Consider the following 101,469-nt stretch of genomic DNA (forward strand, 5'->3'; position numbering starts at 1 on the left):
GGACCCGGCCTATCGCGCCTATCTGATGGATGGCGTGCGCCCGGCGCGCTGGTATGCCGAGCGCCCAGGCCATTGGATCACCGAGGATGACGGCGCTACGTCCCACCTGCCGACCGTCACCCTGCCCCTTTCCGATTCAGGGCTGGGTGTGGACGGACCGCTGAATGCCCGCGTCCGCTCGCCCCATCACTGCGGGATGGATGGCGGCGAGTATTGCGCCATCTGGCTGGGTCCCGACATGCCCGGTGACCAGCGGGCAGATGACGCGCTGTCCGCCTGTTTCGACACCGCGCCACTGGCCGAAGACATGAATCTGGTCGGCGCGCCGCGCATCCGGTTGACACTTGCCGCCGACCGGCCCCAGGCACAGATCGCCGTGCGCCTGAACCATGTGCACCCGGATGGCGCCTCGAGCCGGATCACCTATGGCGTGCTGAACCTGGCCCACCGGGACAGCCATGCCGACCCGCGCCCGCTGAAACCCGGAGAGCCTTGCGACATCGCGCTGGATCTCGACCACATCGCCTATCGTGTGCCCAAGGGGCACCGCTTGCGCATCGCGATCTCGAGTGCGTACTGGCCGTTGATCTGGCCCACGCCCGAAACCGCCGAACTGCACCTGAGCGGCGGTAACCTGACCTTGCCCCTTCGCCCCCGGGCCAATGGCGATGAATGCGTCTTTCCGCCGCCCGACGCTGAGACCGCATGGCAGGTCCGCCACCTGCGTCCTTCCAACCACGCCCGCCGCGTCGAAACGGACATGACCACCGGCCTGATCCACCTGGTCATCGAGGACGATTTCGGACTGGTCCAGGATGCCGACCACGGTCTGATCAGCGGCGGCACCGCGCACGAGAAATGGACCATCCACCCCGACGATCCCCTCTCCGCGCGCGGCGATTGCGCCTGGGTGCAGGAGCTGGAACGCGACGCGCTGCGCCTACGCACCGAGGCGCGCTGCGAGATGTGGGCGGACCTGACCCATTTTCACCTGCGGGCGACGCTCGACGCGTTCGAGAATGATACGCCCATCTTTTCAAAATCACTGGAGGACAGCATCCCGCGCTATCAGATGTGATGGACCGGCCCCCGCGGCACCCGAGATTTGACCTTGCCCGGTGGCGTGAAATGCGCGAACGTTGACTCATGCGTCAATAAAAAGCCCCCAACGGGCGAAAAACTCAAGCAACTGGGAGAAACTTGAATGAACGAACAACTCACTCACATGGCCAGCCAGGTGACCGCCGGGAAACTGACCCGCCGCGAATTCATGGGCAAGGCAGCCGCACTGGGCGTGTCGGCGGCCATGGCCAGCACCATCTTTGCGGATGCCGCCCGCGCCGCCGGCCCCAAGAAGGGCGGCGACCTCAAGCTGGGCCTGCAGGGCGGTGAATCCACAAACTCACTGGATCCGGCCACCTATGCCAGTTCGGTTCCGTTCCAGAACGGCAAGCAGTTCGGTGACCAACTGGTCGAAGTCGCCCCTGACGGCACGATCGAGCCGCGCCTTGCCGAAAGCGTTGAAGGCAGCGCCGATGCAAAGGTTTGGACGTTCAAACTGCGTCAGGGGGTCGAGTTCCACAACGGCAAGACCATGACCAGCGAAGACGTGCTGAAAACGATGCAGCGCCACTCGAACGAAGATTCGAAGTCGGGCGCATTGGGCATCATGAAGGGCATCGAGTCGATGAAGGCCGATGGCGAGTATTTTCAGGTCACCCTGAACGAGCCGAACGCCGATCTTCCTTACTTGATGGCCGACTACCACCTGATCATCCAGCCGGACGGCGGAATGGACAACCCGGGCGCAGGTATCGGCACCGGTCCGTACAAGCTGGAAGCGGACGAACCCGGTGTGCGCCACCTGTTCACCAAATTCGAGAACCACTGGAACCCGGATTTCGGCAACTTTGATAGCGTCGAAGTGGTGGTCATCAACGATGCCACGGCCCGGACGGCTGCGCTGCAGTCAGGTCAGGTCCACGCGATCAACCGGGTTGAGCCCAAGGTTGCCGACCTCTTGGGTCGTGCGCCCAATCTGACCGTACATTCCACGGCAGGTCGCGGCCACTACGTGTTTATCATGCATTGTGACACGGCGCCGTTCGACAGCAACGAACTGCGGACTGCTCTGAAATACGCGATCAACCGCGAAGAGCTGGTCGAGAAGGTACTGCGCGGCTATGGCTCGGTCGGGAACGACATGCCGATCAACGCAGCATACCCACTGTTCGATGAGACGATCCCGCAGCGTGAGTTCAGCGTCGAAAAAGCAGCCGAACACTACAAGAAGTCCGGCCATGACGGGTCGCCCATCATTTTGCGTGTGGCCGACGGAGCCTTCCCTGGCGCCGTGGATGCCGCAGCCCTGTTCCAGCAGACCGCCCAGCAGGCCGGGATCCCGCTTGAGATCAAGCGCGAGCCGAATGATGGCTACTGGTCCGAAGTTTGGAACGTTCAGCCTTTCTGCGCGTCCTACTGGGGCGGCCGTCCAGTGCAGGACCAGATGTACGCAACTGCCTATCTGTCCACCGCCGACTGGAACGACACCCGGTTCAAGGTCAAAGAGTTCGACGACCTGCTGTTTGCCGCGCGTGCCGAGCTGGACCCGGCAAAGCGCAAGGCAATCTACAGCCAGATGGGTATGATGGTCCGTGACCAGGGCGGCCTGATCTGCCCGATGTTCAACGACTTTGTCGAAGGCATCAGCAACCAGCTGGATGGCTGGGAAACTGATCCGACCCAAGAGATGATGAACGGCAACATGTCCCGCAAGATGTGGTTCGTCTAACTCGGATCGACAGGTATGCATCCTATCATCAAACTTGTTTCCCAGCGCCTGGCGCTGGGATTCCTCTTGCTGTTTGGCGCTTCGGCCCTGATTTTCGGGTTGACCGAGGCCCTACCCGGAGACGCCGCGCAAGCCGTCCTGGGGCAGTCCGCGACCCCTGAATCCCTTGCCAACCTGCGTGAGGAGATGGGGCTGAACCGTCCCGCCTTGACCCGGTATTTCGAATGGCTTGGCGGAATTGTCCAAGGTGACATGGGCACGTCCCTGACCAACAAGCTGGACATCGCCGAGTCGGTCAGCAACCGATTGGGCAATACGTTGTTTCTTGCCTTCTGGGCGGCCATCGTCTCGGTGCCCCTTGCAATTTTCCTTGGCCTCGTCGCGGTCCGCTATCGCAACCGCTGGCCCGACAAGCTGATCTCGGCCGTCACCCTGACGACGATCTCGATCCCCGAGTTCCTGATCGGCTATGTCTTGGTTTATTTCGTGGCAGTCAAACTGGGCATGTTCTCGCCGCTGGCGATGATCAATGACAGCATGTCCTTTTGGCAGAAACTGAACTCGATCGCGCTGCCCGTCATCGTGCTGACCATGGTGGTTCTGGCACACATGATGCGCATGACCCGCGCCGCGATCCTGAACGTGATGCAGTCGGCCTATGTCGAAACGGCCGAACTGAAGGGCCTGAGCAACTTCAAGGTCATCTGGCGCCATGCCTTCCCGAACGCCATCGCCCCCATCGTGAACGTGGTGATGCTGAACCTGGCCTATCTGGTCGTGGGTGTGGTCGTCGTCGAGGTGGTGTTCGTCTATCCCGGCATGGGGCAGTACCTTGTTGACCATGTGACCAAGCGCGACGTGCCGGTGGTTCTGGCCTGCGGGGTCATCTTTGCCGCAATCTATATCGGGCTAAACATGGTTGCCGACATCGTCGCGATCCTGGCCAACCCAAGGCTGAGGCACCCGAAATGAAGAACATCCCAATCTCTGCAATGATCGGGCTGGCCTTCACCGCCCTGTATTTCATTATCGCCGTCTTTGCACCCTTCCTGGCGCCCTACGGCATGGCCGAGGTTGTGGGCGACGTATGGGAACCCTCGAGTTCGGAATTCTGGCTGGGCACCGACAATATCGGCCGCGACCTTCTCAGCCGCATGATCTATGGCGGGCGCACCACGATCTTCATCGCTACCGCCGCCACCATCCTCAGCTTCGTCACCGGTTCGATCCTGGGATTTCTGGCCGCCGTACTGGGGGGCTGGGCTGATCAGGTGATGTCGCGGACCGTGGACCTGATCATGTCGATCCCGTCGCTAATCACCGCGCTGGTGGTTCTGGCGATGGTGCCGGTCACCATCCCGGTTCTGATCGTGGTCATGGGCCTGTTGGACGCCACCCGCGTCTATCGCCTGGCCCGAGCCGTGGCTGTTGACATCGAGGTCATGGACTATGTCGAGGCCGCAAAGCTGCGCGGCGAAGGCCGCGGCTGGATCATCTTCCGCGAGATCCTGCCCAACGCGTTGTCACCGCTGGTGGCCGAACTAGGCCTGCGCTTCATCTTCATGGTGCTGTTCGTCTCGACCCTGTCGTTCCTGGGCCTGGGCGTTCAGCCCCCGCTGGCCGATTGGGGCGGCATCGTGAAAGAAAACAAGGACGGCATCGTCTATGGCATCGGCGCGGCGCTGTATCCGGCGGTGGCCATCGCCACGCTGGCCATCTCGGTCAATTTGGTGGCTGACTGGATCCTGAACCGCACCACATCGCTGAAAGGAGGCCGGGGATGAGCGATACCCTTCTCAAGGTCCGTGACCTCAAGATCGGCGCGACCGTCTATCCGCCGGGCGAAAAACCCCGCGACATCGAGATCGTGCACGGGGTCAGCTTTGACCTCGAGCGCGGCAAGGTGCTGGGCCTGATCGGGGAGTCCGGTGCCGGGAAGTCGACCATCGGGCTGGCCTCGATGGCCTATGGCCGGGGCGGCGTGAAGATCACCGGCGGCGAGGTCTGGGTGAACGGGCGCGATATTCTCAAGACGTCGCTCTCGGATATCCGCAAACTACGCGGCGGCGAGGTGACCTATGTGTCGCAATCGGCGGCAGCGTCCTTCAACCCGGCCAAGAAGATCATGGATCAGGTGGTCGAAGCTGCGGTCGAGCAGAAGAAGTTCAGCCGCAAAGAGGCCGAAGCCCGCGCGCGTGAGCTGTTCGCCAAGCTGGGCCTTCCCGACCCGGACAATATCGGCAACCGCTATCCGCACCAGGTTTCGGGCGGGCAGCTGCAGCGTTGCATGACGGCGCTGGCGCTGTGTCCTGAGCCAGATCTGGTGGTGTTCGACGAACCCACGACTGCGCTTGACGTGACAACCCAGATCGACGTTCTGATGGCGATCAAAGAGGCCATCCGCGACACCGGCGTGGCCGCGCTGTACATCACCCACGATCTGGCGGTCGTGGCGCAGGTCAGCGATGACATCATGGTGCTGCGCATGGGCGACACGGTCGAATACGGCACCACCGACCAGATCATCAACGACCCGCAGGAGGAATACACCAAGGCGTTGGTCTCGGTCCGTTCGATCGACCACGAGGAAAAGCAACCGACGCCGGAACCGGTGCTGCAGGTGGATGGCATCACCGCCCGCTACAAGGGGCTGAACTTCGACGTGCTGCACAACGTCAATGTCGAGCTTCATCCGGGGCAGACGCTGGCGGTCGTAGGGGAATCGGGGTCGGGAAAATCCACGCTGGCCCGGGTGATCACCGGCCTGCTGCCCCCGCGCGACGGCGAGATCACCTTTGCCGGGCGCAAGCTCAGCCCCGATCTGGCCGGACGCTCGCGCGAGGACCTGCGCGAGTTGCAGATGATTTACCAGATGGCCGATGTTGCGATGAACCCGCGCCAGACGGTGGGTACCATTATCGGCCGGCCGCTCGAGTTCTACTTCAACATGCGCGGCGCCGAGAAGCACAAGCGCATCATCGAACTGTTGGACGAGATCGAACTGGGCGAAGGTTTCATCGATCGCTATCCGGCGGAGCTGTCAGGAGGTCAGAAGCAGCGTGTGTGCATTGCCCGCGCGCTGGCGGCCAAGCCCAAGATGATCATCTGTGACGAGGTCACATCGGCGCTGGATCCACTGGTGGCGGACGGCATCCTCAAGCTGTTGCTGGACCTGCAGAAGATCGAGGACGTGGCCTATCTGTTCATCACACATGACCTGGCGACGGTGCGCGCGATCAGCGACAGCATTGCCGTGATGTATCAGGGGCGCGTGGTCCGCTATGGACCCAAATCGCAGGTGCTGAGCCCGCCGTTCGACGACTACACCGACCTGCTGCTCAGCTCGGTCCCCGAGATGCATCTGGGCTGGCTGGAAGAGGTCGTGGCCCACCGCAAGATGGAGAGCGCCGGCAACTGAGCCGCCCAAAACCGGAAATCCCGGCGTTTTGCCCCAAGACAGACGTCGGGATTTTTGCCATTCCGAGCGCGAATTGACAGGTCGCGCGCGTTTCAGGCGATAGACTCGACCGGAAACAAACCCCGCGAACAAGGAGATCGCGATGGACCGCAAACTGCTGCTGATCATTCTCGACGGGGTTCCCTGGCGCAATTTCCGCCGGCTTTTCGGCAATCTCGAAGGCTGGGTCGACAGCGGCGAGGCGCGGGTTTGGAAACACCGCTCTGTGCTGCCTTCGATCTCGGCCAGCTGCTATGCCTCGATCCACACCGGCGTTTCACCGCAGGAGCATGGCTGCACCGGAAACGGCAACGTGTTCCGGCTGGACCACAAGGACATCTTCAGCCAAGTGCGCGAGGCCGGCGGCGTGACCGGGGCCGTCACCCACAGCTTTTGGTCGGAGTTCTTCAACCGCCACCCTTTCGACTATGTGCGCGACATCGAATATGACGAGCCGGACAGCCCGACCATCAATCACGGCCGGTTCCACTCGATGACGGGCTATGGCAAAGCCAACCAGATGACGCCGTCCGATGTCGACCTGTTTGCGACCCTGACCAACCTGTGCCTGCGGTTCGGGCTGGACTACGGCATTCTCCATACCTGTACGCTCGACAGCATGGGCCACCGGTTCTACCACGATTGTGAAGAGATGGATCACGCCTGCTTCGTCATGGACGAGATGCTGGCCCCCTTCATTCCCCGCTGGCGGCAGTTGGGATACGAGGTGATCGTGACCGCCGATCATGGCCAGGACGAGCGCGGCCACCACGGCGGGCGCAGCCCCCTACAGCAGGAAACGGCGCTGTACTACTTCGGCGATGCCGAAGGCCCCGATGCGGAAACGGTCATTGACCAGTTGCAGTTGGCGCCCACGGTTCTGACCCGCATGGGCGCTCCGGTGGCCGAGACGATGAAGGCCAAGCCATTCCTGCGCTGAGCGCCGTCAGTCGTAGTTCCACAACCCCTGCCCCAACGCCTCGACCGCGATCGAGATCCGTTCGAAGCTGTCGGCGGCGCGGGTCACCGAATGGCGGGCGCGCAGGTAGCCATGCACGAGGCCGGCTTCGTTGATCCAATGCGCCTGCCCACCGGCGGCGGTGATTTTGGCGCAGTACGCGGCACCGTCATCGCGTAGCGGGTCACAGTCGGCGGTTACCACCACCGTCGGCGGCAGCCCGGAAAAGTCGGTATCGTGCAGTGGGGCGAATTTGGGGTCATGTTCCGGGACGGCGCCGCCACACCGGACTTTTTCATAGAACAGAACCTCGTCGCGCGTCAGCATCGGCGCGTGGGCGTGTTCGATATACGATCCCTGGTTCGGGTCGCCACCCAAACCGGGATAGATCAGAACCTGCCCCAGGATGTTCCCAATCCGCCCGCGCGCATGATGGGCGACGGCTGCGGCCAGGTTGCCGCCCGCGCTGTCCCCGGCCAGAACCAGCGGGTCGCCGAATTCGGATTGCACCCAGTTCGCCGCGGTCCAGCAATCCTCGAACTGCGCCGGATGAATATGTTCAGGACACAGCCGGTAGTCGACCGCCACCACCCGATAGCCGGTTTGGGCGCACAGTTCGGCGCAGACGTCATCGTGGCTGTCCAGCCCGCCCACGACGAACCCGCCGCCATGCATGTAGACGACGGTTCGAGTTGGATCGCCGCAGAAATAGACGCGCACCCCGACCCCATCGGCCGAACTGTCCCGCGTTTCGACGCCCGGTGGACGCGGTTGCCGAAACGCGCGGCACATGTCGTCGTAGACGCGGCGCTGGTCCTCGACGGACCGCTCCACCGCGTCTTCGGGATAGCTTTCGGCGGTGCGCCGGATGAACGCCCAAGTCTCCTCGTCGATCAGACGTTCATAGTCCATTGCCCCTCCGGATCAGTCGGCCCACTCCCACGGCCGGGTGAAGTTGCCCAGCACCTGGTTCACATCGTCCTCGGATGCACCGTTCACGTCAAGCTGCGCGACAAGGCCCCGCTTTTTGTCGTCGATGACCGACACGACCCGCGCCGGAACGCCGGCGGTTTCCAACGCCTGATTGTAGACCCGCGTGATCGCCTGTTTGCGCAGTTCAGGCTTGAAGACTTTGCCCACCGCAGTCTTCGGCAGCTCGGGCAGGATGGTCATGTGCTTGGGATGCGCGGCGCGTTCATGCACGTGGATCTTGCAGTATTCCAGCAGTTCTTCCTCGGTCACGCTGGCGCCTTCGACCAGTTCGACAAAGGAACAGGGGACTTCGCCCGCATGAGCGTCGGGCTGGCCGATGGCGCCGGCGAAGGCCACCGCGTCATGGCCCAGCAAGGCCTCTTCAATCTCGGCCGGGTCGATGTTGTGACCGCCGCGAATGATCAGATCCTTGGCGCGGCCGGTGATCCACAGATACCCGTCCGCATCGAACCGACCCAAGTCGCCGGTGCGCAGGTATTTGTCGAAGTAGTACAGATCGACGTTCTTGTCTCCCTCTGTATAGGTGTTCCCGGCATAGACGCCCGGGTTCGACACGCAGATCTCGCCCACTTCGTCCACCGCGCATTCCTTGGGTCCGTCGGGGCCGTCGCGCAGGATCTTGACGTCAGTGTACGGGAACGGAATCCCGATCGAGCCGATCTTCTTCTCGCCATCCACCGGGTTGCAGGACACCAGGCAGGTGGCCTCGGTTAGGCCATAGCCTTCGACGATGGTCACACCGGTCGCTTTCTCGAACCGGCGGAACAGCTCGACCGGCAGCGGGGCCGACCCCGAGAAGGCCGTCTTGACGGTCGAGATGTCTGCATCCACCGGGCGCTGCATCTTGGCCGAGATCGCCGTGGGCACGGTGATGATGAACGAAACCTTCCAGCGCTCGATCAATTTCCAGAAGTTGTCGAACACACCGTCGCCGCGATACCCGGCGGGGGTCGGGAACACCACATGGGCGCCCGACGACACCGCCGCCATCACGATCACATGGCAGGCAAAGACGTGGAACATCGGCAGCGGGCACATGATCACGTCCTCTTCCGAGAACAGCAGCGTGTGGCCCAGCCACCCATTGTAGATCATGCCGGAATATTTGTGCTGCGCGACCTTCGGCATTCCCGTGGTGCCGCCGGTGTGGAAATAGCAGGCGACCCGGTCCTCTTTGCTGTCCTCGAAGGTCAGCGTGGTGGGTTGCTTGGCCAGTTCCTTGTTGAAATCCAGGTAGTCGGCGTGGGCCAGATGCTCTTTGTCCTCCATCTTGGGCCGGACCAACGGCACAATCCACGATTTCGGCGGCGTCAGGTACCGGTTCAGATCGATCTCCAGCACGGTGTTGACACCCGGCGCGTGGCGCACGGCCTCGGCGACCTTCTGCGCCACATCCGTCTTTGGGAAAGGCTTCAGCGTGACCACGACCTTGGCCTTGGTCTCACGCAGGATCGACGCGATCTGCTCGGGTTCGAGCAGCGGGTTGATTGGGTTCACGATCCCGGCCACCGCGCCGCCCATCATAGTGATCAACGTCTCGTTGCAGTTAGGCAGCACATAGGCCACCACGTCGTTTTCCTTGACCCCCAAAGAACGGAACAGATTGGCTGCCTGGTTCGTCTTGGCCAGCAGTTTCGACCATGTCAGGGTTTCGGCCTTGTCCTTGGGGCCGGACAGGATCTGGAAACTGATCGCGTTGCGATCCGGGAACTTAGCGGCCGTCCGCGAGAGCAGCTGATGGAACGAGACGGGTACGTCGCGGGCCTCCCACGGCATTTCCTGCTCGATCCTGATTTTGTCTTCCTTGCCCACAAAGGCCATGTGGTTCCTCCCCATTTCTGCCCTGCGTTTTTCGCAGGCTGTCCATCGCTTTCAAGATGAAAGCAAACAGTGCCCTGCGCAAGCGAGGGCTTACCCTCGGGCAAGGGGAAAATGTAGAATGACGCTACGGCGGTTCGGGAATTGCCCGCGCGTCACTTCACTCGGCGGCCACGCCATCGGTGAACTGGAGGCGCGCCAGACGCGCATAGAGCCCACCTTGTGCCACCAGGTCGTCATGGGTGCCCTGCGCCACGATCCGGCCGTTCTCCATCACCACGATGCGATCGGCCTTTTTCACGGTGGCCAGACGGTGCGCCACGATCAGGGTAGTGCGCCCGGCGCGCATTTGGTCGACGGCGGCCTGAACTGCGCGCTCGCTCTCGGCATCCAGCGCCGATGTCGCCTCGTCCAGCAGCAGAACCGGAGCGTCGCGCAAAATCGCCCGCGCGATGGCGATGCGCTGTTTCTGCCCGCCCGACAGCATCACGCCGCGTTCGCCGACGAAACTGTCATAGCCTTCGGGCAGGGCCGAGATGAAGTCATGCGCAGCGGCGGCACGGGCGGCGGCCTCGACCTCGGCATCCGAGGCGTCCAGACGTCCAAAGCGGATGTTCTCGCGCGCCGAGGCCGCAAAGATCACTGGGTCCTGCGGCACCAAGGCCATGTACTGCCGGAAATCTGCCCGGCGCATGTCGCGCAAGTCGATCCCGTCCAGGCTGACCTGACCGGCCTCGGGGTCATAAAATCGCTGGATCAACTGGATCACGGTCGTCTTGCCCGCGCCCGAGGGGCCGACGAAAGCCACGGTCTCGCCCGGGCTCACCGTCAGCGACAGGTCGTCCAGAGCCAGAACGTCGGGACGGGCCGGATAGCGGAAGTTCACCTTGTCGAAAGAGATCTGCCCCTTGACCGGCTGCGGCAGCGCCTTGGGTTGCGCCGGGTCGTTGACCGTACCCTCGGCGTTCAGCAACTCGACCAGCCGTTCGGTTGCGCCTGCGGCGCGTTGCAGCTCGCTCCAGATTTCGGAAAGGGCAGCCACGGACCCGGCCATGATGATCGAATAGATCACGAACTGAATCAGAACGCCTTCGGTCATCACGCCGTTGCGCACATCGTTCGCGCCCATCCACAACACGCCGACGATCCCAGAGAACACAAGGAAGATCACGATCACCGTAAGAACCGCGCGCGTCTGGATGCGGCGCAGGGACGCCTGATAGGCGGTCTCGGTCAGGTCGGCGAATTGCTTGCGGCTGGCATCCTCGTGGGTAAAGGCCTGCACGGTCTGCACCGCGCCCAGCGCCTCGCCCGCGTTACCGGAACTGGCCGCGATCCAGTCCTGGTTCTCGCGGCTGATGGCCCGCAGGCGCCGACCGAGCACCAGGATCGGCACCACCACCACCGGGATCAGCAACAGCACCAGCCCGGTCAGCTTGGCCGAGGTCAGCAGCATCAGAACCAAACCGCCGAAGAACAGCAGCATGTTGCGCAGCGCGATCGAGACCGACGAGCCCAGAACTGACTGGATCAGCGTCGTGTCGGTGGTGATCCGGCTTAGCACCTCGCCCGTCATGATGCGTTCATAGAAGGCCGGGCTCATCCCGATCACGCGGTCGAACACGGCCTTGCGGATGTCGGCCACGACCCGCTCGCCCAGCCGCGTAACCAGCGCATAGCGGACCCCTGTGCCCACGGCCAGCATCGCGGCAATACCCAGCGCCGCCAGGAAGTACCAATCCAGCAACTCGCCATCTTCGATACGGAAATTGTCGACCACCCGTCGCACCGCCAGCGGCAGCGTCAGCGTCATGCTGGCGGTCAGAACCAGCGCCAGCGTCGCCCCGATCATCAACAGGCGGTAAGGCCGCAAGAACGGCCAGAGCGAGGCCAGAACGCCCAGTTTCCGCGATCCGGGGCGTTCGTCATGCGAACCGTGTGCCTGTTTGGTTGCTTGGTTGGCGGGTTGTGGTCTTGCCATGCCTGGCCCTTGTTTCGCGATCAGCTGTTGATGGGGCTTCTTGGCGGCACAGGCCGGTCGGGTCAAGCTGTCCGTGGCACATCAGCCCTTGGCAAGGGCTATTTGACGCAAGCATCTCCGGGAAGACTGGAGCGGGTAGACGGAATCGAACCGACATAACCTGCTTGGAAGGCAGGGGCTTTACCATTAAGCTATACCCGCTTGGTGCTGGGCTGAGTAGTCCATGCCCGGGCGGTCGTCAAGCACCGAAATCGGTGGTTCGCGTGCTTTTCCGTGCGGTTTTGCCTGTGTTCGTGCCGCAGCCTCGGCCTCAATGTGCCGTCAGATTGCCGTATCGTCCACTCGCCCTGCCCAGCCTTCAAGTGTTTGTCATACTCAGTGCCTAAATCCGTTTCACGAATCCATTCCGACAGCGAGGAACTACCCCATGAAAGACGTTGATCCCACCACCCTGTCCGCCGACGATTGGGACGAGCTGCATTTCCCCCGCCCTGCCGAGAACGATTTTGACCGTGTCGTGGACAGCGCGCTGTCGCGCCGGGGGTTTCTGAGCGGCGTTCTTGCCTTCGGCTCCGGGGCCGCCGCAATGGGCACCGGCCTGCTGGGGTCGACCTCGGCACAGGCCCAGGCCGCGTCACGGTTTGCCTTCACACCAATCCCGGCCCAGACCGACGGGACGGTGCATGTGCCCGAGGGCTACGATTGGAAGGTTCTGATCCGCTGGGGCGATCCGCTGTTCTCGGACGCCGACGGCTATGACGTCACCGATGGCGGCCCGGTCGAAAAATCTGATCGTATTTTCGGCGAGAATACCGACGGGATGGAGGCATTTTCGTATCGTGGCCGCCAACTGATCGCGGTGAACCACGAATACCCCAACCGCAAGGTCAACTTGCCCGCCGCTCAGGACGGCAAACCCGCCAGCGCCGATGACGTGCGCAAGCTGCAGAACATCCAAGGCGTGACCGTGATGGAGATCGCCGAAGGCGCCGATGGCTGGACCGTCGTTAAGGACAGCCCGTTCAACCGCCGCATCCATCACAACACGCCCATGAAGATCGCAGGCCCCGCCGCCGGGCACGACCTGATGAAGACCGAGGCCGACCCGACCGGCACCCAGTCGCTGGGCACCCTGAACAACTGCGGCGCGGGCAAGACGCCTTGGGGCACCTATCTGACCTGCGAGGAAAACTTCAACGGCTATTTCGGCTCGAGCGACGAGACTGCCAGCTACGACCCCAAAGTCGCCGACGGCTACCAACGCTATGGCATCAAGGCCCAGAGCTGGAACGGCTACGAGTTGTTCGATCCGCGCTTTGACACCTCGAAGAACCCCAACGAGCCGCACCGCGCCGGTTGGGTGGTCGAGATCGACCCGACCGACCCCGAAAGCACGCCGGTCAAGCGCACAGGTCTGGGGCGTTTCAAGCACGAAAACGCCGCTGTCGAGTTGGCCCGGGATGGCCGCGTGGTGGTCTATATGGGCGATGACGAACGCGGCGAATACCTGTACCGCTATGTCTCGAACGGCATATACACACCCGGCGGCGAAACCGAAGGGCTGCTGGATGACGGGACGCTCTATGTGGCCAGGTTCAATGACGACATGACCGGGCAATGGGTTCCGCTGACGCTCGAGACCACCGGAATGGAGCAGGCCGAGATCCTGATCTTCAGCCGCATGGCGGCCTCGAAGGCGGGCGGCACCACCATGGATCGGCCCGAATGGGTGGCCACCAGCCCGGTCGCGTCCGAGGCCTATTGCTGCCTGACCAACAACAAGAACCGCGGCGTCAAGCCGAATGCGGGTGGCGACGACACCTCGGTCAACGGTCCCAACCCGCGCGAGGCCAACAATTACGGCCAGATCGTCCGCTGGCGCCCGGCGGATGACGACCACGCCGCCGATGGCTTTGACTGGGATCTGTACGTCATGGCGGGCAACCCGACGGTGCATTCCGATGCCTATGCCGGGTCCGAAAACATCAACGAGGGCAACCTGTTCAACTCGCCCGATGGCATGATGATCGACAGCACCGGGATGGTCTGGATCCAGACCGACGGCAATGACGACAACGAAGGCGACTTTGCCGGGCACGGCAACAACCAGATGCTGGTCGGCGATCCGGTCACCGGCGAGATCGCGCGGTTCATGACCGGCCCGAACGGCTGCGAGGTCACCGGCCTGACCTGGTCGGCGGATCGGCGCACGATGTTTGTGGGCATCCAGCATCCCGGCAAAAACTGGCCCGACGGAGGCACGCCGCGTTCTGCGATCATCGCGATCAAGCGCACTGACAACGAGGTTCTGGGCTGATCCGGCCTTAGGTTCAACGCCACCTCCGGCCTGTGCCGGAGGTGGCCATCATTGGGTTCAAAGATCCTGCCCCAGAGGGGCCAGCGGCCCGCCCTTGGCGGCCAGGTGACGTTCGGGCAACCACGGGTTCAGGGCCAGCGCCCGAGCCAGTTCCTCGCGCGCTTCGTCGATTCGGTGCAGGCCCATCAAGGTCAGCGCGCGCCCGCTGATCGCCGCGATGTGGTTGGGCGACAACGCCAGTGCGCGGTCCAGATCGGTCAGTGCCGCCTCGAAATCCTGACGCAGAAAATTGACGAAGGCGCGCTGGTTGTACCCTTCGGCATAGTTTGGACAATAGGCAATGAGCCGGTCGAAATCCTGCAATGCGCCCAGCAGGTCCCAGGCGCTGCGGAGCGACATGCCGCTGTCCAGAACCGCCTGCGCGGCCTCGTCTGGCGCGTCGGCCCACAACTCCCACATCTGGTTCGAGATCTCGCGGGCGGCCATCTCGGTCTCGGCCTGCCGGATCTGGTCGATCAGTTCGCCCAGCCGGGCGTCGTGGTCGGGCGCGGGAGGACATGTTTCGGCGAGCGCCGGGATCCCGACGCCCGTGCTCAGCACTGCGGAAAGGACAAGGTTTCTCATATACCAATGGTGGCGCACCACCAGATTTCGTCAACCCACACCATCGATGGCATCGGCCAGCCCGGTCTCTTTCACCGCCTCCATCGCCACGAAGGTCGAGGTGCTGGCCACATGCGGCAGCGACGAGATCTTTTCGGCCAGAACCGCGCGATATTCCGTCATAGACCCGGTCCGCACCTTCAGCAGATAGTCGAAATTCGACGCGATCATGTGCGCCTGTTCGATCTCGGGCACTTTGCGCACGGCCGCGTTGAACTCGGCCAGCGCCTTTTCCCGCGTGTCGGTCAGGCGCACCTCGACAAAGGCCACATGGTCCAGGCCCAGGCGGATCGGGTCCAGCATCGCACGGTAGCCGGTGATGATCCCCTCGGACTCGAGTCGTTTCAGCCGCGCCTGTGTCGGCGATTTCGACAGCCCGATCCGACGGGCCAGATCCGCGACCGAGATCCGCCCGTCCTCGGCCACGATGGACAGAATCGCGCGGTCGAACCGGTCCAAACCCGGAAAGTCTTTTCGCATGGCATTTGATCCTAAATTCAGGACATCGGGTGCCCGATATTTCATTTTCGGTCCGTTGTCCCGCAAAATCGCAAGTATACTGCGTGAAAGACCGGAGGACACATGACTCACAGCCTGCGCCACACCATCGATTCCATGACCTACGCGGACCAGACCGCGTTGCTGAAATCCCTGACCGATCAGGCCGCCCTGACCCAAGCGGACCGCACCGCCATCTGCGAGGCGGCTGCGCAACTGGTGCGCGACATCCGCTCCAGCACCGCGCCGGGGCTGATGGAGGTATTCCTCGCCGAATACGGCCTTTCGACCGAAGAAGGCGTGGCGCTGATGTGCCTGGCCGAGGCGCTCTTGCGCGTGCCCGATGCCGACACGATCGACGCGCTGATCGAGGACAAAATCGCACCCTCGGACTGGGGCAAGCATCTCGGTCACTCGTCATCGTCGCTGGTCAACGCCTCGACCTGGGCGCTGATGCTGACGGGCAAGGTGCTGGACGAGGGCAAGGCCTCGCCGGTCAGCGCCCTGCGCGGCGCTATCAAGCGGCTGGGCGAGCCGGTCATCCGCACCGCCGTCGGGCGCGCGATGAAGGAAATGGGCCGGCAGTTCGTTCTGGGCGAAACCATCCAGTCCGCCATGAAACGCGCCGCCGGGATGGAGGCCAAGGGCTACACCTATTCCTACGACATGCTGGGCGAGGCCGCCCGCACCGAGGCGGACGCGGCGCGCTATCACCTTGCCTATTCTCGCGCCATCGCCGCGATTGCCGAGGCCTGCACCCATGACGACATCCGCGCCAACCCCGGCATCTCGGTCAAGCTGTCGGCCCTGCATCCCCGCTACGAAGTAGCCCAGGAAGAGCGCGTGATGCACGAACTGGTGCCGCGCCTGCGGGCCCTTGCCCTTCTGGCCAAGGCCGCCGGCATGGGCCTGAACGTGGACGCCGAAGAGGCCGACCGCCTGTCGCTGTCGTTGCAGGTGATCGAGGCGGTGATGTCCGAACCGGCGCTTGCGGGCTGGGACGGGTTCGGCATCGTGGTGCAGGCCTATGGCCCGCGCGCGGGGCTGGTGCTGGACACGCTCTATGACATGGCCGAGCGCCACGACCGCAAGCTGATGGTGCGCCTCGTCAAGGGCGCCTACTGGGACACCGAGATCAAGCGCGCGCAGGTCGCGGGCGTCGACGGCTTCCCGGTCTTCACCCAGAAGGCGGCGACCGACATCTCCTACATCGCCAATGCCCGCAAGCTGCTGGGCATGACCGACCGGATCTATCCGCAATTCGCGACCCACAATGCCCACACGGTCAGCGCGATCCTGCATATGGCTGAGGACCAGCCCTTCGAGTTCCAGCGCCTGCACGGCATGGGCGAAACCCTGCACCGGCTGGTGATGGAGCGCCAGAACACCCGCTGCCGGATCTACGCGCCGGTCGGGGCGCATCGCGACCTGCTGGCCTATCTGGTGCGGCGCCTGCTGGAAAACGGCGCCAACAGCTCCTTCGTCAACCAGATCGTTGACGAAAACGTCCCGCCCGAAGAGGTCGCCGCCGACCCGTTCGAGGCGGTTCAAGAGCCCGCGAAACACCTGCCCACCGGCCCCGAACTGTTCCTGCCCGAGCGCCCGAACTCGCGCGGTTTTGACCTGACCCACACGCCGACGCTGGATGCGATCGACGCCGCGCGCCACGCCTTCCGCGCCCACCACTGGTATGCCCGCCCGCTGCTGGCCGGCGAGGCATCGCCCGAGGCCGACGAGGTGGTCACCAACCCGGCCCACCCGCAGGACCGGCCCGGCACCGTCGCCCCGGCCAGCGCCTCGGATGTCGAGCTTGCGCTGGCCGCAGCTGCTCCGTGGCAGGCCCCAGCGGCCGAGCGCAGCCGCATCCTCAACGCCGCAGCCGACCTCTACGAGGAGCACTATGGCGAGATCTTCGCCCTGCTGGCGCGCGAGGCCGGCAAATCGCTGCCCGACGCGGTGGCCGAACTGCGCGAGGCGGTGGACTTCCTGCGCTACTACGCCGCCAACATCCCCGAGGGCGAGCCTGCGGGCACCTTCACCTGCATCAGCCCATGGAACTTCCCGCTAGCCATCTTCACCGGCCAGATCGCGGCCGCGCTTGCCACCTGCAACGCCGTGCTGGCCAAGCCCGCGCCGCAGACCCCGCTGATCGCCCACCGGGCCGTGCAGCTGCTGCATCAGGCCGGCGTGCCGCGCGATGCCCTGCAACTCTTGCCGGGCGGGCCGTCGGTGGGCGCCGCGCTGACCTCGGACCCGCGCGTCTCGGGCGTGGCCTTCACCGGCTCGACCGCGACGGCCCTGAAAATCCGCGCGGCCATGGCCCAGAACCTCAAACCCGGCACGCCGCTGATCGCCGAAACCGGCGGGCTGAACGCGATGATCGTGGACAGCACCGCCCTGCCCGAGCAGGCCGTGCAGTCGATCATCGAAAGCGCCTTTCAGTCGGCGGGCCAGCGCTGTTCCGCCCTGCGCTGCCTGTATCTGCAGGAGGACATCGCCGATGACGTGCTGACCATGCTCAAGGGCGCGATGGACGCCCTGTCGGTGGGCGATCCGTGGCTGCTCTCGACCGATTGCGGCCCGGTGATCGACGAGCAGGCCCGTCAGGGCATCGCCGACCACGTCGCCAAGGCCCGCGCCGAGGGTCGTGTGTTGAAAGAACTGGCGCTGCCGCCCGAGGGGATCTTCGTGGCGCCCACGCTGATAGAGGTCCCCGGCATCAATGCGCTGGAACGCGAGATCTTCGGCCCCGTGCTGCATGTCGCCCGCTTCAAGTCGCACGAGATCGACCAGGTGATTGCCGACATCAATGCCACCGGCTACGGCCTGACCTTCGGCCTGCACACCCGCATCGACGACCGCGTGCAGCACGTCACCGAGGCGATCCACGCGGGCAACATCTATGTCAACCGCAACCAGATCGGCGCGATCGTCGGCTCTCAGCCCTTCGGCGGCGAAGGCCTGTCCGGCACCGGCCCCAAGGCGGGTGGCCCGAACTATCTGGCCCGTTTCTGCGCCCCGGACCGACAGGTCGTGGCCGCGGAATGGTCCGCCGCGGCCGACCTGCCCGCACCGATCGGGCAGCCTGCCGCGCCGACGACCCGCTCGATGCCCGGACCGACCGGTGAATCGAACCGGCTGACCGAGTTTCCCCGCGCGCCGTTCTTGTGCCTAGGCCCCGGCCCCGAGGCGGCCAAGGCGCAGGCGGAGGCCATACTCGGGCTGGGCGGCACGGCAATCCGGGCCGAGGGGGCGCTGGCCCTACACCGGCTGGAAGACCTGCAGGGAATTGCAGGCGTTCTGTGGTGGGGCGACGCGGACACCGCGCGCCAGATCGAACTGCATCTGTCGCGCAGAACCGGGCCCATCCTGCCGCTGATCCCCGGCTTGCCCGACCGGTCGCGGGTGATGGCCGAGCGCCATCTCTGCGTCGATACCACGGCCGCCGGAGGAAACGCCGCACTTCTGGGCGGTGCGGCATAAGCTGACTTGACGCTGGGCCAGGAAAAGCCCAGCGTCCCCCCATGTTCCCAATTCGAGACCACAACCCCTCGGGGCGCACGCCCTATGTCGTCTATGCGCTGATCGCGGCGAATGTTTTGATTTTCCTCAGCTATGTCGGAATCATGGACGACGCCCGGCTGATCAATCGGTTCTATTTCGACTATGCGATCATCCCCGCCCGCATCAGCGACGGCGTGGCGCTCGAGACGTTGGTGACGTCGATGTTCCTGCATGGCGGCTGGATGCATCTGATCGGCAACATGCTGTTCCTTTGGATCTTCGGCGACAACCTGGAAGACGAGATGGGCCACCTGCCCTTCCTGCTGTTCTACATGGTCGCCGGTATCGGCGCAGGGCTGATCCACATCATCACGGCACCGGGGTCGCTGGTTCCGACCATAGGCGCCTCGGGCGCCATTGCCGGGGTCATGGGAGGCTACCTTCTGATGTTCCCAAGGGCACGCGTAGATATCCTGCTGATTCTGGTCGTCTATGTGCGGGTCTTCACCATCCCGGCCTTCGTGATGCTGGGCGTCTGGCTGGGAATGCAGTTCCTTGGCAGCGTGTCCAGCAACCCTGACGCCGGCGGTGTAGCCTATTGGGCGCATACGGGCGGCTTCGTGATCGGTTTGATTTTGTGCATCCCGCTGTGGCTGAAACGCGGCGGGCCAGCTTATTGGAGCCGTACCCACGGTCACCCGCCGCATCCCGAACACCGCTACAAGCTCAGCCAGTCCCGTATACCAAGAGTGCCACGCCGATGACCCGGATGACCGCCACCTGCCATTGCGGCACCGTGAAGATTGAGGCCGAGTTCCCCGGCGGCCTGTCCACGGCCGCCCGGTGCGACTGTTCCTTTTGCATCCGCCGTGAGGCCGCCGCCGTGACCGCCATCACCGACAGCCTGCGCATCCTGCAGGGCGCAGACAATCTGAGCCTCTACACATGGGGCACGCACACGGCCAAACACTATTTCTGCAAGACCTGCGGGATATATGTCTATCACCAGAGGCGATCAGACCCCGCGGAATGCGGGGTCAACCTGGGGTGCATCGAAGGTGGCAACCCGCGCACGCATGGCCCGATTCCGTGGAATGACGGGGTCAACCACCCCTCGGACCGAACCGATTGAGCGGAAGGCTCAGCCCCGGATCACCTTGGCGAACTGGTCGAAGATCGGCTCGTTGGCACAGATCACTTCGCCATCCTCCAGAATGCTGCCCTCGGGGTTCAGCGGCTGCACAAGGCCGCCGGCCTCTTTCACGATGATGATGCCCGCGGCCATGTCCCAGGCATTCAGCCGACGTTCCCAGAACCCCTCGTAGCGACCGGCAGCCACATAGGCCATGTCCAGCGCCGCGGCGCCCCAACGGCGCACGCCCGCGCAGACCGGCATCAGCCGGGCCAGATCCTGCAGCGTGGCCGGCAGATCGGACCGCCCGCCAAACGGCAGACCGGTCGAAAAGATCGACTCGATCATGCGATGCCGGCCCGACACGCGGATACGCATGTCGTTCATCCAGGCGCCTTCGCCCTTTTCGGCAAAGAACATCTCGTCCTTGGCGGGGTCATAGATCACGCCGGCGACGATCTTGCCCTTGTGTTCCAGCGCGATCGAAATGGCCCAGTGCGGCAGGCCGTGCAGGAAGTTAGTGGTGCCATCCAGCGGATCGACGATCCAGCGCCGGGTCGGGTCTTCGCCCTCGATCTCGCCGCCCTCTTCGGCCAGCCAGCCATAAGTGGGGCGCGCACCCAGCAGTTCCTCTTTCAGGATCTTCTCGGCGGCAATGTCGGCCTTCGAGACGAAATCGCCCGCGCCCTTCATCGACACCTGCAGGTTCTCGACTTCGCGAAAGTCCTTTACCAGCGATCGGCCCGCCTTGCGTGCGGCCTTGATCATGATGTTGAGATTTGCACTGCCAACCATTGTTCCGAGGCTCCTGTCCGGTCAAACCGCGCGTATACTGGCGCAACGCCCCCTTGCCAAGAGGAATGATGCGCATGGCAGCCCACCGTCTCGCGCGGGGCCACGGCCCTATTGCGCCTGCAACTTGCGCGCCTCCTGGCTGGCCAGCTTGACCAACTCCTGCACAAAAGGCTTTTCCATGTCCTCGGCGCGAACAGCAGCGTAGAGGCGCCGCGTGATGCCATCCTTTGTCAGCGGGCGGGTCACATAGTCCGAGTTGTACTTGACCTCGCGCACGACCCAGTCGGGCAGGACCGAAATCCCTCGGTTCGATGCGACCAACAATAGGATCACTGCCGTCAGCTCGACCTGCCGGATCGCTGCCGGTTCGACCCGCGCGGGGATCAACAGCTGGCTGAACACGTCCAGCCGGGTCCGTTCGACCGGATAGGTGATCAGGGTCTGGCCGCGGAAATCCTCGGCCTCGATATACGGTTTTTCTGCCAGCGGATGGGTCGAGGCCGCAACGAAAACGGGGTTGTAGTCGAACAGCTCGATGAACTCGACGCCCGGCAGGTCTTCGGGGTCCGAGGAGACGACCAGATCGACCTCCTCCTTCTGCAGCGCGGGCAGCGCGTCAAAGGCCAGACCCGGCCGGATATCGACATCGACATCCGGCCACGACTTGCGGAAGGCCTCGAGCACCGGGAACAGCCACTCGAAACAGGCGTGGCATTCGATCGCGATGTGCATCCGCCCCGTACGCCCGTCGCGCAGCGAGGAAAACTCCTCCTGCATGGCCTCGACCTGCGGCAGGATCTGCTCGGCCAGACGCAGCAGGCGCAGCCCCGCCGCCGACAGTTTCATCGGCTTCGACCGGCGCAGGAAAAGCTCGACCCCGGCCTGATCCTCGAGCCCCTTGATCTGATGGCTCAGCGCCGATTGCGTGATGTTCAGCTGATCGGCCGCGCGCGCCAGCCCACCGCAGTCATGGATGGCCTTGATCGTGCGCAGGTGCCGGAACTCGATATGCATTTGCAGTCTAACTCATGTTGTTCTTGAGGAATATGAGTTTGTCTCACAACCCGCATCATGGCACAAGAGCCTGGTCACAAACAGCGAGACACCGATGACCAAGCCCGAGATCTCCTTTGAATTCTTCCCGCCGCAAACGCTCGAAGCGTCGTTTAGGCTGTGGGATACGGTTCAGACCCTGGCACCGCTGGGGCCGCGATTCGTTTCGGTCACCTATGGCGCGGGCGGCACCACGCGCGAGCTGACGCGTGACGCCGTGGCCACGCTGCACAAATCGTCGGGGTTGCCGGTGGCCGCGCATCTAACCTGCGTCGATGCTTCGCGCTCTGAAACCCTGGCCATCGCCCAGGAATTCGCCGCCGCCGGCGTCACCGACATCGTTGCCCTGCGCGGCGACCCGCCCAAGGGGCAGGACCGTTTCACTCCGCATCCCGACGGTTTCGCGACCTCGGTCGAACTGATCGCGGCGCTGGCCGAAACCGGCAAGTTCAAGATCCGGGTCGGCGCCTATCCCGACATCCACCCCGAGGCATCCGATGCACAGGCCGATATCGACTGGCTCAAGGCCAAGCTGGATGCTGGCGCCGATGAGGCGCTGACTCAGTTCTTCTTCGAAGCCGAGACATTCTTCCGCTTTCGCGATGCCTGCGCAAAGGCGGGGATCGACAAGCCGATCGTGCCGGGCATTCTGCCGATCGAGAACTGGACGGGCGCCCGCAAATTCGCGAAACGCTGCGGTGCCCGGGTTCCCGGATGGGTCGAGGATGCCTTTGAGAAGGCCATCCGCGACGACCGGCACGACCTGCTGGCCACCGCGCTGTGCACCGAACTGTGCTCGGACCTGATTGAGGGCGGCGTGGACAAGCTGCATTTCTACACGCTCAACCGCCCCGAGCTGACGCGCGACGTGTGTTTCGCCCTGGGGATAACGCCCAAGGTCGACCTGCAACACGTCGCCTGACCTCTCTTGCCGCAATCCCCTGTGCTGGGGCCGCCCCGGGCGGCCCCCTTTTTTTCGTCCGGCGGCTGCGCAAACCAGCCATGAATACAATCGCCGCGCAAACCTCGAACTGTTGTCCAGAAGCGCCCAATCAGTTGATTTATTTGACACAAACACCGGTTGTCCCGGAAAATAAGGGAACGTGTTTTAAAGAGTGATTTTGGTATGGAGCCAGTCGACAAAATTCAGGCTCGGGTTGATGCATTGCGGGCGCTTGGCCTGGATCAGACCGCGACGGCATCTGACATTCGCAACGCATGGCGCGACATCGCCTTTCGCGCGCATCCCGACCGCACCGGCGGGGATTCCGTGCAGTTTGCCAAGGCCAAATCGGCCTTTGACCTTCTCAGAAGCGAAGGGCTGGCCACTAAGGCCGCCGGCCCGGCACGTCCACGCCGCCCCAAGCTCAGGGCGCGTCTGATCGAATTGGCCGAAGATGCGCTCGAGTCATGTCGGTCTCTTCTTGGGGCCGGCGGCGCCTTGCCGCATGACGATCACCGCGCGCCCTGCCGAAATTCAGAACAGGCCAACGCAGACCACATTCCCTCGGCCGTGGGGTGCCGGGGGCGCGATCTGACGTTCTTCGTGGCCACGCCGGTTTGCGAGGGGAAGAACCGGGTCGCCCTGCCGACCTCGATCCTGACCAGCGGCCGCAAGTTCGAGGCCGAGATCCTGTCTTTTCAGGCCACGTCATCCGGCGCGGGAGAGGTCTTGGTTCCCGACACGATCCGCGAACGCAAGTTCCCCGGGGCGAAAAGCGTGCGGATCCGGTTTGAGGCCGACCCGCACATGAACGAAGCGTTCTGAAAACGCGAAAAGGCCCGGCAAGTCCCGCCGGGCCCGCGATCATCGAAACAAAGGATCAGTTCTGGATCGGTCCGGCCGAGGTGAATTTGGGGATGACGCTGGTCGAGGCGTCCGACGGCTCGATCTCGGGCCAGTTGCCTTCGGCCAGGTTGATGTTGCCCGGCACGTCCTCTTCCCAGAAACCGACCACGACATCGGTGATGTTCAGATACAGCTTGTCATCCACGATGCGCCACAGGTTGGGGTTGCCCGGCACCTTGCCGCCCTTGGACACACCATAGGCGCAGTGCCCGTCATATTGCGGGGCGTAATAGGCGGGATTTTCAAGAAACTTCGCCCGGTTTTCCTCGGATGCGAAAGCCCAGATGGCCCCGTTGTACTCAGCCGTGATGTCGGCGCGGCCACGCACGGCTTCGGGTTGGGATTGCCCGACGGGCACCTGTTCGAGGTCGCGATAGGCGACAACGTCGTAGCCGGATGCGGCATAGCCAGTCCCGTCAACATATTGAGGCCCGGCAAGGGCCGGAACGCCCAGCATCATGGCGGCGGCAAAAGTCAGTGCAAAACGGTTCATGTACGTGATCCTTGTTCTGGAGGCAGTGTCTGCGTGATCGTCAGATGCGAGAGTATTGGAATTCCCCGGATCGCACAGCCCAGCTAACGCTGCTGTGACCGGCCACGAGAAAACGTGAGCGAATTGCGGAGGATTGTTTCACGAAACGCGCAACGTCGGGGGTTGGCCTCGGGGCGTGACGATACTACCTCTGGGACGACCCGGCGCGCCCGGCTTAGGCATGAAAGGCAGAAGATGAGCAACACATCCACCTATACCCCCCCGAAAGTCTGGACCTGGGACAGCGAAAGCGGCGGACGTTTTGCCAGCATCAACCGCCCCATCGCGGGCGCCACCCATGACAAGGATCTGCCCATGGGCAAGCATCCGCTGCAACTGTATTCGCTGGCCACTCCGAACGGGGTCAAGGTCACCGTGATGCTGGAAGAACTGCTGGCCCTGGGCCACGACGGCGCCGAATACGATGCCTGGCTGATCAATATCGGCGAGGGTGACCAGTTCGGCTCGGGCTTTGTCGAGATCAATCCCAACTCGAAAATCCCCGCCCTGCTGGACCGGTCTGGCGACAAACCGGTGCGCGTGTTCGAAAGCGGGTCGATCCTGTTCCACCTGGCCGAGAAATTCGGTGCATTCCTACCAAAATCCGGCCCGGAGCGCACCGAAGTGATGAACTGGCTGTTCTGGCAGATGGGCAGCGCGCCTTATCTGGGCGGCGGGTTCGGCCATTTCTATGCCTACGCGCCCGAGAAATGGGAATATCCGATCAACCGATTTGCCATGGAAACCAAGCGCCAGTTGGACGTTCTGGACCGGGAACTGGCTCACAAACCCTTCATTGCCGGTGATGACTACTCGATCGCCGACATGGCGATCTGGCCGTGGTACGGCCAACTGGTTCTGGGCCGCCTATACGACGCCGCTGAATTCCTGAATGTCGATTCCTACACGAACGTGATGCGGTGGGCAAAAGAGATCGATGCCCGCCCGGCGGTGCAACGCGGCCGGATGGTCAACCGCGCCTTCGGCGAGCCGCACACCCAACTGCGCGAACGCCACGATGCCAGTGATTTCGAGGCGCGCACGCAGGACAAGCTGGAACAAGCCGCCGAATAGTCTGACGTCTTTTTCAGCCGCCTGACCGAAGATGCAGCGCCCCGGCGCTGCATTTTCATTTCAGGATCGGCGGTTTGTCCGGATCACTTCCGGGCGCGGCGCGGACAGGATCCGGGCGGGTCGGTTGCGGGATGTCAAACCGCAGCCCAACCATCGACAACGCCTCGGTCGCGGCATCGTCATCAGCAAAGAACCCAACGTCCAATGCTCCAGCTTCGATCCCGGAAAAGGTCAGCGCCTCGGAGACCGCCTTGGCCAGCGCCGGTTCCGCGCCTTGGACCGCATCGACGAAGGCCAGCAGATGCCCGGCCCCGCCGCCCTGGGCGCGCGTCGCCACCAGATAGGCGGCCGAGGCCAGCCCTACCGCCGTTGCCAGCTTGGTATCCAGCGCCGTCAACAATGCATCGGGCAAGCCGGCAGGCGGCAGGAACTCTTCCAGCCGCGCCTCGACCGCCTGCGGAGCGTGGCTGAGCGTCTCGGCCAGCCAGGTCAGCGCTTCGGCCGGGATCAGCATCGACGAGGGCGCCACCTCGAGGTTCAGGCCCAGCCCGATCCCCTGCCCGCCCAGCATCCCGGCCAGAACCCGGCCCGACAGCGCCGCATAGGGCGCCGGTCTGCCTGCGAACTGCACAAGACGCTCCTCGCGATCGAAGGCCAGCACGAAACGCCCGTCGGCGACTTCGAACAACTCGGGCGAGATATTTTCGCCGCGCGCCTCTTCGGTCAGCATCAGAAACAGCTCGGAATCGGCAAGCCGCTCAAAGAATCGCAGCCGGGCCGCATCGTCCTGCGGACGGGCCTCCATAGCGGCATGGGCTGCATCCAAGGCCGTGGTATCAGTCATTCAGCACCTCTTGCACCCGGGCGCGCAGAACCGGCAGCAACTCGGTCTCGAACCAGGGGTTTTTCTTCAACCATGCCGTATTGCGCCACGACGGATGAGGCAAGACGAAGACCCGCGGCGCATGGTCCCGCCAGGCGCGCACCGTCTCGGTCACCGAGGATCGGGTCCCCAGGTGGAATCGATGGGCATGGCCGCCGACCAGCACGGTCAGGGGCACCGCCCCCAATTCCCGCATGACCTTCGCATGCCAGGTCTTGTGGCAGATGGGCGGCGGCGGCAGATCAGCCTGCCGCGCGTCATAGCCGGGAAAACAGAAGGCCATCGGAACGATCGAGACCCGCGAAAGGTCATAGAACTCGGACGGGCTGAGCCCCAGCCAATCACGCAACCGGTCGCCGGACGGATCGGTAAAGGGCCGGCCGGAGTCGTGGACCCGCGCGCCCGGCGCCTGCCCCGCGACAAGGATCCGGGCGCCGGGCCGGAACCACACCACCGGTCGCGGGCTGTGTCCAGTCGCAGTAGCGGCGAACCGCTCAGCGCACAATCTGCACGACCGGATCCGGTGGGATAGGCTTTCCATAAACTCTGCTCACCTTCTCGTTTTGAGCCGGGCCTTCGCTCGCCAAGTGACATTCTGACCAAGTGCATGTCACATTCGCACGGAACAGTTTTCCGCGCGCATTGAAGATTTGTTTCACAATTCGACATAATGTAGCCAACATGGCCCGATAACAAAGGGGCTTTGGCCGGACCGTCGTGGCCGGGCCGGAACGAAAAAGTTGCACAGGCCGGAAATGCTCGAGTTTGAAAATGTCAGCAAATCCTTCTGGACCGGGACACGCCGCAAGGTGATCCTGGACCGGGCCTCGTTCCGGGTCGAGCTGGGAAAGTCGCTGGGCATCCTTGCCCCGAACGGAACCGGAAAAACGACGCTCATCAACATGATGGCGGGTCTCGAAAAGCCAGACGAAGGCGTGATTCGTCGGGACTGCCGGGTCTCTTTCCCGATGGGGTTTACCGGCGGCGTGTCCAAACGCCTGTCGGCACTGGAGAACGCGCGCTACATCGCCAAAATCTATGGAATGGATCCGGACTATGTCGAAGCCTATTGCAGCTGGCTCTGCGGTCTGGGCGAATATTTCAACCAGCCGCTGGCCACTTATTCCTCGGGGATGCGCGCACGGTTCACCTTCGCATTGATGCTGGCACTGGACTTTGACATGTATCTTATCGACGAAGGCATGCCGGCAACCACAGATGTGGAATTCAACAAGAAAGCGGGTTCGATCCTGCAGGAACGCCTGCGGACGACGACTCTGGTGATCGTATCGCACGACCCGAAGGTTCTTCAGAAATTCGCCAGACAGGCGGCCGTACTACTGGACGGCCGGCTTCACGTTTTTGAGTCTCTGGAAGAAGCGAAACAGGTGTATGACTACCAAACCCAAGGCTAAGAAATACGACCCGAACCGGGCTGCCAAGGGCGAAGGAACGGTCGAAGCCCGGGCCGAAGCCATTTCGCGCATTCGAAAGGCGACGCAGGGCGTGGCCGAAACGCCGGCAGGAACCGAGCTGGATGCGATCAAGCGCGAGGGGCTTACGGGGCGGCAATTGCGCATAGCACGGCGCATGGCGCAGAAACATGGCCTGGCCGCGACGTCGGATTACGACGCCGTGCGGCTGCTGCGCCAAAAGGGGATCGACCCGTTCCCCCGCAAGAACCTGCTGGATATCGTCGGCCAATTGGGCGATGCCCCTGCCCCGGACGGCACCTCCAGAGACCAAGTCAAGATCCACCTGCCGCAGACTATCAAGGAAAAAACCGAAAACCTGCCGGGCCCCGAACTCAGCCCGGCCGAGCGTCGTGCGTTCGAGATTGGCCAGATCCAGAAAGACATCGCCCGGCGGCGGCGGCGCAAGCTGATCGGTCTGTTCGCCCGGCTGGCCGCTTTCGTGCTGCTGCCGACGCTGTTGGTCGGCTATTATTTCTACAAGGTGGCAACGCCGATGTACGCCAGCAATTCGGAATTTCTGATCCTGCAGGCCGATGGCGGGCCCGGCAGCATCGGCGGGTTGCTGGCCGGGACGCAATTTGCGACGACTCAGGATTCGATTTCGGTGCAGTCCTTCCTGGAATCGAAAGAGGCGCTGCTGCTTCTGGACCGTGACGCCGGGTTTTCGAAGGTCTTCCAGCAAGACTGGATCGACCCCATCCAACGCCTTGAACAGGATGCGACCCTGGAAGATGCCTTCAAGCTGTACAAGCGGATGATCACCATTGGCTATGACCCGACCGAAGGCGTGATTCGAATGGAAGTCGCGGCACCGGATCCGGAAACGGCGACCCTGTTCTCGGAGAAACTGATTTCTTATGCCGAGGACCGTGTTAACGCACTGTCTGAAAAGAAACGCGAAGACCAAATGCGCGACGCCGTCGAAAGCTTCGAGGCGGCACAGGCGGCCCGGCGCAAGGCGCAGGAAGACCTGATCGAGTTGCAGCTTGAAGGCGCTGTTCTGGACCCGGAGAACGTGATCGCCAGCCTGCGCGCCCGTAGCAATGAAATCGAGATTCAGCTGCAGGACAAGGAACTGCAACTGGCTGCCCTGCTGGACAACCCGCGGCCGAACCAGGCCAAGGTCGACGGCGTGCGCGCCGATATCGAGCGGTTGCAGGCGGTGCTGGAGGAGTTGAACGCAAAGATGCTGGATGCGTCTGCTGGCGAGAACTCTCTGGCGCGACTGAGCGTGCGCATCCAAATGGCCCAGGCCGACCTGGCGGCCCGGGACATGATGCTGCAGACCGCCATGCAGCAGATGGAGAACACCCGGACCGAGGCCAACCGTCAGGTCCGATACCTGACCGTTTCGGTCAACCCGGTACCCAGCCAAGAGCCCAGCTATCCGCGCAAATTCGAAAATACGATTTTGGCATTCCTGCTGTTTGCTGGTATCTACCTTATGATTTCGCTGACCACGTCAGTCCTCCGTGAACAGGTATCTTCGTAGAGCATATGCAACATGTAAAAATCGCTGACCTGACGGTCGGCAACGATCTTCCGCTGACCGTCATCGCCGGGCCGTGTCAGCTTGAATCCGCCGACCATGCCCAGATGATCGCTGGCCGGATGAAGGAAATCTGCGACAAGGCCGGAGCGCAATACGTCTTCAAGGCCTCGTATGACAAGGCCAACCGCACGTCGCTGTCCGGCAAACGCGGCATGGGGATCGATGCGGGCCTCAAGGTTCTGGACGACATCCGCAAGACGATGGGTGTTCCGATCCTGACCGACGTTCACACCGAAGCACAATGCGCCATCGCGGCCGAAGCGGTGGATATCCTGCAGATCCCCGCGTTCCTGTGCCGTCAGACCGACATGTTGTTGGCTGCGGGTGAAACGGGCAAGGCGGTCAACGTCAAGAAGGGTCAGTTCCTGGCCCCATGGGAGATGCCGAACATCGTCGAAAAGATCGAAAGCACCGGCAATCGGAACATCCTGCTGACCGAGCGCGGAACATCCTTTGGCTACAACACGCTGGTTGCCGACATGCGATCGCTGCCGCAAATGGCCCGGACGGGATATCCGGTCGTGATGGACGCTACGCACTCGGTGCAGCAGCCCGGTGGCCGGGGCGGATCGTCGGGTGGTCAGCGCGAATTCGCGCCGGTCTTGGCCCGCGCCGCGGTGTCGCTGGGCATTGGCGCAGTGTTCATCGAAACTCACCAAGACCCGGACAACGCGCCGTCAGACGGGCCGAACATGATCCCGCTGGATCAGATGGGCGACCTGATCGGGACACTGATGCAGTTCGACGCCCTTGCCAAAGCCAACCCAATTCAGATTTGAAAACCGAGATTTGACATGACCAAACCCTTGTCCGAGGTGACCCCGAACACCTGGAGCTTTCTGCGCGACGCGATGATCAAGCCCACCGGCTTTCGCGAATATGATGCCCGCTGGAAATATCCCGACGAGATCAACCTGCCCGGCATGACCGCGCTGGGCCTCGGCCTGGGGACGCAGATGCACAGGCGCGGGATCAAGCCCGAGATCGCGGTCGGAAACGACTATCGCGACTATTCGCTGGCGATCAAGAACGCACTGATCCTTGGTCTGATGCAGGCGGGCATCCGGGTCAAGGACATCGGCCCGGCGCTGTCGCCCATGGCCTATTTCGCGCAGTTCCACCTGGATGTGCCGGCCGTGGCCATGGTGACCGCCAGCCACAACCCGAACGGCTGGACCGGGGTCAAGATGGGCTTTGACCGCCCGCTGACCCATGGCCCCGATGAAATGTCCGAACTGCGCGATATCGTGCTGAACGGTGAAGGCGTGGCCCGCCCTGGCGGGTCCTATGAATTCGTCGATGGGGTGAAAGAGGCTTATATCGACGATCTGGTCGGCGATTTCAGAATGTCCCGTCCGCTGAAGGTCGTCTGTGCCACGGGCAACGGTACGGCTTCGGCCTTTGCACCGGAAATCTTTGAGCGCATCGGGGTCGAGGTCGTACCCAGCCACAATCGGCTGGATTACACCTTCCCCAACTACAACCCCAACCCCGAAGCAATGGAGATGCTGCACGACATGGCCGCGACCGTCAAAGCAACGGGCGCGGATCTGGCCTTGGGGTTTGACGGCGACGGAGACCGCTGCGGCGTGGTCGATGACGAAGGCGAAGAGATCTTTGCCGACAAGGTCGGTGTGATCATGGCGCGCGATCTGGCCAAGCTGCATCCCGGCGCCACCTTCGTGGCCGACGTGAAATCGACGGGCCTGTTCGCCAGCGATCCCGAACTGCAGGCGCTTGGCGTCAAGGCCGACTATTGGAAAACCGGCCACAGCCACATGAAACGGCGCGTTAAGGAAATCGGCGCGCTGGCCGGGTTCGAGAAGTCCGGCCACTATTTCCTGGCCGAGCCTGTCGGGCGCGGCTATGACTGCGGCATGCGGGTGGCCGTCGAAATCTGCAAGCTGATGGACCGGAACCCGGACAAAAGCATGTCGGACCTGCGCCGCGCGCTGCCCAGGACGTGGTCGACCCCGACCATGTCGCCCTATGCCGCCGATACCGAGAAATACGACATCCTTGCGCGGCTGGTCGACAAGCTGGTTGCCAAGGCCGAGGCGCGGGAAACACTGGCCGGGCGCCCCATCAAAGAGGTGGTCACGGTCAACGGCGCGCGCGTGATCCTGGACAATGGCAGCTGGGGACTGGTGCGGGCTTCGTCGAACACTCCCAATCTGGTCGTCGTATGTGAAAGCAGTGAAAGCGAGGCGGAAATGCGGGCCATTTTCGCCGATCTCGACGCCGTGATCCGCACCGAGCCCGGCGTGGGCGACTACGACCAGACGATCTGACACCGATGGGGGCGCCGCCAGCGCCCCCACAACCATTGATCAGTTGTTTCCCAGCAGTTTCAGCAGGCCTTTCTTGGCCTCTTCTTCAAGCTTTTTCTTGACCGCGTCTTCGATCTGGTCGCTGTCCGTGATGGTCGTGTCAAGCTCTTCTCCGGCCTTCCTGAGAGCCTTCTGCTTGGCGTCCTGTTCCAGCTCTTTCAGCTTTTCGTCGGTGGCCGCCTCGATCACTTTGCTCAGATCCGGTTTGATCGACGGGTTGCTCCACGGGCCCTGGATCCGCACGGGAACCGCCAGCCCCTCGCCTGAATTGGCGCGCAAGGCCACCGGCGTGAAAACATAGTCGATATCCCGCCGACCCAGTCCAATCCGGCCAGACCCGTCCGCGCGGAAATTGTCCAACTGCATCAGCAGATCATTGTTTCTGAGGTTTCCTTTGCGGATCACGAATGAGGCCGTCAGGCTGTTGAACACCGTCGTCCCGCCAACGGCATCGCCACGTCCCATCAGACGGTCAAGATCGATCCCCGCGATGACCCCTTTGCCCACCTTCAGACTGCCCTTGCCACTGAGCGAGCGCATGATCTGATCTTCGCTCTGACCTTCGCCGAGGAATTCCAGATCCAGCCCCCCCTTGCCCGACAACCGTTCAACCCCCGCCAGCGCCGTCAAAGCCTGCTGCAGGTCGATCCCCTGCGCCGATAGCTTGCCGCCGACCGACAATCCGTTGCGGTTGTTGGCGACCACCTGCCCAGTCAGTTGCCCCGCGAACAGCGTGGCCGGGTTCATCTGCATGACCGCGCGCGACCGGTCGAGGCTGAGTGTCAGGTCGCTTGCGCCGAATTCGAGACCGGGAACCGCAATCGACTCGGCCCTCAGGCGGATCTGCCCATTGGCCAGGCCCAGAACCGATGCGTCGATCGGCTGCTTTGACCATCCGTCGTCGCCCCGTGGCGACGATCCGGCTTTCGGGGCGTCGTTTTTTGGTTGCCTCCGGGTCTGCGTACCAGCATCCGCATCGGCGACACGCGACAGATCCAGATGGCCCGCCGTCAGGTTTGCGGTGATATGCGGAGTGGCGGCGACAAGGATGTCTGCATTGCCCGTGATCCGGTTCTGATCAAGCGCGACCTGGATGTCGCGCAGCGCGATGCGTCCGTCGCGGGTATAGGTCATCTGACCGCGCACGTCGGCCGCGCGGCCCAGACCCTGAGGCACGGTCACACCCGCCTGGCCAAAAGCGGCCAGCATCTTGTGTGTATCGGTCGTTGTGATCCGGGTGCGCCCGTCCATTTCCCCTGCCAGATTGACGCGTCCGTCAAAGTTAACCTGGCCCCCGGGCGCGCTCAGGTCCAGCGCCAGCGGCGTCGCCTGACCTGAAGAAAAGGCCGGCAGATCCGATATGCTCAACGCCACCGTAACCGCCCCACCCGGCACGGGCATTTCCGCGTCCATCCGCATCGGGGCGGAAATGTCGGGCCAGCTGGCCGACAGATCCACGTTCGCGAAATCCATGCGAACCGCGCCGTCTTCGACATAGACCAGCCGGGCATTGGTCAGTTCCAGCTTGTCCAGCGTCACGGAACTGGGCTGCGATGCGGGTTTCGGCCCGCCAGACGGCAAGGCGGCCTCGGCTGGCGCGGCCTGTTGGCGGGGTGCCAGTTCCCAGTTTCCGCGTCCGTCGGACAGTTCCAGCCGCACGACCGGGTCGCGCGCCAATACACGACCGATCCGGACCTCGCCGCCCAGAAGGGCCGAGGCATCAACGCCCACCTCCAGGCTGGACGCGCTGAGCATGGGTTCGGGTCCGGCCCAGGGGGCATTCGCAAATTGCACCGGTCCGGTTTCCAGGCCCAGGACGGGCCAGAACGAAAACCGTACGTCGCCCTCAAGCGCAAGGTCGCGCCCGGTCTGGGCCTTGACCTGTTCCGCCAGGATCGCGCCAAGCTTGTCGCCGGGCATCAACAGCAAGGCCCCGATGGTCAATCCGATGGCGGCCATCAGAATGAAAAGAATGCGAAACAGCCACTTCATGATTTCTATGCGCCCCTGTTGTCCTTTGCCTAAATGATGTCTGCCCGACGCGTGGGATTTGCAAGGGGAAGATTTCCCCACTATATGCCGCGCCATGAGCACCAACCCGCCCAACCTCCGCCCCGACCTGGCGCCTGCCGCCCGGATTGACGATGCCCCGCGCCGCGGTCAGCCCACCATCGGCATGGTCTCGCTCGGCTGCCCCAAGGCGCTTGTGGACAGCGAACGCATCCTGACCCGCCTGCGGGCCGAAGGATACGGCATCTCGCCCGACTATGCCGGGGCGGACGCGGTGATCGTGAACACCTGCGGGTTTCTCGACAGCGCCAAGGCCGAAAGCCTTGAGGCGATCGGCGAGGCGCTGGTGGAAAACGGCAAGGTGATCGTGACCGGCTGCCTGGGGGCCGAGCCGGACTACATCCGAGAACACCATCCGCGCATCCTGGCCGTAACGGGCCCGCATCAATACGAACAGGTGCTGGACGCGGTGCACAGAGCCGTGCCGCCCGACCCGAACCCCTTCGTCGATCTGCTGCCGGCCTCGGGGGTAAAGCTGACCCCGCGCCATTTCAGCTATCTCAAGATTTCCGAGGGCTGCAATCACAAGTGCCGATTCTGCATCATCCCCGACATGCGTGGCAAGCTGGCCAGCCGCCCCGCCCATGCGGTGCTGCGCGAGGCCGAAAAGTTGGTGGAAAACGGCGTGCGTGAACTGCTGGTCATCAGCCAGGACACCTCGGCCTATGGGCTGGACCGCAAATATGACGTGAACCCGTGGAAAGATCGCGAGGTGCGCAGCCACATCACCGACCTCGCGCGCGAGCTGGGCCAAATGGATGCTTGGGTTCGGCTGCACTACGTCTATCCCTATCCGCACGTGCGCGAGCTGATCCCGTTGATGGCGGATGCGGGCTGCAACCTGCTGCCCTATCTCGACATTCCCTTCCAGCACGCCCACCCGGACGTTCTGAAACGCATGGCGCGCCCCGCGGCCGCGGCGAAGACACTGGACGAGATCGCCGCCTGGCGCGAGATCTGCCCCGACATCACCCTGCGTTCGACCTTCATCGTGGGCTACCCGGGCGAGACCGAGGCCGAGTTCCAGACCCTGCTCGACTGGATGGACGAGGCGCAGCTGGATCGTGTGGGCTGCTTCAAATATGAAAACGTCGACGGGGCGCGCTCGAACGACCTGCCCGATCATGTCCCCGAAGAGGTCAAACAGGAGCGTTGGGAACGCTTCATGGAAAAGGCGCAGGCGATCTCAGAGGCGAAACTGGCGGCCAAGGTGGGCCAGACCATCGAGGTGATCGTGGATCAGGTGGACGAGGACGCCGCCATCTGTCGCACCAAGGCCGACGCGCCGGAGATCGACGGGAACCTGTTCATCGACGAAGGTTTCGAGGCGCTTCGTCCCGGCGACATCGTCCCGGTTCAAGTGGACGAAGCCGGCGAATACGACCTGTGGGGTAAGTTGCTGCGCTGAGGCACAGCCCACAAAAAAACGGGCGGCCCCAGAGGGACCGCCCGCGAAAGTCAAAATTGGTAAAGCCTTACTGGCTGACCGGGTTGCAGACGGTCTGACCTGCTTCGGTTGTTGCCAGTTCATATCCGGCCGAGCAGCTGGGCGTTCCGTATTTATCATAGTCGGGCTGGATGTAGACCGGAGCGGGTTCTTCCTGCTGACCGCAGGCGGTCAGGATCAAGCCAAATGCGGCTGCGGCAGCGAATTTCAGTTTCATGTCCATCAATCCTTCAATACTTTTCTGATATTGCCCAACTTTTCGGGGCCGCGTCCAGAATACGGCCAATATGGCCGCGTGGCAACATTTTGGATCACACGGTCGTGAACCCGGGCAAAACCATGCCGTGTGCCCCATTTTTAGCCTAAGCAAAGGCAGTCCGTCAGGTTACAATGCAACCCGAACCAATTGATGATTTTTCGCTGAAAGGACAAGCAAAATGGCTGAACCACCGATAATCGCCCGCAAGGCCCCCTATCCAGTCGAGGTGATCGAAGGAAAAACCTATTTCTGGTGCCGGTGCGGGAGATCCAAGCGTCAGCCACTTTGTGACGGTTCACATAAGGGCACCGGAATCGAACCCGTCTCATACAAGGCTGAAGCGACGCGGAAAGTCTTTTTTTGTGGATGCAAGCAAACCCAAAACCCTCCGATTTGCGACGGCACGCATTCCCGACTCTAGCCGCTCAGCGCAATTGCATCAGAGCATCCGCAATCGCGCAACAAGGCGGCTCGGGCGTCATTTCGGCCTGTTGCTCGGCCAGCCACAGGACACAGCCTTTGCTGCAGTCGGCCGCCCTGCATCGGGTAACGATCTCGGCATAAGCCTGGTGGCTCAGACGCCCGTCGGCCATGGCTTCGGTCAGCGAAACCCCCATGCGACGGGCAACCGAGCGGGCAAGCCAGAAGTGTTTTTCGATATCTCCCAGATGTATGTGCCGCATCACAACTCCTGACCCGTCTCTGCACGAATTCGATGAAACAGCCCGAGATTCGGGCATGCGAAAGGTACCCGCGCACCGATCTTCGCGCCTGACAGCCAATCTCGGCACATCTCTGCCCGCCCACAGCCGCGGCAGCGCCGAACTGCTTGTGCCCAGTCCTGCTGCGTCAGACCACCCGAACGGTAGGCAACGAGCAGATCCGTGCGGGTGATGCGCCCCATTTTCAGCACAAGGTGCAGATGGCGTGCGGTGTCGCCCAGCACCTTCATGACTGCCCCCGTGAAATCCGGCTCAAACGGCCAAGCATCTCGCGGTTTCTGCAGAATTCCGGCGGCTTGCCCCCGAATTCCTCGCCGGCCAGCCCCCGCGCACAACAGACCGGGTCCGGACATTCGGAGCACCGCAACACCGCGTCTGACAACTGATCAAGTGAAACTGCGCCTGAAATCGCGGCTTCCTGCAGGTCAACGCCCACCTGATCCGCCATCCGGTCCAACAGATCCGCATGGCGCTTCAGCGTCTCTTTAGGTGTCATGGCCCCGCCTTTCCTTATACCGATGGCTTTGACGATACGGCAAATGCGCCGCGTGGCCCTTGATACAGGTCAAGCAGTCGCCCCAAGACGGTCCAGATAGGCCCGCGTCGCGTCCTGAACCCGTCGGAACCTGTCGCCGCCCAATTTCTTTCCGCCATACCAGCGAGTGACGATAATCACGTGGTCCTGCAGCCCCGCCCGCTGCATCATGCGCAGGATGACCATGGCCGCTCCGGCTTCGCCATCATCGGCCTTGAGGGCACCTGTCGGCAGGACAGCAGCCCAAGTGTTGTGGGTGGCCTTGGCATACAGCTTGTCCGCCTTCAACGCCCGCAACACGGCATCGATGTCGTCACGGCTTCCGACCGGCGCACCCGAAACCGCATATTTCGAGCCTCGGTCGGTCAAAACAACGCCAAGACGGGTCAGTTCCGTCATTCCATCAACCCCAGATCGGCTGCGGTCTCCAGCACGACCTCGACCCGTTTGGCATTGGGCGGGTGCGACGCCAGGAAACGGTCTCCCGGGTCGGGGATGCGGCTGAAATAGGCCATTCCCTTCAGCGGATCGTATCCGGCTGCATTGGTGATGACGGTTCCCAACACGTCCGCTTCCAACTCGAATGTCTTGGCATAGCTCTGCATGCCCACCTCGGCGCCCAGTTGTTGTGCGCGTTCGATCTCGTCCGGCCCCTCGCCCTGGGCCTTGGCCAACTCGCCAAAGACGCGCGCACCCTCCTTTGCGTTTTCGATCTGGCGCGCAATATGGCCCATGATGTGATGCGCGGCCTCGTGGCCCATCACAAAGGCCATTTCGTCGCCGTTGCGGGCCGACCCGATCATGCCCTGGTTGAAGATCACAAGAGGCCGGCCTTGTTCGTCCAGCGTCTGAAAGGCGTTGGGCTGCGAATAAGGGGCAAGATCTACGAGGATCACGAAGTCACAGTTCTGGCCCTTGGTCTGCCGGCGGCATTCCGCGCCCGCCGCCCCGGCAACCGCGCGGCTGACCTGGCGAAAGGTTTCGGCCTTGTCCCGCAAGGCGAGAGAGGTCGGCGCCCAAGCCTCGGCCGGCACCAGAACGTGGCGCTCGACGGCGGCGCCGCACCCGGCCAAGGCCAGCAGCAGCAAGACAAAAACGCGGCGCATCCACGATATCCTTCCCTCAGATCCGGCGTAAAGCCTAGCGCAGCCGAACCCGAGAGACCACAGCGGACGAACCGATCGATGGTTGCATTGGGCCATCAGGCCGGGCACTGTTGGATCATGTTTTCGATTGAACATGAATTCGACTCGACGGTCATCACCCTGGTGGACGAAGGCCCGCCGCCCCTGCAGGAAGACGTGGTCATCAACAGCTTTGCCGAATGCGTCACCATCGAACAGTTCGACCCGCGGACCGACCGCATCCAGAAGATCACGCTCTCGGCCGGGCAGTTGCGCGACCTTGCCGCCGCGCTGGACCTGCCCGAAGGGGTCTATCAGATTCGTGAGACGGACGATCAAGGATCATAGGCAAACAGCTTGTCCCGCGCGGTCTGCCCTTGCACGAGGGTCAGTCGAGAAGGCGCGACACCCATCGCCTTGGCCAAAATTCGGGCCACCGCCTTGTTTGCCCTGCCATCCTCGGCCGGAGCCGTGACCCAGATCTGGACGACCGAACCATCCACCTGCATACGATCCCGCGCGGCCTTGGGTGTCGCGCGCACGGCGATGCGTTGCCCATCCTTGGCCAGATGGCTCAGATCCGGCAGGTGCTTCAGTTTTGGTTCGGCCATACAATTTTTTCCATTTGGTCAATTCAATTGAGCCTGAGTCTTTCGAGATGAGAGTTTGCCCTTGAAATGACGCCTTGTCTGCCCGAAATACCAATGGCCCATGTGAAAAAGGTTAACATATGTCTCTGAAGAACCCGGCCGCGTTGGAATTTCTGCAATCCCGCCGCTCTCGCCCGGCCAAGACGCTGGTTGCGCCCGCGCCGAACCGCGATCAACTGATGCCGCTGCTGACTGCGGCGGCCCGCTGCCCCGATCACGGAAAGTTGGAGCCGTGGCGGTTCATCGTTCTGCAAAAAGGCGCCATGCCCCGTCTGGCCGCGCTGACCGAAGAGCGTGGACAGGCACTGGGCAAAAGCCCCGACGAGATCGCAAAAGCCCGCAGCCAGTTCGACATGGGGCAACTTGCCGTTGCCGTGATCGAGGTTCAGAAACCGTCCGAAAAGATCCCTGCGATCGAGCAGACCTATTCGGCCGGGGCGGCCTGCCTGGGCCTGCTGAACGCGGCGCTGGCCGCGGGTTGGGGCGCAAACTGGCTGTCGGGCTGGCAAACGCATGACCGGGAATTCTGCGAACGCGGTCTCGGCCTGGCGCCGAACGAGCGGGTTGCCGGGCTGATCCACATCGCCACCGAAAGCACCGCTCCGCCCGAACGCCCCCGCCCGGATGTGGACGCGATCACCGAATGGGTGTCCGAGTGATCGTTCTCAACGCCTTTTTCGCCGCCCTCGGCCAGATCGGAGACCCCCGGTTCCGCAAGGTCCTGATGCGCGGCATCGGCCTGACGATCCTGTTGCTGGTCGTTGCTTGCACCGGGGCCATCTGGCTGATCAACTTCGCGTCAGGCTCTGAGATTTCGCTGCCTTTTGTCGGGGCCGTGCCGTGGCTGAACGATGTCCTCAACTACTCCGGCATTGTGCTGGTGCTGATCCTTCCGATCTTTCTCATGATTCCGGTGGCTTCGGCGATCACCTCGATGTTCCTGGACGAGGTCGCCCAGGCCGTCGAGGACAAGCATTATCCGGCCCTTCCGCCCGTCCCCCGCATTCCGGTCGCAGACGCGGTTCTGGATTCGCTGGGGTTCCTGGGCGTTCTGATTGTCGCGAACCTGCTGGCCCTGGTGCTTTATGCCCTGTTCCCGCCGCTCATGCCGTTTATCTTCTGGGGCATGAACGGTTTTCTTCTGGGGCGCGAATACTTCACGCTGGCCGCCATGCGCCGGGTCGGCCGGGACGGGGCGCGCCGGTTGCGCGCGCAGCATGCCTCGACCATCTGGATTGCCGGCACGTTGATGGCCATCCCGCTGACCTTTCCGCTGGTCAACCTCGTGATTCCGATCCTCGGAGCGGCCACCTTCACGCATATCTTCCACGCGCTGAACGGCCGGCCCGAGGTAGCCCGTCAATCATAGACGAAGGATTCACACAGAATCCGGTGCCGGGGTACGCCCAGCGCGGTCAAGTCCTGCTGTACCGCGGTCAGCATTCCGGGCGGGCCGCACAGGACAAACAACCAGCTTCGGCGCGCCTCATCGTCGAACAAACGGCGCAACAGAGACCGGTCGATCACCCCTACCTCACCGGTCCAGTCCTCGGCCGGTTCCGAAACCACGTGAACCAGGCGCAGATGCCCGCCCCGTTCCATCGCGGCAAGTCTGTCGGAATCGACGATCTGTGCCGCCGACCTGTTGCCGTAGACCAGCGTCACCGGGCGCGGATCGCCCTGCGCGCGCAACTCGTCCAGAATGCTCAGCATTGGGGCGATCCCGACACCCCCGGCGATCAGCGCCATGCCCGGTGCGTCCCGCTCGACCGGGGTCAGATGCCCGAACGGACCATCCAAATAGGCCGGCGCACCGATCGGAATCCGCCCCAAGCTGCGGGTGAAGTCGCCCAGTTCCTTGATGACGAACCGTATCTCGGGGCCCTCCGAAGGCGCCGAGGCGATGGAAAACGGGTTGTCGTTCACTGAAAACGGGCCGTGCCCGACCTGCAGCCAAGCAAACTGTCCGGCCTGGAATTTGAGCCCGTCATGGCCGTCCGGCGCCAGCACCAGTTCCCAGGTGCGTTCGGCAACCGGCCCGACACTTGTCACGCGCCATGGTCGGCGCAACCGGGCGAGCGGCGCCAGAAGATAGACCCGCAGCATACACGCACCGGCAACCGCCCCCAATGCCAGCCAGACGCCGGTCAGAACCGGGTCTGCGCTGTAGCGGCCCGCCGCCAGCGCGTGCCAGATGGCAAAACCCGCAATGGTCAGAGCCATCAATCCGTGACCCAACCGCCAGTTCTGGTATTTTCTTCCCAGATCCGACCGCGACAGGGCCAACCCCACCAAGACCGGCAGCAACATCCAGGCGACGGCGCCGGGCAGGATGGTCTCGGGCTCCCAGTTTAGGGTCAATTGGCGCGTGGTGTCCCAAGGATAGGGCGGGTTGCGCGCGCCCTGATACAGAAAGGGATGGATCAGGGCCAACACCAAGGCCACGCGCGCCAGAACCCGATGCCAACGCATCGTCACATCCATGCCGATCCGACGCGAGATCAAACGAAAGCGGCCCGACAACAGGAACTCGACCAGCAGGATGGCCAAAGCGACCAGACCTGCGCCGGTCGCAAGCTCATCCCACAGGGACCGGAGGGGAAGCCCCTGCATCCCCGCCAGGGCCAGCGGCGTCACCAGCAGGACCACATATCCGACGATCAGTACCTGCCTCGGCACGAGCCGATACTCCCCTATGCAAAAGCAAGCGCCCGGCCGGTGTCACTCGACGGGGTCAAGCTGGTTCAGCCAGTCAAAATCCCTGATCGAGATGACACCCGACACGATGATTCCGGCAATGATCGCCCACAAGACGATCGAAATTCCGGTGGTGATCCACAGTTTCTTCTTCAAGTGGTGAACTTCCGGCGCGCCCGCATGGGTGCCCGGCACGATGTCGCCCAGATCTCCCTGCGTCTTGATGCGCACGGGCAATACGACCAACAGGGTCAGAAACCAGATGACGGCGAACAGAACCAGCGCGGCCGTAATGGTCATACAAGAACCTCCTTGCCCAGTTCAGACCTGCTCTAGTTCGACGAGGCAGCCGTTGAAATCCTTTGGGTGCAGGAACAGAACGGGCTTGCCATGCGCGCCGATTTTGGGCTCTCCGTTGCCCAGCACGCGGGCACCGGTCTCCTTCAGGTGATCGCGCGCGGCGATGATGTCCTCGACCTCGTAGCAGACGTGATGGATGCCACCCGAAGGGTTCTTTTCCAGAAACCCTTTGATGGGGCTATCTTCGCCCAGCGGGTACAGCAATTCGATCTTTGTGTTCGGCAATTCGATGAACACGACGGTAACTCCGTGATCGGGTTCGTCCTGCGGGTCGCCGACCTTGGCCCCCAGCGCGTTTCGATACTGCACCGAAGCGGCCTCGAGGTCGGGAACCGCGATTGCGACGTGGTTGAGGCGGCCGATCATGACAAACTCCTTTGTTCGGGTCATCGACGGTTATGGGCGCTGCCCCTGCAAAGGGCAAGTGCGCCAAAACGCGCGTTAACCCTGTGTTATCCAGATCTTCCTAGCGTGAGGCATCTGCTGAAAGGAGTTCTGCCATGGACGATTCGGTGCCCTTCGCCGCATCCACCCCTGCTCCAAGCGCCGCACGGCCGTTGCTTGGGCAGACGATTCTGGTTGTCGAGGACAGCCGATATGCCTGCGACGCCCTGCGATTGATGTGCCTGCACAGCGGCGCCCGTATCCGGCGCGCGGACTGCCTCAGATCCGCCCGGCGGCATCTTCAGATCTACCGCCCAAGCGTGATCATCGTGGACATGGGCCTGCCCGATGGTTCAGGTGCCGATCTGATCGCGGAACTCAACATCGCCAGCCCTCGCATCAGCGCCATTCTTGGCATGTCCGGTGACGACGGCACGCAAGATCTGGCGTTAAGGGCCGGGGCCGATGGCTTCATGACCAAGCCGCTGAAATCGCTGACTCATTTTCAAACAACAATCCTCCAACTGCTGCCGGAGGACCGGCGCCCCGGCAACCTGCATGCAGTCCGCGACGAAGAAATCTCTCCGGATCCGATGGCCTATCAGGACGACATGGCTCACATTGCCGACCTTCTGACTGGGCCCGCCGATGACCGAACGCTGGACTATGCGGCGCAATTTCTGCGCGGCGTTGCGCGCGACGCCGGTGACTCCGTTCTGGCCGAAGCGGCGCAACAGCTGGCCATTTCACGCGTCCGAGGCGCCCCCGTAACGGTCCTGGCCGCCCGTGTCGCCGGTCTGGTGCAAAACCGCCTTGAACGGCGCGAGGCAATCTGAATGATCACTGCGTATTTCATCACCACCGCTTTGCTTTGCGCCTGGTGGTACCGACAGACCCGGCGGCAGGCGCGGTCCATACGGGTCAATCGACTGAATCAGCCCGGATGGCTGGATTAAAACTTGCGGTCTTGGGACCTTCGCCCTGCCGAAAGGGTCCCGGCCGAAACAATCGGCCCAGACCGGCCGCCCACGGCAAAACCTAACGGGCCCGCGGATACGTGCGCATCCGCTGAACCTGGTTTGGCCGCGTGAACAGGGAGGTGCGAGCGGGCCGGATCAATCCTGCGGAATGATGCGCAGGCCCAGTTCCATCAACTGATCCGAGGTCGGGTCCGACGGCGCCTGCATCATCAGATCCTCGGCGCGCTGGTTCATCGGGAACATCATGACCTCGCGGATGTTGGCCTCGTCGGCCAGCAGCATGACGATCCGGTCGATACCGGCGGCACAGCCCCCGTGCGGCGGGGCGCCATAGTGGAACGCGTTGAACAGCGCGCCAAAGCGGCTTTTGACCTCTTCCTCGCCGTAGCCGGCCAGTTCGAAGGCCTTGAGCATGATCTCGGGCTTGTGGTTGCGGATCGCGCCCGAGACCAGCTCATAGCCGTTGCAGGCCAGGTCGTATTGATAGCCCTTGACCTCAAGCGGGTCGCCTTGCAGCGCCTCCATGCCACCTTGCGGCATCGAGAACGGGTTGTGTTCGAAATCAATCTCGCCGGTTTCCTCGTCCTTTTCGTAGATCGGGAAATCCACGATCCAGGCAAAGGCGAAGCGGTCCTTGTCGGTCAGGCCCAGTTCCTCGCCGATGACGTCGCGCGCCTTGCCCGCGACCTTTTCGAAGGTCTTGGGCTTGCCGCCCAGGAAGAAGGCCGCGTCGCCTTTGCCCAGACCCAGTTGCTGACGGATAGCCTCGGTGCGTTCGGGGCCGATATTCTTGGCCAACGGGCCGGCCGCTTCCATTCCGTTCTCGCCCTCGCGCCAGAAGATGTAGCCCATGCCCGGCAGGCCCTCTTTCTGGGCAAAAGCGTTCATCCGGTCGCAGAATTTGCGGCTGCCGCCACCCGGCGCCGGGATCGCGCGGATCTCGGTGCCTTCCTGTTCCAGCAGCTTGGCGAAGATCGCGAAACCGGACCCCCGGAAATGGTCCGACACCACTTGCATCTTGATCGGGTTGCGCAGATCGGGCTTGTCGGTGCCATACCACAGCGCCGCGTCCTTGTAGGAAATCTGCGGCCAGACCTTGTCGACCTTCCGGCCATTGCCGAATTCCTCGAAGATACCCGTAAGCACCGGCTGGATCGTGTCGAACACGTCCTGCTGGGTGACGAAGGACATCTCGAGGTCGAGCTGGTAGAAATCGGTGGGCGAGCGGTCGGCGCGCGGGTCCTCGTCGCGGAAGCAAGGGGCGATCTGGAAATACTTGTCGAAGCCCGACACCATGATCAGCTGCTTGAACTGCTGCGGCGCCTGAGGCAACGCGTAGAACTTGCCCGGATGCAGGCGCGACGGAACCAGGAAGTCGCGCGCGCCCTCGGGGCTGGATGCGGTGATGATCGGAGTCTGGTATTCGCGGAAGCCCTGATCCCACATGCGGCGGCGCATGCTGGCGATCACGTCCGAGCGCAGTGCCATATTGCGCTGCATCGCCTCGCGGCGCAGGTCCAGGTAACGATAGCGCAGGCGCGTTTCCTCGGGGTATTCCTGATCGCCGAACACCATCAGCGGCAGTTCCTCGGCCGCGCCCAGCACTTCCAGTTCGCGGACATAGACCTCGATCTCGCCGGTGGGCAGCTTGGGGTTCACCAACTCGGGGTCGCGCGCCTTGACCGTGCCGTCGATGCGGATGCACCATTCTGAGCGCACTTTCTCCAACGCGCTGAATGCATCACTGTCGCCGTCGCACAGGACCTGGGTCACCCCATAGTGGTCACGCAGGTCAATGAACAGCACGCCGCCGTGATCTCGCACCCGGTGAACCCAGCCCGACAGGCGGACGGTTTCACCGACATTGGCGGCGGTCAGATCGGCGCAGGTGTGGCTGCGATAAGCGTGCATGGATGGTATCCCTTCGGGCGCTGAATTCGTCGCGCCGATACACCGCGATCACGTCGGGAAGTCAAGGGTTGGGGCGCGATGCGGGCCGGAATGCAGACAAATTCGAAAAAATCGCTATCTTTTGGACATGTGAACTTGAATAGTTTTCCCGGCACGCGGGAGCCAGGCCCCTTGAGCAAGGAGGTGTTCGGCCGATGTGGCAAACTGTTTTGGATCGCGTATTGCGGGGTTTCATCACCCGCGGAACTCTGCGGATCACCTATCCTGACGGGACGGCGCGCACCTATGGCGACGCCACGCAGCCCGAGGCGCATGTCACCCTGCATGACCCCGCATTGATGGCGCGCTTGGTGCGCAATCCCGAGATGGCTTTTGGCGAGGGCTACATGGACGGCACCCTTACCGTCGACGAAGGCGGCCTGGAAAGCGCCATGCGGATCGCGATTCGATGCGCGGCCAGCGGGTCATTGCCCCTGCTGCAGCAGATCCAGGACTGGGCCGGGTATCTGCTGCGACCGATCCTGCAGCGCAACTCGGTCCGCTCGGCGCGGCGCAATGTTGCGCATCACTATGACCTGTCCGACGACTTCTACCGGCTGATGCTGGACCCTGACATGCAGTACAGCTGCGCCTATTTCCAGCAGCCCTGGATGACTTTGGAACAGGCACAAGCCGCCAAAAAGGCGCATATCGCGCGCAAGCTGTGCCTTGAACCCGGAATGCGCGTGCTGGACATCGGTTGCGGTTGGGGAGGGCTGGCCCTGACGCTGGCGCGTGACCACGGCGTGCAGGTGACCGGGCTGACCCTTTCGCAAAACCAGCACCACACTGCGACCGCACGAGTACGGCAGGCCGGGCTAGCCGACCGCGTCGACATTCGGCTGATGGACTACCGGCAGATGCAGGATCAGTTCGACCGGATCGTCTCGGTCGGGATGCTGGAGCATGTGGGCGCGCCACAGCTGCGCACCTATTTCGACCAGGTCGCGGCCCTGTTGAAGCCCGACGGCGTGGCGTTGATCCATTCCATCGGCCGCAATGGGCCGCCCACCGGCCAGTCGCCCTGGCTGAACAAATACATCTTCCCGGGCGGCTATGTCCCGTCGCTCGAGGAAATCGTCAAACCCGTGGCACGCACCGGCCTGTGGTTTCTGGATGTCGAAAGCCTGCGGCTGCATTATGCCCTGACTCTGCGCGCCTGGCGCGACCGGTTCGAGAGCAACCTGGATCAGGTACGCGCGATGTATGACGACCGGTTCATCCGCATGTGGCGGTTCTACTTGACCGCCTGCATCCTGGTGTTCGAGGAGCGCGACCAGACCGTTTTCCAACTGCAACTGGGCCATCGCCGTGACGCGGTGCCGTTAACGCGGGACTATCTGTATCAGCCGGGTCAAGAAATGCGCAACGCCGCCGAGTAGAGCCCCTAGAACGGGCGCTGCACGTTTCCGGAATAGAAGAACACGCCCAGCCCGGCGGCAAAGATGATGTTGCCCGCGATCGCGTGCAGCAGCACCGCATAGAAGAACGACCCACGCTTTCGGTAGGCCCAGGAAAACAGCAGCCCGCCCGCGAATGTCATCGCGGCGACGATCCAGCTCCAATACATCAGATGGGCAAAGGCAAACAGCCCGGCGTTCAGCAACGGCAAGGCCGTGCCGTCAGGCAGAATCGCGTGATAGCGGCGATAGAACAGTGTGCGGAACAGCAGCTCTTGCGGAAGCGCCGACAGCAACGGATAGCCCAGCCAGATCACGACCAGAAATTCCGGCCGGTTCAGCAGCAGATAAAAGGCCGCATCGGGGCGCGTGGCCATCACCAAGGCCGCACAGATTGCCGCCATTGCGAAAGAGAACCCGATCACCTCGGCCCAGCGCCAGTTGCGCCAGCCATAGCGCAGCTCGGCCCAGGAAAAGCCCGGAGTGCGGTGCAGCAGGGCGACCCCGCCAGCGGTGAAGAAGAACAGGGCCGGAAACATCCAGTCGGGTGGAAACAGAACCGCGATCAGCAAGGGGACCGCGACATAGAACGCCACGAATTCAGCCTTCAGGCGCAGGTTCGACACCTGCAATCCACGCGCAGAACTGCGGTCGCTCATGGCAATATCACTTGGGCCGGGATCAAACCGCGCAAGGAATTGCCCATCCAGACCCGGTGCGCGGCGGCCAGATCATGCAGGGTCAAGACCGCCTCGACCGCGCGTCCGGTCTCAATCAGTTCCTCGCGCAGGATGCCCGGCAGCAGGCCCGCTGCAACCGGCGGTGTCAGCAGGCATCCGTTTTCCGTTTCGACGAACAGGTTGGTGATGGTGCCCTCGCACAGTTCATCCCGTTCATTCAGGAACAACAGCTCGTCCACGCCGTCGGGCAATTCCGCCCGCGCCTGATCATAGATCGCGCGGCGGGTGGTCTTGTAACGCAGCCAGATGTCCGAGGACATCAGCCGCGGCGTGGCGATGCCCACCGTCCAGCCCGGCGGGTTGTCCGCCAGAGGCCCCGTGGTGACCTCGGGCTTGCCGGTCATGTCCAGAGTCAACCGGCACCGCAGCGGGTCCGCGCCGGCCACGCCGGCCACCACCTCGCCCACACGCCGCACGTCGAACCGAACACCCAGCCAATCCGCCGTGCGCGCCATGCGCCGCAGGTGGCGCTCCAGCCGCACAAAGCCCTGCCCGGGCCGAAACGCAAAGGTTTCGATCAGACGGAAATCAGGCTCAGTTGGTGCGCGAACCGGGCTTTCCATAGCGCTTCCTCGTATTCCGAAGCGGCGGTGCTGTCCCAGACGACGCCTCCGCCGACGTTCAGCGTGGCCCGATTGCCCTCGACCATCAAGGTCCGGATCGCGACGTTGAATTCCGACCGCCCGTCCGGGGCGGCCCAGCCGATGGTGCCGCAATAGATGTCGCGCGGCCAGGGCTCCAGATCCGAAAGAATCTCCATCGCACGGATCTTGGGCGCCCCGGTAATCGAGCCACAGGGAAACAGCGCTGTCAGGATGTCGGACAGCCCGGCCCCCACCTGCAGCCGCGCCTGCACCAGCGACACCATCTGATGCACGGTGGCGTAGGTCTCGACCTTGAACAGCTCGGGCACCTGAACGGTTCCCGGCAGCGCCACGCGGCTGATGTCATTGCGCAGCAGGTCCACGATCATCAGGTTCTCGGCCCGGTTCTTTTCGTCCGAGGACAGGAAATCCCGCCGACGCGCATCCTCGGCCAGATCGGCGCTGCGCGGCTGGGTGCCCTTCATCGGCCGGGTCTCGATCATCCCGTCGGCATCGGTGCGGAAGAACAGCTCGGGCGAGCGGCTGAGCAGATCGGGCAGCCCGTCCTGCCGGACCAGCGCGCCATGGCCGACCGGCTGTCCGGCGGTCAGCGCGGCGTAGAGCGCGGCGCTGTCGCCCTCGGTTTCCAGGTCAATGGGAAATGTCAGGTTGGCCTGATAGATGTCCCCGGCCCCGATCGCATCATGCACGGCGCGGAAGGCTTCGGTATAGCGCGCCTCGCTCCAACGCGGCTGAAACGCAGTCAGCCCGGCTGCACCGGACGGCAGGTCGTGCACGCTCGGGCCATCGAATACCCCAAAGCACAACAGCGGCAATCGACGGTTTCCGGGCAGCCTTGCGGTCAGCTTCGGCTCGAGCGCATAACCCAACTCATAACTGGCATAACCGGCCAGCCAACCGCCCTTCGCGCGCGCGTCATCCAGCGCCGCCAAGGCATGGGGCACCTGCTCCGCCCGGTCGGCGCGGATCACCTGGGTAGGCCGGTCGAAACCTGTGCCCGGACCGGCGGGTCCCTGATCGAAACGAATGCGCAATTGCTTCCTCATCTACCGTTCCGCGGCATATAGAGAATACGGTGCCAAGGGAAAGGGGGGAAAGCGGCAATTTCGATTCCGTTTCCGATCCCCCTTGCACCTTTTGCCCGGGTCCCTATAACGCACGACAATTTGGGCGCTTGGGCGGCGCCCGCGACTCGTGCAAAATCGAAGGGACCAGGCCATGCCGAAGAGAACCGACATCCAGTCGATCATGATCATCGGGGCGGGGCCCATTGTCATCGGGCAAGCTTGCGAGTTCGACTATTCCGGCGCCCAGGCCTGCAAGGCCCTGCGCGAGGAAGGTTATCGGGTCATCCTGGTGAACTCGAACCCCGCCACGATCATGACCGACCCGGAACTGGCCGACGCCACATATATCGAGCCGATCACGCCCGAGGTCGTCGCCAAGATCATCGAAAAAGAACGCCCTGACGCCCTGCTGCCCACGATGGGAGGTCAGACCGGCCTGAACACCTCGCTGGCTCTGGAAGAGATGGGCATTCTGGAAAAATTCGGCGTCGAGATGATCGGGGCCAAGCGCGAGGCCATCGAGATGGCCGAGGACCGCAAGCTGTTCCGCGAGGCGATGGACCGCCTGGGCCTTGAAAACCCCAAGGCGACAATCATCACCGCTCCAAAAAAGGCAGATGGCTCTGCCGATCTGGATGCCGGCGTGCAGATGGCCTTGGACGAGCTGGAAAACATCGGCCTGCCCGCGATCATACGCCCCGCCTTTACACTGGGCGGCACCGGCGGTGGGGTGGCTTACAACCGCGAGGACTACATCCATTATTGCCGCTCGGGCATGGATGCCTCGCCCGTGAACCAGATCCTCGTGGACGAAAGCCTGCTGGGCTGGAAGGAATACGAGATGGAGGTGGTGCGCGACAGCGCCGACAACGCCATCATCGTCTGTTCCATCGAAAACGTCGACCCGATGGGCGTGCATACCGGCGACTCGATCACCGTGGCCCCTGCCCTGACCCTGACCGACAAGGAATACCAGATCATGCGCAACGGCTCGATCGCCGTGCTGCGCGAGATCGGGGTCGAGACCGGCGGCTCGAACGTGCAATGGGCAGTGAACCCTGCCGACGGCCGCATGGTCGTGATCGAGATGAACCCGCGCGTGTCGCGCTCGTCGGCGCTGGCGTCCAAGGCCACCGGCTTCCCGATCGCCAAGATCGCGGCCAAGCTGGCGGTGGGCTACACGCTGGACGAATTGGACAATGACATCACCAAGGTCACCCCTGCCAGCTTTGAGCCGACCATCGACTATGTGGTCACCAAGATCCCGAAATTCGCCTTCGAGAAGTTCCCGGGCGCTGAACCCTACCTGACCACCGCGATGAAATCGGTGGGCGAGGCGATGTCGATTGGGCGCACGATCCACGAATCGATGCAAAAGGCGCTGGCTTCGATGGAATCGGGCTTGACCGGCTTTGACGAGGTCGAAATTCCGGGCCTGAGCATCGGCCCTTGGGGCGCTGTCGAAACCAGCGACGACAAGGCGCATGTTATCAAGGCGATCAGCCAGCAGACGCCGGACCGGCTGCGCACCATCGCGCAGGCGATGCGTCACGGGCTTTCGGATGACGAGATCCAGGCGGTCACCAAGTTCGATCCGTGGTTCCTCGCGCGCATCCGTGAGATCGTCGAGGCCGAACGTGACCTGCGCAAGAACGGCCTGCCGGTCACCGAAGAGGGCCTGCGCGCGGTCAAGATGCTGGGCTTTACCGATGCCCGTCTGGCCAAGCTGACCGGCCGCAACGAGGACAACGTGCGCCGCGCCCGTCACAACCTGGGCGTCAAGGCGGTGTTCAAGCGCATCGACACCTGCGCCGCCGAGTTCGAGGCGCAGACGCCCTACATGTATTCGACCTACGAGGCCCCCACGATGGGCGAGGTCGAATGCGAGGCGCGCCCCAGCGACCGCAAGAAGGTGGTCATCCTCGGCGGCGGCCCGAACCGGATCGGCCAGGGGATCGAGTTCGACTATTGCTGCTGTCACGCCTGTTTCGCACTGACGGATGCCGGGTATGAGACCATCATGGTCAACTGCAACCCCGAGACGGTGTCGACCGACTATGACACGTCGGACCGCCTGTATTTCGAGCCGCTGACCTTTGAACACGTGATGGAGATCCTGCGGATCGAGCAGGAGAACGGCACGCTGCACGGCGTGATCGTGCAGTTCGGCGGCCAGACGCCGCTGAAGCTGGCCAACGCGCTGGAACAGGCCGGCATCCCGATCCTCGGAACCTCGCCGGACGCCATCGACCTGGCCGAAGACCGCGAGCGGTTCCAGGCGTTGGTCAACGAGCTGGGGCTGAAGCAGCCCAAGAACGGCATCGCCTCGACCGACGGGCAGGCGCTGGAAATCGCCGAGGAAATCGGCTTTCCGCTGGTGATCCGCCCGTCCTACGTTCTGGGCGGCCGCGCGATGGAGATCGTGCGCGACATGGATCAGCTGAAGCGCTACATCAACGAGGCCGTTGTCGTCTCGGGCGACAGCCCGGTTCTGCTCGACAGCTACCTGGCCGGGGCGGTCGAGCTGGACGTGGACGCGCTGTGCGACGGCAAGGATGTGCATGTGGCGGGCATCATGCAGCATATCGAAGAGGCCGGCGTGCATTCCGGCGACTCGGCCTGTTCGCTGCCGCCCTATTCGCTGTCGACCGAGGTCATCGACGAGATCAAGGAGCAGACCTACAAGCTGGCCAAGGCGCTGAACGTGGTCGGCCTGATGAACGTGCAGTTCGCGATAAAGGATGGCGAGATCTACCTGATCGAGGTCAACCCGCGCGCCAGCCGCACCGTGCCCTTCGTGGCCAAGGCAACCGACAGCGCAATTGCCTCGATCGCCGCGCGGGTGATGGCGGGCGAGCCGCTGGCGAACTTCCCGCAGCGCCCGCCCTACAAGGAGGGCCAAGACACCGAGATCGCCGACCAGATGACCCTGGCCGACCCGAACATGCCCTGGTTCTCGGTGAAAGAGGCGGTGCTGCCCTTTGCCCGTTTCCCCGGCGTCGATACCATCCTTGGCCCCGAGATGCGCTCGACCGGCGAGGTCATGGGCTGGGACCGCGACTTCCCCCGCGCCTTCCTCAAGGCGCAGCTGGGCGCCGGCATGGTGCTGCCCTCCAAGGGGCGGGCCTTCATCTCGATCAAGGATGCCGACAAGGGCGCGTTGATGCTGGAGGCGGCGAAGGTTCTGGTGGAACAGGGCTTTACGCTGGTCGCAACGCGCGGCACGCAGACTTGGCTGGACAGCCAAGGCGTGCCCTGTGACGTGGTCAACAAAGTCTATGAAGGCCGCCCCGACGTGGTGGACATGCTGAAGGACGGTCAGGTGCAGCTGGTGATGAACACCACCGAGGGCGCGCAGGCCATCGAGGACAGCAAGGCGATCCGCTCGATCGCTTTGTATGACAAGATTCCCTACTATACCACGGCCGCAGCCAGCCACGCCGCTGCGTTGGCCATCAAGGCGCAGGCCGAGGGCGATGTAGAAGTCAGGTCCCTTCAGGGCTGATACGCGCAAAGGGCAAAGGCCAATAGAACCACGCCGAACTGGTGCGCTCCGTGCGGCGGGGCGCCCGTCTCGCACCCGTGTCGCGCAAGTTGAGGCAAGGTGGGATCAGGCCCAGGCCAGGGCAGTGCCGATAATGACAAGGGTGATGCCCAGCCCCTCGCGGTAGGAAAAGGACTCGCCGAATAGAAAGAAAGAGGCGATGGCGATCAGCACAACCTCGGCCCCCAGAATGCCGGTATAGATGATGCCCAGCCGTTCGTCGCGCAGCGCGGCGAGTTCCAGCGTGGCGGCGGCCAGCAAAGTGGCGACGATCAGCAGCCCCAACCCGAGGCCGGGAAGCTTCCACCAGAACTTCATCGAGATCATGGCCACGGAGTAGAGACCCGCCGATCCAAGCGCGATGATGGGGATCATGGACATGGGGCCTCCGCCGCTGGTTTCCGTTGGGTCAACCTTAGCAGGTGCGGGTCAGCGGGGCTGTGAACTGGCTCACATTGCGGGGAGGCCCCTCCCAGACTTGTCGACAGGCGGCTTGATCAGTTCAGGCCGAGCATGTCCTTGGCCTTGGCCAGCGTATCTACCGAGGCCTGATGATCCCCGGCGTCGTGCAGTTTCTGGCCTTCGTCGCGCAGGGCCTCGACCTGCGCGACCTGCTCGTCGCTGAGCTCGGTGCCTGCCGCCAGCGCCGCGTTGATGGCGGCGATGTCGGTGGGGCATTGAGATGCGAAAGCGGGCACGGCGAACAGCCAGAGTGCGGATGCGATCGTCAGATGTTTCATCGGTGTATCCTCCCATGGTGGGGGACGGAGGATATCACGAAACGCTCACCAGCTCAGCGGACCTTGGTCGGGTGAAATCGCCCCCGGCGGCAAGCGCGGGTGCGGCGGTTGGTCAGCAGAGGTGAGGGCAGCGCTGGCCCGAGGGGAGGCGCAAACGCGCCGCCCCATGGGGCGGGTCGGCGCGGCCCGGCGGTGCCGGTGTGGGCTAAACCTCAATCAGATTCGAGGCATTAATCTTGCAATCAATCTTCCAAGATTTGCTCAATAGGAGTGCAAAACACTTGCTGACAGTCCACCGTCAAATGAAATAAAATGCACAGACGTGGTACCTTTCGGACCAATCCAGAACGGTTCGACTGTTTCCGCAAAGAAAACTCCTTGGGCAGAAGCGCCAAGCAAATGGCCTTTCGTTCGAGATACCTTATCCCCCTCGAAATATACTTCGGATCTGAAATTCATTGCCATACGTTGTTCGCCAGAGAAGTATGAAGCAAAGGCAATAAACAGCAAAAAAAACAGCAGCGTGGGCCGGAAAAAATCAACTTCCCGCAACTGCCCTCCCTGGAACAATTTTTTAGGCAGGCCATTCGTTGTAAAAGCAATTGAGATTGCCAAAATGAACCAAACCATTAGGCACATCAGCCAGAAAACTACACCTGACTTAAGATCAAAGTAAAAGAAGGAAAAACAAAGAAAGAATACAAAGATTGATCAGCTCAAAACGCTTCCACCGTCTAGCTGCCAGAATCAAAACAGCGCGAACACGGGAATAGATAGAACCCTCTCCCACTTTACTTCGTTTTTTAGGTGCAAGCCTTGCATAAGCTTTGACCAAATACCTGGCTTGGAGAACGATAAAACGTGTAAACAAAGAGGATACTGCAACTGTCAGCGCAAACTCAGTGGCATGCGGCCAAAAAAAAGAAAAATCAATTAGGGACCTTAAATCTGAAGGCAGCGCTCGTGAGTATCCCCAAAAATTGACTGAAATAATGGCAAAAAATGAAAAGATCACTCCAACTAATGAAAACTTATCAAGAACATCGCCTCGGAAAATCCCGGAGCGCGGAATCATAATTTTGAAAACGGAAGTCGGCCAGCTATGGTTCAATTTCAATCCTCAAATAGCTTCTGCGCATAGCTTCTGCGCCAAGTCACCCATTTCCCAACTCTTGGTGCGGTCAGATAATTTATTCAACAATAAATTGTATTATCCATCGATACAACTTCGACTATTTGGTCACTCAACAAACGGACAGCCTCAGCTGTCCATCTTCAACGCCGAAATAAACGCCTCCTGCGGGATGTCGACCTTCCCGAACTGGCGCATCTTCTTCTTGCCGGCCTTCTGCTTTTCCAGCAGTTTCCGTTTCCGCGTGGCGTCGCCACCATAGCATTTCGCGGTCACGTCCTTGCGCAGGGCGGATAGCGTCTCGCGCGCGATGACCTTGCCGCCGATGGCCGCCTGGATCGGGATCTTGAACATGTGGCGCGGGATCAGCTCTTTCAGCTTTTCGCACATGGCGCGGCCGCGGGTCTCGGCGCGGTCGCGGTGGACCATGACCGACAGCGCGTCCACCGGCTCGTCATTCACCAGGATCGACATCTTGACCAGGTTGTCCTCGCGGTAGCCGGTCATCTGGTAGTCGAAGCTGGCATAGCCCTTGGTCACCGATTTCAGGCGGTCGTAGAAGTCGAAGACGACCTCGTTCAGCGGCAGGTCATAGACGACCATCGCGCGGCTGCCCGCATAGGTCAGGTCCATCTGGATGCCGCGGCGGTCCTGGCAGAGTTTCAGCACGTCGCCGAGGTATTCGTCGGGCACGAGGATGGTGGCCTTGATGCGCGGTTCCTCAAGGTGGTCGACCTTGGACATGTCGGGCATGTCGGCGGGGTTGTGCAGCTCGATCATCTCGCCGTCTTTCATGTAGACGTGATAGATCACCGACGGCGCGGTGGTGATGAGCTCGATATCGTATTCGCGTTCGATGCGGTCGCGGATGACCTCGAGGTGCAGCAGGCCCAGGAAGCCGCAGCGGAAGCCAAAGCCCAGCGCGGCCGAGGTTTCCATCTCGAAAGAGAAGCTGGCGTCGTTGAGGGCCAGTTTCTCGATCGCGTCGCGCAGGTCTTCGAATTCGGCGCTGTCCACTGGGAACAGGCCGCAGAACACCACCGGCTGCGCGGGTTTGAAGCCCGGCAGCGGGGTTTCGGCACCGTTGCGGTCATTGGTGATGGTGTCGCCGACGCGGGTGTCGCGGACCTGCTTGATCGAGGCGGTGAGGAAGCCGATCTCACCCGGGCCCAGCTGGTCGACCATCTGCATCTCGGGGCGGAACACGCCGACGCGGTCGACATGGTGCAGGGTGCCGTTCGACATGAACTTGACCCGCATCCCTTTTTTCAGAACGCCGTCCATGATGCGCACAAGGACGATCACGCCGAGGTAGGAGTCGTACCAGCTGTCGACCAGCATCGCCTTGAGCGGCGCGTCGCGCTCGCCCTTGGGCGCGGGCAGCTTGTGCACGATCGCCTCGAGCGTTTCGTGGATGCCCTGCCCCGTCTTGGCGCTGACCTGAATGGCGTCGGTGGCGTCGATTCCGATCACGTCCTCGATCTGTTCGGCGACGCGGTCGCAGTCGGAGGCCGGCAGGTCGATCTTGTTGAGCACCGGCACGATCTCGTGATCCGCGTCGATGGCCTGATAGACATTGGCCAGCGTCTGCGCCTCGACGCCTTGCGTCGAGTCAACCACCAGCAGCGAGCCTTCGACCGCGCGCATCGAGCGGCTGACTTCGTAGGCGAAGTCCACGTGGCCGGGAGTGTCGATCAGGTTCAGCACGTACTTTTCGCCATTGTCGGCGGTATAGTCGATGCGGACCGTGTTGGCCTTGATGGTGATGCCGCGCTCGCGCTCGATATCCATGCTGTCGAGCAGCTGTTCCTTCATGTCACGATCCTGCACCGTTCCGGTCTCTTGGATGAGCCGGTCGGCAAGGGTGGATTTGCCATGGTCGATATGCGCGACGATGGAGAAATTGCGGATATGAGCGAGGTCTGTCATGAAGGGGGATATGTCCGCAGATTGTCACCTCGTCAAGCAGGGAAGCGCAGGGTAGAAGGGGTCAGGAGCGACTTTGGCAACCGGCGTTTACCCGTTGTTGGGACTGACAGGCGAAGCTGCGGCACCGGGCGAGGCGTGAAGGCAGGACATGGCGGACTATTCGATCTACGTTTTGGGCGAGTCGCAGATGACCATCTCGGGCGGCGAACAGTTGGACGGCGTCACCCAGGGGGACGGCTCGCACCTGGTGGGACAGACGATCACCTTCAACACGGTCAACCCGACCGAAATATTCATCACCGATGCCGGCGCCGACACCGATTTCCGCGACAATGACGGCAACCAGCGGCTGAACGGCGACCAGACCATCGACGGGACCTTGTATTCCAACGGCACGCGGGTCGAGGCGGAATACGGCATCACCCTGACCGACGGGACCAATACCTGGCAGGCGGTCGGGTTCAACGTGAACAACTCATCGCCCAGCTTTGCCACTGTCGAGGGGTTGGCCTTCATCGGCGGGCCCGGAAGTTTTCCGCCCGCGGGCGTCCCGCTGACGGTGATCAGCGCCCAGGAAGGACCCAATTTCGACTCCAGCGCCTATGTCACCCCGATCTGCTATGCGCCCGGCACCCTGATCGAGACCGAGCGCGGCCAGATCGCGGTCGAGAATCTTGCCGTGGGCGACCGGGTTTGGACGCTGGATCACGGGTTTCAGCCGGTGCAGTGGGTCGGTCGGCAGAGCGTGATCGCCGCCGGACGGTTCCGCATGGTGACGATACCAGCGGGAACCTTGGACAATACGGCTCCGCTGTGCGTGTCGCAGCAGCACCGGCTTTTGGTTGCGCATCCGTCGGTTGAGTTGATGTTCGGGATGGATCAGGTTTTCGTGCCGGCCATCAGCCTTGTCGACGCGGGCGCTGCTGCGCTGTCGCCGGCCCTCACGGTGACGTATCACCATTTCATGCTGGACCGACACGCCATCGTACGTGCCAATGGCGCGCTTTCCGAAAGCCTGCTGGTATCGGCGGCGCAGTCGGGCACGCCGGACGCGCTGTTCTTCCCCGACCTCGATGGGGCTGCGCCGATGGCAATTGCCCGGCCCGCTCTCACCCGTCGCGAAGGCGCGACGCTGCTGCACGAGATGATGCGTGTTGATCGGGATCGAGGTTTGATTCATACTGCGCGCAGCTGAGAGAGGCGCAAGACCTCTCCGGGCAGGCAAAGCGAGGCATGAGCATGAAACACTTCCTATTGATTGCTGTTTGCGCATCGACGCTGACGGCAGTGGCGCCGGCCATGACAGAAGCGGCGCAAATCAAACGGGCCTGTCTGGCGTCGGACCGCACCGCCGCGACACGGCAACGGTGCAACTGCATCCAGAGCGTCGCCGACCAGGTGCTGACCCGCAGCGACCAAAAAACCATCGCCAAATGGTTTACCGACCCGAACCAGGCGCAGGCAATCAAAATGTCGAAAAGCGCCCGCGACGATGCTTTGTGGGAACGGTATCAGGCCTTTGGGCAGGTCGCTCAGGCCAGTTGCAGCTAGGAGGGCAACGGGCCAGTGCTTGACCTGACCTGTGCCGAACCGCAGGAATGGCGCAGCGAAAGGTGTGTTGCATGGGAATGAAGGGGCTGACCCTGCGTGGGCTGGAAGTATTTGCGGCCCTTGCGCGGACCGGTTCGGTGGCGCAGGCCGCCGAGATCACGGGGCTCAGCCAGCCGTCGGTCAGCCAGCAGTTGCGCAATCTGGAAAAGGCGTTAGGCACCGATCTGGTCGATCACGGCCGCCGCCCCATGCGCCTGACACCCGCCGGGCGCAGCTTTCTGGCCCGGGCCGAGGCGGTTCTGGCCGAGCTGCAGATGGCCCAAAGCGAGCTTTCGGTCATGGACCTGGGCCATTTGACAACCCTGTCGATTGGGCTGATCGACGATTTCGACAATGACCTGACCCCTCGCCTGGCCACGCTTCTGGCCGAGCGTCTGACCCGGTCGCGGTTCAAGTTGATCACCCTGTCCAGCCTGGATCTGTTCCGCGCGCTCGAAGACCAGAGCCTGCACATGGCCGTATCGGCTCACAGCGGCGAGGTTCTGGAGGACGTGGTCGAATATCCGCTGGTGCAGGACCCGTTCATCCTTGTGGCGCCCAACGGCAGCGCTGTGGACGAGGAAGCCCTGCGATCCCTTCCGTTTTTGCGCTATGCGCGCGAACAGTTGATCAGCCGCCAGATCGAAAGCCATCTGGCCCGCGCGCAGCTTGAGTTCGAGGACCGGTTCGAGATCGGCTCGCACCTGGCGCTAATGGCGATGGTCGCGCGCGGGCTGGGCTGGGCGATCACCACGCCGCTGGGCTACATGCGGGCCGCCCGGTTCCATGACGGGCTCGAGGTGCACCCCGCCCCGTTCGGCGCTGCGTCGCGCAGGATTTCCCTGTTCACCCGGTCCGACTGGTCCGATCAGGTCCCGCGCGACGTGGCCGGCATGACCCGCCACCTGATGCAGAGCCAGATGATCGACCCTTGCCTGACCCGTCTGCCCTGGCTGTCCGGGCAGTTCAGGGTGATCGGCGGTTAGGCGTCCAGATACGCGATCAGCCCGTCGACGGCGGTTTCGATCAGATCCAGCGCGCCGTCGAAGTCGCGCGTATAATACGGATCGGGCACATGATCGGCGCCGGTCTGGGCCGCGAAATCGGTCAGCAGGCGCACCGGGGTTTCATTGCCCGCCGGGCGAAGCGCTTCGATCTTGGCGATGTTGCCGTCATCCATCCCGACGATCAGGTCGAACCGGTCGAAATCGGCGGCAATGAACTGTCGCGCGCGCAGGTCACTCAGGTTCAGCCCACGGGCACGGGCTGCGCGCTGCATTGGGACATAGGGCGGATCGCCCACATGCCAGTCCGAGGTGCCGGCGCTGTCGGCGGCGTGGTGGTGCGCGCGGGCGCGGAAAATGCCCTCGGCGGCGGGCGAGCGGCAGATATTGCCGAGGCAGACAAACAGGATACGCTGTGACATGACTCGGGTGTAGCGCGCGGAGGGCGGATGGGAAAGATCGTGATTTTGACCGGGGCCGGGATTTCGGCCGAAAGCGGGCTGGGCACCTTTCGCGACGAAGGCGGGCTGTGGGCGCAACACCGGATCGAGGACGTGGCCACCCCCGAGGGCTTTGCCCGCGACCCCGCGCTGGTTCACGCCTTCTACAACGCGCGCAGGGTGCAGGCGGCGCAGGCGCAGCCGAACGCGGCCCACCGGGCGCTGGCCCGGCTGCAGCGCGACTGGCCCGGCGAGGTGGTGATGGTGACGCAGAACGTGGATGGCCTGCACGAAGCCGGGGGCGCGACCGGTGTGATCCACATGCACGGCACGTTGGCGGGCGCGCTCTGCGCGGCCTGTGGCCACCGCTGGCCCGCCCCGGCCGAAATGGCTGTGGATGAATCCTGCCCCGCCTGCGCCGGTCTGACCGCGCGGCCCGATATCGTCTGGTTCGGCGAGATGCCGTATTTCATGGATCAGATCTATGGCCACCTGGCGCAGGCCGATATCTTCGCGGCCATCGGCACCTCGGGACAGGTCTACCCGGCCGCGGCCTTCGTGCACGAGGCGATCGCCGCCGGCGCGCGAACGGTCGAGCTGAACCTGGAGCCCTCGGCAGGCGTATCCAGTTTCGACGAGACCCTGTTAGGACCGGCAACGCAGGTGGTGCCGCACTGGGTCGATCTCCTGTTGGCTCAGAGGTGACTTGAGGCCGCCCCGCAGGCTATGCTGAACCAAACCAGACAAGGAGTTTGCAATGACCGAACCGGACAGGCCGCAGGGCGAGGTCCTGGATGACGGCGCGCTGGATGGGCGTGCGGCGCTAGGGGAAACCCTTGCTGACCTGTGGTGGACCTTCCTGTTGCGCGGGTTGCTGGCGGGGGCGGTGGGCATCGCGGCGCTGTTCTGGCCTACCGGCAGCATCGCGCTGCTGCTGCGGCTGGTAGGTGTTCTGCTGATCCTCGATGGCGGGCTGACGCTGCTGGGCTTTGGCCGGCGCGGGTTGATCGGCGGTGCGGGTTTCGGCGCGGTGCTGATCGGGCTGGTCCTGCTGATCTGGCCCGAGGGCACCGCCAGACTGGCGTTCTTCCTGCTGGGGGCCTGGGCGCTGATCATCGGCATCGGGTCGCTGATGTCGCTGGGTCAGATGCACCCGCTGGACCCCGAGCGAGCCACGGTACGCAACTCGGGCCTTGTGGCGCTGGTGATCGGGCTGGTGCTGATCTTCTGGCCCGGCAGCGGGCTGGTGGCGTTGGGCTGGGCCATCGCCTTTTCCGCGCTGGCTTTCGCCGCGGTCATGCTGTTCATGGCGGCCCGGTTCAAGCGCGCGGGCGATCGGGTGACCATCCGCACCGTCAACAGATAGGGCCGACGCAAACAGGCCGGGCATTGCCCGGCCTGACGCATGGATGACGGCCGCAGCGCGGCCAGAAGACAGGCGTGCCGTCAGTTCGAATGCTTCATGTGACCGTCCTGGCGCTCGAGATCGACTGGGATCTCGACCTGCACCTCGCCGGCCTGCTCGAACACCAGCGTGACCGGAATTTTTGCACCCTGCTCGAACGGCTTTTTGATCCCCATGAACATCACGTGGTCGCCGCCACGTTGCAGCATGTGGGCTTCGCCGGCCGGGATGGCAAAGCCTTCCTCGACCTGCATCATCTTGGCGACGCCGTTCTCGTCGATCTTGTGCGTGTGCAGCTCGACCCGCGCGGCGACGTCCGACTGGGCCGAAACCAACCGGTCATCGGTGTCGCCGGTGTTCTTGATCATCATGAATGCCGCACCGGCCTTGGCGTTCATGCCCGAGGATCGGGCATAAGCATCCTCGACCGAGATGATGCTGTCGGCAAAAGCGGCGGTGGACAAGACGGTAGCAGCCAAAGTGGCCAGAAAAGTGGATTGGAAGCGCATTTGGGCCTCTCCTTGAAACGTGTCTGAATGTTTTGGAAACGATCTCAGGCGCGGATCGGAGGCCCCCTGGCCGATTGACCGTGGACCAGCGCGACCACCAAATCAGAGGTTCCGCGCAGCGGGCCGGGCTGGACCCGATCCGGTGCAAGAGGATGCGGTAGCTGGTCGGCAAACACCGCCCCCAGAAGACTGAGAGCATAGTCCGGGCAATAATGCGGCGCCTTGGTCGGCTGGCCGTTTTCGTCCATGTAGACCACGACCGGCCCCGTGCCGGTACACAGCACCATCTGCCCCACGGCCCTGTCCATGCCGCGCGAGGCGGCAACGCTCTGTCCTGTCAGCGCAAGAAGCAGCGACAGGGCAATCGGCAGGATCGTACGCAGGGTCCGGGTCATCTCGCCCGAGGTATAGGCGCGATCGAGGAAATCCGACAAGGGGATTGACCCGCCTGAGACAGTTTGGCGCTGCAAAAAAACGGGGCGGCCAAAAAATGGGCTGCCCCATGTCCAGTTGTCAGGGAGGTCAGAAAAAATCGCGGTCGTCGCGCTGGGTCGTCAGGCCTGTGTGCAGGCGGTTCACCCGCCGTTGCATCCGGGTGCAAATGGATACCGACTCGACCAGAATTGTCGAAAGGACTGAAAGAAATTTGGAGGTTTTCGCAGACATCTCATCGCTCCGCCGCTGCAATACGTACATGCTTAAGAAGATTCTCGCGCATTGTATGTGAACAATTTCACCGTTTGACGCGAAATTGTTTGGCGTCAAGGATGCGCGCTCGCGAAGGCCCAAACCCGTACAAAGATGTCTGCGCAACGAAGAGCCCCCGCGCCAACAGGCACGGGGGCTGAAAACAAGACCTGTGGGGAAATCAGGCCGAGGCTTGTGCCTTGGCGATTTCCTTCTTCACTTTCAGTGCGTTCGGGGACAGATCCTCATCCTTGGCCTTGGCGAGGAAGGCGTCCAGACCACCGCGGTGGTCGACCGAGCGCAGGGCAGCTGCCGAGATGCGCAGCTTGACGCCGCGACCCAGCGTTTCCGACTGCAGGGTCACGTCGTTCAGGTTGGGCAGAAAGCGACGCTTGGTTTTGTTGTTGGCGTGGCTGACATTGTTGCCAGTCATCGGGCCTTTTCCGGTCAGTTCGCAACGGCGCGACATGGTTTCATCCTTTGTTTCTGGTGGGCCGGGCTGCTGCACGCGGCCAAATCACAAGGGGCGCAACCCGAAGTCGCGCCCGAAAACTGGTTGGATGCGTTTAGTGGGAATCGCTTCAAGGGTCAAGACGGGTAGCGCGAAATCTTTGCTCCCCCTCCCGATCATGTCCCCGCACCCCAGTTTTCGGCCAGCAACGGTTTTGCGTTGCGCAGGTGCCGCGCGATTAATCGGGCCTGCTGGCGCCCGCGTGGAATGGTGCGGGCCGGGTTCGACACGTGAACCCCGCCTGCCAATTGCGGAAAGATGGCGAGGATCTCTTCTCGCGCTTTCGCGCCCAGCGACCACAGCGCCTCGGGGCCGGTGAACAGGCTTTCGGTTGGAGCGCCCTCGGCAAACACGATTCGGTGCTGGTCGAACAGCAGGTGGAGATACTCCACCCCCGGAATGGCGTCATCGACGAAGATGCCCGGCAGCGCCGTCAGCCTGATGGCGGGGATCAACACCTGATCCTGCCCGAACATGCGCCGCGCGATGGGGGACTGGACCAGCATCCGGTGCTGCCGAGACACCACCAGATCGCGCGCAGGCAGCCCGGCCCCAAGCGCACCGGCAAGGATCCGCACCGGGGCCAGCTTAGGGTTTGCCCGGATCTCGGTCGCGCTGAACGCGCGACATCCGATCCAGCGGATCGGCTGGTCGCCGCCCGAATCGGTCCGGACCAGCTGCCCAAGGTGCAGGTTCTGGATGGGCACCGGACCATGCGGTGTCAGGATGCGCGCGCCACGGGTGAAGCAGGGGACGCCGGATCCTTTTTCGAACTGCGAATAGGTGATCGTCTGGCCGGATGGCAGGGCGAAGGATCCGCTGGTCAGAGAATAGCTGGTGCCATCGACGACAGTGAACGTGCCAAAGCTGCTGTCGGTGACGACCGTCCCGGCCGGCAAGTTGAGCGTATCGCTACCCGACCCGCCCTGGATGTCGCCGGACACCGAGGTTGCCTGCAGCGTCAACGTGTCATTGCCACCCCCGAGGCGGATGTTGCCGATGGTCGAGCCTTGCACCGTCACGGTGTCGTCGTCGGCACCGGCGGTCAGGCGACCGCCAATGGAGCTGTTGATGATCGTCAGCGTGTCGATCCCGGCATTGCCGCGCACCGAACCGGAAATCGTACTGTTGGAAACGGTCACGACATCATTGCCGCCACGCGCGCGAATGCCGTCGATCGGGCTGCCTTGCGGAGAGCCGTTCAGCGTACCGCTGTCATTGCTGACATCGATATTGTCGTTGCCATTCGTCCCGTTGATATTGGGCATGGTCGGCCCGTCCCGTCGCGTTTGCCCGTCCTGCGTGCAAGATATGGCGCCCTGTCCAATGCAGCCGGCCGGCCTCGGTTTTCGCGTTCAGGCTACATGACAACACGCTGCTGCACAAAGCTTTCGTTGCCGCGCCCACAGGGCGCCTAGATCTGCGCAAGCGCTTGCAACATCCGTTCAGCCGCGGCCGAGGGGCTGAGCCGCCCTGCCCCGACCTCGGCGCCCAGCCGATCCATCTCGGACCGGGCCCGCGGGGTCTCCAGCTTGGCGAGCAGGGCGTGACGCACCTCTTGGTCGAACCAATAGCGGGCCTGTTCGGCGCGGTTGGCATCCCAATGCCCGTTCTGTTTGCGCCAGTCGGCCAGGGCCTGCATCTCGGCCCAGGCCTGGTCCAGGCCGCGCTCCTCGACCGCCGAGACTGTCATCGCCTTGGGAAATCCCTCGGGGTCCTGCGGGCGTTTACGCAGCAGGCGCAGCGCCCCGGCATAATCGGCGCAGGTGCGGGTAGCGGTGGCTTTCAGGTCGCCGTCGGCCTTGTTCACAAGGATCATGTCGGCCATCTCCATGATGCCCCGCTTGACGCCCTGCAATTCGTCCCCGCCGGCCGGGGCCAACAACAGAAGGAACAGGTCAGACATTTCCGACACCACGGTCTCCGACTGGCCCACGCCCACCGTTTCGATCAGCACCACGTCGAACCCGGCCGCCTCGCACAGGGCGATGGCCTCGCGCGTGCGGCGGGCGACGCCGCCCAGATGGCTCTGGCTGGGTGAGGGGCGGATGAAGGCGTTCGGCTCGCGGCTGAGGCGTTCCATCCGGGTCTTGTCGCCTAGGATCGAGCCGCCGGACCGGGCCGAGCTGGGATCGACCGCCAGAACCGCCACCCGCAGTCCCTGCCCGATCAGCATCATGCCGAAACTCTCGATGAAGGTGGATTTGCCTACCCCCGGCGTTCCCGACAGGCCGATGCGCAGCGCCTGCCGCCCGGCGCCCGACAGCGCATTGATCAGCTGCGCCGTCTGGGCGCGGTGATCGGCGCGGGTGCTTTCGACAAGGGTGATCGCGCGGGCCAGCGCCCGGCGGTCGCCTTTGAGGATCCTGTCGGCAAGCTCGGCTGTGGTCATGGGCGGGGTCCTTCGTCGAAATCTGCCCTAGATGACGGGGATGGGCCGAGTTTGTCCAGTACCGCCGCGCGCGGGATTTGACGCAGGCGTTCTGGACCTTGGACGGGGCTTTGGCGATAAGGCGGCATGACCCGTCTACCGATCGACGATGCCCTGCCCGACCTGATCGCCGCGCTGCGCGCGCGCGGCCGCGCAGTGCTGCAGGCTCCGCCCGGGGCCGGCAAGACCACGCGCGTGCCGCTGGCGATGCGCGACGCCGGCCTGTGCGACGGGCGGATCGTGATGCTGGAACCGCGGCGGCTGGCCGCCCGCGCCGCCGCCGAACGCATGGCCGAGACACTGGGCGAACGCGCGGGCCAGACCGTCGGCTATCGCGTGCGGGGCGAGGCGAAAGTGTCGAAAGCCACCCGGATCGAGGTGGTGACCGAAGGCATCCTGACCCGGATGCTGCAATCCGAACCCGACCTGCCCGGTGTGGGTGCGGTGATCTTCGACGAATTCCACGAACGCTCTTTGAACGCCGATCTGGGGCTGGCCCTGTGCCTCGAGGTCGCCGGCGCGCTGCGCGACGACCTGATCCTGCTGGCGATGTCGGCCACTCTGGATGCCGATCCGGTGGCGCGGTTGATGGACGCGCCGCTGGTGACATCCGAAGGGCGCAGTTTTCCGGTTCAGACCCGCTGGCGGGACCGCCCGCTGGGCCCGCAGGCGCGGCGGCTGGACGCGTTGGTCGACCTGGTGGTTCAGGCCGAGCGCGAGACCCGCACCACCGGCGGCGGCATTCTGGTGTTCCTGCCGGGCGAGGGCGAGATCCGCCGGGCCGAGGCCGCGCTGGCCGGCCGGCTGCCCGGCGATTGCGCGATCCGGCCGCTGTTCGGCGCCCTGCCCTTTGCCGCCCAGCGCGCCGCCCTTGCGCCTGCCGAGACCGGGCGCAAGGTGGTGCTTACCACCTCGATCGCCGAGACCTCGCTGACCATTCCGGACATCCGGGTGGTAGTGGACATGGGACAGGCCCGCCGCGCGCGGTTCGATCCGAGCTCGGGCATGTCGCGGCTGGTGACCGAGCGCGTCACACGCGCCGAGGCGACCCAACGCGCGGGCCGCGCGGGCCGCGTGGCCGAAGGGCTGTGCTTTCGCCTGTGGTCCAAGGGTGAGGAAGGCGCCCTGCCCGCCTTTCCACCCGCCGAGATCGAGGCCGCCGACCTGACCGGACTTGCGCTGGAACTGGCCCTGTGGGGGGCCGAGCCGCAGGATCTGGCCTTTCTGACACCACCGCCCGAGGGGGCGCTGGCCGAGGCGCGCGCGCTGCTGCGGATGCTGGGCGCGTTGGACGGCAAGGGCCGTATCACCGAACATGGCCGCGCACTGGCTGGCCTGCCCCTGCATCCGCGGTTGGGACACATGCTGGTAACGGCCGGCGCGCAGGCCGCCCCGCTGGCTGCCCTGATGGCCGAGCGCGACCCGCTGAAGGGCGCTCCAGTGGACCTGTCGCTGCGGCTCGAGGCGCTGCGCGATCCGCGCGCCTACCAGCGCAACCGGGTCTGGCCCGCCAATCCCGGCGTTCTGGACCGGATCCGGTCCGAGGCGAAGCGGCTGCACGGCCAGATCAAGACTGAAGGCGACCCGCTGGGCCCGGCGGCGATGGCCGCGCTGGCCTATCCCGACCGGGTCGGGCAGAGGCGCAAGGGCGACGCGCCGCGCTATGTGCTGTCGGGCGGCAAGGGCGTGGTGATGGACCCCGGCGACCCGATGGCCGCAGCGCCGTACCTTGTGGCGATCGACACTGACGGCAACCCGCGCGAGGCCCGGCTGCGCATGGCCGCGCAGATCACCGAAGCCGAGATCCGCGCGTTGTTCGCCGACCAGATCGAATGGGTCGAGACCTGCGCTTGGTCGAAACGGGACCGCCGGGTGGTGGCCCGGCGGCAGGAACGGTTCGGTGCGCTGGTGCTCGATGACCGCATCTGGAAGGACGTGTCCGACGAGTCCGTGGCCCGCGCGATGCTAGACGGCGTGCGCGATCTGGGCCTGAGGCTGGAGGGCAAGGCTGCGCGACTGGCCGCGCGGGTCGAGCTGGTGCGGGCGGCAGGCGTCGACCTGCCCGATTTCTCGGAAAGCGGGCTGATGGCAACGCTCGAGGACTGGCTGCTGCCGATGCTGACCGGCGTGCGCAGCGCCGAGGATTGGAAACGGTTCGACCTGCTGCCCGCCCTTCAGGCGCGGCTGAGTTGGGACCAGATGCAGGAACTGGACCGCCGCGCGCCCCCGGCCTTTGTCACGCCACTGGGGCGCAAGGTCCCGATCGACTATGGCAAAGCGGTGCCCGAGATCGCGGTCCGCCTGCAGGAGATGTTCGGGGTTACCCAGCACCCGATGGTGGGGGGCGAGCCGCTGAAGGTCACCCTTCTGTCCCCCGCGCAGCGCCCGATCCAGATCACCCGCGACCTGCCGGGGTTCTGGGCCGGGTCCTATGCCGATGTACGCAAGGACATGCGTGCGCAATATCCCAAGCACCCCTGGCCCGAGGACCCGACCCAGGCCGACCCGACCCTGCGGGCCAAACGCAGGGGTGCTTGAATACCATCTGTCAGGTTGATATCTCTCGCCGTCCTGAAGGCAGAACAACAAAAAACGGCAGGCACCCGCAATGACATGGCTGCAAAAATTCTGGGAGGGGGTCCTGAAACCCCTGTTTCAGCGTCCGCGCCTCGTGCAGTTCGCGGCGCTTTGTACCCGTGGCGATGGCCGCGATACGCAGGTGCTGATGGTCACCAGTCGCGACACCGGGCGGTGGATCATCCCCAAGGGCTGGCCGATTGACGGGCTGAACGGGGCCGAGGCCGCAGCGCAGGAGGCCTGGGAAGAGGCCGGCGTGCGCAACGCCGAGGTCGATCCGGAGCCGGTCGGCAGCTATTGCTACGGCAAGGTCCGCAAAAGCGGCGCGATCGATCCGGTTTGCACCACGGTCTATCGGCTGCGGGTCACCGATCTGGCCGATGAATTTCCCGAAATGCACGAACGCACCCGCGAGTGGGTCTCGCCGCAAGAGGCGTCCGAACGCGTCCACGAACCGGAACTGAAAAAGCTGCTGTTGCGGATCTAACCAACGGCAGAGCGCAGCCCGGCACGAATCTGGTCGGGGGTCAGCGGACCCGTATCGCCCTGCGTGATCAGCTCTGCCACCCGGTCGCAGATCGGGGTCGGCGCGCCGGTTTCGCGGCCCAAGCGGATGATCTCGCCCTGCAGGCTGTCGATTTCGGTCGGGCGACCGGCATCCAGATCATAGGCCATCGAGGTGCGCGCGGCGGGGTCGATCGTCAGCATCCGCGCCGCGATGCGTGAAAACAGCGGCGTGGGCAGGCGCAGGATATGCGGCGTCATCGAGGCCGGCAGCGGCGTGGTCGAGGCCACGGGGCGCCCGGAGGCGGCCAGAACCGCCAGCGCCTCGGCCATCTGGTCAGCCATCAAGCGGCGCCAGTCGCGCTTCAACAGCTGCTCGCGCAGGGTCAGACCCGACAGCGCGTTCAGCGCATTGTTGAGGTTGATGACCAGCTTGCCCCATTGCACCGCATCGATCCCGTCGGTTTCGGTGACGGGCAGATCGGGCGTGGACAGGCGGCGGGCCAGCGCGCCGGGACCGGACTCGATCACGATGTCGCCGGATGTCGCGCAATGCCAGGTGGCCGGACCGGCAGGCACCACGTTGAACGGCACCATCCCGGCGCGCACGTCCCGTCCGGGCAGCGCGGTGCGCAGGGTGCGGGCGTTTTCCATCCCGTTCTGCCACGAAATGACCGAGGCCGCGGCCGGGGTGTACGCGGCGATCAGGCCGGCCATTTCGACGGTGGCGCCGGTTTTCACCGCAACCAGAACCAGATCAGCGTCGGACAGACAGGCAGGGTCTTCAGAAAGGGTCAGACGGTCGGCAGGGATCGTTTTGCGCAGGCCCGAATAGTCGGTCGCGGTCAGCCCGTTCTGCCGGATCGAGTCCAGCACCCGCGCCCGGCCCAGCAGCGTGACGCGGTGGCCGGCATCGGCCAACAGCCCCCCGCAATAGCATCCGATGCTGCCCGCGCCCGCGATCACCAGTCTCATGCCGTCCCCTTCCCGTTTGCCGCTAAGGATCGCCGGGATCCCTCGGGCAGGCAAGCCGGGCGGGCGCTGACGTGACGTTCAGCGCGCGCGCCTGGGCTTGGTGCGTTCCAGTTCCGGGGTAATCGGAATGAACTCGTCCTCGTCCCCCGGCGGCAGGTGGAAGGCGCCGTTGGCCCAATCGGCGGATTTCCATTCGCGGATCGCCGTTTCGATCTTGTCCTTCGAGGAAGAAACGAAGTTCCACCAGATATACCGATCCTCATTCATCGTGGCTCCGCCCAGCACCATCAGCCGCGCCCCCGCCGGCCCGGCAGTCACCGACAGGCGGTCACCCGGGCGGAAGACCATCATGCGGCCTTCCTCGAACCGGTCACCCGCGATCTCGACCGAGCCTTGGGTGACGTAGACGCCCCGATCCTCGTGATCGTCGGGCAACGGGAAGGCGGCGCCGGGGTCCAGTTGCACGTCCAGATAGAAGGTTTCCGACAGCATCGTGACCGGGCTGGTTTCCCCATAGGCCGAGCCGAGGATCAGCCGGGCGCTGACACCGGCATCCTGGATATGCGGCAACGCGGCCTGCTTGTGATGTTCGAAATCGGGGGCCATGTCTTCGTGCGCTTCGGGCAGCGCGATCCAGGTCTGGATGCCGAACAGGCTGTGCCGCTTGGCGCGGGTTTCGGCGCTGGTGCGTTCGGAATGGGTGACGCCGCGGCCCGCGACCATCCAGTTGACCTCGCCGGGATAGATCATCTGATGGGTTCCGAGGCTGTCGCGATGTTCAAATTCGCCCTGGTACAGATAAGTAACGGTGCCCAGCCCGATATGCGGATGCGGGCGTACGTCGATGCCGCCATCGGTGATGAACTCGGCCGGTCCCATCTGGTCGAAAAAGATGAAGGGCCCCACCAACTGGCGCTTGACCGAGGGCAGCGCGCGGCGCACTTCGAACCCGCCCAGATCGCGGGCGCGCGGGATGATCAGGGTTTCCAGCGCCGAACCTTCGCTGACGCATTCGGGGCTGTGGGTGGGGTTCCAGCTCATGTCGGCCTCCAATCCAGTGCGGCGGGATGTTCACTCTTGCCAATCTAGCGCAAAATACCGGCGGACAAAGTGCATCCGCGCACAGATAGGCTGCAGCCCGGATCAGCCCTGTGCGCGGGGCCAGAGCTGCGGGAAGAACGGGCCGGCGATCCGGTCGCCCTCGGCATAGCCGGCGGCCTCAAACTGCGCCCGCTCCTCCTTGGCCCAATCGCCGCGATACCGGATCACCCCGTCCGGCCCGGTCATGCGCAGGGTGAAGCGGCGCACGGTTTCCGTGGGCGTGACCGAGGACAGCCCCCCGTGCAGCGTGCGCATGTCGAAATAGATGCAGTCGCCCAGATCCATATCCCATTGCAGCAGGTCATAGGCGCCGGGGTCGGCATTCACGTCCGGTGGCGGGTGATAGGTGCGGCCTGCAACCTGCGTGGGTTCGTAACTGGGGTGCCCGTCGGCAAAGCGTACGCGCATGAACAGCTTGTCCCACAGGTGCGAGCCGCGCACGAAAGCGATCCCGTTGTTCTTGCTGACCGGTTCAAGCGGCAGCCACAGCACGCACATCGAGCCTTCAAAATCGAAATAGGACAGGTCCTGATGGAATGGCGGGCGCGAGGTCGATCCGGCCTCGCGCAGGAACCAGTTGTCCATCACCAGATTGATCGGCGCGGCGCCCAGCAATTCGGAAGCTATCGGCGCGCAGGGCGAGTTGCGGACGAATTCCTCGAACTGGGGGATCTTGCTCCAGGCCCAGTAATCCTCAAGATAGGCAGGCGCGTCCGGGTCCTTGGTGTGGCGGGTGAAGTTCTCGGTCGGGGTCTCCAGATCAGCGTCAATGCCCGCGCGCAGCAACTCAAGCCAGTCTGCGCTGAATTTCTGGCGCAGCACCACCGCACCATCGCGGCGGAAGGCGGCGATTTCATCCTTTGTCAGCAGGTTGGCATCTGTCATCGGCTTCCCCCCTTGGTGGCGCAAAGAAAAGGATCGCACCCGAATGGCGCAGGCGTCAAAGATTATTGCCGCCTTGGTCCATTCCATGCGCTTTCGTCCGCCGGTTGGCCGGTTTTTGCCCGGAACGCTCGGAATGAGCCGCGATCGTGCTATTCTTCCAGCATGGCGGTTGGAACAGCTGCCGGGTCAGCACAGGAGAGGTTTAGATGCCCGGAGATTCACTGAACCGAAGAACCATGTTGGTGGCCGGTACCGCACTGGTCGCCACGGCCGGCAGCGGCCTGATCCTGCCCGCACGGGCCAGTGGGTTAGCGCCGACCCCGTCAATGCGGGGCGGATCGAACAACTATCGCCCGGGCGCGCCGATCGTCGACCGGATCGGCGGCGGCGGCTTCTGGATGACCGGCACAGTACGGCGGGCCGGCGACGGCGCGCCCCTGCCAGGTAAGCGCATCCAGATCTGGGCGCATACCACCGAAGGCCACGAGCGCGATCCTCAGAGCCACGGCGCCACCCTGACCGATGCGAACGGAGAATTCCGGCTGGAGATGCCGCAGATCGTGCCCGCCTTTGGTCAGCCGCACGGACATCTGGCCTATGACAGCGGCGAATTCGAGACCGTGTTCCTGCGCCCGATCATGTCCAGTGCGCGCGACAAGACCCTCGCCGCGCATTTCGTTCTGCAACCGGTCTGAACCAGGTGCCACGCCCGGGCGTCCTCGCGGGTTGGTTGGCGCTGATCGCCGCCGTTGCGGTGCCTGTGGTGGTGGCGGGGTTCAGCCCGTATCTGGCATGGCGCAGCCCGATCTACATCGCAGCAGGCTTTGCCGGGATTATCGGGTTGGGATTGCTTCTGGTACAGCCGCTGCTGGCCGCGCGCGTGTTGCCGGGGCTGACGGCGATGAGCAGCCGAATGGTGCACCGCTGGGTCGGGATCACCCTGATCGCCATGATTGTCCTGCACGTCGGCGGGCTGTGGGTCACCAGCCCCCCGGATGTGGTGGATGCCCTGCTTTTCCGGTCGCCTACCCCTTTCTCGGCCTGGGGCGTGGTGGCCATGTTGGCAGCGTTCGCCGCCGTGGCGCTGGCCGCGCTGCGCAGCCGGCTGGGATGGCGGTTCCGCCTTTGGCGGTTGGCCCATGCCAGTCTTGCGCTGGTGACCATTCTAGGCACCGTCGTACATGCCCTGCTGATCGAGGGCGCAATGGAAACCGTCACCAAGGCCGCATTGTGTGGGCTTGTATTGTTCGCCTGCGTCGGGGCCTTGATCAGATTGCAGGTCTGGGACGTGAAACCGCGAGTTTAGACGGCAGGCGCAGCTCAGGTCGCCAGGCGCTTTGCATAGGTGGCGCGGTTCATCTCTACATCCCGCACCGTGATGCTGCCGACCGCCGGTGCACCGGCGGCCAGAACATCCAGAATGATTGTGTTCAGTTCGGTTCGCGTCGGCTCGTCCCGGCCCTGCATCAGGAATAGAGTGGCATGAATGAACGTCTGCGGCTCGGTCCCGATGTGGGAATACGGGATCGGCATCGCGCGAATTTTGAGCGTTGGTGCGTCAAATTCCTCATGCGTGGCGAGGACCTTATAGAGATCTTCGCATATGGCTTGAAAATCATGCGATTGCTCAAGCCCGGCTGAAAATTCCAGGACGACGTGCGGCATGGGAGCCTCCAGAATTGAAAGAGAACCAGCGGCTCCCATAGAATTTCTAAGGGGCTTCAGACACCCAAACACCAGCGCATCACCGCCTTCTGCGCGTGCAGTCGGTTTTCGGCCTCGTCAAAGATCACCGAGTTCGGCCCGTCCATCACCTCGGAGGTCGCTTCCTCCTCGCGGTGGGCGGGCAGGCAGTGCATGAACAGCGCATCGGGTTTGGCGTGGGACATGAGTTCCGCGTTGACCTGATAGGGCCGCAGCAGGTTGTGGCGGCGCTCCTTGGCCGACTGCGAGTCGTGCATCGAAACCCAGGTGTCGGCCACGACAAGATCGGCGCCTTCGACGGCCTTGTATGGGTCGCGCTCGATCACGATTTTCGAGCCCTTCTGGCGGGCGAAACCCATGAACTCTTCCTCGGGGTCGAACTGGGCCGGGCCGGTAAAGGTCAGGTCAAAACCGAACTGGCCCGCCGCGTGCAGGAACGAGGCACAGACATTGTTGCCGTCACCCGTCCAGACCACCTTTTTCCCGGCGATGGGGCCGCGGTGTTCCTCGTAGGTCAGCACGTCGGCCATGATCTGGCAAGGATGGGTGCGGTCGGTCAGGCCATTGATCACCGGCACGTCCGAGTATTCGGCCATCTCGGTCAGGATGGTTTCGTCGAAGGTGCGGATCATGATCATGTCGACATAGCGCGACAGCACGCGGGCGGTGTCGGCGATGGTCTCGCCATGGCCCAGCTGCATGTCCTTGCCCGACAGCACCATGGTCTGACCGCCCATCTGGCGCACGCCCACATCGAACGAAACGCGGGTCCGGGTCGAGGGTTTTTCGAAGATCAGCGCCACCATGCGGCCGGCCAGCGGCTGTTCGTCGTCGGGCGCGGCCTTGGGACGGCCCAACCGGGCCCGCTTCATCGCGCCGGCCTGATCGATCATCGACCGCAGCGCGGCGGCGTCGGTTTTGTGGATATCAAGGAAATGGTTCATGTCGGTTCGCTTTTTCACTGTCGGTTGCCGGGGGGCGTCGCCCCCGGCGCATTTGGGAATAGGGGGCGTCAGGCCGAGGCGAGTTGGCTTTGAACCTGCCGGGCGGCTTTCTCGAGGCGGATCTGGGCCTGGGCAATGTCATCCTCGGTCAGGGTCAGCGGCGGCAGCAGGCGGATCACGTTGTCGGCCGCGGGCACAGTGATGACTTCGTTGTCATAACCGGCCGTGACCACGTCGGCGTTGGGCGCCTTGCATTTCAAACCCAGCATCAGGCCGGATCCGCGGACCTCTTCGAACACGTCGGGGTGATCGGCGACAAGGCCCTCGAGCTTTTGGCGCAACAGCCCCGCCTTGCGGTTGACGCCGTCCAGGAAGGCCGGTGTCGCCACATGGTCCAGAACCGCGCAGCCCACCGCGCAGCCCAGCGGGTTGCCGCCGTAGGTCGACCCATGGGTGCCCGCGGTCATGCCGCTGGCGGCCGCTTCGGTGGCCAGCACCGCACCCAATGGAAAGCCCCCGCCGATGCCCTTGGCCACCATCATGATGTCGGGCGTAATGCCCGCCCATTCATGGGCAAAGAGTTTCCCGGTGCGGCCGACGCCGCACTGCACCTCGTCAAGGATCAGCAGCAGCCCGTTGTCGTCGCAGATCTGGCGCAGGGCCTTGAGCTCGACATCGGGGACGGGGCGGATACCGCCCTCGCCCTGGATCGGCTCGATCATGATCGCGGCGGTTTTGTCGTTGATCGCGTTGGTCACGCCCTCCAGATCGCCGAAGGCGACATGCACGAACCCGGGCAGCAGCGGGCCGAACCCCTTGGTCATCTTCTCGGACCCGGCCGCGGCGATGCCCGCCGAGGACCGGCCGTGGAAAGACCCCTCGAACGTGATGATCTCGACCTTTTCCGGCTGACACTTGTCGTGGAAATGCTTGCGGGCCATCTTGACCGCCAGTTCGCAGGACTCGGTGCCCGAATTGGTGAAGAACACCGTGTCGGCGAAGGTCAGATCCACCAGCTTGTCGGCCAGCGCCTGCTGTTGCGGAATCTGGTACAGGTTCGACACGTGCCACAGCGCATGCGCCTGCTCGGTCAAGGCATTGACCAGGGCCGGGTGGGCATGGCCCAGCGCGTTCACCGCGATCCCCGCGCCCAGGTCAAGGAAACGTCGGCCGTCCGCCTCGGTCAGCCAAGCGCCTTCGCCCTTAACGAAGGTCAGCGGAGCACGATTGTAGGTCGGCAGAACGGACGGGATCATCGGATCATCCTTTTTGGAAAACTTGAACCCAGTGACTGAAACACTGAGACCGGGTTCGTCAACAGATTTGGTGAGAGATGCGCGGATTTGGGTCGCGCGCGCAGGATCAAACGGGCCGGTTACGCGGTGATGCGTCGGCGTCGGAGCGGCAGGATATGCACGGTTTTGATCATGGGTGCTCGTATAGCGGGACCGTCACGATGTGAAAAGCCGAAATCGCGACGACAGTTGAATTTGTTGGAACCGTGGCTGTTTGGGGCTTGTCATTCGGGCCGCTCTGCCGCACCGCTGGGCCATGTTCACGCCCAAGGCTCACAACCCGGCATTGGCCGCCGGTCTGATCTTTTGCGCCAGCGCCTTCATCGCGGGCACCACGTTGCTGGCCAAGGCGCTGGGCACCGATGCGCTGGGCCCGCCGCTGCATCCGCTGCAGATCAGCCACGGGCGGTTCCTGTTCGCTTTCGTCGCGATCGCGGCCACCGTCGCGGTGCTGCGCCCCCGGCTGCGGCGACCGCATTGGGGGCTGCATCTGGGTCGCACCAGTTTCGGCTGGGCGGGGATTTCGCTGATGTTCGCCTCGGTCGCCTACATCCCGATTGCCGATGCCACCGCGATATCTTTCCTGAACCCGGTATTCGCGATGGTGCTGGCCATCCCGCTGTTGAAAGAGGGCGTCGGCCCCTGGCGCTGGCTGGCCGCAGCGGTGGCGTTGGCGGGCGCGTTGATCTTGCTGCGCCCGACGCCCGCAAGCTTTCAGCCCGCCGCCCTGCTGGCGCTGGGTGCGGCGGCTGTGATCGGAATGGAGCTGATCTTCATCAAGAAACTGTCGGGCCGCGAGGCGCCGATCCAGATCCTGCTGGTCAACAACGCGATGGGTGTGACCATCGCCACGGTCGCGGTGCTGGCGGTCTGGGCACCGCCTGCGTCCGCGCAATGGGCAGCGCTGGTCGGGATCGGGGTGCTGATGGCCTGTGCGCAGGCCTGTTTCGTCAACGGCATGGCGCGGGCCGATGCCTCGTTCGTGGCGCCGATCAGCTATGCCACGCTAATCTTTGCGGGCCTGTACGATTTTGCGGTGTTCGACGTGATCCCGGATGCGGTCAGCGTGACCGGGTCGGGCATCATCCTGACCGGAGCGCTGATCCTGGTGTGGCGCGAAGGTCGGGCGCGGCGGGTCAGGCCTTGAGCCGGTAGCCCGTGCGCAGCATCTGCCAAGTCACCGCACAGACGGCCAACGTGGCCCCGCCGCAGACGGCCAGCCCCAGCAGCGGCGAACTGTCCGACACGCCGATCATCCCGAACCGCAGCCCGTCGATCAGGTAGAACACCGGATTGGCATGGCTGAGGCGGTTCAGCAGCGGCGGCAGCGCCTCGACCGAGTAGAAAGTGCCCGACAGGAAGGCCAGCGGGGTGACGATGAAGTTGGTGATGGCCGCCATCTGGTCGAACTTGTTGGCGAAGATGCCCGCAAACAGGCCCAGACCGCCCATGAACGCACCGCCCAGCACCACGAAGGCCAGCGCGATCAGCGGATGCGCCGGCACCAGCCCCAACACCAGCGCCAGGGCCGCGGCCACGACCAGCGCGATCAGCACGCCCCGCGCAATGCCGCCCGCCAGATAGCCCAGCAGGATTTCGAGCGGTGACAGCGGCGGCATCAGCGTGTCCACGATGTTACCCTGCACTTTGGAGATCACCATCGAGGACGAAGTGTTGGCAAAGGCGTTCTGAATCACCGTCATCATCATGATCCCGGGCGCCAGAAAGGTCAGAAAGGGCACGCCCATCACATCCGGCCGCCCCGGGCCGACAGCGATGTTGAAGATCAGCAGGAACAGGCCAGCAGTGACCAGAGGCGCCAGCAGGGTCTGCGTCCAGACCGCCAGAAAGCGCAGGGTTTCGCGCTGGGCCAGTGTCCACAACCCCATCCAGTTGACCGCTCCGAAACGGCGCATGTCCTGATCCGCGAGATTCTGCATTCCTGCCCCCAATCTGATTCGATGACCGCTTGTAACTCGGCCCGCAGTGATTAGAATAGGGCGCTGAGACGAATTCCGAAGGCGGCCCGTGACCGAGGCCGCTTTCCCGCTTTTGAAAGGCTACCCATGTCCTGGACAGACGAGCGCGTAGAACTGCTCAAGAAAATGTGGGGCGAAGGCCAGTCGGCCAGCCAGATCGCCAAGGAACTGGGCGGGGTCACCCGCAATGCGGTGATCGGCAAGGTCCATCGCCTGGGCCTGTCGAACCGGACCACCGGCGCCGCACCGGCCAAGGCCGAGCCCAAGGAAAAACCAGCCCCCACGCCCAAGGCCGAAACCAAGCCCAAACCCGCCCCCAAGACCGAGCCGGCCCGCCCCGCGGCAACCGCGCCGGCCGCCGAGGCGAAACCGGCCACGCCGCCGCGCCGCCAGATCATTCCGGCCGGCCAGCCGCTGCCGCCGCAGCCCTCGGCCAATGAAATCAGCCCCGAGGCGCTTGCCAAGGTCAACGAGGTTGAGAAGAAGGCCAAGAAGCTGTCTCTGATGGAACTGACCGAGAAGACCTGCAAATGGCCCGTGGGCGATCCGGCCACGGATGATTTCTGGTTCTGCGGTCTGCCGGCCGAGCCGGGCAAACCCTATTGCGAGGCGCATGTGGGTGTCGCCTTCCAACCCATGAGTGCGCGCCGCGACCGGCGTCGGTAATACCCGGTGCGCCGGGATCCGACCGCGACGGAGGATATCTGGCTGGCGCAGGCCAAACGATTGTTGGCGCTGGCCGAGACAGGCCAGCACTTTACCACCGACCCTTTCGACCGCGAGCGTTATGACGAGATCGCCGGTATCGCCCGCGCCATGCTGGCCGATCTGGGCCGGGTGCCCGTGTCGCGGATCGAGGGGCTGATACCGCCCCATGCAGGCGGATACGCCACCCCCAGCATCGACATCCGCGGCGCCGTGATCCAGAACGGCCACATCCTGCTGGTGCGCGAGCGCAGCGACGGGTTGTGGGCCATGCCGGGCGGGTTTGCAGATATTGGTAGCTCTCCGGCGGAGAACATCGAACGCGAGGTCTTTGAGGAAGCCGGGCTGCAGGTCAGGGCGCACAGCCTGTACGCCCTGCGCCACAAGGCGCGGCACCCCTACCCGGCGGATGCCCGCGATTTCTACAAGCTGTTCTTCCTGTGCGACCCAGAGTCCGGCACCGCGCCGCAGCCAGGCGCCGAAACCAGCGATGCGGGCTACTTCGCGCCCGATGCGCTGCCCGCCCTTTCGCAGGTGCGCAACCTCGAGGCGGATATCCACGCCGCCTTTGACGCGCATCGCTGTGCGCCCAGTCCGGCGAGTTTCGACTGAAACCTATTGCGCGGGGTGCGAATGCGGCCCGGCCGGCAGATGCACCCATTTCGGCAGCTCGTTGGGTGATACCGAGACATGCAGTCGTTCCGACGGGTCCTGCCCGACCAACCGGTGGCGGCGCAGCAGAAAGATCTTGCCCCACCCGCGCCAGGTGCCGACCGATGGCGCGTGCGGATCGGTGGGAAACCGGCTGCGCCAGCCCTCGGGCAGCGGCAGACCGTGCAATTCGGCCTTGTCCAGCATCCACACCAGCGAAATGTTGGCCAACGGCCGCGCCGGCTCGAACCCGCTGAGCTGCCCGCCCACGTCGCCATGGGTGCCACGGAACCAGACCTGTTCGACACGGCCCTTGAAGTCGGCGGTGTCCTGCCACAGGACCGGAGTGAACACTTCGCGCGTCTCATCCAGCGCCAGCGCGTGATAGCCGTTTCGGGTCGCCTGCCCCAGATGGTGATGATGGAAGGCGTGGCGCTCTTCGGCCAGGCGCCACAGCAGCGGCAGCCGCAGGCCCAGTGCCTTGACCGAGTCCCAGACGCCGATCATCTCGATCTCGACACCATCGTGACAATAAAGCCGCCGGAAATCCTGCGCGGCCTTGCCGCGCGGATTGTTCTCATAGTGGCGGTAGGCCTGCTTGATGTTGCGCTCGGTCGCGTGTTCGGGGCGCAGCAGCCCGATCATGTCGATCACGCCCGCCAGGCTGCGCACCCCATAGGCGCCGCGCGAATACCCGATCAAGTAAATCCGGTCGCCCGGCTTGTAGCGCGACGCCAGATAGCCATAGGCCCGGCGAATCTGCCGGTTGATCCCGCGTCCCATCATCACGTCGAGCGTGGATTTCCAGCTGTCCCACTGGACACCGCCTTCGTAGAACACCGAGACGTTACCGCCCATCTCGCGGCACATCCGATAGGTCAGGCCGGCATGCGTTTCTCGGCCGGGTTCCAGCGTGGACATGGTGCCGTCAAGGATGATGACATGGCTGATCGGCTCGCGATGACGCGTTTCACCGGAATGTTCCGACCGCAGCGGGCGGCCAAGCCATCCGAGGAGTTTTCTACCGATCCACGTCAACTGCATCCGACAGCATTTCCCAAACCCTGCGAGGTGTGAAAGGCATGTCCGCCTGTCGCACCCCGTGATCCCACAGCGCGTCCTGAACTGCGTTTGCCACGGCCGCCAATGCGCCGACCGTGCCTGCCTCGCCACAGCCTTTCATTCCCATCGGGTTGGCCGTTGACGGAACCGGCGCCGAGGTAAACCTGATCATCGGCAGGTCGTCGGCGCGGGGCAAGGCGTAGTCCATGAAAGTAGCCGTCAGCAGTTGCCCTTCGGCATCATGCACAACGTGTTCGCACAGCGCCTGACCGATGCCCTGCGCCACCCCGCCATGCACCTGGCCTTCGGCCAGCATCGGGTTGATGAGATTGCCGAAATCATCGACCACCGTATAGCGGTCGACCGATGTTGTGCCAGTTTCCGGGTCGATCACGATCTCGGCGACATGGGCGCCGTTGGGATAGCTGCGCGCCTCTAGCCGCGTGCGGGCCTCGTGCTGCAGCAGGTCGGTGCGGCCATCCGCGCGGGCCATTTCAGCCGCTTCGATCAGCGTGGGCGTCAGGTTCGACCCCGGCGCGCGAAAGGTTTCATGGTCGAAGGTCACATCGCTTTCCTCGACCCCCATTTTATCCGCCAGATAGGGCGTGAATGCGGCAATCATCTGGTCAATCGTGACCAGCGTCGCCGCGCTTTGGACCGTGACCGAGCGCGACCCGCCGGTGCCGCCGCCCTGCGCCATGCGGTCGCTGTCGCCCTGCACGACCCGGATCCGGTCGGCCGGAATCCCCGTCTGATCCGACAGGAACTGGGCGTAGACCGTCTCGTGCCCCTGCCCGTTCGATTGCGTCCCGACATACAGGTTCACGGTTCCGTCCTGACAGAATTCGACTTTTGCGCCTTCGGAAGGGTCGCCCAGAATGCTTTCAATATAGTAACAAATCCCCTGCCCTCGGATCAGACCGCGTTCGGCGTCGGCGGCCTTGCGCGCGGCGAAACCGGCGGTCTGTTCGGCGGCGCGGGACAGGACCATGTCGAAATCGCCCACGTCATAGGTTTCACCTGTGGCCGAGACATAGGGAAAGGCGTCGGGCCGGATGAAGTTGCGGCGGCGCAGCTCCCACGGATCGACGCCCAGTTCTCGCGCGGCGCGGTCCATCGCGCGTTCCAGCACATAGATCGCCTCGGGGCGGCCGGCACCGCGATAAGCGTCGACCTGGGTGGTGTTGGTATAGAACCCCTCGACCCGCAAATAGGTTTTCTGCACGTCATAGACGCCAGGCAGTACGCATTTGAACAGGTTGGTCTGGATCGCCTGACCGAAATGGCTGTTGTAGGCGCCCAGGTTGCAGCGGCTGTGCACCCGGTAAGCGGTGATGCGAAGATCCTCGTCAAAGGCCAGTTCGGCCAGCGAGGTCAGGTCGCGCCCGTGGTGGTCGGACAGCATCGCCTCGGTCCGGTCCGACATCCAGTGCACGGGCTGGCCCAGTTGCATCGCCGCTACCGCGACCGAGAAATACTCGGGATACGGCATCGCCTTCATGCCGAACCCGCCGCCCACGTCGGGCGTTGTGACATGGACCGCCTGCGGGTCCAGCCGCAGCTTGTCGGCCAACTGCGCCTTCATTCCCCACACGCCCTGCCCGCCATAGCTGAAATGCAGCCGCCCATCGGACCAGACCGCATTGCAGCCGCGCGGCTCGATCGAGTTCACGATCACCCGGTTGTCGGCCACCTGCAGCGACACGACATGGGCGGCGGCGTCAAAGGCGGCCCGGGTCGCGGCCTCGTCGCCCACGGCCCAGTCAAAGGCGCGGTTGTCGGGGGCCTCGGGGTGCAGCGGCTCACCGCCCGGCGCAAGGTCCAGCTTGGCGGGGCGGTCGGCGGTGTCCATCCAGATCAGCTCGGCGGCGTCGCGGGCCTGCGCCAGCGTTTCGGCGACGACCATCGCCACCGGCTCGCCGACGAAGCGCACCCGGTCGCGGGCCAGCATGTGGCGCGGGGGATTGGCGGCGCGGGTGCCATCGCGGTTGACAATGATAGTGGCGCTCAGCACCGGGTCGATTCCGGCGGCGATCAGGTCATCGATGGTCAGCACCAGCCGCACGCCGGGCGCGGCGCGGGCGGCGTTGAGGTCCAGCCCGGTGATGTCGCCATGCGCCACCGGGCTGCGAAAGAACACTGCGTGCAGTGCGCCGGGTGGGACCGTATCGTCCATGTAGCGCCCCTGCCCGGTCAGGAACCGCTGATCCTCGGTCCGGGTGACCGGCTGGCTTTTGCCGAACTTTTCCATGACGCGCCCCTTTCGCTGCCTCAGACCGCGAGCCTAGCCGTGATGCGGCGGATGTCCAGTGCGCGGGGTGCTTGGCCCTTTCCCTTCCCGCCGCCATTCGCTATTGCAGGCGCTGACCCAAGATCGATGACGCAGGACGCACCCGATGGCGATGGACAAGACATTCAACGCGGCCGAGGCCGAGGCCCGGATCTACAAGGCCTGGGAAGAGGCCGGAGCCTTCAAGGCAGGCGCGAATAAGTCGCGCGACGAGAGCTTTTGCATCATGATCCCGCCGCCGAACGTGACCGGCGCGCTGCATGTGGGCCACGCGTTCAACAACACCCTGCAGGACATCCTGACCCGCTGGCACCGGATGCGCGGTTTTGACACGCTGTGGCAACCCGGCCAGGACCACGCCGGCATCGCCACCCAGATGCAGGTCGAAAAGAAGCTGATGGCCGAGGAAGGCAAAAAGCGCACCGACTACACGCGCGAGGAGTTCCTGGCCAAGGTCTGGGAGTGGAAGGGCCAGTACGGCGGCACCATCATCGAGCAGCTGAAACGCCTCGGCTCTTCGTGCGACTGGTCGCGCAACGCCTTCACCATGGCCGGCGCGGCCGGCGACCCGCGCACGGGCCACGAAAACAGCCCCAACTTCCATGACGCGGTCATCAAGGTCTTTGTCGACATGTACGACAAGGGCCTGATCTACCGCGGCAAGCGGCTGGTCAACTGGGACCCGCATTTCGAGACCGCGATCTCGGACCTCGAGGTCGAGAATATCGAGGTCGCCGGCCACATGTGGCACTTCAAGTACCCGCTGGCCGGGGGCGAGACCTACACCTACGTCGAAAAGGACGAGGACGGGAACGTCATCCTCGAGGAAGAGCGCGACTATATCTCAATCGCCACGACCCGCCCCGAGACCATGCTGGGCGACGGCGCGGTTGCGGTGCACCCGTCGGACGAACGCTATGCGCCGATCGTCGGCAAGCTGTGCGAAATCCCGGTGGGTCCGAAAGAGCATCGCCGCCAGATCCCGATCATCACCGACGAATACCCCGACCCGAATTTCGGCTCGGGCGCGGTGAAGATCACCGGCGCGCATGATTTCAACGACTATCAGGTGGCCAAGCGCGGCAAGATCCCGATGTACCGCCTGATGGACACGCGTGGCCACATGCGGGCCGACGGCGCGCCCTATGCGGACGAAGCCGCCAAGGCCCAGGAATATGCCCGTGGGCGCGAATTCACCGAGAACGAGATCGACGCGATCAACCTGGTGCCCGACCATCTGCGCGGCCTGGACCGGTTCGAGGCGCGCGCCAAGGTGGTCGAAGAAATCACCGCCGAAGGCCTGGCCGTGATGACCCGTGCGGACGATCCGCGCCTGGGATCGACCGCGCTGAAACCCGATGCCGAGGGCGCCGACGCGCTGGTGCCGCTGGTCGAAAGCAAACCGATCATGCAGCCCTTCGGCGACCGCTCGAAGGTGGTGATCGAGCCGATGCTGACCGACCAGTGGTTCGTCGAAACCTCAAAGATCGTGGGCCCCGCGCTGGACGCGGTGCGCGACGGCCGGGTCAAGATCATCCCGGAATCGGGCGAAAAGACCTATTACCACTGGCTCGAGAACATCGAACCTTGGTGCATCAGCCGCCAGCTGTGGTGGGGGCATCAGATTCCGGTCTGGTACGGGCTGGACCTGTCGGCCGAGGATTTCAAGGATGACGAAAACGACGGCGAGCTTGACCTGGTCGAACTGGGCCGGCTGCTGAACGAAGGCGGCATGCTGCACCGGGGCGCGGTCATGGAGTGCGCCGCCAGCTTCGAGGACGTCACCGGAAAGTTCCTGGATGACAATGCCGACATTCCCAGCCCGCTCAGCCACGCCACGGTGATCGAGGTGGCCGACAAGCACGAGGCGATCCACCGGTTCGCCGAAAGCTTGGCGCAATACGCGATCGACCGCGATCCGACCAAGCTGGTTTATCCGGTCTGGCGCGACCCGGATGTGCTGGACACCTGGTTCTCGTCCGGCCTGTGGCCCATCGGCACACTGGGCTGGCCCGAACAGACCGAGGAATTGGAGCGCTACTTCCCCACCGATGTCCTGATCACCGGGTTCGACATCCTGTTCTTCTGGGTCGCCCGGATGATGATGATGCAGCTGGCCGTGGTGAACGAAATCCCGTTCCACACCGTCTATTTGCACCAGCTCGTCCGCGACGAGAAGGGCAAGAAGATGTCCAAGACCACCGGCAACGTCATCGACCCGCTGGAAATCGTGGACGAGTTCGGCGCCGACGCGCTGCGCTTTACCAACGCGTCGATGGCAGCCATCGGCGGCGTGCTGAAACTGTCGCGCGAGCGCATCACCGGCTATCGCAACTTTGGCACCAAGCTGTGGAACGCCGTCCGGTTTGCCGAGATGAACGAGGTCTTCACCGACGCCGTGCCGCAGCTTGACGTGGCCGACCTGCAGCCCAAGGCGGCCGTGAACCGCTGGATCATCGGCGAAACCGCCCGCGTGCGCGAAGAGGTCGACGCGGCGCTGGAGAGCTATCGCTTCAACGATGCCGCCAACGGGCTTTATGCCTTCGTGTGGGGCAAGGTCTGTGACTGGTACGTGGAACTGTCCAAACCGCTGCTGCAGGGCGACGATGCCGAGGCCCAGGCCGAGACCCGCGCCACCATGCGCTGGGTTCTGGATCAGTGCCTGATCCTGTTGCACCCGATCATGCCCTTCATCACCGAAGAGCTGTGGGGCCTGACCGGCACCCGCGCCAAGATGCTGGTGCATGCCGACTGGCCAACCTATGCCGCTGCCGATCTGGTCGATGCCGACGCGGATCGCGAGATGAACTGGGTGATCTCGGTGATCGAGAACACCCGCTCGGCCCGCGCCCAGATGCGCGTTCCGGCGGGCCTGTACGTGCCGATGCTGGTGACCGAGATCGACGCCCACGGCCAAGCCGCCTGGGACCGGAACGAGGCGCTGATCAAGCGGCTGGCCCGGATCGACAGCCTGACCAAGGCCGATACGCTGCCCAAGGGCACGATCTCGATCGCGGCGCCCGGCGCGTCCTTTGGCCTGCCGCTGGCCGACATCATCGACATCGGCGCCGAAAAGGAACGGCTGGAAAAAGCCAAGGGCAAACTGGCCAAGGAACTGGGCGGTCTGCGCGGGCGTCTCAACAACCCCAAATTCGTGGCCTCGGCCCCGGAAGAGGTGGTGGAAGAGGCCAAGGCCAACCTAGCCGCCCGCGAAGAGGAAGAGGCCCGCATCAACGAAGCGCTGGCCCGACTGGCCGAGATCGCCTGATCCGTCAGCCCCCGCACTCGCTCGAAGAAACCCCGCCGCGCACGCCCGGCGGGGTTTTTTCCACCCACCCCTGTTCACCGGGCCAAACGGTTGCTAGCAATCTCGGGACCAATCCACCGAGGGCCCCATGTCCAGACCCTTTCCGCCGATGCAGACCGTTTCAACCGGGCTGGTCGTGGCCATAGTCGGCTTTTTCAGTTCGTTTCCGATTGTCCTGCAGGGACTGGACGCCATGGGTGCCTCGGGGCCGCAGGCGGCATCGGGGCTGATGATGGCCGCCCTTGCCATGGGGCTGGCTGCCATCCTGCTCAGCTTGTGGTACCGCCAACCGATCAGCGTAGCCTGGTCCACGCCCGGTGCGGCGCTGCTGGCGGTTTCGGCCGCGCCGGCTGCGGGATTCTCGGGTGCCACCGGCGCGTTCCTGTTTGCAGGTGCCCTAACCGTGTTGGCCGGGCTGTGGCGCCCTGTGGGGCGGTTGGCCGCGGCCATTCCCACCTCCTTGGCGCAGGCGATGCTGGGCGGGGTGCTGCTGCCGCTGTGCATCGTCCCGTTCAAGGCCGCGGTCGAGATCCCCTGGCAGGCCCTGCCGGTGATCCTGACCTGGTTCATCGCTGGACGCGTGCACAGACTGCTGGCGGTCCCCACCGCCGTTCTGGCCGCCGCGCTGGTCGTCGTTCTGTTTTCTGACGGCCCATCGGTCCGCCCCGACCACCTGCTGGCCGCGCCGGTCTGGACCACGCCCACCTTCTCGGTCCCGTCGATGATTGGCATCGGGGTGCCGCTATTCGTGGTCACGATGGCCACTCAGAACATCCCCGGCATCGCGGTCATGCGCAGCTTTGGCTATGCCCCGGTCGCAGGACGGCTGTTCTCGGCCGTGGGTGGGGCCAGCATCCTGTCGGCCTTCTTCGGCGCGCCTGCGACCTGCCTCGCGGCCATCACCGCCGCCATGTGTTCGAACGAGGACAGCCACCCCGACCGGGATCAGCGCTTTTGGTCTGCGGTCATGGCTGGGGTGTTCTATTGCCTGTTCGGGGTATTCGCTGTGGCCATCACCGGGTTTGCCGCCCATGCCGATCCGATGCTGATGGGCACGTTGACCGGCGTGGCATTGATCGGGGTCATGGCCAATGCCACCTTCGCCGCACTCGAGGTTCCGGCCGAGCGCGAAGCCGCGATCCTGACCTTTGCCATCACCGCCTCGGGCATCACCGTGTTCGGCCTGGGCGCGGCGGTCTGGGGTCTGCTGGCAGGCGGCATCGCCTATGGGGTGACGACGCGCCTGCGGGGCTGAGGCCTAACTGGCTGCGCCCCGCGAGCTCTATTTGAACTCGGGCTTGCGGCCCTGCATCTGGGCCATCACCACTTCCATCTGGTCGGGTTTGCCGATCAATTCGACCTGTTCGGCGGATTCGGCCAGCAGAACCTCGGCGCGCGACTTGCATTCGGCCACCTCGATCAGACGTTTCGCGGCGCGAATGGCCGAGGGGCTCTTGCCCGCAATATCCTCGGCCAGTGCGATGGCTTCGGTCAGCGGATCATCCGACAGGCTGGTGACCAACCCCCAATCGGCGGCTTGTGCAGCACCGATGGGCCGCGCGGTGTAGGTCAGCAGGCGCAGCACGTCCGACCGCACCAGTTTCGGCAACAGGACCATGCCGCCCATGTCGGGGATAATGCCCCATTTCATCTCCATCACGGCCAGCTTGGCGTCGGGATGGGCAATGCGGATATCGGCGCCCAGCGCGATCTGCAGGCCACCACCATAAGCCACGCCCTGAATGGCGCAGATCACCGGCACCGGCACGCGGCGCCAGACCAGCGCCAGTTCCTGCATCTCATTCGCATCGTCATGGCTGCGGGTCATCAGCCACTCGGTCGGGTCCTTGTGCGCCATGGTCGCGAAACTGGCCATGTCGAGCCCCGCGCAGAAGCTTTTGCCCTCGCCCGACAGCACCACGGCACGGGCGTCCGAGGCGGCGACCTCTTGCCCCGCTGCCAGGATCGCCTTGATCATCGCATCATCCAGCGCGTTCATCTTGTCGCCGCGGGTCAGGGTGACATGGGCGATGTGGTTCCTGTATTCGACTGATACGCGCGCCATCTGGGCCTCCGGGTTTGATGTTCCGGGCAAACCATGCCCCGAAACCCGCAGCCGACGCCAGCCCGACGTGAGGGCAGATCAGTGCGGACGCCCCGGCCCCATGCAAGGCTTGCCCCGGCCATGCCCTTGGGATTATCTGCGCCCATGACCGGACCCAGATACACCCCGCTTGCCCAATCCCTGCCTGCAACCGTGCCCTTCGTCGGCCCCGAGACGCAGGAGCGCCAGCGCGGTGCGCCCTTCGTGGCCCGGCTGGGCGCGAACGAGAGCGTGTTCGGCCCCTCGCCCCGCGCGATCGAGGCGATGCGTCAGGCCGCTGACGGCATCTGGATGTATGGCGACCCCGAGAACCACGATCTGCGCCATGCGCTGGCCGATCACCACGGGTTCAACCCCGACAACATCGTGGTCGGCGAAGGCATCGACGGGCTGCTGGGCTATCTGGTGCGCCTGATGGTCGGTCCGGGCGATGCGGTCGTGACCTCGGACGGGGCCTATCCGACCTTCAACTACCACGTTGCGGGATATGGCGGGTCGATCCACAAGGTGCCTTATGCCAACGATCACGAAGACCCGGCCGCCCTGTTCGCCAAGGCGGCCGAGGTCGGGGCCAAGCTGGTCTATCTGGCCAACCCGGACAACCCGATGGGCAGCTGGCACCGCGGCGCGGACATCGTCGCGGCGCTGGACGCCCTGCCGGACGGCTGTCTGCTGGTTTTGGACGAGGCTTACGTGGAATGTGCGCCTGAAGGCACCGCCGCGCCGGTCGCGGCGGATGATCCGCGCGTGATCCGGATGCGCACCTTTTCCAAGGTTTACGGCATGGCCGGCGCGCGGGTCGGCTATGCGATCGGAGCGCCCGGGTTGATCTCGGCCTTCAACAAGGTGCGCAACCATTTCGGCATGAACCGCATGGCGCAGGCCGGGGCGCTGGCCGCCCTGCACGATCAAGACTGGCTGACGCAGGTACAGGCGCGGATAGTCTCGGCCCGCGACCGGATCGGCGCTATTGCGCGTGACAACGGGCTGAGCCCGCTGCCCTCGGCCACTAATTTCGTGGCAATCGACTGTGGGCACGACGGAGCATTTGCCAAGGCGGTGCTGGAGGCGCTGGTGGCGCAAGGGATCTTCGTGCGGATGCCATTTGCAGCCCCGCAGAACCGCTGCATCCGCGTCAGTTGCGGCACCGAAGCCGACCTGAACGCCTTTGCCGCCGCCCTGCCGCAGGCGCTGGCGGCAACGCGCAACGCCTAGCCCGCCAGAACCGCCGCCGCAGCCTCGAGCGCGCCGGACCCGCGCGGGATCTCCAACGCGGCCATGGCGGTTTCGATGCCGCCAAGCAGGCCCATGACCATGTGACCGTTCAGATGGCCCATGTGGCCCAGCCGGAAACACGCGTCCTCGTCCGCCATGCCCAGCCCGATACCCAAGGTCAGGCCCAAATGCCGCTCGGTATAGCTGCGTAGAGGCGCGCCGCGACCCTCGGTCAGGCGCAGGGCGGTGACGGCATGACTGCGATGCGTGCGATCACCAACGTTCAGGTGCAGCGCCCCGCCCTCGGCCCACCTCTCGCAGGCGGCCCAGACGGCCTGTGCCAGCCGCGCATGGCGGGCCCAGACCTGCTCAATCCCTTCGGCATGGATCAGATCCAGGGCGGCGCGCAGACCATACAGGTGGTGGGTCGGCGCGGTGCCGCCGAAATACTGATAGAACCAGTCGGGCTCTGATCGTGGCTGCCAGTCCCAATAGCCCGAAACCCGCGGCATCGCGGCCCGTTTGGCCTTGGCCCGGTCGTTGAAGAACACGAAGGACATGCCCGCCGGGGTCATCAGCCCCTTCTGGCAGGCGGTGACCATGACATCGACGCCCCAGTCATCCATCTCGAAACGGTCGCAGCCCAGCGAGGCGATGCAATCCGCCATCAGCAATGCCGGGTGGTTCAGATCGTCCAGCAGCGCCCGCAGCGCCGGAATGTCGTTGCGGATCGAGCTGGACGTGTCCACATGAACCGCCAGAACCGCCTTTATCCGGTGGTTGGCATCAGCCCGCAGGGTCTGTGCAATCCGGTCCATGTCCCACGGGTTGGAAGGGCCGAAATCGATCAGGTCGACCTTCACGCCCAGACGCTCGGCCATTTCCGCCCAGCCATGGGTGAACCGCCCCGAAGCCGGAGCCAGCACGGTTTCCCCTGGCGCCAGAACGTTGGACAGTGCCGCCTCCCACGCGCCGTGGCCGTTGGCGATGTAGATCGCCACCTCGTGCCGGGTACGGGCCACGCGGCGCAGGTCGGCCGTCAGGTCGGGCATCATCTCGACCAACTCGCCGGCGTAGATATTGGGCGACGGGCGGTGCATGGCCTGCAGCACCGCGTCCGGAATCACGGAAGGGCCCGGAATGGCCAGATAACTTCGCCCTTGGGCCAAGGATATATTGTCTGTCATGTGGATCAACCTGCCTGATATGGCGCCCACCCTAGCGCCGGGTCAGGCGAGGTCAATCCATCAGCGCGGCCGCCTCACGCGCGAGGGCTTCGATCCTCGCCCACTCGCCCTGCGCCACCATCTGTTTCGGCGCGACCCAGCTGCCGCCCGCACAGATCACATTGGGCAGGGACAGGTAGTCGCGCGCGTTGGCGGGCGAAACACCGCCTGTCGGGCAAAAGGTGATCTGCGGCAGCGGCGCGCCGATCGCCTTAAGCGCAGGCGCCCCGCCCGAGGCTTCGGCCGGGAAGAATTTCAGCATGTCATAGCCCTGCTCGAGCAGGCGCATCGCCTCGGTCGCGGTGGCCGCGCCGGGCAGCAGCGGCAGCCCCTCGGCCTCACAGGCGGCGATCAGGGCATCAGTAGCACCGGGCGATACGCCGAATTGCGCGCCGGCTTCTTTCGCGGCGCGGACATCTTCGGGCGTGACCAGGGTGCCGGCCCCCACGACCCCGCCGGGCACCTGCGCCATGGCGCGGATCGCGTCCAGCGCGGCGGGCGTGCGCAAGGTCACCTCGAGCGCGGGCAAGCCACCGGCCACCAGTGCCTCGGCCAGCGGGCGGGCATGCGCGGCGTCATCGACGACCAGAACCGGGACGATGGGCGCCAATCCGCAGATCTCGCGGGTGCGTTGGGTTTTTGCGGACATAGGATCAGGCTCCGAAAATGCTGGCACCGGCATCGGCCGAGCCGACGGCGTTGCGGAACGTGGTGAACAGGTCGCGGCCGACCCCGTATTGATGCGCCGAAAGATCGGCGGTGGCGACGGGGCGGTCCAGCACGCCGGGGGTCAGGATTTCAAGCTGACCCTGCACCGCGTCGACGCGCAGCAGGTCGCCATCGCGCAGCTTGGCGATCGGGCCGCCATCCAGCGCCTCGGGGCAGACATGGATCGCCGCGGGCACTTTGCCCGAGGCCCCCGACATGCGGCCATCGGTCACCAGAGCCACCTTCTGCCCGCGCCCCTGCAGGATCGACAGGATCGGCGTCAGCGAGTGCAGCTCTGGCATGCCATTGGCCTTGGGCCCCTGGAAGCGGACCACGACGATGACATCGCCGGTGAACTCGCCGGCCTTGAACGCGGCCTTGACCTCGTCCTGGTCGTGGAAGACGCGCACAGGGGCCTCGACCACCTGGTGTTCGGGCGCCACGGCCGAGACCTTCATCACGCCGGTACCCAGATTGCCGCTCAGGCGCGACAGGCCACCGGTGGGCTGGAACGGGTCATTGGCAGGGCGCAGGATCTTTTCGTTCAGACTGTGGCCGGCGCCGTCCTCCCAGACCAGCGCGCCATCGATCAGCTTGGGTTCCTGCGTGTAGTGATGCAGCCCCTGCCCCGCCACGGTCAGCGTGTCGGGATGCAGCAGGCCTTCGTCCAGCAACGTGCCGATGGTATACCCCAGCCCGCCCGCGGCATGGAAATGGTTCACGTCGGCCAAACCGTTGGGATAAACCCGCGCGACCAGGGGCACGACGCCCGAGATGTCCGAGAAATCCTGCCAGTCCAGCACGATACCCCCGGCACGGGCCATGGCGATCAGGTGGATCAGCAGATTGGTCGACCCGCCCGTGGCCATCAGCCCCACAATGCCGTTCACGAAAGCCCGTTCGTCGAGGATCTGGCACACTGGCGAGTAATTGTTGCCCAGCGCGCTGAGCGACAGGGCACGGCGGGCGCCTTCCTCGGTCAACGCATCGCGCAGCGGCGTGTTGGGGTTGACGAAGCTGGAGCCCGGCAGGTGCAGGCCCATGAACTCCATCAACATCTGGTTGGTGTTGGCGGTGCCGTAGAAGGTGCAGGTGCCCGGCCCGTGATAGGCGGCCATTTCGGCGGCCATCAGTTCTTCGCGCGTGGCTTCGCCGGCGGCGAATTTCTGGCGCACCTTGGCCTTTTCGTCGTTGGGCAGGCCGCTGGTCATCGGGCCGGCGGGCAGGAACACCGCCGGCAGATGGCCAAAGCTCTGCGCTGCGATCACCAGCCCCGGCACGATTTTGTCGCAGACCCCCAGGAACACCGCCGCGTCAAATGTATTGTGGCTGAGCGCCACCGCCGCCGCGAGCGCGATCACGTCGCGGGAGAACAGCGACAGTTCCATCCCGGCCTCACCTTGCGTGACCCCGTCGCACATGGCCGGCACCCCGCCCGCCACCTGCGCGGTGCCGCCCGCGGCACGGGCCGCGCGCCGGATCAGTTCGGGATAGCGCTCGAACGGCTGATGCGCCGACAGCATGTCGTTATAGGCGGTGACTATGCCTAGATTGCCCACGCTGGTGGTGGCCAGCGTCTGCTGATCGGCCCCTGCCCCGGCATAGGCGTGGGCCTGGCCGCTGCAGGACAGATGCGCGCGTGCCGGCCCTTCGGACCGAGCCCGCTCCATCCGCTGCAGATAGGTGCGGCGGGGATCGGCGCTACGCTCGATTATTCTTTGGGTGACATCGGTGATGACGTTGTGAACCATCTCAACCTCCGATCTGGCGCCAGCGGCGTCCGTCGCGATGCATCAGCATCAATGCGTCTTCCGGGCCGGAACTGCCCCGATCATAGCGCGAGGGACGGTCGCCGCGCTCTTCCCAGCCCTTGATGATGGGATCGACCCAGGCCCAGGCGGCCTCGACCTCGTCGCCGCGCATGAACAGGGTCTGGTCCCCGCGGATCACGTCCATCACCAGCCGCTCATAGGCGTCCTGCGCGCGCACATCGGCACCCAGCGCCTCGGCAAAGCTCATGTCCAGCGCCACATCCGTCAGGCGGAAGCCACCCGGGCCGGGATCCTTGATCGTGGTGCGCAGGGTGATGCCCTCGTCGGGCTGCAGGCGGATCACCAGCACGTTGCCGTGCAGCGGGCCGACATTGGGAAAGATCGTGTGCGGCGGGTCGCGGAAAAACACCGCGATTTCGGATTCACGCGCGCGCAGACGCTTGCCCGTGCGCAGATAGAACGGAACTCCCGCCCAGCGCCAGTTACCTACGCGCACCTTCAGCGCGATGTAGCTTTCGGTCAGGCTGTCAGGGTTGCCCACATGATCGACATACCCGTCGCCGCCCTTTTCCGCCCGGTACTGGCCGCGGGCGATGTCGGTCGAGGCCACAGGTTCCAGTGCTTCGATCACCTTGACCTTTTCACTGCGCACCGAGTTGGGCGAAAAGGTCGAAGGCGGCTCCATTGCAGTCAGGCACAAAAGCTGCACCAGGTGGTTCTGCACCATGTCCCGCATCGCGCCGGACTGGTCGTAATAGGCGCCACGCCCTTCGACCCCGACGGTTTCGGCCACGGTGATCTGGACATGATCCACGTGGGTCGCGTTCCACAGCGGTTCGAACAGCGAGTTGGCAAAGCGCAGCGCCATCAGGTTCTGCACCGTTTCCTTGCCTAGGTAATGGTCGATCCGATAGATCTGATGTTCTTCGAAACAGGCGCGCAAACCTTCGTTCAGCGCCTTGGCCGAGGCCAGGTCATGGCCAAAGGGTTTCTCGACCACGATGCGGCTGTCGGGCGTGGCAAGCCCGTGATCATGCAGGCGCTGCGCGATGCCGGGAAACAGTTTCGGACCGACCGACAGGTAAAAGGCGCGCACCACGTCGGGGCGCAGTGACTTGGCCAGCTTGTCCCAGCCGTTTTCGCCCAGCGCATCCACGGGCACGTATTCGACCCGGGCCAGGAACCGGTCCAGAACGTCTTTCTTGAAGGACGGCGCGAATTCCTTCATCGACTTGCGCACCTGCGCGCGGAACCCGTCATCGTCCATATCCGACCGCGCGGTCCCGATGATGCGCGCATCTTCGGGCATCTGCCCCACTTCGAACCGATGGTAGAGGCCCGGCAGGATCTTGCGCTGGGCCAGATCTCCGGTCGCGCCGAACAGGACCAGATCGAATGGATCTACGGGGATTACGCGTGAAACCATGGCTGGCTCCCTTTTTCGGACAATCCGGCGCAGTCTGCAGCCAGACACCCTGTTACCGCTAACATTTGTGGCTTGGATAGAAAGACCAAGCCCAAAAAGCAAGCCCGGATTTCGCTAACGGGCCCTTTTTCGCGGCCATCATGCCTTCAGCCGTTGGCGCGCAGATACTCCATGATCGCCGGGCGCACCGATTGTTCGCCGCGATGGCGGGCGTCGGCGATGATCTTGCGGACCTCCTGCAGGTTGGACCGCAACAGCAGGCTCTTGACCGGGCCGATCGAGGCCGGGCGCATTGACAGGGTGCGGATGCCCATCGCCGCCAGGCACAGCGCCTCGATCGGGCGGCCGGCATCCTCGCCGCAGAAACTCAGCGGCGTGTCGGAAATTCCGCACCGTTCGACGATGCGCTCGATCAAGCTGAGGAAGCTGACATTCAGGGTGTCATAGCGGCGTCGCACCAGCTCGTTCTCGCGGTCGGCGGCGAAGAAGAACTGTTTCAGGTCGTTGCCACCGATCGAGATGAAATCGACCTCGTCAAAGAATTTCTGGGGGGCAAAGGCCAATGACGGTGTTTCCAACATCGCCCCGATTTCAAGCGTTTCAGGCAGAACATGGCCCAGGCGCTTTTCGCGCTCGATGGTCTTGTTCACCTCCCACCGGGCCTCGCGGTATTCATCGGCTTGCGCCACGAAGGGGAACATCACCGTCAACGGTCGCCCCTCCGCGGCGCGGATCAGCGCCTGCAGCTGCATGCGCATGACCCCGCGCTTGTCCAGGCCCACGCGTATGGCGCGCCAGCCCAGCGCCGGGTTGGGCTCGGCGACATGCTTCATGTAGGGCAGCACCTTGTCCGACCCGATATCCAGCGTTCGGAATACCACGCGCTTGCCATCGGCCGAATCGAGAACGCGTTTGTACTGCGCCACCAGTTCGGACCGCTTCGGCATCTGGTTGCGGATCAGGAACTGCAATTCGGTGCGGAACAGGCCAACGCCCTCGGCCCCAGACGTTTTGAGCGACGGCAGGTCGGCCATCAGGCCGGCATTCATCACCAGGTTTATCCGCTCGCCATCCTTGGTCACGGTCGGGGTTTCACGGATCGAGGCATAGCGTTTCTGCGCTTCGGCCTGCATGGCCATCTTGTCGCGGAAGGCGCTGACCACAGTATCCTCGGGGCGCAGATGCACCACCCCCTCGTCGCCATCGACCAAAATGTGGTCGCCGTTCAAAGCCTCAGTCGTGATCCGGCCCACATGCACAACCAGCGGGATGGCCAAGGCGCGGGCGACGATGGTGGCATGACTGCCGACCGAGCCTTCCTCGAGCACGATGCCCCTCAGCGACCGACCATATTCAAGCAGATCGCCGGGGCCTATATTGCGCGCCACGAGGATCGGATCGGGCGGCATCTCCTTGCCGTTGTCGCGGCCCTGCCCCGTCAGAATGCGCAGCAGGCGGTTCGACAGATCGTCCAGATCGGCCAGCCGTTCGCGCAGATAAGGGTCGGTGACCTGGTTCATCCGAGCGCGGGCCTGCGACTGCTCCTTTTCAACCGCCGCCTCGGCGCTGAGGCCGCGGGCGATGTCCTCCTCCATCCGCCGCATCCAGCCCTTGGAATTGGCAAACATCCGATAGGCTTCCAGGACCTGCAGCTGTTCGGTATCGCCGCCCCGCGAGATTTCCAGCATCTTGTCGACGCCCACGCGCAGTTCTTCGACCGCCGCGTTCAGGCGCTCAAGCTCGCGGTGCGGATCATCGGCGATGGGGTTGGTGACCACGACGCGCGGTTCGTGCAGCCAAACATGACCTTCGGCCGACCCTTCCTGCGCGGGCCCACCCCGCAACAGCCGCGATTGCTGGTGCAACGGCGACAAGGCCGCCCCTTCGCCCACGAAGGCGCCCAGCTCGGCCATCTCGGCCAGCACCATCGCGACCACTTCCAGCGCATAGACCTCGTCGGCGGAAAACTCGCGCGCGTCGCGCGACTGCACGACCAGAACGCCCAGCTTCTGGCCCAGCCGCTGGATCGGCACGCCCAGGAACGACGAATACCGCTCCTCGCCTGTTTCCGGCATGTAGCGGAAACCCTTTTCCGAAGGCGCATCGGCTGTATTGATCACCTTGCCGAACTTGGCCACGCGCCCCACCAGGCCCTCGCCCAGTCGCATGCGGGTCTGGTGCACAGCTTCGGGGGCAAGCCCTTCGGTCGCGCAGAGTTCAAGGGTTTCGTCGTCGCGGAACAGGTAGATCGAGCACACCTCGCACCGCATGCTGTCCGCGATCAGGTGCGTGATCCGGTCAAGACGCTCCTGACCGGCCGCCTCGCTTGCCATCTCCTCGCGCAGCCGCCCCAGCAGCTTGCGGGATTCCGTTTCCATTCCGTCTGCCATCGCCCGGTCTATCCTGCGGTGTCAGGCGGGACCTTGGCCGAAACGCTCAGGCCGCCTTGTCCAGTTCAAAGGCATCATGCAGCGCCTGAACGGCAAGTTCCATGTATTTCCGGTCGATCAGCACGGAAATCTTGATCTCGGAGGTTGTAATGACCTTGATGTTGATCCCCTCATCCGAGAGTACCTTGAACATCTTGGCCGCCACGCCCGACTGCGAGCGCATGCCGATGCCCACCACCGAAACCTTGGCCACATCGGTATCGGCGACCAGTTCGGCATAGTTCAGATCACCACGCTCCTTGACCGCCAGCAGCGCCTTTTCGGCGCGCGCCACCTGGTTGGTGGGGCAGGAAAAGGTCATGTCCGTGCGCCCCTCGTCCGAGATGTTCTGCACGATCATGTCGACATTGATCCCCTCATCGCTGAGCGCGTTGAAGATGATCGCGGCGATGCCGGGGCGGTCGGCGACCGACACGACGGTCATCTTGGCCTCGTCCCGCGAATAGGCCACACCCGAGACTACATTGGATTCCATGATTTCCTCCTCGTCGACGACCAGGGTTCCGGCCTCGTCGGACTGTTCCTCGAAGCTCGAGAGAACACGCAGTTTCACCTTGTACCGCATCGCCAGCTCGACCGAGCGGGTCTGCAGCACCTTGGCCCCCAACGAGGCCAGTTCGAGCATTTCCTCGAACGAGATCTTGTCCAGCTTGCGCGCCTTCTCGCAGATGCGCGGATCGGTGGTATAGACGCCATCCACATCCGTGTAGATGTCGCAGCGTTCGGCGTCGAAGGCCGCGGCAAAAGCCACTGCGGTGGTGTCCGAGCCACCCCGACCCAACGTGGTGATCCGCCCCTCGGGGCTGAGGCCTTGAAAACCCGCCACCACGGCGACCTTCATGCCCTCGCCGAACTTCTGGTTGATGTTGTCGGTCGGAATGTCCAGGATCCGCGCCGCCGAATGGGCGCCATCGGTCAGCAGCGGCACCTGCCAGCCCTGCCAACTGCGGGCGGGGATGTCCATTTCCTGCAAGGTCAGTGCCATCAGACCGGCGGTGACATTCTCGCCCGAGGAAACCACGGCATCATATTCGCGCGCGTCATACAGTGGCGAGATCTCGTCAACCCAGCCGACCAGTTCGTTGGTCTTGCCCGACATGGCCGACACGATGACGATGACGTCATAGCCCTTGGCCACTTCGACGCCGATGCGCTTGGCTGCGCGGCGGATGCGGTCGAGGTTGGCGACGGATGTGCCGCCGAATTTCATCACGAGTACGGGCATGGGGGCAAATGTCTCCGCGCCTTGGATTTCCGGTCCCGTGCGTCTTATGCGAGGGGACCCGATAGGGCAAGAGTGCAAAGGGGCGCGCCCTGCGGCGCGCGGCCGCTTTACAACCGGTGCCGGCAATGCCAGCGTGGGATCAGCCGTTTACACCATGAGGTTTTTCATGCTGCGTTTCGTTTCCGCCCTTGCCCTGATGTCCACACCTGCGGTGGCCCAGGTGGCCACCCTGTCCGGCACGGATGGTCAAAACGCCTTGGGAACCGTGCCTTGCACTGCCCTGTCCGGCCAACCCCTGCAAAGCTGCCCGGCCGAGTTGCGCCGTAAAGAGGACGGAACCGCCACGCTGGCGGTACAACTGCCCACTGGCGAGGTGCGCCGCATCTATTTCACCGATGGAAAGCCGGATTCCAGCAGCGCAACCGCACAGATCACGTCGGAAACCCGCGGCGATATTCTGGTGATCTTCATCGATCCCGGTGAAGTCTACGAGATTCCCAAAGCAGCGCTGGCAGCTCAGTAAGGATGCGCCTGCCCGTCCCACGTTTCGAAACACCCGGTGGTATCCAGGCTTAGCGCCTCGAAACGCTCGGCCAGCCCGGCAACGGCCTGTGAGACGGTGATGTCGGCGGCCTGACCGCCCATGTCCGTCCGCACCCATCCGGGGTGATAGATACCGACGGCGACGCCGTCCCGCTTCAGATCGACCGCCAGGTTGCGCCCGAGATTCAGCGCGGCGGCCTTTGAAGCACGATAGATATAACTCCCTCCTGGCGCCCGTGTGTGCGAGGCCATCTGCGACGAGATGATCGCGATCTTGCCGCGGGCGGCCCGCAGATTGGGCAGCAGGGCCTGAATAGTCAGAAACACGCCGGTCACATTGGCGGCGAAGGTCTGGGCCCACATCTCGGCCGGATAGCCCTCGATCGTCTGGCCCTTGTCCAGATAGACGCCCGCGTTGCACACCAGCAGGTCAACCGGTTGCCCTTGCAGCGCGCGCGCCATCGCCGCATGATCGGCCGGATTGGTCACGTCCAGTTTGACCTTGGCACTGCCATCGCGGGCGGTGCCGGTGACCTGGTGGCCCTGCCCTTGGTAGAGATCGGCCAGAGCCCGTCCGATCCCCCGATTGGCGCCGGTGATCAGAACATGCATCGCTCAGTTCGTCTTTCGGCTGGGCACGAAAGGCAGAGGCGCCACGGGCACACCATCTTCGATCAGCGCCTTCGCCTCCTCCAACCTGGCCTCGCCATAGATGGGACGCTCGGGTGCTTCGCCCAGATGAATCTTGCGGGCCTCGCGCGCGAAATCCCGCCCGACGTAGTCGGAGTTGGCCTCGACCTTGGTGCGCAGCTCTTTCAGAACGCGTTCGATTTCGACACGGGACGGAGCTGCGCCAGGGTCGGGGGCGGATCGCGGCATATGGGATTCGGCCGTGCGCCCTGTTTGCAAGCGAGGCGTCATGATCGCTTTTTCAACAGACGTGCAGCCGCATTGCGCGCAGGATACCATGCCCGCCTTGGCAAGCTTGTCATAGGCATCGGCCGACTGGAACCAGCTGTCGAACCCGTGACCGTTGCTGCATTTCAGGGCGTATTGAATCATCTTGCGTCCCAAAAGTCGGTTGTTGAATAGATACCGTCAGACATGGCGATATCAAGCCTTTCTCGCTGAGCCACGGGCCTCAGCAGGCGAAAAGCCCCGGAGCAATGCGGACAGGTCCCGCCCGGAAACCCTGTCGGCCCCCTCGTCCAGCTTGAACCATGCCCTGCGCCGCTGACCGGCCTCGGGGAAAATTTCGGCCACCTCGGTGACCCGCAGAGGGAAGACGTCGACCAGACACATCACGCGCCCCAGCCGCTTGTGGTGCTTGGCATGGGCGAAACTTCCGATACGCCGGGTGTCGCAATGGCCGGTCGCGCCGGCCTCTTCCCAAGCCTCGCGCGCGGCGGACTCCGCGTCGCTCAGCCCGGTTATTGCCCAACCCTTGGGAATGATCCAGCGGCCGGACCCGCGCGTAGATATCAACAGAACTTCAAGCCCTGCCTGCGTCTGTCGATGGCACAGGGCCGCCACTTGCCGAATGACCGGCAGTGGCTCGGAGGCGAATGCGCCGTCCGACGAAATCCCGGCGTCTTTCACGTTCAGCATCCTCTCGACAGGCCTCATTTTCCTGCTAAACCGCCCGCTTATCCCGCAGGTCGGTCAGTTTCAAACTACCACTTCAGGCGGAATTGTCCAATTTGGGGCGATCTGTCACCCAATTATGCGGCGCTCCAACCGCTGAACCAGATCTTCATGTGGAATGTCGGCGTCGACGGCCAACCGACGCAGGCCGAAGTGAACCCGGGCGATCTGCTGGTAATAACGGGAATAGACATAGTTGATGCCGCCCCCGGCAACGGCCCCAAGCACCGGCAGGGTCTGCGCGGCCAATTTCTGACCAAGCGCCACCGACAGTCTGGGCGCAACGGCCGCGATCAGCTTTTGTATCGCCGGGCCGGTCAATGTCAGGCGCACCGAGAAGAAACCCAGGTCGGCGCCATCGTCATGCGACAGCGGGCCGGCGGCGGACAGAACCCGCACGCAGTCGAACTTGACGTTTTCGGCCGATGGATCGAACCCCTCGCGGGCGGCAGCCCCCTGGATCGCACGCAACAGCATGGTCGTCGTGACCGGCAGTTCGATCAGCGCGGTGGTCAAGCCACCCGTACCGCCAACTGCGCCCATGGTGGTGGCGACGATCGTGTTGACCCACGGCTCTTGATCCGGGACTGCGCGCCGCGATCCGTTCGCCGCACGGACGGCCACCCACAGCGCCTGTTCGGTGGCCCCCGTCAGACCCGATCGAACCGGAGCTGGCAATTGCTCGAGCAATGATTCCGCCGATCCGCCCATGCGGTTCAGAAACTTCACGCCGGCGCCCCCGGCGTCGCGATAGTATCCCGCAAGTCGGTCAAGCTCGGCTTCGGGGTCAGGGCGCTGCACTCGCAAAATATCGTGCATCCGGTCTCCTCCTGCCCCCGAAAGATCGGCATCAGCGCGCGCGCTTTCAATAGGTCAGCGTGTCCAACGCGTGACTTCTCCGCCTATTCCCTTCCAGGCGCCGGGCGCCAAATCCAGGCCAAGCACACGATCCGGGTTGGTTGGCGGCGGCATCTCTACCCCCTCGAGCCGGGCAAACCCAAAGCGTGAATAGTAGGGCGCGTCACCGACCAGCATGACCCGCTCCCACCCTTTGGCCCGCCCCGCTTCGATGCCTTCACGGATCAGAAAACCACCCAACCCTTCGCCCTGGTGGGTCGGGTGGACGGCCACGGGCCCCAGCAAAAGCGCATCGTGTGCGCCAACATGAACGGGCCAGAATCGGATGGCCCCGGCCAATATCCCCTGCCCGTCGCGAGCCACCATCGACAGCCCTGACACTGGCGGAACATCGTCGCGCAAGCGGTAGGACGACAGCGCCTCGCGCCCCGGCGCAAAGCACAGGTCGTAGAGGGCTTCGACTTCCCACCAATCCTCCGGCTCTTCCGGCCTGATCCCGAACTGCTGCACCGCGGCCCTCTTTTCGACTCTGGAAATCGCCCTAGCACTTCGCTAGGCCTTGAGCAAACGCTTGGAGATCAGATGTTCTATCGCCCCGAAGACGGTCACGGATTGCCGCACAACCCGTTCAACGCCATCATCACGCCGCGCCCGATCGGATGGATCTCGACCCGCGGCGCGGATGGGATCAACAACCTGGCGCCCTATTCGTTCTTCAACGGGGTCGCCTATACACCTCCGCAGGTGATGTTCGCCTCCACCGGCACAAAGCACGACCAAGACAGCGGAAAGGACAGCATCGCCAATATCGAGGCGACCGGGGTCTTTTGCGTCAACGTGGTGGCCCACGCCCATCGGGATGCGATGAACGCAAGCTCGGCCAGCCTTCCGAAAGAGGTGGACGAGTTCGCCCACGCCGGCTTGACACCGGTGGAATGCGAAACCATCCCATGCGCCCGCATCGAAAGCGCCCCTGCCGCGCTGGAATGCAAACTGACCCAGATCGTCACGTTGCCTGGCCAAGCCAACCGGGTGGTTTTCGGAGAGGTCATCGGCGTACACCTGCGCGATGACTGCCTGAAGGAGGGCAAGTTCGACGTCACCACCTTTCAACCATTGTCGCGGCTTGGCTATCGCGACTACTCGGTGGTTACGGAATTGTTTTCCCTCAATCGTCCAGACGATTGAGCCGGGTTTGGGGGCTCTGCCCCCGCCGCGCTGTTCGCGACTCCCCCGGGATAATTTTGGTCAGATGAAGGGCTCGCGCGTTCTTCATCTGGCTGTAAATATCCCGGAGCGCGAGGCAGAGCCTCGCATTTCCTCAGTGGCCGCCCAGAATGCCGGTTCGAACAGAATAGTCGACCGCAAGGCCGTAATCCGGGTCATCGTCGCTATCGACCATCAGGTGACCCGCTTTCTTGAGCAGCTTGTGACAGTCGCGGCTGAGATGGCGCAGCATGACACGCTTGCCTGCCGCCTCGTATTTCGCGGCGACGTTTTCGATGGCCTGCAGGGCCGATTGGTCAACCACTCGGCTGTCGGCAAAGTCCACGATCACCGTTTCCGGGTCGTTCTGGACATCGAACAGTTCAACAAACCCCTCGGACGAGCCAAAGAACAACGGGCCCTTGATCTCGTAGACCTTGGCGCCTTTCTCGGTTTCGGAGTCGCGGGTGACCGCGTGGATGCGCTTGGCGTTGTTCCAGGCATAGGCCAGCGCCGAAACGATCACACCGACCACGACGGCCACGG

The 101,469-nt window shown here is 63.9% G+C and carries 100 protein-coding genes and 1 tRNA gene; 42 read left to right on the forward strand and 59 right to left on the reverse strand.

The features are described 5' to 3' along the window. The 6 genes from AC2FNS_RS13435 to AC2FNS_RS13460 form a co-directional block, all read left to right on the forward strand. Positions 1-1,078, forward strand: a 1,078-nt coding sequence (locus AC2FNS_RS13435) for a CocE/NonD family hydrolase (protein WP_496803880.1), incomplete at its 5' end; no start/stop codon positions are given. 126 nt (positions 1,079-1,204) lie between these two features. Then, positions 1,205-2,791: an ABC transporter substrate-binding protein gene (locus AC2FNS_RS13440; RefSeq protein WP_496685807.1), complete on the forward strand. Its 1,587-nt coding sequence runs from the start codon at positions 1,205-1,207 to the stop codon at positions 2,789-2,791. A gap of 15 nt (positions 2,792-2,806) precedes the next feature. Then, on the forward strand, positions 2,807-3,763 hold the full coding sequence (locus AC2FNS_RS13445) for an ABC transporter permease (protein ID WP_496683567.1): 957 nt from the start codon (positions 2,807-2,809) through the stop codon (positions 3,761-3,763). Continuing rightward, complete coding sequence (locus tag AC2FNS_RS13450) at positions 3,760-4,575, forward strand: ABC transporter permease (RefSeq protein ID WP_170340710.1); 816 nt, start codon at positions 3,760-3,762, stop codon at positions 4,573-4,575. Before AC2FNS_RS13445 ends, AC2FNS_RS13450 begins: the two co-directional genes overlap by 4 nt. Then, the gene (locus AC2FNS_RS13455; protein WP_496712231.1) at positions 4,572-6,209 is read left to right on the forward strand and encodes an ABC transporter ATP-binding protein; all 1,638 of its coding nucleotides are present in this window, start codon (positions 4,572-4,574) and stop codon (positions 6,207-6,209) included. Before AC2FNS_RS13450 ends, AC2FNS_RS13455 begins: the two co-directional genes overlap by 4 nt. A 142-nt stretch (positions 6,210-6,351) precedes the next feature. After that, positions 6,352-7,188, forward strand: coding sequence for an alkaline phosphatase family protein (locus AC2FNS_RS13460; protein ID WP_496685802.1), 837 nt, complete (start codon positions 6,352-6,354; stop codon positions 7,186-7,188). A 6-nt stretch (positions 7,189-7,194) separates the two neighbouring features. On the opposite strand, the gene AC2FNS_RS13465 is transcribed toward AC2FNS_RS13460, so the two are convergent. The 4 genes from AC2FNS_RS13465 to AC2FNS_RS13480 form a co-directional block, all read right to left on the reverse strand. Continuing rightward, on the reverse strand, positions 7,195-8,118 hold the full coding sequence (locus AC2FNS_RS13465; RefSeq protein WP_496797689.1) for an alpha/beta hydrolase: 924 nt from the start codon (positions 8,116-8,118) through the stop codon (positions 7,195-7,197). A 12-nt stretch (positions 8,119-8,130) separates the two neighbouring features. Beyond that, complete coding sequence (locus AC2FNS_RS13470; RefSeq protein ID WP_496797690.1) at positions 8,131-10,020, reverse strand: acyl-CoA synthetase; 1,890 nt, start codon at positions 10,018-10,020, stop codon at positions 8,131-8,133. Positions 10,021-10,177: 157 nt separating this feature from the next. Next, positions 10,178-11,998 (reverse strand): ABC transporter transmembrane domain-containing protein, encoded by a 1,821-nt coding sequence (locus AC2FNS_RS13475; protein WP_496795642.1) that lies wholly within the window; start codon positions 11,996-11,998, stop codon positions 10,178-10,180. 127 nt (positions 11,999-12,125) lie between these two features. Then, positions 12,126-12,199 (reverse strand) — tRNA-Gly (locus AC2FNS_RS13480). A gap of 226 nt (positions 12,200-12,425) precedes the next feature. Here AC2FNS_RS13480 and AC2FNS_RS13485 point away from each other — a divergent pair. Then, positions 12,426-14,315 (forward strand): PhoX family protein, encoded by a 1,890-nt coding sequence (locus AC2FNS_RS13485; RefSeq protein ID WP_496803881.1) that lies wholly within the window; start codon positions 12,426-12,428, stop codon positions 14,313-14,315. A gap of 57 nt (positions 14,316-14,372) precedes the next feature. Here the strand turns inward: AC2FNS_RS13485 and AC2FNS_RS13490 are convergent, their stop codons facing one another. Next, a complete protein-coding gene (locus tag AC2FNS_RS13490; protein WP_496685795.1) occupies positions 14,373-14,939 on the reverse strand; it encodes a tetratricopeptide repeat protein in 567 nt (188 codons plus the stop codon). 30 nt (positions 14,940-14,969) lie between these two features. Further along, entirely contained in the window at positions 14,970-15,458 is a 489-nt protein-coding gene (locus AC2FNS_RS13495) for an Lrp/AsnC family transcriptional regulator (protein WP_496712236.1), read from the reverse strand. A gap of 102 nt (positions 15,459-15,560) precedes the next feature. On the opposite strand from AC2FNS_RS13495, the gene putA reads away from it, so the two are divergent. Genes putA through AC2FNS_RS13510 form a run of 3 tightly spaced genes read left to right on the forward strand, consistent with a single transcriptional unit; the run spans position 15,561 to position 20,112 of the window. Continuing rightward, complete coding sequence (gene putA / locus AC2FNS_RS13500; RefSeq protein ID WP_496712237.1) at positions 15,561-18,959, forward strand: bifunctional proline dehydrogenase/L-glutamate gamma-semialdehyde dehydrogenase PutA; 3,399 nt, start codon at positions 15,561-15,563, stop codon at positions 18,957-18,959. 41 nt (positions 18,960-19,000) lie between these two features. Continuing rightward, positions 19,001-19,744: a rhomboid family intramembrane serine protease gene (locus AC2FNS_RS13505; protein ID WP_496681773.1), complete on the forward strand. Its 744-nt coding sequence runs from the start codon at positions 19,001-19,003 to the stop codon at positions 19,742-19,744. Further along, on the forward strand, positions 19,741-20,112 hold the full coding sequence (locus AC2FNS_RS13510) for a GFA family protein (protein ID WP_496712238.1): 372 nt from the start codon (positions 19,741-19,743) through the stop codon (positions 20,110-20,112). The genes AC2FNS_RS13505 and AC2FNS_RS13510 overlap by 4 nt, the downstream gene beginning before the upstream one ends. Before the next feature lie 9 nt (positions 20,113-20,121). Here AC2FNS_RS13510 and AC2FNS_RS13515 read toward each other — a convergent pair whose 3' ends face one another. Both AC2FNS_RS13515 and AC2FNS_RS13520 read right to left on the reverse strand, forming a co-directional pair. Then, positions 20,122-20,907: an inositol monophosphatase family protein gene (locus AC2FNS_RS13515; RefSeq protein WP_496681769.1), complete on the reverse strand. Its 786-nt coding sequence runs from the start codon at positions 20,905-20,907 to the stop codon at positions 20,122-20,124. A 108-nt stretch (positions 20,908-21,015) separates the two neighbouring features. Further along, positions 21,016-21,921, reverse strand: coding sequence for a LysR family transcriptional regulator (locus tag AC2FNS_RS13520; RefSeq protein ID WP_496681767.1), 906 nt, complete (start codon positions 21,919-21,921; stop codon positions 21,016-21,018). Positions 21,922-22,015: 94 nt separating this feature from the next. Between AC2FNS_RS13520 and metF the strand changes: the two genes are divergently transcribed. Together metF and AC2FNS_RS13530 are read left to right on the forward strand one after the other, a co-directional pair. Further along, positions 22,016-22,882: a methylenetetrahydrofolate reductase [NAD(P)H] gene (gene metF / locus AC2FNS_RS13525; RefSeq protein ID WP_496681766.1), complete on the forward strand. Its 867-nt coding sequence runs from the start codon at positions 22,016-22,018 to the stop codon at positions 22,880-22,882. 204 nt (positions 22,883-23,086) lie between these two features. Continuing rightward, positions 23,087-23,728, forward strand: coding sequence for a J domain-containing protein (locus AC2FNS_RS13530; protein WP_496685782.1), 642 nt, complete (start codon positions 23,087-23,089; stop codon positions 23,726-23,728). 55 nt (positions 23,729-23,783) lie between these two features. Here the strand turns inward: AC2FNS_RS13530 and AC2FNS_RS13535 are convergent, their stop codons facing one another. Then, a complete protein-coding gene (locus AC2FNS_RS13535; protein WP_496712239.1) occupies positions 23,784-24,302 on the reverse strand; it encodes a YHS domain-containing (seleno)protein in 519 nt (172 codons plus the stop codon). A gap of 234 nt (positions 24,303-24,536) precedes the next feature. Here AC2FNS_RS13535 and yghU point away from each other — a divergent pair, with 234 nt between their 5' ends. Then, the gene (yghU, locus tag AC2FNS_RS13540) at positions 24,537-25,415 is read left to right on the forward strand and encodes a glutathione-dependent disulfide-bond oxidoreductase (protein ID WP_496727598.1); all 879 of its coding nucleotides are present in this window, start codon (positions 24,537-24,539) and stop codon (positions 25,413-25,415) included. 55 nt (positions 25,416-25,470) lie between these two features. On the opposite strand, the gene AC2FNS_RS13545 is transcribed toward yghU, so the two are convergent. Continuing rightward, a complete protein-coding gene (locus AC2FNS_RS13545) occupies positions 25,471-26,259 on the reverse strand; it encodes an SseB family protein (protein ID WP_496681756.1) in 789 nt (262 codons plus the stop codon). Beyond that, positions 26,252-26,839 carry a uracil-DNA glycosylase family protein gene (locus tag AC2FNS_RS13550; protein WP_496712141.1) on the reverse strand — a complete coding sequence of 196 codons (588 nt, stop codon included), beginning with the start codon at positions 26,837-26,839 and terminating at the stop codon, positions 26,252-26,254. The genes AC2FNS_RS13545 and AC2FNS_RS13550 overlap by 8 nt, the downstream gene beginning before the upstream one ends. Before the next feature lie 214 nt (positions 26,840-27,053). Here AC2FNS_RS13550 and AC2FNS_RS13555 point away from each other — a divergent pair, with 214 nt between their 5' ends. The 4 genes from AC2FNS_RS13555 to AC2FNS_RS13570 are packed head-to-tail and all read left to right on the forward strand — an operon-like array spanning position 27,054 to position 31,616. After that, positions 27,054-27,713 carry an ABC transporter ATP-binding protein gene (locus tag AC2FNS_RS13555; RefSeq protein ID WP_496712140.1) on the forward strand — a complete coding sequence of 220 codons (660 nt, stop codon included), beginning with the start codon at positions 27,054-27,056 and terminating at the stop codon, positions 27,711-27,713. Further along, on the forward strand, positions 27,691-29,265 hold the full coding sequence (locus AC2FNS_RS13560; RefSeq protein ID WP_496712138.1) for a KpsE/RkpR family capsule polysaccharide export protein: 1,575 nt from the start codon (positions 27,691-27,693) through the stop codon (positions 29,263-29,265). The genes AC2FNS_RS13555 and AC2FNS_RS13560 overlap by 23 nt, the downstream gene beginning before the upstream one ends. A 5-nt stretch (positions 29,266-29,270) precedes the next feature. Continuing rightward, positions 29,271-30,104, forward strand: a complete 834-nt coding sequence (gene kdsA / locus AC2FNS_RS13565; protein ID WP_496712136.1) for a 3-deoxy-8-phosphooctulonate synthase — start codon at positions 29,271-29,273, stop codon at positions 30,102-30,104. 15 nt (positions 30,105-30,119) lie between these two features. Then, the gene (locus AC2FNS_RS13570; RefSeq protein ID WP_496681746.1) at positions 30,120-31,616 is read left to right on the forward strand and encodes a phosphomannomutase/phosphoglucomutase; all 1,497 of its coding nucleotides are present in this window, start codon (positions 30,120-30,122) and stop codon (positions 31,614-31,616) included. A 39-nt stretch (positions 31,617-31,655) separates the two neighbouring features. Here AC2FNS_RS13570 and AC2FNS_RS13575 read toward each other — a convergent pair whose 3' ends face one another. Beyond that, entirely contained in the window at positions 31,656-33,647 is a 1,992-nt protein-coding gene (locus AC2FNS_RS13575; protein ID WP_496712135.1) for an AsmA family protein, read from the reverse strand. A 94-nt stretch (positions 33,648-33,741) separates the two neighbouring features. Between AC2FNS_RS13575 and rimO the strand changes: the two genes are divergently transcribed. Beyond that, complete coding sequence (rimO, locus tag AC2FNS_RS13580; RefSeq protein ID WP_496712133.1) at positions 33,742-35,133, forward strand: 30S ribosomal protein S12 methylthiotransferase RimO; 1,392 nt, start codon at positions 33,742-33,744, stop codon at positions 35,131-35,133. A gap of 67 nt (positions 35,134-35,200) precedes the next feature. Here rimO and AC2FNS_RS13585 read toward each other — a convergent pair whose 3' ends face one another. Next, positions 35,201-35,389 (reverse strand): hypothetical protein, encoded by a 189-nt coding sequence (locus AC2FNS_RS13585; protein ID WP_496681739.1) that lies wholly within the window; start codon positions 35,387-35,389, stop codon positions 35,201-35,203. A 220-nt stretch (positions 35,390-35,609) separates the two neighbouring features. Here AC2FNS_RS13585 and AC2FNS_RS13590 point away from each other — a divergent pair, with 220 nt between their 5' ends. Continuing rightward, positions 35,610-35,852 (forward strand): CDGSH iron-sulfur domain-containing protein, encoded by a 243-nt coding sequence (locus AC2FNS_RS13590; RefSeq protein ID WP_496688524.1) that lies wholly within the window; start codon positions 35,610-35,612, stop codon positions 35,850-35,852. A gap of 4 nt (positions 35,853-35,856) precedes the next feature. On the opposite strand, the gene AC2FNS_RS13595 is transcribed toward AC2FNS_RS13590, so the two are convergent. The 5 genes from AC2FNS_RS13595 to AC2FNS_RS13615 all read right to left on the reverse strand — a co-directional run bounded on the left by AC2FNS_RS13595 (position 35,857) and on the right by AC2FNS_RS13615 (position 37,794). After that, positions 35,857-36,114: a DUF6455 family protein gene (locus tag AC2FNS_RS13595; RefSeq protein ID WP_496712131.1), complete on the reverse strand. Its 258-nt coding sequence runs from the start codon at positions 36,112-36,114 to the stop codon at positions 35,857-35,859. Beyond that, complete coding sequence (locus AC2FNS_RS13600; RefSeq protein ID WP_496712130.1) at positions 36,114-36,383, reverse strand: DUF6455 family protein; 270 nt, start codon at positions 36,381-36,383, stop codon at positions 36,114-36,116. Before AC2FNS_RS13600 ends, AC2FNS_RS13595 begins: the two co-directional genes overlap by 1 nt. Next, complete coding sequence (locus AC2FNS_RS13605; protein WP_496712128.1) at positions 36,380-36,649, reverse strand: DUF6455 family protein; 270 nt, start codon at positions 36,647-36,649, stop codon at positions 36,380-36,382. The genes AC2FNS_RS13600 and AC2FNS_RS13605 overlap by 4 nt, the downstream gene beginning before the upstream one ends. Before the next feature lie 69 nt (positions 36,650-36,718). Beyond that, positions 36,719-37,087 carry a YigZ family protein gene (locus AC2FNS_RS13610; RefSeq protein WP_496681728.1) on the reverse strand — a complete coding sequence of 123 codons (369 nt, stop codon included), beginning with the start codon at positions 37,085-37,087 and terminating at the stop codon, positions 36,719-36,721. Further along, entirely contained in the window at positions 37,084-37,794 is a 711-nt protein-coding gene (locus AC2FNS_RS13615; protein ID WP_496712126.1) for a M48 family metalloprotease, read from the reverse strand. The genes AC2FNS_RS13610 and AC2FNS_RS13615 overlap by 4 nt, the downstream gene beginning before the upstream one ends. A 117-nt stretch (positions 37,795-37,911) precedes the next feature. Here AC2FNS_RS13615 and AC2FNS_RS13620 point away from each other — a divergent pair, with 117 nt between their 5' ends. Further along, positions 37,912-38,160 carry a DUF8831 family protein gene (locus AC2FNS_RS13620; RefSeq protein WP_496681723.1) on the forward strand — a complete coding sequence of 83 codons (249 nt, stop codon included), beginning with the start codon at positions 37,912-37,914 and terminating at the stop codon, positions 38,158-38,160. Here the strand turns inward: AC2FNS_RS13620 and AC2FNS_RS13625 are convergent. Continuing rightward, positions 38,148-38,423, reverse strand: coding sequence for a DUF167 domain-containing protein (locus AC2FNS_RS13625; RefSeq protein WP_496688517.1), 276 nt, complete (start codon positions 38,421-38,423; stop codon positions 38,148-38,150). The genes AC2FNS_RS13620 and AC2FNS_RS13625 overlap by 13 nt on opposite strands. Before the next feature lie 119 nt (positions 38,424-38,542). On the opposite strand from AC2FNS_RS13625, the gene AC2FNS_RS13630 reads away from it, so the two are divergent. Both AC2FNS_RS13630 and AC2FNS_RS13635 read left to right on the forward strand, forming a co-directional pair. Further along, positions 38,543-39,121 carry a nitroreductase family protein gene (locus AC2FNS_RS13630; protein ID WP_496712124.1) on the forward strand — a complete coding sequence of 193 codons (579 nt, stop codon included), beginning with the start codon at positions 38,543-38,545 and terminating at the stop codon, positions 39,119-39,121. Further along, positions 39,106-39,831 carry an EI24 domain-containing protein gene (locus AC2FNS_RS13635; protein WP_496681717.1) on the forward strand — a complete coding sequence of 242 codons (726 nt, stop codon included), beginning with the start codon at positions 39,106-39,108 and terminating at the stop codon, positions 39,829-39,831. The genes AC2FNS_RS13630 and AC2FNS_RS13635 overlap by 16 nt, the downstream gene beginning before the upstream one ends. Here the strand turns inward: AC2FNS_RS13635 and AC2FNS_RS13640 are convergent. From AC2FNS_RS13640 to mce, 3 genes are read right to left on the reverse strand one after another with little or no spacing between them, the layout of a single operon-like run. Then, entirely contained in the window at positions 39,822-41,141 is a 1,320-nt protein-coding gene (locus tag AC2FNS_RS13640; RefSeq protein ID WP_496712122.1) for a ferredoxin reductase family protein, read from the reverse strand. The two genes, AC2FNS_RS13635 and AC2FNS_RS13640, sit on opposite strands and share 10 nt — an antisense overlap. Before the next feature lie 42 nt (positions 41,142-41,183). Then, positions 41,184-41,459 (reverse strand): DUF1467 family protein, encoded by a 276-nt coding sequence (locus AC2FNS_RS13645; protein ID WP_496712120.1) that lies wholly within the window; start codon positions 41,457-41,459, stop codon positions 41,184-41,186. Positions 41,460-41,480: 21 nt separating this feature from the next. Then, complete coding sequence (gene mce / locus AC2FNS_RS13650; RefSeq protein WP_496681779.1) at positions 41,481-41,885, reverse strand: methylmalonyl-CoA epimerase; 405 nt, start codon at positions 41,883-41,885, stop codon at positions 41,481-41,483. A 134-nt stretch (positions 41,886-42,019) separates the two neighbouring features. Here mce and AC2FNS_RS13655 point away from each other — a divergent pair, with 134 nt between their 5' ends. Then, entirely contained in the window at positions 42,020-42,739 is a 720-nt protein-coding gene (locus tag AC2FNS_RS13655) for a response regulator (protein WP_496712118.1), read from the forward strand. 279 nt (positions 42,740-43,018) lie between these two features. Here the strand turns inward: AC2FNS_RS13655 and aspS are convergent, their stop codons facing one another. Then, positions 43,019-44,794 carry an aspartate--tRNA ligase gene (gene aspS, locus AC2FNS_RS13660; protein WP_496681706.1) on the reverse strand — a complete coding sequence of 592 codons (1,776 nt, stop codon included), beginning with the start codon at positions 44,792-44,794 and terminating at the stop codon, positions 43,019-43,021. 194 nt (positions 44,795-44,988) lie between these two features. Between aspS and AC2FNS_RS13665 the strand changes: the two genes are divergently transcribed. Continuing rightward, positions 44,989-46,215: a class I SAM-dependent methyltransferase gene (locus AC2FNS_RS13665; RefSeq protein ID WP_496712116.1), complete on the forward strand. Its 1,227-nt coding sequence runs from the start codon at positions 44,989-44,991 to the stop codon at positions 46,213-46,215. A gap of 5 nt (positions 46,216-46,220) precedes the next feature. Here the strand turns inward: AC2FNS_RS13665 and AC2FNS_RS13670 are convergent, their stop codons facing one another. Genes AC2FNS_RS13670 through AC2FNS_RS13680 form a run of 3 tightly spaced genes read right to left on the reverse strand, consistent with a single transcriptional unit; the run spans position 46,221 to position 48,624 of the window. Then, entirely contained in the window at positions 46,221-46,892 is a 672-nt protein-coding gene (locus tag AC2FNS_RS13670) for a CPBP family intramembrane glutamic endopeptidase (RefSeq protein ID WP_496712115.1), read from the reverse strand. Further along, entirely contained in the window at positions 46,889-47,536 is a 648-nt protein-coding gene (locus tag AC2FNS_RS13675; RefSeq protein WP_496712113.1) for an aminotransferase class IV family protein, read from the reverse strand. The genes AC2FNS_RS13670 and AC2FNS_RS13675 overlap by 4 nt, the downstream gene beginning before the upstream one ends. After that, entirely contained in the window at positions 47,491-48,624 is a 1,134-nt protein-coding gene (locus AC2FNS_RS13680; RefSeq protein ID WP_496712111.1) for an aminodeoxychorismate synthase component I, read from the reverse strand. Before AC2FNS_RS13680 ends, AC2FNS_RS13675 begins: the two co-directional genes overlap by 46 nt. Before the next feature lie 172 nt (positions 48,625-48,796). Between AC2FNS_RS13680 and carB the strand changes: the two genes are divergently transcribed. Then, on the forward strand, positions 48,797-52,150 hold the full coding sequence (gene carB / locus AC2FNS_RS13685) for a carbamoyl-phosphate synthase large subunit (protein ID WP_496712109.1): 3,354 nt from the start codon (positions 48,797-48,799) through the stop codon (positions 52,148-52,150). 105 nt (positions 52,151-52,255) lie between these two features. Here carB and AC2FNS_RS13690 read toward each other — a convergent pair whose 3' ends face one another. The 5 genes from AC2FNS_RS13690 to lepA all read right to left on the reverse strand — a co-directional run bounded on the left by AC2FNS_RS13690 (position 52,256) and on the right by lepA (position 55,990). Beyond that, positions 52,256-52,570 (reverse strand): hypothetical protein, encoded by a 315-nt coding sequence (locus AC2FNS_RS13690; protein WP_490360453.1) that lies wholly within the window; start codon positions 52,568-52,570, stop codon positions 52,256-52,258. Positions 52,571-52,686: 116 nt separating this feature from the next. Continuing rightward, the gene (locus tag AC2FNS_RS13695; RefSeq protein WP_496712107.1) at positions 52,687-52,929 is read right to left on the reverse strand and encodes a PA2433 domain-containing protein; all 243 of its coding nucleotides are present in this window, start codon (positions 52,927-52,929) and stop codon (positions 52,687-52,689) included. A gap of 261 nt (positions 52,930-53,190) precedes the next feature. Further along, on the reverse strand, positions 53,191-53,559 hold the full coding sequence (locus tag AC2FNS_RS13700; RefSeq protein WP_496712105.1) for a hypothetical protein: 369 nt from the start codon (positions 53,557-53,559) through the stop codon (positions 53,191-53,193). A gap of 37 nt (positions 53,560-53,596) precedes the next feature. Continuing rightward, positions 53,597-54,004 (reverse strand): hypothetical protein, encoded by a 408-nt coding sequence (locus tag AC2FNS_RS13705; RefSeq protein ID WP_496797595.1) that lies wholly within the window; start codon positions 54,002-54,004, stop codon positions 53,597-53,599. Positions 54,005-54,190: 186 nt separating this feature from the next. Beyond that, positions 54,191-55,990, reverse strand: a complete 1,800-nt coding sequence (gene lepA / locus AC2FNS_RS13710; RefSeq protein ID WP_496712101.1) for a translation elongation factor 4 — start codon at positions 55,988-55,990, stop codon at positions 54,191-54,193. A gap of 148 nt (positions 55,991-56,138) precedes the next feature. On the opposite strand from lepA, the gene AC2FNS_RS13715 reads away from it, so the two are divergent. The 3 genes from AC2FNS_RS13715 (at position 56,139) to AC2FNS_RS13725 (ending at position 58,566) form a co-directional block, all read left to right on the forward strand. Beyond that, complete coding sequence (locus tag AC2FNS_RS13715; protein WP_496712099.1) at positions 56,139-57,185, forward strand: Hint domain-containing protein; 1,047 nt, start codon at positions 56,139-56,141, stop codon at positions 57,183-57,185. Between the two features lie 104 nt (positions 57,186-57,289). Then, on the forward strand, positions 57,290-57,541 hold the full coding sequence (locus tag AC2FNS_RS13720) for a hypothetical protein (RefSeq protein WP_496712097.1): 252 nt from the start codon (positions 57,290-57,292) through the stop codon (positions 57,539-57,541). Positions 57,542-57,612: 71 nt separating this feature from the next. Further along, on the forward strand, positions 57,613-58,566 hold the full coding sequence (locus AC2FNS_RS13725; RefSeq protein ID WP_496712095.1) for a LysR family transcriptional regulator: 954 nt from the start codon (positions 57,613-57,615) through the stop codon (positions 58,564-58,566). On the opposite strand, the gene AC2FNS_RS13730 is transcribed toward AC2FNS_RS13725, so the two are convergent. Continuing rightward, positions 58,563-59,006 (reverse strand): low molecular weight protein-tyrosine-phosphatase, encoded by a 444-nt coding sequence (locus tag AC2FNS_RS13730; protein WP_496712093.1) that lies wholly within the window; start codon positions 59,004-59,006, stop codon positions 58,563-58,565. The two genes, AC2FNS_RS13725 and AC2FNS_RS13730, sit on opposite strands and share 4 nt — an antisense overlap. 27 nt (positions 59,007-59,033) lie before the next feature. On the opposite strand from AC2FNS_RS13730, the gene AC2FNS_RS13735 reads away from it, so the two are divergent. Both AC2FNS_RS13735 and AC2FNS_RS13740 read left to right on the forward strand, forming a co-directional pair. Then, positions 59,034-59,729 (forward strand): NAD-dependent deacylase, encoded by a 696-nt coding sequence (locus AC2FNS_RS13735; protein ID WP_496712091.1) that lies wholly within the window; start codon positions 59,034-59,036, stop codon positions 59,727-59,729. A 52-nt stretch (positions 59,730-59,781) separates the two neighbouring features. Further along, on the forward strand, positions 59,782-60,390 hold the full coding sequence (locus tag AC2FNS_RS13740) for an HdeD family acid-resistance protein (protein WP_496681669.1): 609 nt from the start codon (positions 59,782-59,784) through the stop codon (positions 60,388-60,390). Between the two features lie 80 nt (positions 60,391-60,470). Here AC2FNS_RS13740 and AC2FNS_RS13745 read toward each other — a convergent pair whose 3' ends face one another. The 5 genes from AC2FNS_RS13745 to meaB form a co-directional block, all read right to left on the reverse strand. After that, the gene (locus AC2FNS_RS13745; protein WP_496688489.1) at positions 60,471-60,938 is read right to left on the reverse strand and encodes a copper chaperone PCu(A)C; all 468 of its coding nucleotides are present in this window, start codon (positions 60,936-60,938) and stop codon (positions 60,471-60,473) included. 44 nt (positions 60,939-60,982) lie between these two features. Next, positions 60,983-61,372, reverse strand: coding sequence for a hypothetical protein (locus tag AC2FNS_RS13750; RefSeq protein ID WP_496803882.1), 390 nt, complete (start codon positions 61,370-61,372; stop codon positions 60,983-60,985). A 434-nt stretch (positions 61,373-61,806) separates the two neighbouring features. Next, complete coding sequence (gene rpmB, locus AC2FNS_RS13755; RefSeq protein WP_040634222.1) at positions 61,807-62,094, reverse strand: 50S ribosomal protein L28; 288 nt, start codon at positions 62,092-62,094, stop codon at positions 61,807-61,809. A 158-nt stretch (positions 62,095-62,252) separates the two neighbouring features. After that, positions 62,253-63,404: a Hint domain-containing protein gene (locus tag AC2FNS_RS13760; RefSeq protein ID WP_496712085.1), complete on the reverse strand. Its 1,152-nt coding sequence runs from the start codon at positions 63,402-63,404 to the stop codon at positions 62,253-62,255. Between the two features lie 146 nt (positions 63,405-63,550). Next, positions 63,551-64,528 (reverse strand): methylmalonyl Co-A mutase-associated GTPase MeaB, encoded by a 978-nt coding sequence (meaB, locus tag AC2FNS_RS13765; protein ID WP_496712083.1) that lies wholly within the window; start codon positions 64,526-64,528, stop codon positions 63,551-63,553. Positions 64,529-64,654: 126 nt separating this feature from the next. Between meaB and hrpB the strand changes: the two genes are divergently transcribed. Both hrpB and AC2FNS_RS13775 read left to right on the forward strand, forming a co-directional pair. After that, positions 64,655-67,105 carry an ATP-dependent helicase HrpB gene (gene hrpB / locus AC2FNS_RS13770; RefSeq protein WP_496797594.1) on the forward strand — a complete coding sequence of 817 codons (2,451 nt, stop codon included), beginning with the start codon at positions 64,655-64,657 and terminating at the stop codon, positions 67,103-67,105. 70 nt (positions 67,106-67,175) lie between these two features. Continuing rightward, complete coding sequence (locus AC2FNS_RS13775) at positions 67,176-67,631, forward strand: NUDIX hydrolase (protein WP_496712079.1); 456 nt, start codon at positions 67,176-67,178, stop codon at positions 67,629-67,631. Here AC2FNS_RS13775 and AC2FNS_RS13780 read toward each other — a convergent pair. The 3 genes from AC2FNS_RS13780 to AC2FNS_RS13790 all read right to left on the reverse strand — a co-directional run bounded on the left by AC2FNS_RS13780 (position 67,628) and on the right by AC2FNS_RS13790 (position 70,609). Beyond that, the gene (locus AC2FNS_RS13780) at positions 67,628-68,623 is read right to left on the reverse strand and encodes a 2-dehydropantoate 2-reductase (protein WP_496712078.1); all 996 of its coding nucleotides are present in this window, start codon (positions 68,621-68,623) and stop codon (positions 67,628-67,630) included. The genes AC2FNS_RS13775 and AC2FNS_RS13780 overlap by 4 nt on opposite strands. A gap of 78 nt (positions 68,624-68,701) precedes the next feature. Next, complete coding sequence (locus tag AC2FNS_RS13785; protein WP_496684119.1) at positions 68,702-69,664, reverse strand: pirin family protein; 963 nt, start codon at positions 69,662-69,664, stop codon at positions 68,702-68,704. A 102-nt stretch (positions 69,665-69,766) separates the two neighbouring features. Further along, positions 69,767-70,609 carry a phytanoyl-CoA dioxygenase family protein gene (locus tag AC2FNS_RS13790; protein WP_496712076.1) on the reverse strand — a complete coding sequence of 281 codons (843 nt, stop codon included), beginning with the start codon at positions 70,607-70,609 and terminating at the stop codon, positions 69,767-69,769. A 206-nt stretch (positions 70,610-70,815) separates the two neighbouring features. Here AC2FNS_RS13790 and AC2FNS_RS13795 point away from each other — a divergent pair, with 206 nt between their 5' ends. Both AC2FNS_RS13795 and AC2FNS_RS13800 read left to right on the forward strand, forming a co-directional pair. Continuing rightward, positions 70,816-71,304: a twin-arginine translocation pathway signal gene (locus AC2FNS_RS13795; RefSeq protein WP_496712075.1), complete on the forward strand. Its 489-nt coding sequence runs from the start codon at positions 70,816-70,818 to the stop codon at positions 71,302-71,304. A 5-nt stretch (positions 71,305-71,309) separates the two neighbouring features. Then, complete coding sequence (locus AC2FNS_RS13800) at positions 71,310-71,915, forward strand: ferric reductase-like transmembrane domain-containing protein (RefSeq protein WP_496797593.1); 606 nt, start codon at positions 71,310-71,312, stop codon at positions 71,913-71,915. 14 nt (positions 71,916-71,929) lie between these two features. Here AC2FNS_RS13800 and AC2FNS_RS13805 read toward each other — a convergent pair whose 3' ends face one another. The 3 genes from AC2FNS_RS13805 to AC2FNS_RS13815 form a co-directional block, all read right to left on the reverse strand. After that, on the reverse strand, positions 71,930-72,274 hold the full coding sequence (locus AC2FNS_RS13805; RefSeq protein WP_496684125.1) for a 5-carboxymethyl-2-hydroxymuconate Delta-isomerase: 345 nt from the start codon (positions 72,272-72,274) through the stop codon (positions 71,930-71,932). Positions 72,275-72,330: 56 nt separating this feature from the next. Beyond that, a complete protein-coding gene (gene argF, locus AC2FNS_RS13810; protein WP_496712071.1) occupies positions 72,331-73,257 on the reverse strand; it encodes an ornithine carbamoyltransferase in 927 nt (308 codons plus the stop codon). Positions 73,258-73,325: 68 nt separating this feature from the next. Then, positions 73,326-74,513, reverse strand: coding sequence for an aspartate aminotransferase family protein (locus AC2FNS_RS13815; RefSeq protein ID WP_496712069.1), 1,188 nt, complete (start codon positions 74,511-74,513; stop codon positions 73,326-73,328). 295 nt (positions 74,514-74,808) lie between these two features. Here AC2FNS_RS13815 and AC2FNS_RS13820 point away from each other — a divergent pair, with 295 nt between their 5' ends. Continuing rightward, positions 74,809-75,699 (forward strand): DMT family transporter, encoded by an 891-nt coding sequence (locus tag AC2FNS_RS13820; protein WP_496688470.1) that lies wholly within the window; start codon positions 74,809-74,811, stop codon positions 75,697-75,699. Here the strand turns inward: AC2FNS_RS13820 and AC2FNS_RS13825 are convergent. After that, positions 75,689-76,492, reverse strand: coding sequence for an ABC transporter permease (locus tag AC2FNS_RS13825; protein ID WP_496684134.1), 804 nt, complete (start codon positions 76,490-76,492; stop codon positions 75,689-75,691). The genes AC2FNS_RS13820 and AC2FNS_RS13825 overlap by 11 nt on opposite strands. 126 nt (positions 76,493-76,618) lie before the next feature. On the opposite strand from AC2FNS_RS13825, the gene AC2FNS_RS13830 reads away from it, so the two are divergent. Continuing rightward, on the forward strand, positions 76,619-77,197 hold the full coding sequence (locus AC2FNS_RS13830) for a GcrA family cell cycle regulator (protein WP_496713419.1): 579 nt from the start codon (positions 76,619-76,621) through the stop codon (positions 77,195-77,197). 6 nt (positions 77,198-77,203) lie between these two features. Continuing rightward, positions 77,204-77,848: an NUDIX hydrolase gene (locus tag AC2FNS_RS13835; protein WP_496713421.1), complete on the forward strand. Its 645-nt coding sequence runs from the start codon at positions 77,204-77,206 to the stop codon at positions 77,846-77,848. A gap of 3 nt (positions 77,849-77,851) precedes the next feature. On the opposite strand, the gene AC2FNS_RS13840 is transcribed toward AC2FNS_RS13835, so the two are convergent. Continuing rightward, positions 77,852-78,931 (reverse strand): T6SS phospholipase effector Tle1-like catalytic domain-containing protein, encoded by a 1,080-nt coding sequence (locus tag AC2FNS_RS13840; RefSeq protein ID WP_496713422.1) that lies wholly within the window; start codon positions 78,929-78,931, stop codon positions 77,852-77,854. Then, positions 78,909-81,200, reverse strand: a complete 2,292-nt coding sequence (locus AC2FNS_RS13845; protein ID WP_496713423.1) for a xanthine dehydrogenase family protein molybdopterin-binding subunit — start codon at positions 81,198-81,200, stop codon at positions 78,909-78,911. The genes AC2FNS_RS13840 and AC2FNS_RS13845 overlap by 23 nt, the downstream gene beginning before the upstream one ends. Positions 81,201-81,345: 145 nt before the next feature. Here AC2FNS_RS13845 and AC2FNS_RS13850 point away from each other — a divergent pair, with 145 nt between their 5' ends. Both AC2FNS_RS13850 and AC2FNS_RS13855 read left to right on the forward strand, forming a co-directional pair. Continuing rightward, a complete protein-coding gene (locus AC2FNS_RS13850; RefSeq protein WP_496713424.1) occupies positions 81,346-84,507 on the forward strand; it encodes a valine--tRNA ligase in 3,162 nt (1,053 codons plus the stop codon). A gap of 127 nt (positions 84,508-84,634) precedes the next feature. Further along, positions 84,635-85,801: a benzoate/H(+) symporter BenE family transporter gene (locus AC2FNS_RS13855; protein ID WP_496683337.1), complete on the forward strand. Its 1,167-nt coding sequence runs from the start codon at positions 84,635-84,637 to the stop codon at positions 85,799-85,801. A 27-nt stretch (positions 85,802-85,828) separates the two neighbouring features. Here the strand turns inward: AC2FNS_RS13855 and AC2FNS_RS13860 are convergent, their stop codons facing one another. Next, positions 85,829-86,611 carry a crotonase/enoyl-CoA hydratase family protein gene (locus AC2FNS_RS13860; RefSeq protein ID WP_496688455.1) on the reverse strand — a complete coding sequence of 261 codons (783 nt, stop codon included), beginning with the start codon at positions 86,609-86,611 and terminating at the stop codon, positions 85,829-85,831. 144 nt (positions 86,612-86,755) lie between these two features. Between AC2FNS_RS13860 and AC2FNS_RS13865 the strand changes: the two genes are divergently transcribed. Further along, a complete protein-coding gene (locus AC2FNS_RS13865) occupies positions 86,756-87,865 on the forward strand; it encodes a pyridoxal phosphate-dependent aminotransferase (RefSeq protein WP_496713426.1) in 1,110 nt (369 codons plus the stop codon). Here the strand turns inward: AC2FNS_RS13865 and AC2FNS_RS13870 are convergent. The 6 genes from AC2FNS_RS13870 to AC2FNS_RS13895 all read right to left on the reverse strand — a co-directional run bounded on the left by AC2FNS_RS13870 (position 87,862) and on the right by AC2FNS_RS13895 (position 96,672). Then, positions 87,862-89,052 (reverse strand): pyridoxal-phosphate-dependent aminotransferase family protein, encoded by a 1,191-nt coding sequence (locus AC2FNS_RS13870; protein WP_496713427.1) that lies wholly within the window; start codon positions 89,050-89,052, stop codon positions 87,862-87,864. The two genes, AC2FNS_RS13865 and AC2FNS_RS13870, sit on opposite strands and share 4 nt — an antisense overlap. Before the next feature lie 52 nt (positions 89,053-89,104). Next, positions 89,105-89,740, reverse strand: coding sequence for a bifunctional 4-hydroxy-2-oxoglutarate aldolase/2-dehydro-3-deoxy-phosphogluconate aldolase (gene eda, locus AC2FNS_RS13875; RefSeq protein ID WP_496683347.1), 636 nt, complete (start codon positions 89,738-89,740; stop codon positions 89,105-89,107). 4 nt (positions 89,741-89,744) lie between these two features. After that, entirely contained in the window at positions 89,745-91,550 is a 1,806-nt protein-coding gene (gene edd, locus AC2FNS_RS13880) for a phosphogluconate dehydratase (RefSeq protein ID WP_496713429.1), read from the reverse strand. A 1-nt stretch (position 91,551) separates the two neighbouring features. Continuing rightward, positions 91,552-92,997 carry a glucose-6-phosphate dehydrogenase gene (zwf, locus tag AC2FNS_RS13885; RefSeq protein WP_496713431.1) on the reverse strand — a complete coding sequence of 482 codons (1,446 nt, stop codon included), beginning with the start codon at positions 92,995-92,997 and terminating at the stop codon, positions 91,552-91,554. Positions 92,998-93,143: 146 nt separating this feature from the next. Next, positions 93,144-95,387 carry a phosphoenolpyruvate--protein phosphotransferase gene (gene ptsP, locus AC2FNS_RS13890; RefSeq protein ID WP_496683355.1) on the reverse strand — a complete coding sequence of 748 codons (2,244 nt, stop codon included), beginning with the start codon at positions 95,385-95,387 and terminating at the stop codon, positions 93,144-93,146. A gap of 46 nt (positions 95,388-95,433) precedes the next feature. After that, entirely contained in the window at positions 95,434-96,672 is a 1,239-nt protein-coding gene (locus tag AC2FNS_RS13895; RefSeq protein WP_149775707.1) for an aspartate kinase, read from the reverse strand. A gap of 166 nt (positions 96,673-96,838) precedes the next feature. Here AC2FNS_RS13895 and AC2FNS_RS13900 point away from each other — a divergent pair, with 166 nt between their 5' ends. Beyond that, complete coding sequence (locus AC2FNS_RS13900; protein ID WP_496683357.1) at positions 96,839-97,195, forward strand: hypothetical protein; 357 nt, start codon at positions 96,839-96,841, stop codon at positions 97,193-97,195. Here the strand turns inward: AC2FNS_RS13900 and AC2FNS_RS13905 are convergent. The 5 genes from AC2FNS_RS13905 to AC2FNS_RS13925 form a co-directional block, all read right to left on the reverse strand. Next, positions 97,189-97,827, reverse strand: coding sequence for an SDR family oxidoreductase (locus AC2FNS_RS13905; protein WP_496713054.1), 639 nt, complete (start codon positions 97,825-97,827; stop codon positions 97,189-97,191). The two genes, AC2FNS_RS13900 and AC2FNS_RS13905, sit on opposite strands and share 7 nt — an antisense overlap. Positions 97,828-97,830: 3 nt before the next feature. After that, positions 97,831-98,277: a DUF1178 family protein gene (locus AC2FNS_RS13910; protein WP_496713056.1), complete on the reverse strand. Its 447-nt coding sequence runs from the start codon at positions 98,275-98,277 to the stop codon at positions 97,831-97,833. A 51-nt stretch (positions 98,278-98,328) separates the two neighbouring features. Continuing rightward, positions 98,329-98,823 carry an NUDIX hydrolase gene (locus AC2FNS_RS13915; protein WP_496803883.1) on the reverse strand — a complete coding sequence of 165 codons (495 nt, stop codon included), beginning with the start codon at positions 98,821-98,823 and terminating at the stop codon, positions 98,329-98,331. Between the two features lie 105 nt (positions 98,824-98,928). Beyond that, on the reverse strand, positions 98,929-99,678 hold the full coding sequence (locus AC2FNS_RS13920; protein WP_496713060.1) for an EcsC family protein: 750 nt from the start codon (positions 99,676-99,678) through the stop codon (positions 98,929-98,931). A gap of 54 nt (positions 99,679-99,732) precedes the next feature. After that, a complete protein-coding gene (locus AC2FNS_RS13925) occupies positions 99,733-100,227 on the reverse strand; it encodes a GNAT family N-acetyltransferase (RefSeq protein WP_496688441.1) in 495 nt (164 codons plus the stop codon). A gap of 72 nt (positions 100,228-100,299) precedes the next feature. Between AC2FNS_RS13925 and AC2FNS_RS13930 the strand changes: the two genes are divergently transcribed. Then, entirely contained in the window at positions 100,300-100,905 is a 606-nt protein-coding gene (locus AC2FNS_RS13930) for a flavin reductase family protein (protein WP_496713062.1), read from the forward strand. A gap of 133 nt (positions 100,906-101,038) precedes the next feature. Here the strand turns inward: AC2FNS_RS13930 and AC2FNS_RS13935 are convergent. Further along, the coding region (locus AC2FNS_RS13935) for an STAS domain-containing protein (RefSeq protein ID WP_496803884.1) at positions 101,039-101,469 on the reverse strand (431 nt) is incomplete at its 5' end.

The sequence above is a fragment of the Ruegeria sp. BHSA191 genome, assembly GCF_059613325.1.

Excerpts from the sequence above, each read along its gene's own strand:
- AC2FNS_RS13440 (WP_496685807.1), top strand. The coding sequence starts at position 1,205 with ATGAACGAACAACTCACTCACATGGCCAGCCAGGTGACCGCCGGGAAA.
- AC2FNS_RS13445 (WP_496683567.1), top strand. The coding sequence starts at position 2,807 with ATGCATCCTATCATCAAACTTGTTTCCCAGCGCCTGGCGCTGGGATTC.
- AC2FNS_RS13450 (WP_170340710.1), top strand. The coding sequence starts at position 3,760 with ATGAAGAACATCCCAATCTCTGCAATGATCGGGCTGGCCTTCACCGCC.
- AC2FNS_RS13455 (WP_496712231.1), top strand. The coding sequence starts at position 4,572 with ATGAGCGATACCCTTCTCAAGGTCCGTGACCTCAAGATCGGCGCGACC.
- AC2FNS_RS13460 (WP_496685802.1), top strand. The coding sequence starts at position 6,352 with ATGGACCGCAAACTGCTGCTGATCATTCTCGACGGGGTTCCCTGGCGC.
- AC2FNS_RS13465 (WP_496797689.1), bottom strand. The coding sequence starts at position 8,118 with ATGGACTATGAACGTCTGATCGACGAGGAGACTTGGGCGTTCATCCGG.
- AC2FNS_RS13470 (WP_496797690.1), bottom strand. The coding sequence starts at position 10,020 with ATGGCCTTTGTGGGCAAGGAAGACAAAATCAGGATCGAGCAGGAAATG.
- AC2FNS_RS13475 (WP_496795642.1), bottom strand. The coding sequence starts at position 11,998 with ATGGCAAGACCACAACCCGCCAACCAAGCAACCAAACAGGCACACGGT.
- AC2FNS_RS13485 (WP_496803881.1), top strand. The coding sequence starts at position 12,426 with ATGAAAGACGTTGATCCCACCACCCTGTCCGCCGACGATTGGGACGAG.
- AC2FNS_RS13490 (WP_496685795.1), bottom strand. The coding sequence starts at position 14,939 with ATGAGAAACCTTGTCCTTTCCGCAGTGCTGAGCACGGGCGTCGGGATC.
- AC2FNS_RS13495 (WP_496712236.1), bottom strand. The coding sequence starts at position 15,458 with ATGCGAAAAGACTTTCCGGGTTTGGACCGGTTCGACCGCGCGATTCTG.
- putA (WP_496712237.1), top strand. The coding sequence starts at position 15,561 with ATGACTCACAGCCTGCGCCACACCATCGATTCCATGACCTACGCGGAC.
- AC2FNS_RS13505 (WP_496681773.1), top strand. The coding sequence starts at position 19,001 with ATGTTCCCAATTCGAGACCACAACCCCTCGGGGCGCACGCCCTATGTC.
- AC2FNS_RS13510 (WP_496712238.1), top strand. The coding sequence starts at position 19,741 with ATGACCCGGATGACCGCCACCTGCCATTGCGGCACCGTGAAGATTGAG.
- AC2FNS_RS13515 (WP_496681769.1), bottom strand. The coding sequence starts at position 20,907 with ATGGTTGGCAGTGCAAATCTCAACATCATGATCAAGGCCGCACGCAAG.
- AC2FNS_RS13520 (WP_496681767.1), bottom strand. The coding sequence starts at position 21,921 with ATGCATATCGAGTTCCGGCACCTGCGCACGATCAAGGCCATCCATGAC.
- metF (WP_496681766.1), top strand. The coding sequence starts at position 22,016 with ATGACCAAGCCCGAGATCTCCTTTGAATTCTTCCCGCCGCAAACGCTC.
- AC2FNS_RS13530 (WP_496685782.1), top strand. The coding sequence starts at position 23,087 with ATGGAGCCAGTCGACAAAATTCAGGCTCGGGTTGATGCATTGCGGGCG.
- AC2FNS_RS13535 (WP_496712239.1), bottom strand. The coding sequence starts at position 24,302 with ATGAACCGTTTTGCACTGACTTTTGCCGCCGCCATGATGCTGGGCGTT.
- yghU (WP_496727598.1), top strand. The coding sequence starts at position 24,537 with ATGAGCAACACATCCACCTATACCCCCCCGAAAGTCTGGACCTGGGAC.
- AC2FNS_RS13545 (WP_496681756.1), bottom strand. The coding sequence starts at position 26,259 with ATGACTGATACCACGGCCTTGGATGCAGCCCATGCCGCTATGGAGGCC.
- AC2FNS_RS13550 (WP_496712141.1), bottom strand. The coding sequence starts at position 26,839 with ATGGAAAGCCTATCCCACCGGATCCGGTCGTGCAGATTGTGCGCTGAG.
- AC2FNS_RS13555 (WP_496712140.1), top strand. The coding sequence starts at position 27,054 with ATGCTCGAGTTTGAAAATGTCAGCAAATCCTTCTGGACCGGGACACGC.
- AC2FNS_RS13560 (WP_496712138.1), top strand. The coding sequence starts at position 27,691 with ATGACTACCAAACCCAAGGCTAAGAAATACGACCCGAACCGGGCTGCC.
- kdsA (WP_496712136.1), top strand. The coding sequence starts at position 29,271 with ATGCAACATGTAAAAATCGCTGACCTGACGGTCGGCAACGATCTTCCG.
- AC2FNS_RS13570 (WP_496681746.1), top strand. The coding sequence starts at position 30,120 with ATGACCAAACCCTTGTCCGAGGTGACCCCGAACACCTGGAGCTTTCTG.
- AC2FNS_RS13575 (WP_496712135.1), bottom strand. The coding sequence starts at position 33,647 with ATGAAGTGGCTGTTTCGCATTCTTTTCATTCTGATGGCCGCCATCGGA.
- rimO (WP_496712133.1), top strand. The coding sequence starts at position 33,742 with ATGAGCACCAACCCGCCCAACCTCCGCCCCGACCTGGCGCCTGCCGCC.
- AC2FNS_RS13585 (WP_496681739.1), bottom strand. The coding sequence starts at position 35,389 with ATGAAACTGAAATTCGCTGCCGCAGCCGCATTTGGCTTGATCCTGACC.
- AC2FNS_RS13590 (WP_496688524.1), top strand. The coding sequence starts at position 35,610 with ATGGCTGAACCACCGATAATCGCCCGCAAGGCCCCCTATCCAGTCGAG.
- AC2FNS_RS13595 (WP_496712131.1), bottom strand. The coding sequence starts at position 36,114 with ATGCGGCACATACATCTGGGAGATATCGAAAAACACTTCTGGCTTGCC.
- AC2FNS_RS13600 (WP_496712130.1), bottom strand. The coding sequence starts at position 36,383 with ATGAAGGTGCTGGGCGACACCGCACGCCATCTGCACCTTGTGCTGAAA.
- AC2FNS_RS13605 (WP_496712128.1), bottom strand. The coding sequence starts at position 36,649 with ATGACACCTAAAGAGACGCTGAAGCGCCATGCGGATCTGTTGGACCGG.
- AC2FNS_RS13610 (WP_496681728.1), bottom strand. The coding sequence starts at position 37,087 with ATGACGGAACTGACCCGTCTTGGCGTTGTTTTGACCGACCGAGGCTCG.
- AC2FNS_RS13615 (WP_496712126.1), bottom strand. The coding sequence starts at position 37,794 with ATGCGCCGCGTTTTTGTCTTGCTGCTGCTGGCCTTGGCCGGGTGCGGC.
- AC2FNS_RS13620 (WP_496681723.1), top strand. The coding sequence starts at position 37,912 with ATGTTTTCGATTGAACATGAATTCGACTCGACGGTCATCACCCTGGTG.
- AC2FNS_RS13625 (WP_496688517.1), bottom strand. The coding sequence starts at position 38,423 with ATGGCCGAACCAAAACTGAAGCACCTGCCGGATCTGAGCCATCTGGCC.
- AC2FNS_RS13630 (WP_496712124.1), top strand. The coding sequence starts at position 38,543 with ATGTCTCTGAAGAACCCGGCCGCGTTGGAATTTCTGCAATCCCGCCGC.
- AC2FNS_RS13635 (WP_496681717.1), top strand. The coding sequence starts at position 39,106 with ATGGGTGTCCGAGTGATCGTTCTCAACGCCTTTTTCGCCGCCCTCGGC.
- AC2FNS_RS13645 (WP_496712120.1), bottom strand. The coding sequence starts at position 41,459 with ATGACCATTACGGCCGCGCTGGTTCTGTTCGCCGTCATCTGGTTTCTG.
- mce (WP_496681779.1), bottom strand. The coding sequence starts at position 41,885 with ATGATCGGCCGCCTCAACCACGTCGCAATCGCGGTTCCCGACCTCGAG.
- AC2FNS_RS13655 (WP_496712118.1), top strand. The coding sequence starts at position 42,020 with ATGGACGATTCGGTGCCCTTCGCCGCATCCACCCCTGCTCCAAGCGCC.
- aspS (WP_496681706.1), bottom strand. The coding sequence starts at position 44,794 with ATGCACGCTTATCGCAGCCACACCTGCGCCGATCTGACCGCCGCCAAT.
- AC2FNS_RS13665 (WP_496712116.1), top strand. The coding sequence starts at position 44,989 with ATGTGGCAAACTGTTTTGGATCGCGTATTGCGGGGTTTCATCACCCGC.
- AC2FNS_RS13670 (WP_496712115.1), bottom strand. The coding sequence starts at position 46,892 with ATGAGCGACCGCAGTTCTGCGCGTGGATTGCAGGTGTCGAACCTGCGC.
- AC2FNS_RS13675 (WP_496712113.1), bottom strand. The coding sequence starts at position 47,536 with ATGGAAAGCCCGGTTCGCGCACCAACTGAGCCTGATTTCCGTCTGATC.
- AC2FNS_RS13680 (WP_496712111.1), bottom strand. The coding sequence starts at position 48,624 with ATGAGGAAGCAATTGCGCATTCGTTTCGATCAGGGACCCGCCGGTCCG.
- carB (WP_496712109.1), top strand. The coding sequence starts at position 48,797 with ATGCCGAAGAGAACCGACATCCAGTCGATCATGATCATCGGGGCGGGG.
- AC2FNS_RS13690 (WP_490360453.1), bottom strand. The coding sequence starts at position 52,570 with ATGTCCATGATCCCCATCATCGCGCTTGGATCGGCGGGTCTCTACTCC.
- AC2FNS_RS13695 (WP_496712107.1), bottom strand. The coding sequence starts at position 52,929 with ATGAAACATCTGACGATCGCATCCGCACTCTGGCTGTTCGCCGTGCCC.
- AC2FNS_RS13700 (WP_496712105.1), bottom strand. The coding sequence starts at position 53,559 with ATGGTTTGGTTCATTTTGGCAATCTCAATTGCTTTTACAACGAATGGC.
- AC2FNS_RS13705 (WP_496797595.1), bottom strand. The coding sequence starts at position 54,004 with ATGATTCCGCGCTCCGGGATTTTCCGAGGCGATGTTCTTGATAAGTTT.
- lepA (WP_496712101.1), bottom strand. The coding sequence starts at position 55,990 with ATGACAGACCTCGCTCATATCCGCAATTTCTCCATCGTCGCGCATATC.
- AC2FNS_RS13715 (WP_496712099.1), top strand. The coding sequence starts at position 56,139 with ATGGCGGACTATTCGATCTACGTTTTGGGCGAGTCGCAGATGACCATC.
- AC2FNS_RS13720 (WP_496712097.1), top strand. The coding sequence starts at position 57,290 with ATGACAGAAGCGGCGCAAATCAAACGGGCCTGTCTGGCGTCGGACCGC.
- AC2FNS_RS13725 (WP_496712095.1), top strand. The coding sequence starts at position 57,613 with ATGGGAATGAAGGGGCTGACCCTGCGTGGGCTGGAAGTATTTGCGGCC.
- AC2FNS_RS13730 (WP_496712093.1), bottom strand. The coding sequence starts at position 59,006 with ATGTCACAGCGTATCCTGTTTGTCTGCCTCGGCAATATCTGCCGCTCG.
- AC2FNS_RS13735 (WP_496712091.1), top strand. The coding sequence starts at position 59,034 with ATGGGAAAGATCGTGATTTTGACCGGGGCCGGGATTTCGGCCGAAAGC.
- AC2FNS_RS13740 (WP_496681669.1), top strand. The coding sequence starts at position 59,782 with ATGACCGAACCGGACAGGCCGCAGGGCGAGGTCCTGGATGACGGCGCG.
- AC2FNS_RS13745 (WP_496688489.1), bottom strand. The coding sequence starts at position 60,938 with ATGCGCTTCCAATCCACTTTTCTGGCCACTTTGGCTGCTACCGTCTTG.
- rpmB (WP_040634222.1), bottom strand. The coding sequence starts at position 62,094 with ATGTCGCGCCGTTGCGAACTGACCGGAAAAGGCCCGATGACTGGCAAC.
- AC2FNS_RS13760 (WP_496712085.1), bottom strand. The coding sequence starts at position 63,404 with ATGCCCAATATCAACGGGACGAATGGCAACGACAATATCGATGTCAGC.
- meaB (WP_496712083.1), bottom strand. The coding sequence starts at position 64,528 with ATGACCACAGCCGAGCTTGCCGACAGGATCCTCAAAGGCGACCGCCGG.
- hrpB (WP_496797594.1), top strand. The coding sequence starts at position 64,655 with ATGACCCGTCTACCGATCGACGATGCCCTGCCCGACCTGATCGCCGCG.
- AC2FNS_RS13775 (WP_496712079.1), top strand. The coding sequence starts at position 67,176 with ATGACATGGCTGCAAAAATTCTGGGAGGGGGTCCTGAAACCCCTGTTT.
- AC2FNS_RS13780 (WP_496712078.1), bottom strand. The coding sequence starts at position 68,623 with ATGAGACTGGTGATCGCGGGCGCGGGCAGCATCGGATGCTATTGCGGG.
- AC2FNS_RS13785 (WP_496684119.1), bottom strand. The coding sequence starts at position 69,664 with ATGAGCTGGAACCCCACCCACAGCCCCGAATGCGTCAGCGAAGGTTCG.
- AC2FNS_RS13790 (WP_496712076.1), bottom strand. The coding sequence starts at position 70,609 with ATGACAGATGCCAACCTGCTGACAAAGGATGAAATCGCCGCCTTCCGC.
- AC2FNS_RS13795 (WP_496712075.1), top strand. The coding sequence starts at position 70,816 with ATGCCCGGAGATTCACTGAACCGAAGAACCATGTTGGTGGCCGGTACC.
- AC2FNS_RS13805 (WP_496684125.1), bottom strand. The coding sequence starts at position 72,274 with ATGCCGCACGTCGTCCTGGAATTTTCAGCCGGGCTTGAGCAATCGCAT.
- argF (WP_496712071.1), bottom strand. The coding sequence starts at position 73,257 with ATGAACCATTTCCTTGATATCCACAAAACCGACGCCGCCGCGCTGCGG.
- AC2FNS_RS13815 (WP_496712069.1), bottom strand. The coding sequence starts at position 74,513 with ATGATCCCGTCCGTTCTGCCGACCTACAATCGTGCTCCGCTGACCTTC.
- AC2FNS_RS13820 (WP_496688470.1), top strand. The coding sequence starts at position 74,809 with ATGTTCACGCCCAAGGCTCACAACCCGGCATTGGCCGCCGGTCTGATC.
- AC2FNS_RS13825 (WP_496684134.1), bottom strand. The coding sequence starts at position 76,492 with ATGCAGAATCTCGCGGATCAGGACATGCGCCGTTTCGGAGCGGTCAAC.
- AC2FNS_RS13830 (WP_496713419.1), top strand. The coding sequence starts at position 76,619 with ATGTCCTGGACAGACGAGCGCGTAGAACTGCTCAAGAAAATGTGGGGC.
- AC2FNS_RS13840 (WP_496713422.1), bottom strand. The coding sequence starts at position 78,931 with ATGCAGTTGACGTGGATCGGTAGAAAACTCCTCGGATGGCTTGGCCGC.
- AC2FNS_RS13845 (WP_496713423.1), bottom strand. The coding sequence starts at position 81,200 with ATGGAAAAGTTCGGCAAAAGCCAGCCGGTCACCCGGACCGAGGATCAG.
- AC2FNS_RS13850 (WP_496713424.1), top strand. The coding sequence starts at position 81,346 with ATGGCGATGGACAAGACATTCAACGCGGCCGAGGCCGAGGCCCGGATC.
- AC2FNS_RS13855 (WP_496683337.1), top strand. The coding sequence starts at position 84,635 with ATGTCCAGACCCTTTCCGCCGATGCAGACCGTTTCAACCGGGCTGGTC.
- AC2FNS_RS13860 (WP_496688455.1), bottom strand. The coding sequence starts at position 86,611 with ATGGCGCGCGTATCAGTCGAATACAGGAACCACATCGCCCATGTCACC.
- AC2FNS_RS13865 (WP_496713426.1), top strand. The coding sequence starts at position 86,756 with ATGACCGGACCCAGATACACCCCGCTTGCCCAATCCCTGCCTGCAACC.
- AC2FNS_RS13870 (WP_496713427.1), bottom strand. The coding sequence starts at position 89,052 with ATGACAGACAATATATCCTTGGCCCAAGGGCGAAGTTATCTGGCCATT.
- eda (WP_496683347.1), bottom strand. The coding sequence starts at position 89,740 with ATGTCCGCAAAAACCCAACGCACCCGCGAGATCTGCGGATTGGCGCCC.
- edd (WP_496713429.1), bottom strand. The coding sequence starts at position 91,550 with ATGGTTCACAACGTCATCACCGATGTCACCCAAAGAATAATCGAGCGT.
- zwf (WP_496713431.1), bottom strand. The coding sequence starts at position 92,997 with ATGGTTTCACGCGTAATCCCCGTAGATCCATTCGATCTGGTCCTGTTC.
- ptsP (WP_496683355.1), bottom strand. The coding sequence starts at position 95,387 with ATGGCAGACGGAATGGAAACGGAATCCCGCAAGCTGCTGGGGCGGCTG.
- AC2FNS_RS13895 (WP_149775707.1), bottom strand. The coding sequence starts at position 96,672 with ATGCCCGTACTCGTGATGAAATTCGGCGGCACATCCGTCGCCAACCTC.
- AC2FNS_RS13900 (WP_496683357.1), top strand. The coding sequence starts at position 96,839 with ATGCTGCGTTTCGTTTCCGCCCTTGCCCTGATGTCCACACCTGCGGTG.
- AC2FNS_RS13905 (WP_496713054.1), bottom strand. The coding sequence starts at position 97,827 with ATGCATGTTCTGATCACCGGCGCCAATCGGGGGATCGGACGGGCTCTG.
- AC2FNS_RS13910 (WP_496713056.1), bottom strand. The coding sequence starts at position 98,277 with ATGATTCAATACGCCCTGAAATGCAGCAACGGTCACGGGTTCGACAGC.
- AC2FNS_RS13915 (WP_496803883.1), bottom strand. The coding sequence starts at position 98,823 with ATGCTGAACGTGAAAGACGCCGGGATTTCGTCGGACGGCGCATTCGCC.
- AC2FNS_RS13920 (WP_496713060.1), bottom strand. The coding sequence starts at position 99,678 with ATGCACGATATTTTGCGAGTGCAGCGCCCTGACCCCGAAGCCGAGCTT.
- AC2FNS_RS13930 (WP_496713062.1), top strand. The coding sequence starts at position 100,300 with ATGTTCTATCGCCCCGAAGACGGTCACGGATTGCCGCACAACCCGTTC.